Below are 115,343 nucleotides of genomic sequence, written 5' to 3'. Positions count from 1 at the left end.
CTTCTTGCCCCCGGTGGTGGCGGCGCTGTACTCGCCGACCCTCGCGGGCGTGGTGTTCCCCGAGAGCGAGTCGCTCGCCATCTGGCTGCTCGACAACGTGCTCGTCGTCGGGGACCTCAACGCCGTTCTGCGGGCGCGGTTCGATCTCGTCGGCTTCGCGTACGTCGGGATGTGGAGCGCGCTGGCCGTCCCGGTGGGGTGGGTCCTGGGAATCCTCGTCACGCTGGCGAACCTGGTGCGACCAACGGACGACGAAGACGGCGAGGAGTGACCGGAGCGTCGGTCGTCGCTCGCCCCGCTCGTCAGTCGCCGCCCGCCACCCGAACGAACGGCGCGACCGAGGGAACGCCCTCGCGCAGGACGAACAGGAGGTAGTACCCCGGCGGGAGGAGGCTCGGGTTCGCCGGGAGGCGGACGGTGAGCGTTCCTTCGCTCTTCGCCTCGACGACGAGTTCGACCAGCCGCTGGTCCGTGTTGAGACAGTGGGTCGTCGACGACTGGCGGACGAGCACGACCTCGTCGACCTCGGGCGCGTCCGGCGTCTCCACGTCGAACGCCTCACCGTAGACGACGCGCTCGGGCGCGGCGTCGACGGTCGGGCGGGGACCGGCGAACAGATACGGCGGCCGGTACAGTTCGATTCGAAGCTCGTCGACCCGTCGTCGGGGATTGCTCCCGCACGTCAACACCCGACCGTCGGGGAGCAACAGGGCGTTCGAGTGGTACAGGCGGTCGACCGTCATCGGGGCGAGCGCAGTCCACGTCTCCGTTGCGGGGTCGAACCGCTCGGCCTCGTGGACGGCGTTCGGTGCCGACGCGACTTCGCCCGTTTCGGGGTCGTACCCGACCCCGTGGACGTGCCCCTTCTTGCCGCTGCGTCCGCCCATCACGAACACGGTACCGTCGGGGAGCAAGACGGCGTAGGCGTAGTAGCGTGCGTGCGCCATCGAGTCGACGGACCGCCACCGCGGGTCGGGCGCGGAGAGGTCGATGAGTTCCGTGTCGGCGACGGCCTCCGTCCCGGTCGGCGTCCCGCCGCCGGCGAGGAGCACGCGAGCCCGGTAGTCGTCCCCGGGACGAAGCGGGAGCAACGCCGAGGCGCCCTCCTCGCGCTCTTGCTCGCTGGGCAGGCCGTACTCGGTCCACGTTCTTCTCCCTACATCGAACCGCGCCGTCGGGAACGCCCGGAGCGAAAAGGGGAACGTGTAGTGGGTGTTGTACGACCCGGCGTAGAAGACCGTCCCGTCGGGAAGGAGGTGGAGCCGCGGGTAGAGGGGGAGCCACCGACCGGCACCGCGGAGGACACGCCACCCCTCACCGGGGGTGTACAGCTCCAGCTTCCGCAGGGCGACCCACGGCGGGTGTTTGGTGAGACCGGCCGCGGCCAGCACGCTCCCGTCGCCCATCGTCACCAGCGTGGGGTACCACCGCCCGGCGTGGACGTCCTGTCCCCGCGTCCACCGCTCCGCGTCGGGGTCGAACAGGTAGGTGTGGTCGAGCCCCGCGAAGGGCGGAAGGTTCGGCAGGTCGGGCACCCCCGGCAGCGCGGGCGGGTCGATGCCGCCGTCGTACCGGTAGGTGCCGCCCGCGGCGAGCAACCGGCCGTCGGGGAGGAACGCGTGGCCGACGCAGAAGACATCGCCCCCGAGTTCCTGGTCGACGACGGTGAGGCTCCCGGTCTCGGGGTCGAACAGTTCCGCGGGATACGGGTGATGCAGGCGCGTCTCGTCGTTGCCCGACCCGCCGAACGCGAGTACCTTCCCCGTGTGCAACAGCGCGACGTGGACCGGCAGGTGGTCGAACCGGTGTTCGACTGGCTCCCACGCGCCTCCTTCCTCCGGTGTCTCAGCCTCCCCAGTCATCGTGGGAGGATACGACCCGCGGAGATGTCAAGTTGTGTATGAAACGTCGTCGCCCGGTGGTCTCGGAGCGGGCACGGAACGTTCACGTCGACCCGACACGCCGGCGGCGCTGTGGTCGAGGCCGGGACGGTTCGGGCCGGGACGACCCCTTTTGTCGCTTCGGTCCTCACCTCCACACGATGACCCACCCTCCGGAGAAGCGGGCCGGCGTCGAGGAAACGGACCTCACGGGAACGACCGCACTGGTGACGGGGTCGACGAGCGGCATCGGACGCGGGGCCGCCCTCGCGCTGGGTCGACTCGGCGCGGATGTCGTCGTTCACGGCCGCGACGACGCGGCGGGCGCGGAACTGGTCGACGAACTCACGGCGAGCGGGTCGGACGCCCGGTTCGTCCGCGCGGACTTCTCCGACGTCGGCGCCGTTCGCGGCCTGGCCGACGAGGTGCGAGCCGAGACGGACGAACTCGACCTGCTCGTGAACAACGCAGGCGGCTTCTTCCGTGAGGCCCGCCTCACCGGCCTCGGCGTCGAGTACACCTTCCACGTGAACCACCTCTCGCCGTACCTCCTCACGGCCGAGTTGCTCGACCACCTCGCACCCGAGGCGCGGGTGGTGACGACGGCCTCGGACGCCCACCGCGGCGTGACGCTCGACCTCGACTCGGTGGCCTCGATCGAGGACTATTCGGGATGGACCGCCTACCAGCGCTCGAAGCTCGCGAACGTCCAGTTCGCGTTCGAACTCGCGAAGCGGCTGTCGGATCGGGACTCGAAAGTGACCTCGAACGCCCTGCATCCGGGCGCTATCCCCGGGTCGGGCTTCACGCGCTTCCTCCCGACGCCGCTCTCGCAGGGCGCGAAGCTTCTCAACGCCGTTCCGGGCGTGACCTCCGTGACGGACGGCGCGGCGGCGCTGGTCTACCTCGCCATCTCCGACCGCGTCGACGGGGTGTCAGGGCGATACTTCTCGAAGCAACGCCCCGCGACGCCGTCGCAGGCCGCCCGGTACCCCGAGGCGCAGCGACGGCTGTGGCAGCGGAGCGCGGAGTTGCTCGGGATCGACGAACCGCTGACGGTCGACTGAGTCACGTCTCCGAGGACGCCACCGCCTACGCCGGTCGAAATGCGCCGCACAACATCAACATCAACATCAACGGCGTGTGGCGGTCCGACGAGGACTTCGTCGAGCCAGACACGGAGTGGGCCCGTGAGTTCTTTGAGGCCCTCGAACCCCATCGAGAGGGCGTCTACGTGAACTTCCTCGATGCCGACGACGGTACTCAACGGGTCTGCGAGGCCTACGGCGACGCACCTACCGGCGGCTCGCCGATATCAAGGCCGCGTACGACCCCGACAACGTGTTCCACCTCAACCAGAACATCGAACCACTGGCCAGAGGAGCGACCGTTGTCGGTCGAAGCAACGGTTTGTCGTCCGGGAGCGGCGAGAGTTCGGAGCCACTCCCCGGTACGACCGGTCCGGAAGGCCGCGGAGTGTTATTTCTTAGATTCGGCAGCTGAATACGCGCCCTCTGTTCAGCATAACCAATGAACCGTCGACATCTGGAGCCGAAGTTCGCCCGGAGTTCCCGTATTCGTCCCCACAGAGAGACCCTCAGCCGGCTCGGTTGATCGCGGTGAACGTCTCTCGCATCTCGGTGAAGTTCTCCTCCGAAACCGCGAGTTCCTCACGGAGTTTTTCGCTTCGTCGTTGCATCCGGAGGTACTCGGTGGACTCCGCAAGCTGTTCAGCTGTATGCTCGGCCTCGAGGACGGCCAGTTTCGCAGTGAGGCTGAAAAAGGCCGTGAGTGGATCATCGTACGAAGCAGCCTCTAGTTGCTGGTCGATCGCTGCAAAGAGGTCCTCTTTGTCGATTGGTTTGCAGAGGTAATCGTCGAAGGGCATGTCGACGATTCCGAATCCAGGGTCGACTGCCGTCACCATGATGATACGACAGTCGTACCCGTAGTCTCGGAGGTCCCGCAACACGTTATCACCCGAATACGGCATCCGACGGTCCAGTAACACCACATCTACCGTGTCGTCCATCTCCACGAGCGCTTCTTCACCACCATACGCTGTTCTGACGTCTCCGTAACGCGACCGTAACCGGAGCGCGTACGCATCAGCGACTTCGCGTTCGTCGTCGACGAATAGAATCGTTCCCTCCCTCTCCTGTGCCATAGTATCACGCGCCAATGAGGTTGGTCACTAGAGCTGTTATACTTTCGTGCAACGGTCCGGGAGAACAGAGGGAGCCTCCAGTCGATCTCTCGCAGTGCTCAGTCTTGAGCGTCCGCCTCGGGTCCGTGTGACTTCTGCGTTCGTCTGAGCGTGTATTCTTATCGTGTTCCTTGACAACAGTCGTGTATGCGGCTCCGGAGTAAGTTCGCGATCGTCATCATCCTGGTGACACTCACGCTGAGTGTCTCGGTTTTCACCGCTGTGGATCTGTATCGACGCGATGCCGTCGAGGAGTCTCGCGTGGCCGTCAACGAGACGGCGACCCGTACAGCAAACCAGATCGACGCATCGGTTCGCGAGAGACAGGACTACTTGGGGCTCGTCGCATCCCGGTCAGAAGCACACCAGTTCGACCAGAGTGGTCAGTTTCTCGATGCGCTCGTTTTGAACTCACGTTTCTACGCCGCCCAGATCGTCGCCACGAACGGGACCGTCATCGCCTTTCGCGGAGACATCACAGCCCAACAGCGGCGAGCCGTCCTCGGCTCGAACCGAAGCACCGAACCCTACGTCAAAGCCGCGCTCGACGGTCGCTCGTTCGTGGGAGAGGGCGAGGCTGTCGACGAGACGGACAGGCACGTCCTCGTGTTCAGTACGCCGATCTTCGAGGACGGGGAGATAGCGGGTGTCCTCGCAGGGGCGGTCTATCTCGACACACAGACCGCCTTTGACGCACTGCCACCCTTAGAAACGAGCAGACAGACCGTTCGAGTCGTCGGGAACGGGACGGAACTCTACGAGGGCGACCAGCAGTTCACCGCGTCGATCGAAGCCTCCGCGACTGTTGACGCGACGGGGTGGACGGTCACCGTCGTCCGCGACCGGTCGAGACTCGATGCCCGCCTCCATCGTCTGGAGCTGTTTCAAGCTGGACAGCTGGGTGTCGTACTCGTAGTGATGGCCGGGCTCGGCTACTGGCAGTACGTCGCGAGTCTTCGCCAGACGGAGCGTCTCCTCGGGGGCTTCGATGACATCGGATCCGGTAACTACGACCGGACTGTCTCGCTCGAAGGTGGCACCGAGTGGGAGCAGATCAGCGACGGGTTCAATGACTTGGCGTCGACGCTCCAAGCGCGCGAGACGGCGCTTCGTCGCCGAACACAGCGACTGGAAGTCATGTACCGCGTCGTGCGGCACAACCTCCGGAACCAGCTAACGGTTCTCTTGACCTACGCAGATGTCATCGCTGAGGTCACCAACGACGAAGAAATCCGCAGGGCAGCTCAGTCTATCGGCGACGCAGGACAGACGCTCACGCATCTCAGCGAACGGGCCCGTCAGATCGAGACAGCCCTCGCGGATGATCAGACACCCTCGCGGATAGAGGTGAACGAGATCGTCTCCGACGTTGTCGCCGACCTCCGTGAGACGTACCCGACGGTGGAGATCGAAACCTCTCTCGCCGAGGACCGCTGGGCACACGCCCTCCCGTCGCTCCGGATGGCGATCGAGAGCGTCTGTGAGAACGCTTGCCAGCACAACGATGCCGAGGAACCTCACGTCGAGGTAACGGTCGCCACGGTCGACGGGACGAGTGCGCGTGGAACACGTCCGACGGAACTGACTCGAACCGGTACTGTGGATGACAGTGTCCAGCGCGCCGACCAAGACAGGAAAGCGGACGGCGAGACTGTGTGGAAGGATGGCGTCGTCGACAGCGACACCGACCGCTGGGTACGCATCGTGATTGCCGACAATGGCCCCGGTCTCCCCGAACAGGACCGGACTGCCATCACCGAGGGACGCGAGACGGAGCTCGAACACGCGAGCGGCCTCGGTCTCTGGTTGGCCCATTGGCTCGCCGACCGTTCAGGTGGTCACCTCCGGTTCCACGACGCATCCCCTCGGGGGACGGTCGTCGAACTGCTCCTCCCACGGGCCGCGGCGACGACACCGACACACGGGCCGGACGGGGAGTCGGGAGGAGAGCGTTAGCCGGACGAGCCTCGTCGGCTCCGCGATTTCCCTCACTGTGGCCAAGAGTCCACTGAGACAGGACATCGACTGGGCCGGACTGGATTACCGGTGACGACGACCGAACGCTACGGACAGGGCCACGACGAGCAGTGCGACAGCCGTCGTGCCGAACCCGAGTCCAGGAACGGATTCACCGCTCGTTGCCTGACTAGCCTCTGGAGGGCCCGTCGACGCGTTGTTCGTCCTCTCGGCTGTAAGAGTACCCCTGCGACCGATCGTTGAGCCACCCGTCGGTACGGTGTCTCCGGATTCGACCGTGACGTTTCCGACGAACCGTTCGTTGACGTACACCTGATAGATTCCCGGTTCGTCGAAGGAGCGTTCGAAGGTGGCCTGTCGAGTTCCGTTCGGGGCGATCGACAGCTCCGTGCGGTCCACCAGCGTCTCTTCGAGGAGCAGTTTCACAGTGTACGTGCCATCTGCACCCCCATCGTTCCGCACGCGGACCAGGACCTCAGTTCCCTGATGTGTGCTGATACGCGTGACGGTCACGAGCGCGTCGGTGATACGGAACTTCGCCTGTTTTACACCCGTCGTGAAGTCAGAGAACCCCGGTGTCCTCGCCTCGAAAAAGTAGTGGGTCTCACCCTCTTCGACGAACCGTGTCGGGAGTTCGACCCACCCGCTTTCCTCGTGACGGTACAGCACGACGTCCTCTGGGCCGGTCTCGTTCCCGGCCAATCGGTCTTTCCGAACACGGATTCTGAACGTGACGTCACTGATCTGCTCGTTCGGAATGCTGTGATCGACGTGGACGTATCCCGCGGGCTCTGTTCCGTCGCCGAGAGCGAACGCAGGGACGTCGCCGAACCGACTGACGTTCGTCGCTATGCTGAGATCGACCGATCCGGCGCGTTCAGGCGTGAACGTGACCGCGTCAACCGCGACGACGTCGTCACGCGTCAGCGGCCACGAGATATTGAGCGACTGCGTCGTGTTCGCCTCGGCGTCCGTGATCGTGGCGTTCACCAGTGTCTTTCGCTCCAGCACCCGTGACGGCGAGACGTCAGCGACCGTCTGCGTATTCGTAAGCCAGACGTTCCGTTGCGGTTCGTCCGGATCGTTGCTCAGGACGTGGAGCGTCGCGAACTGCGGGCGTGCCGTCGTCGCGTCGAACGTTACAGTCACGTTCTGTCGGTCACCCGGTCCGAGCGTCAGCGGCCCGTCGAACGCCCGCTCGAAGGCTGCTCGGTCGGGTCCGACGATGGCGACTGCATCGATCGTCAGTGGGGCGTCTCCCACGTTTCGTATCGAGAGCGTCTGCGCCTCCGACTCGCCAGTCGCGTTCGAGAAACGGAGCGCCTCGGGCTGGACCACGATATCCGGTTCCGCGTCGACCTGTCGCGAGACAGGACCCGTGGGCTGGACTGCTACCCCGACGGCAGCGGTGGAGAGAAGGACTGCCATCACGAGGAGCACCCGCACTGTCCGCCCAGAGGCACCTGGTCTCATAATCGTCTCCGTTCCGCAGTGTATGCTAACACACACCAAATAGCTTATCGAGAACCGCGACGGTGTCTCCGGATTGGTCTCTAGTACGGATCCATGTCCTGCGGGAGTCCGTCCGAACGCCGCGGCAACGCATACGGGTCCATATCCTGCATTCGGAACTGCGAAGTTGCGCCGGTGGCGTCCGTAACACCACGCAGGTGGTGGATTCGAACGTCCCAGTCCCCCACGTCACGTGACATGTCATCGACCGGGAACTCGACGGAGATGTTGTCGATTGGGAACGCAGTCTGGGTGGCGTCGTTGCCTTTCCCATCGATCGAGGCGAGGGGGGTCTCTGCGGTCGCAGTCACGTTGTCGATCGGGAACGCGAGCGCAGCTGTGTGGTCTCCGCTCGATCCGTCCTCGTGAACCGTCGCGGGTGCAAGTCCCATGATGCCGACCGCACCACTCGTGAGGACGATGCAGGCCAGCAGCAGTTTGACAGCGATTCCATCGGCGATGTGGGTGTCTTCCATCATCACACTTACCGCTCGGACGGAGGCATCGATGAGGATAGACGCTCAGTACTGAGAACGTCTCTCTCCTCAGAGCGCTTACTATCTAGAGGAGAGCCGCCACTGCAGAGCTTCAATACCTCGCGGGCATGGTACGACGCAAGGATCGACAACCGAATACCGGTGTCCCACTGAGACACGTGCCTTCCAATAGGGACAGGGCCGGTGATCATGGCCGATTCCAACCCACCACACACAGCCCCCAGCCGACCGGGGCCAGACCGACCATCGAACTGGCTCCTCCCCGCAGGTGACGGCGGCGTCATCTTCGACATAGAGAACCCGTCTGAATGACAGACCACACGAGTACACTCTGTCAGGCCAGTCCGAATCTTGACTACTGGTACCGTCTAACACGATACTATGGACGATACCCTGGATTACGTGACAGACGGAGTGTTCGTCGTCGATGAGGACTGGCTCGTCACTCGTTCGAACGCCGTCGCGGCGGCCAGCCTCCATCGTGAGGTCTCGGAGTTGACCGGCCTCGATGTCCGGGATGTCTTTCCCCGGTCGGTCGACTCGCGGTTCCACGAGTCCGTCGCTGATGAGGACTCAGAGCCGGCTGCGATCGACTTCGAGGACTATTTCCCCGACATCGGGAAATGGTTCGAGGTTCGGACGGTCCCTGTGGATAGTGGGATGGTGGTCGTCTTCCACGACGTCACTGCTCGCAAAGACCTGGAGGACTCGATTACCGACCGCGAGGCGGAATTAGACCGTCTCACGCGCATCAACGCGGCCATTCAGGAGATAATCCGCGAACTGGTCGGCGCGACGAATCGTGAGGAAATCGAACGGACCGTCTGTGAACGGCTTGCGGCGAGCGATCTCTACGAGTTCACGTGGGTCGGGGAGCGCGACCTGCTGACCGACCGTCTCATCTACCGGAGTGCTGCTGGCGAATACGAAGGTGTCGTCGAGTTGCTCGTCGACGAGAGTGGAACGTCCGATGGGCCGGAGTACCTGGAACAAGCCGTCACACGAACCGGTGAGACGCGACTCGTTCGACAACTCGTCGAGGACGAGTCAGTGCCCGAGCAGATACGGCGCGTCGCGTTCGCTCGCGGGCTGCAGTCTGCCATCGCGGTCCCCGTTCGATACGGTACGACCACCTACGGCGTCCTTGGCGTGTACGCCGCTCGCGCGAACGCCTTCACCGAGCGCGAGCGCAAGAGCCTGGAGACGTTGGGCGTCGCGATGGGATTCGTCATCAACGCTGCTCGACAGCGCAATCTCCTCCTGTCGGACACGGTGGTCGAACTCAGGTTCCGCCTGACCGATTCTGCGGACGCTCTGCTGGCGGCGTCATCTCGACTGGCATGCTCGCTCGCGGTTGAAGGCGTCGTCCCGCTCTCTGAAGGCGCGTTGCGCTGTTTCGTCAGCGTCGAGGGAGTGCCACCCGGAAAACTCCTCGAGACGGTGGTAGACTCGACTGGGATTGTCGACGCACGCGTCGTCCACGAAACGACAGCAGACGAGGCGACCGACGGTGGACTGCTCGAACTCACCATCACCGAGGAATCACCACTCTTGACCCTGGTGGAATACGGCGCAACCGTCCGTACGGTGACGTACACTGAGGGCGTCGGCTGGGTCGTCGCGGAACTCGCCCCCGACGAGGACATCCGCGCAGTGGTCGAGGCCGTCGGTGATCGATTTCCCGACTCGAATCTCCTCGCGAAGCGGGAACGAGAGCGGGACGTCGAGACGGCTCAGGAGTTCCGAAGCTCGCTCCACGAGCGACTCACCGACCGCCAGCAAACGACACTGAGGGTGGCGTATCACGGCGGCTACTTCAAATCACCACGTGACAGCACGGCCGAGGAACTCGCCGAGGGACTTGGGATCTCCTCCCCCACGCTCCACTACCACCTCCGGGCCGCCCAGTGGAAGCTGGTCGACGCATTCATCTCCGATGACCCGGGGCGACCACTTCGCGACGAGCGTGACGAGTGGCAAGGTGAGCAGGGGGGAGACCAATGACAGCGGCCCCAGATACCGGGCCGGACCAGGGATCGACGGAGAGTGGTCTCTTCGACGTGTTTCCCGATCCCGTTCTGTCATACCGGCCCGCCCGGTCAGATGAGCCGAATTCGCGTCCAGATGCGCTCGTGCTCCACATGGTGAACCCCGCCTTCGAATCGACGTTCAACGTCGACCGCGACTGCATCGGCACCCCTCTCGAGCAGGTCACCGTTGCTGGCCGAATCGTCTCAACCACAGATGACGACGCTGACGCCCACGACATCAGCCCGCATGACACGACAACCGTGAGGAACATCCTCGATGCCGTCGGCGGGACAGCCGACTCGACGGTTCGACTCGCACAGGTCCTCTCGGGCGACAGACGTCACTTCCACGTCCGAGCGATCGACACAGGGCCAGACCACACTGGTAGCTATCTCCACTTCACTACCGTTCCAGAACTCGAGCAAGGACGACTCGAACTGGTGGCGAGGATAGACCGCCTCGAACGAACCTTGGACGTCGTGACCCACGACATTCGGAACCCCCTCGAAGTGGCTAGAATCCGCCTCGAAGCAGCACAGGAGGCCGGCAAGGATGTCCACTTCGAGAAAGTCGCGGGCGCACTCGATCGGATCGAACAACTAGTCAGCGATGTCAACTCGGCCAGCGCAGGAGGTATCGACCCGACCGACGCGGTTGCGCTGGGGGACGCAACCGAGTCCGCGTGGGAGACAGTCGACACGGCCGACGCCACGCTCGTCAGTTCACCAGATGTACCGACGATCCGAGCCGACGCCGACCGTCTTCGCCAGATCTTCGAGAACCTCTTTCGCAACGCCGTGGAGCATGCGGGGCCTGATGTGACCGTGGCTGTCGAACCGATTCCAGATGGGTTCGCGGTCGTCGACGACGGCCCGGGAATCCCGTCGGAAGTCGGCGACAGTGTGTTCAGGGTCGGCGTGACGACTACACCGGGGAGTCGGGGGCTCGGACTCGCCATCGTCGATCGGATCGCACAGGAGCATGGCTGGTGGGTATCGGTCGTATCACCCGATGCTACATCGACCGACTCGGACACGGGAGCCAGATTCGAGTTCACGGACGTCTCGATTCTCACGTGACCGACCGGTAACGACCCGGTGAACGACTCACGGTGGCTGAAGCGAGTTGAAACGGTCCTCCGGCTGCACTCACCGTAGGTGCTGGCGAGGCGAGACTACAGGTGTGAGTGACAGCTATCCAGAAACCAACTCCCGCGTTCTGCCTGCTCACGGGTCGGATTGGTTCATCACCGACGAATCAGCCGCTGGGTGAGCGTGCGAAGCGAGACCCCGGTTCTGGCCGAACAGCTCGATTCGTGCTAATTATCTAGAGGTGAGCGCCGGAGACGCGCTGCAATACTGAGCGTCTGACTTCATCGAATACCACGTCTTGCCTCCAACTGTGATGAAAGCACTGACCCACATCACGGCTGGACGCACTGCCACCAGAGTACTTCTCGTCGCGGTCATGTTGACCTCCGCGGTAGCTGGAACCAGCGGAATGGCCGCAGCCGAACCAATGGACGGGAAGGGCAACGATGTGCCCACCCTTCCGCCGAGCCTGTACTCGCTTGACGGGAAGGGCAACGACCCGCTCCCTCCGACGCTGTCCTCACTCGACGGGAAGGGCAACGATGTGCCCACCCTTCCGCCGAGCCTGTACTCGCTTGCTGGAATAGGGAACGATGCCACAATCAACGCGTTCCCGATCAACAACGTCACCGCCTTCACTGCGGCTTACGTGGGGCGAGGCGGTGGCTCAGGCAAACCCAGCTTCTAACCGACACGACCTGGGGTATGGGAGTTCGAGGCTAGAACCCCGCTCTGAAGGGTGGGATACAGCCGACAAACCCTACCAATCCACCGTCGATAGCAAGGCCGCATATTCCACGCCAACCACAGCGGTCAACAAAACAGCACGCATAACCAGGTACGAAGCCAGAAGATGAGTCGAACCATCCGAACAGTCGAGGCCACGAACCCCACAGGAGGCCACCCACAACGGCGACTCGTCTGTCGACGATCCCGTCACATCCCGGTGGCATCCGAAGGCCGTATCCTCAGTTCGGCTCATTCCGTTCGACCTCTCGCTTCGACTGGAGCTATGTGTCGAGCGTTTCGCCACCCGGCACGAGGCGTTGCCCTCGCTCCCGTTCGACGATCAACAGACGAGTACAGGCTACCGCGAGCGAGGCCGATCTACCGGAGCACCTCTATCCACACTGTCTGCGAGCGACTGCCGCCGGCTACCACGCCTACAAAGGCGTCGCTCCGGTGCCGCTACAAGCCCTGATGGGCTGGTTCGACTGGCGACTGCACGGAAATACATCCGTATCTCGTGGACAGCGACGGCTGATGCGCTCCGTCGAGTCCATCACCGGTAGGAACTAAGAACTAACCAGCCATCCCTCGACAACTGCGTGCTGGATACAGAGGGTAACTGCGCCGATTGATCCGACGAGCTATCGTTGTCCCGACGGACCAGCCTTCACCACCGTCCGTGCAGCGGTGACGGAAAGATTACCTCCAATCGTGTTGTACGGTAACGTACACCATGGATTTTGCGTGGAAATCCTTCGTTGAACCTGACCCGCAATCAGAGCTCCAGGGGGTCGTCGGGTATCTGCACCCGTTGCGGTACCGGACAGTGCCAAGAGTTCTCTGGCGGACCCGGGAGATAGAAGCACAGCTGGCGGAATCGAGTGGGCTGATCGGCTATGCCCTGCGCGCCAAATTACCCCAGAAGCAGTTCTGGGCAGTTGCTGCCTGGGAGAGTGACGAGTCGCTCCAAACCTTCGTGGAGAGCAATCCTCACGCCGAGGTCAGAACGGCGCTCAAACGAGAAATGGAAGAGAGTTGGTTCCAAAGGTTCGAAGTGAGTGGCGAGGAAGTCCCGCTGGATATCGACGAGGCTCTCGAGCGAGTCTGATTCACAGAAGACATTGCCCTCGAACCACGGGGATCAGAAAAACACCTGACAGTGGTCAGTTCCTGGATCGTTCTCGGCGGACGGACAGACCGAGCGCACAGAAAATGTGTTTATATTGACTCGAATCGTATCGTCTGTTCGACATGCCGACGCCGACCGGCACGACACAGGAGGTAGGGGTGGAACGGGTCGTCGACGGGGACACCATCAAGGTCCGGTTCCCCGAGGCCGGCGACGCGGAGTCGGACGTCGTCGACCTCCGGATACTCGCGCTCGACACCGAGGAGTCCCGGGGAGGAAGCGGCAAGCCGAAGACGCCGTGGGGGGTCGCGGCGAAGGAGCACGCCACGGAGTTCGTCCCGAGTGGGTCGACTGTCACGCTCGAATTCCCCGGGACCGAGTCCCTGGCGGAGTGTCTTCGCCGGTACCGCGACAACTACGGCCGACTCCTCGTGTACGTGTACGTCGACGGAGAGGACTTCCAGGAGCACATGATCCGCGAGGGGTACAGCCCCTACTTCACGAAGTACGGCTACGCGGCGGTCCAGGTCAATCACGAACGGTACCGCGAGGCCGAACGGGAGGCTCAGGCCAACGACCGGGGGGTCTGGAACCAGTTCGCGGTCAACGGGGCCGAGATGCGCGACTATCACGGCCTCTCGGCGTGGTGGGCACTCAGGGCAGAAGCCGTCGAGCGGTACCGCGCGGCAGCGACCGAGGGTGACGTGTTCGACAGCCGACTGGACTACGACGCTCTCCGCGAACGGGCGGGGAGCGAGGCGACGGTGTTCACCGAAATCGCCGAGGTAGAGCGCGTCGGCGCGGCCCACGCCGTCGCCAGCAACGGCTCGCGCGAACAGCGGTTCAAACTGTTCCTCCCCGACGCGCTGGAGACCGAGTCGGGACAGCGCGTGCTCTCGCTCCTCCGACAGCGGTACGTCGCCGAGTCCGACGGCACGACCGTTCAGCGACCGACTCGAAGCTACGCGTTCGTGACGGGGCCGGTGAAGCGGTATCCGCCGCGGGACGGTGAACCCGAAATCGACGTCACCTCGATAGAGCAAGTCACCGACGTGGCGCCGCACGTCGCAGAATAGACGGGGGAGCCGACTGTGACAGCAGAGCGCGGAGTCGCCGAGGGGTCGACGAACAGCCGACGGTTTGGGCGGACCGGCCGACGGAGGAAACGGGGCGCTCGAACGGCTGACGCGCACACCGGCGGGTGAGCCGTCGGAAATCGTATCACTGGAGAATGCAAGCTCAAGACGTTTCATCCGAGCGTCCAAGGACCGGTCGATGTCAGCCGAGACTGTCAGCGGTCTGTTCGAGCACGAGCTAGAGAACATCTACTTCGCTGAGCACGAGCTCACCGAGGCCTACACGCGGATGGCCGAGCACGCCGACGACGAGGAGCTCGCGTCGTTCTTCGACGACCACGCCACCGAGACGGGCGTCCACGTCGAGCGGCTCGTCGAGGTGTTCGAGGAGACGGGCGAACCGCCGCAGATGGAAGAGTGCGAGGGCATCGAAGGACTGCTCGCCGAGTGGGAGGAGTTCCTCGAGGAGAACGAGACGGGGTCGCTCATGGACTACTACCACCTCGTCACCGCGGTAAAGACCGAGCGGTACGAGCAGACGGCGTACGAGAGCCTGATCGACCTCGCCGAGGACCTCGGTCGGGAGGCCGCCGCGGACCTCCTCCGCCAGAACCTCGACGAGGACGCGGAGACCATCGACGAGCTTCACTCACGGATCGAGTCGTTCGACCGGGGCGAGTAGGGTCCGAGACGGCGACCGTCCTCTTCTGACGGAGCCCCTCCGAGCGTGAGCGGCCGACGGACTCACTCGTCGCGCGTTCCACCGCCGAGGTAGTACTGGATGCGGTCGTGGGTCGCCTCGGACACCTTGAGGAACTCGACGACGCGCTCGCCGTTCTCGCGTCGGTCGGATTCGACGTCGAGCGTGAGCGACTGCTCGCGCAGGTGGTCGAAGAGCGCGTCGACCTCGTCGGACGGCCCCCGGACCGTCTGGCGCTCGCCGACCGCCTCCCCCGCCGAGACGTCGTCGATGGTCTCGACCATCGGCAGGAGAATCGATTCGCCGAGGGAGTGGGCGCGTTCGCGGAGGCGCTCGGACGAGTCATCGAACTCGGCCGCCTGGAACGCTTCGCGGACGACCCGCGAGAAGACGAAGTCGCGGCCGTAGTCGAACGGGAGCGAGAAGGCGTAGGCGAGTTCGGCGTGGTGCTGCGACTCGGTGGTGTACTTGACCATCGCAGTGCCGTCGGTCGACTTCAGCACCACGCCCTCCCGCTCTGCGTCGTCGAGGCGGTCGATGCGCTTACGGACGGCTTCGACGGCGTCAGACGGCTCGTAGCGCCCGAACAGCCGTGGTTGCTCGAAGCCGTACCTCGCACAGAGGTCGCGTCGACGCTCGACCGAGAGCGGGTCACCGGACGCGCGGTCGCGGACGTCGAACACGCGGAACTCGTGGGAGTCGACGTCGTCGTAGTCGTGGGACGTGTACGGCGTCTCGGGGCCGACGAGTTCCGCACAGAGGGCCTTCTCGGGGTGGTCGGCGAAAAACGCCGACAGATCGAGTCGGTCACGGGCCCGCCCTGTCGTGTACGGGCAGACGTACCCCCCACGGGTGAACGCGAGCGACTCGCTCGCTTCCCCGGGGAGGTCGGCGATTCGAACGTTGAAGCCGTCGAGTTTCTCCTCGACGGCGACCGCCTCCTCGCCGAAGACGGACTCGATTCCCGGGTCGAGAACCAGGACTCGCGGGACGCTCGGATACCCGCGGACGACGACGTCGGCGTCGGGGATAATGACGGTTCCACGCTCGATGTCGTGGTGAGCGGAGGGGAGGGCGTGGTACGTCCATCCCGCGTGTGTGCGCGTCTCGAAGTGCTCGAAGAGGTCGGACGGGGTCTCGGCGGTCGACTCCAGCCGCTGGAAGTACTCCCGTTCGTCCATACTGCTCCCGACGGCGGCCGCGGGGGAAAAATCTCGGTCGACGCACAGGTCCCGAAGCGTTCGCGCGTGGTCGAACGACGAGGACGTGCGCGGGTCGGGGACGGTGGAGCACGACCGACCACCCTCTGCGTGCCCTCCGCCACGTCTCCTCGCCCGTCGCGCCGTTCGGTGTCGCCCCCGGGGAGGGCCGACAGGTCGAGTCGTCTCGCGCCCGGGAACAAACAGCTTAATTATAGGCTAACGTAACAGGTCGAGCAGGTCAGACCGGGGTGACCCGAGATGCTCCGCATCGAATTCCAAACCACCGCGTCCGGCGTCGTGAGCGAACTCGAGACGCATCTCCCGGACGTGCGACGGATCGAGTTCGAGAACGCCTTCTACGCCGACGAGGGCGACTGGATCGAGTCGCTTTTGGTCACCTCGGGGACGACGTTCGATCCGGAGTCCGCGGTCGCCCCCCTCTCGCGCGTCGAACTGTTCCACCACGAGCGAGTGTCGGCGAGTCGGGCCGGCCAGTCGACCTATCGGCTGACGGTCGTCGCGCACGAACCGTATCCGTTCTTACTGGGCGTCATCCTGCGAGGGAAAGCCATCCCCAACCGACTGGAACTCCACGACGACCACTTCGACGGCGTCGTCACGGTCAAAGCGTGGGAGGCGTTTCGGACCCTCGCAGACCAGATCCAAGAGCGGTTCGGACGGTTCGAACTCCTGAGCGTGAATCAGGTCGAGACGACCGGTGAACCGCTGGGAAGCGGGCATCTCGGCCGCGTGTTGCGGAACGAACTCTCCGAAGAGCAGCTAACCGTCCTCCAGACGGCCCACGCGAGGGGCTACTTCGACGTGCCGCGCGGGGCGTCCGCGGACGACATCGCGACCGAACTCGACATCGCGCAGTCGACGCTCAGTGAACGCCTTCGGACGGCGGAAAAACAGCTGTTCGACCTCGTCTTCTCGACCGACGGCGCCTCGTTCGACACGCCGGACGACCGCGAGTAACCGACGGTGGGGTGCATCCCGACCCTTGCGACGAGGAGTACCTGTATGGATTTTTACTAAATCTAAAATATGAAACTGTTCCGTACCGAGTTACGCTCGAAACCGGCGTCGTGAGCCCGCGGGGAGGTGTTGTACATAAAGGATGATTATGATTGGTCGGCATCGGGAGTAGGTTCAGGCCGATATAGCAGAGACGGGGACGTGTAATGTCACGCGACAGATCCGTCGAGATGGAGAAAGGTACGACATCGCGGCGTCGGTTCATTCGAATCGCAGGCGCAGTGGGGGCCGCGGGACTGGCCGGTTGTGGAGGCAATCAAGGTGGCGGTGGCGGAAGTGGAAGCGGCGGCAGTGGTGGCGGTGGGAGCGGAGACGGCAGCGGAAGCGGCGGTGGCGGTAGTGGCGGCAGCGGTGGCGGCAACTCGATCCAGACGCGGTTCTGGGAGGAGTGGCCGGTCGACACGAAAGGCGTCGACGTCAACGATCAGGCGGTCCAGTTCGAGTACACCGTGGTCGAGGGCGAGGCCATCCCGGAGGTCACGGTCCAGTTCGCGCAGTCGGAGACCCCGTGGATGCGCGAACACGCGCTGATGATCCAGCAGTCGTTCAACGACATCGGGGTGCCGGTCAACCTCAAAAACGTCCAGCCCAGCACGCGATACGGGGAGTTCTGGCGGGCGGACATCGGCCATCCGGTGCCGGCGACGATGAACCTCCACGGTCCGGACCCCCAGCGCGGACTCGACCCGAACCCGTTCCTCATGCGGGCACACCCCGAAACCGGCGGGAACTACTACAACTACAAGAACGACGAGGTCACCGAACTCCTCGACGAGCAGGCGACCACGATCGGCGACCGCGAGGCGCGCGCCGAGATCTGTCAGGAGATTCAACGGAAACTCAGCGAAGACGCCTACATCATCGCGTCGAACTTCCCCGAGGTCATCACGGTCGCCAACACCGCGAACTGGGAGGGGTACGTCCCGACGCCCGGCAACGGGACGACCCGCGACTCGTTCATCTGGACGCAGGTGAACCTCCAGCCGACGGGCGACTCGGCGACCTGGGTGAAAGGCGTCACGTCGGGGATGCAGGGCACGAACCTCCCGTGGTCCAGCGGTGGACAGGAGGAAAAGCGCCTGTTGAACGTCTACGACGGGCTGTTCGACGCCTCGCCCCAGCTAGAGATCGTTCCCGGACTGGCGACGAACGCCGACGTGGTCGACGACACGACCGTCGAGATGGACCTCCGGGAGGGGGTGACCTGGCACGACGGCGAGTCGTTCACGCCGGAGGACGTCAAGTTCAGCGTCGAGATGTACAAGCAGCACACGGCCCCCCAGCAGGGCCCGTTCTACCGACCGATCGAGAGCGTCGAAGTGTTGTCGAGCAACGGCGGCGGGCGGGTGCGGTTCAACCTCACACAGCCCGACGCGGCGTTCCTCACCCAGCGGGCCGTCCGGAGCGCGATCATCCCACAACACCGCTGGAGCGACGTCGACAGCCCCAGCGAGTACAACCCGGACAACCCGGTCGGCACCGGCCCGTTCAGCTTCGTCAACTGGGAGCAGGGGTCGGAACTCCGCCTGGAGAAGCACGCGGACCACTGGCTGTGGGACGACGAGACCCGTCGGGAGATCATGGGCGAGCAGTACTTCGTCCCCGGGGACGGGATCGACGGGCTGGTCGAGGTCAACGTCGGCAACGTCTCGACGCTCATCGGCGCGATGCAGGCCGGCGACATCGACGCTATCGGGACGACCGTCTCGAACCAGCAGGCCGAGCGTGCGGCGAACGCGAGCGGCGTCGAGAAACAGACCGCACGGAACTACGTCCCCACCGACGTCCACATCAACCACATCGTCCCGCTGTTCCGAGACAAGACGTTCCGCGTGGCCCTGAGCCACGCCGTGGACAAGCAGGGCTTCGTCGAGAGCACGCTCGGCGGTCGGGGGGAGGCCATCCAGGGCCAGAACCTGCTCACGCCGCTACTGACGCCGTTCTACGGCGAAACCGAGCCCTACGCGTACGACGTCGAGCAGGCCCGGACGATGCTCCAGCAGGCGGGCTACACCTTCAACGGCGACGACATGCTCGTCTCTCCGCAGGGTGACGCCTGGGGCGCCTTCGAGGAACGGGTCGAAGACGGCCACGCCACCAGATCCGAACTCGACCAGGCGGACTTCTCCTAACGGGACCAGAATCGACCAATGACCTTCCGACGCTTCCTGGCAAAACGGACGCTGATCGCGGTGGTGCTGACGCTGATCTCCGTCAGCGTCATCTTCGCGACGCTTCGGTTGCTCCCGGCAGGCCCGTTCAGCGGACTCGTGGCCTCCGGGTCGCTCACGCCCGAGCAGGTGGAGCAGGTACGCGCGATGTACGGGCTCGACGAGCCGATGTACGTCCAGTACATCAAGTACATCCAGAACCTGTTCACGCTCCAGTTCGGGATCTCGATCACGCAGCAGCGGCCGGTGGGTGAGATCATCATCCCGGCGCTGGTGAACACGCTCGTACTCCTGCTGCCGGCGCTCGTCGCGACGGCGATCGTCAGTTCGCTGGCCGGCATGTACGCCGGGTGGAACCGCGGGTCGTGGTTCGAGCAGTCGAGCATCGTCGTGACCACGGTCTTCCGCGCGACGCCCATCTTCGTGACCGGGATCCTCCTGCTCATCGTCTTCTCGTACGGGTTGGACTGGCTGCCCGCCTTCGGGATGCGAAGTCCGTTGGCCAACCCGCAGGGGTACGCGGAGACGTACCTCTCGGTCGACTTCCTGAAACACTACCTCCTCCCGTTCACGGCGACGGTGCTGTTCTACAGCGGTGACTTCCTGATGCTCGCGCGCAACTCCGTCGTCGAGCGCAAGGGCTCGGAGTTCCTCATGCTTCACCGCGCGAAGGGCCTGTCGGAGATGGAACAACTCGGTCGGGCCGGCCGCAACTCACTGCTCCCGCTGGTGACGTACTTCGCGCTCCGGACGGGCATGCTCTTTCAGGGAGTGATCACGCTGGAAGTCGTCTTCGCGTGGCCGGGAATCGGCCGCGCGCTCGTCCAGGCGATTCTCCAGCAGGACTACCCGACCGTACAGGCTGCCGTGTTCATCATGGCGCTGGCGGTCATCGTGATGAACCTCACGGCCGACGTGGCGTACGCGAAACTCGACCCGACGGTCGGGGCAGGTGACGTCTGATGTCGGGATACAACCTCGACGCCGACACCGCGAGAGACCGACTCCGCTCGGAGTTCGGCCGGGCGAGACGCACGCTGAGCGTCGTGCTTGAGGACAACGCGGCGAAGGTGGGCTTCGCGATCATCGTCGCGTTCGGCTTCCTCGGTCTCTTCGGTCCGTACATCGCTCCCTACGCACCCATCGAGGACACGCTCCGACAGGGTGGGTCGATCATGCGGCTGACCAGTCCGAGCGTGAAAGCCCCCTTCGGGACGACTTCGTTCGGCAAGGACGTCCTGAGCCAGTTCCTCGCCGGCGCGCGGCCGACGCTCATCGTCGGTCTCTTCGGCGGCGTCGGGACCGGCGTCGTGGGGTTCCTCGTGGGACTCACGAGCGGGTACTTCGGCGGTCGCGTCGACGAGTTCCTGATGCGGCTGACCGACCTGACCTTCGCGCTTCCGTTGCTGCCGATGGCGCTGGTGATCCTCTCGTTCGTCACCCCGAGCATCTGGGTGATCACGGCCGTCCTCGTCGTCTTCCTCTGGAAGATGCCCGCGCGGGTCATCCGTTCGGAGGTCATCACGGTCAAGGAGCGGACGTTCGTCAAGTCGGCCCGGGCGAGAGGGGCCGGTCACACGCGGACGATGTTCCTCCACGTCGCGCCGAACGTGCTCGGGATCGGCTTCCTGTACACCGCCTACGCCGTCGGCTGGTCTATCGTCGCCGGCGCGTCGCTCGCGTTCCTCGGCTTCGGCGACCCGACGACGACCTCGTGGGGCCGGATGCTCCAGCAGGTGTTCCGCTCGGGCGCCATCCGCACGGCGTGGTGGTGGGTGCTCCCGCCCGCACTCGGTATCGGTGCCGTCACGACGGCCGTCTTCCTGGTCGGACGGGCGTTCGAGGAGATAGTCAACCCCGACCTGCAAACGGAGCAAGAATGAGCCTGCTCGAAGTCGACGACGTGAAGATCACGTACCGAATGCCAGACGACGACGTGCACGCGGTCAACAACGTCTCCTTTTCGATCGACGAGGGGGACAACTACGGGCTCGTCGGCGAGTCCGGCTGCGGGAAGTCGACCCTCGCCAAGTCCGTGCTCGGGCTGCTCGACGACAACGGCGAGGTCCGCGAGGGAAGCATCCGATTCGACGGACGGGAGCTACGTGAACTCTCCGAGCGTGACTGGCAGTCCGTCCGCTGGGAGGACATCGCCTACATCCCACAGAGCGCGATGGACTCGCTGGACCCCGTGATGACCGTCGGCGCACAGATCCGCCAGGCGATCAGAAAACACCGGGACGTCTCGAAGGCGACCGCGAACGAGCGCGTCGCCGACGTGTTCGAGATGGTCGGGCTGGACCCCGACCGGGTCGACGACTACCCTCACCAGTTTTCGGGGGGGATGCGCCAGCGGGTCACCATCGCGATGGCGCTGGCGTTAGACCCCGAACTCATCATCGCGGACGAGCCGACGACCGGACTGGACGTGATCGTCCAGGACAAGATCATCGACAAGCTGATGCAGATCCAAGAGGAGACCGGCAGTTCGCTCCTCCTCATCACCCACGACGTCGGAGTCGTCGCCGAGACGTGCGACGAGGTGTCGGTCCTCTACGGCGGGAAGGTGATGGAGCAGGGCGAGACGGACCGCGTCTTCAGGACGCCGACGAACCCCTACACGATGGGCCTGAAGAACGCCTTCCCCGAGGTCGACGAGTTCGACCAGCAGGCAATCTCCATCCCGGGGTCGCTCCCGGACCTCGTCGGCGAGCCGACGGGCTGTGTGTTCCGCAATCGGTGCCCGTTCGCCACCGAAGAATGCGAGCAGGGCCACCCGCCGCTGGTCGAGGCCAACGAACAGCTGTCGGCCTGCTACTACACCGACCAGGCGGACGAGATGCGGGAGGAGGCGGCCGACCCGGAGACCTGGGGAATCGAGGCTCGTGACGAGCGGGGACGGACGGACGACGGCGGCGACGTCATCCTCGAAACCCAGGGGCTCGAGAAGTGGTTCAAACAGCCACAGGGGATGCTCGACGACCTGCGCGGCAGAGAGCCGAACTACGTCAAGGCCGTCAACGGCGTCGACCTCACCGTCCGCGAGGGCGAAATCGTCGGCGTCGCCGGCGAGTCCGGCTGCGGGAAGTCCACGCTGGCGGAGGTGATCGCCGCGCTCCAAGAGCGGACCGGCGGGGAGATTTTCATCGACGAAACGCCCGTCGACGCGCTGCTCGAAGAGAGCACCCGGAAGTTCCGTTCGCAGGTGCAGTTCATCTTCCAGGACCCGTTCGACTCGCTCAACCCCCGCCAGCGAGTTCGTGCGGCCGTCGCCGAACCCCTGAAGATACAGGGCCACGACCGCGAGACGATCGACCGCCGCGTCCGACAGACGCTGGCGGACGTGGGGCTCGAACCGGTCGACAAGTACCTCGACCAGTTGCCGGCGCAACTGTCGGGCGGGGAGCGCCAGCGCGTCGCTATCGCGCAGGCACTCGTCCTCGAACCGACGCTGCTCATCTGTGACGAACCGGCGTCGATGCTCGACGTCTCGTTGAAGGCGAACATCCTCAACATCCTGCGGGAGATGGCCGACGAGCGCGACATCGGCATCGTCTACATCTCCCACGACCTGGCGAGCCTCACCCAGATCGCCGACCGCCTGGCCGTGATGTACCTGGGTCGGATCGCCGAACTCGGAACGACCGAAGACGTCGTCCGCACGCCGAAACACCCGTACACGGCGTCGCTCCTCGCGGCGTCGCCCAGAACCGACCCCGACGTCGACCGCCAGCGGGTGCTCTTGCCCGGCGAACCGCCGAATCCGGTCGACCTTCCCGACGGCTGTAACTTCGCGCCGCGCTGTCCGAAAGCCGACGAGACGTGTCGCAGCGAGGACCCGGCACGCTCGGCGTTCGCGGACGACGGACACGAGGCGGCCTGCTACTTCCCGGTCGAGGACGTCGAGGACGAACTGCTGGAACGGTACGCCGAGGAACACGAGGACGAACTCTCGAAGGCCGTCGAGGACGAACTGACGCTTTGAGGTCCTCTCCGCCCCGAACTCGAAGGGCGGGACTCTCTCTTCGATGCACCGTATCGACGGTGACGTTCGGACGACCCCGTACCGACGTCTGTGACGGCGGCTCAGTCGGTCGTCCGGACGAGCGCGTCGACGGCAACCGGGCCGTCCGCGGTGACGACGACCGGGTTGAGGTCGAGTTCTGCGACGGCGTCGACCGAGGCGGCCAGGTCCCCGACGTTCACGAGCAGGTCGACGACGGCGTCGACGGGCAGCGGGTCGCCGCCGCGGCGGTCGACTAGCAGGTCTGCGAGGGCGGTCTCCTCGACGGCACGTCGGGCGTCGACCCGCGAGAACGGCGGGACGAGGGTCGCGCTCTCGTCGAGCGCCTCGACCAGAACGCCGCCGGGTCCGACAGTGACCAGCGAGCCGAACACGTCGCCCGGCGCGACCCCGAGGAGTGCCTCGACGCCGTCGTCGACCATCGGCTGGACGAGCACCCCCGCGACGTCCGACTCGTCGGCGTGTGCCAGCGCGGCGTCCGTCACGTCGCCGTACGCCTCCCGGACCGCGTCGGCCGAGTCGAGGCCGAGTGCGACGGCGCCGATATCAGTTCGATGGGGGAGCGCCGGCGAGTCGACTTTCAGCACGACCGGGTATCCGAGACGCTCGGCGGCCGCGACGGCGTCCTCGGCGTCGGTCGCGACTCGGGTCTCGACCACCGGAACGTCGTACGCGTCGAGAAGCGGTTCGGCCTCCTGCCACGTGAGGACGCGCCCGCTCGGGAGGTCGAAATCGGGTGCGTCGAGCGCCCCGGCGAGGGCGGAGCGAGAGGGCTGGGTGGATATCCGGTCGCGGTCGGCCACGTAGTCGGCGGTCGAGGCGACCGCGTCCAGACACCGGCCCGGGTCCTCGTAGACCGGGACGGACTCGCGCAGGCGGGCGTACGGCGGTGTCTCGGTCGGGTCGTCGGGCCGCTTGCGGCCCGTCCAGAGCACGTAGACCGGGTCGTCGGCCCCGGTGACGACCGATTCGAGGTCGGCGGCGATCGTTTCGGCGCGCTCGTCGACGCCCGGGAGTCCGATCGCGAAGACGTACGCGTCGAAGGCGTCGTCGGCGAGCAGCACGTCGGCGATTTCCGGGAGGACCTCGGCGCCGTACCCGCGGATGTCTGCGGGGTTGTGGAACTCGCCGTAGGTCAGGAGTTCGTCCATCTCCAGGAGCGTCCGTTCGGTCTCGCCGTCGATGTCGGGCAGCGAGAGGTCGCGCTCGGCGGCCATGTCGGCGAGCAGGCTCGCGAGTCCGCCGCTGGTCGAGGCGATACACACCCTGTCGCCGTCGGGCGCGTCGTAGGCGGTGTGTGCCGTCGCCCGCGAGAGCAGGTCGGGGACGTCCGGCACCCGCTGGACGCCGGTCTGGTCGAACGCCGCCGCCCAGCCCTCGTCGCTCCCGGTCAGCGAGCCCGTGTGTGAGAGCGTCGCCTCCTCGGCCAGGGCGGACTGACCGATCTTCACCGTCAGGACCGGCGTCCCGTTCCGGGTCGCCCGCTCGGCGACGCGCATGAACCGCTCGGGCGCGTCGATCCCTTCGACGTAGGTACAGACGACGTCGACGGTGTCCTGCTCGGCGAGGTAGGCGACGTAGTCCGTCAGCGTCAGATCCGCCTCGTTGCCCGTCGAGACGATGTGACTGAAGTGCAGGTCTCTGTCGGCCGCCCGCTCGAAGAAGGTCGTGAACGCGAGCGCGCCCGACTGGCTGACGAGCCCGATTCGACCCGGTTCGGGCTCGCGAGAACACGTCGAGGTGAGCGTCGCGCCCCGGGCGGCCATCACGCCGATGCAGTTCGGCCCGACGACGCGAATACCGGTCTCGGCGGCGGTTTCGGCGAGTCGTGCCTCGAGTTCGGCCCCCTCGTCGTCAGCTTCGGAGAAGCCGGCGGTGAGGACGAGCGCTGTCGGGACGCCCCGGTCACCCGCCGCGGCGACGACGTCGACGACGTACTCGCGGGGCACGCTCACGACCGCGAGGTCGACGGTCTCCGGGACGTCGTCGACGTCGTCGTAGCACTGGCGTCCCCAGACTTCCGCCCGGTTCGGGTTGACGGGGTAGAGCCTCCCGTCGAACCCGTAGTCGAGGAGGTTGTCCACGAGGTTCCCCGAGTAAAACGAGTCGGGACTGGCCCCGACCACCGCGACCGATGCGGGGTCGAACAGCGGACCGAGCTCGGGAACGTCCGGAGCCGTGTGGGAATCCGTCGTGACGGCCGACGAGGGGTCTCTTGCCATACCCGGTCGTTCCACGGAAACGGGCCTGAACCTACCCCCGAAACGCGTCAATGATAATCGTCCTTTATCAGGAGGTGAGTCACGCCGCCCGGTGAAGCGGCTCACGTCGGCGCGTCGAGCGACTTCGTCGGGACGACGGCCCCGTCCGGTTCCGTCCGGTGACGGTTCTTCGACAGGCCATCGCGTCTCTGTACGCTACCGAGCCGAACCGTCCTGCAGGTTTTAGTGGCCCACCGAGCTAGCTGGTATCGCATGTCACGCGAGATAGCGCCCGGCGTCCACTGGATCTACGAGGCCGGCCCGGACCGAACGGAGTCGTGGGACCTCGCCGACCGCAACCCGGCGTGGTACGAAGAGGGACGGGAGGCGTACGTCCCGCAGTGTGCGTACCTCGTCGACGGCGGCGAGGAGACGCTGCTGTTCGACACCCTCTCCCCGGCGAACACCGAACACGTCCTGGCGGCCATCGACGACCTCGTCGGCGACCGCGGACTCGACTACCTCGTCGTCTCCCACCCCGACGTCCCTCACGCCGGGAACGCGCTCGCGATCCTCGACGAACACCCGGAGACGACGCTCGTCGCCCCCGGTTACGGCAACGACCACGAACTCTACCACCTCGACGAGGGGCTGCACGTCACCGAGGGCGACGTGATCGACCTCGGCGACAGGGCCGTCGAGTTCCACGAGGCGACGTTCCTCGACGCGCCCGTGTCGGTGTGGATGACCGAACGGGAGACCGAGACGCTGTTCCCGGTCGACTGGATGGGCTTCATCCACCTCGACGAGGAGCGCCTCTCCTTCGTCGACGAACTCGACGGCGAGTTCGACCCGAGCCGACTCGTCGAGTTCCACGGTCGGGTGCTGTTCTGGTACCAGTACGTCGACGTCGAGAAGACCACCGCCGAGATCGACCGACTCGTCGAGAAGTTCGACCCGGAGATGGTCGCCCCCGCCCACGGGCTGGTCATCCGGGAGAACGCCACAGAGTACATGGAACTGATGAAGGACGTGACCCGCACTATCGACGACCGTGGCCGGATCGGGACGCTCGGGTGAGCCGATGTGGGACCAAACCAACACCGACGACACCGAGGTGAACGCATGACGGTGCCGGTCACCCCGACCGTCGAGTGGGTGAACAAGTGTTACGACCACGAGGGGACACACGAACACGTCTCGCTGTATCTCCTGCGCGCGCCGGAGGGGACCGTGCTGGTCGACTCGGGGTCGTTCTACCACCGCGAGGCGATCACGGCGGCCGTCGACGACGCGACCGACGGGACCGGGCCGGACGCCATCGTCCTCTCTCACTCGGACTACCCTCACGCGGCGAACGTCTCGCCTCTGGGCGGCGACACCGAGGACGTGGAACTCGTCGCCTCGTCGGCCTCCCCCGCACAGCAGGGGCTCCCGGACGCCCGCAAGTGTGACATCGGCGGCTCGTTGACGGTGCAGGGCCGAGAGCTCCACTTCATCGACCCCCCGCTGGCCGACCGCTCGCATACGACCTGGATCTACGACCGCGGCGACGGCGTGCTGTTCACCGCCGACGGGTTCGGGAACTACCACGACCCGGGCCAGTGTGACTCGCTCTCGGGCGACTTCCCCGACGTGACACCCACCCGGAGAATCTACGAGTACCACCGTGACAACCTGGTCTGGTTGCGCTACGTCGACCCGTCGAAGGTCGAAAAACGGCTGGACGACATCTTCGCACGGTACGACGTGGAGGCCGTCGCGCCCATCCACGGCAACCCCATCGAGGGCGACGACATCGACACCTACCGCGACCGCCTCGGCGACGCGATAGAGCGAATCGCGTCGGAGTACGCCGTCGCGTGACGCGCCGAGCGGTCCTCGTCCGGAGTTCGACAGCTCTCTCGGTACGCCAGCCGAGCCACCGGTCCGAGAGACACCGGGGAGGCGGCCGCTGCGCTCAGCGGACCCCGGCGGCCTCGGCACGCTCGACGATGCGCCGTGCGCGCTCGACCAGCGGCGGATCGATCATCTGCCCGTCGACAGTGAACACACCGTCCCCGTCCTCGCTGGCGCGCTCCTGTCCGGCGAGGACGTCCTCGGCCCACTCGATTGCCTCGTCGGCCGGGGTGAACGCCTCGTTGATCACCGGGACCTGGTCCGGGTGGATGGCGAGCTTTCCGTCGAAACCGAGGTCGACGACGAACTCGGTCTGCTCCCGTAACCCGTCGGCGTCCCCGATGTCGGTGAAGACGGTGTCGAGCGCGTCGACCCCCGCCGCGGCCGCCGCGACGACGACCTTCTGGCGGGCGTAGAGCGACTCGGTCTTGTCGTCGGTCACGGTCGCACCGATGTCGGCGGTGAAGTCCTGGTCACCGTACGCGACCGCGTCGACGCCGGGCGCCGCGGCGATTTCCTCGGCGGCCACGACGCCCGCCGCCGTCTCGACGAGCGGGATGATGTCGACGTCCGTTGCGCCGAGGTCGGCGAGGTGGTCGGACAGGGTCTCGACGGGAGTGCCCTCGTCCACTTTGGGAAGGACGATGCTGTCGGGCGGCGCGTTCACGTCGCCCACGACCGCGTCGACGTCCTCGGGTCCCGACAGGTCGTAGGGGTTGATTCGAACGCTGATGCTCGGTGTCGGGTCGTCGAGCGCGTCGAGCGTCGACGCCACCCGTTCACGAGCCGCCGCTTTCGACCCGGGAGCGACGGCGTCTTCGAGGTCGAAGATGACCGTGTCGGCCGCTGTCTCGACCGCCTTGTCCATCATGCTCCGGTCGTCGCCCGGACAGTACAACAGTGATCGACGGACCATGCGTCGCGTACGTCCCCTCCGGCGGAAAAAGTCGGGGTGAATCGCGGACCCATCGACTCCCGGACCGGGTCGACCCACCGCATCGGTCGCAGCGGTCGTCTTCCCGACACCCGAGGGGTTCGGTCCCTCGGGTTCGTGTGCTCGATAACGCGCGATGCCCGCGAGGTCAGGATGGTGGTCTCGGGGTGACGGTCGGAACACCTTTGTTCGAGCGAACGAGCGGAGGTGTATGACCGAGGGGAGCGACCAGAAGCGGTCGACTGCGTCGCACTTCGGGGACCACGCCGCCGAGTACCTCGACAGCGGGGTTCACAGCGCCGGCGACGACCTCGACCAACTCGCCGCGTGGTGTGCGTCGGCCGAGCGCGGACTGGACGTCGCGACGGGTGCCGGCCACACCGCGGGTGCGCTCGTCGATGCCGGGGTCGACCGCGTCGTCGCGACGGACGCGGCACCGGACATGGTCTCGACGGCGACCGACGCCTTTCCAGCCGTCGAGGGCGTCGTCGGCGACGCCGAACGGCTGCCGTTCGACTCCGACCGGTTCGACGCCGTCACCTGTCGGATCGCCGCTCACCACTTCCCGGACCCGTCCGCGTTCGTCGCGGAGGTCGCTCGCGTCCTCGAACCCGGCGGCACCTTCGCGTTCGAGGACAACGTCGCCCCGACGGACGACGCGCTCGACGACTTTCTCAACACCGTCGAGCGCATCCGTGACCCGACGCACGTCCGTTCGCACGCCGTTTCCGACTGGACCGGGTGGCTCGAAGCCGCGGGCTTCGCTGTCGAGACGTCGCGGGTCGTGACGAAGACGCTCGACTTCGAGGAGTGGGTCGCGAACGTCGACGCGCCCGCCGAGCGCCGGACGCGGCTCGAAACCGCCTTCGAAGACCCGCCGCCTGGGGCCGTCGAGACGTTCGAACTGACGTACGACGACGGGGAAATCGACTCGTTCGCCAACCTCAAGCTACTGGTCCGGGCGCGTCGGTGAGCCGAGGGGGGCGACCTCTCGCGGTCGTATTCGGCTGTGCGGACGGTTCCGTCGCCGGCGCCCTTCGACGACGGATGGAAACACGCTGCGGCGTGCTCGTCGTCGACCCACGCGTCGAGTTCGGGCTCCTCGCTGCGACAGCGGTCGGTCGCCTTCTCACAGCGGGGAGCGAACCGACAGCCGTCGGGCACTTCCGACGCGTCGGCCGGCGCTCCGTCGAGTGCAACCCGGTCGCGACTCCCACGCGGGTTCGTCTCCGGGACGGCCGCGAGCAGGGCCTCGGTGTAGGGGTGTCGCGGGTCGCCCACGATGCGGTCGGTCGGCCCTCGCTCGACGAACCGCCCCAGATACATGATCGACAGCCGGTCGGCGATTCGAGTGAGGCTCGCCAGGTCGTGTGAGATGTACAGCACGCCGATGTCCTCGGTGTTCGCCAGCCCACGGAGGAGGTTCATGATCTCCGCCTGCAGTGAGACGTCGAGCATCGAGGCGGGCTCGTCGCAGATGAGGAAGTCGGGGTCGATGATGAGCGCCCGGGCGATGGCGACGCGCTGACGCTGCCCGCCCGAGAGTTCGCTGGGGTACTTCGTCAGGAACCGTTCCGCGGGCGCCATCCCGACCCGTTCGAGCGTCTCTCGAACGGCCGATTCGCGTTCGTCGAGCCGGTAGCCGTGAATCGTCAGCGGCTCCTTGACCAGCTGTTCGACCGTCAGACGGGGGTTCAGCGACTCGTACGGGTTCTGGAAGATTATCTGGAGCTTCTGACGGAGCGACTTCAGGTCCCCGTCCTGGTAGTGTTCGTGCGGGCGGCCGTCGAACGAGAACCCGCCGCCAGTCGGGTCCTCTAGGAGGGCGAGCGTCTGTCCGAGCGTCGTCTTGCCGGAGCCCGACTCGCCGACGACGCCGAGAATCTCACCACGCGAGACGGAAAGCGAGACGCCGTCGACGGCGCGAACGTCGGTTTCACCGTCACCGAGTACCTCGCTGAGAATCTCGCCGCGCTGTTCGTACCACTGGCGCAGTCCGCTCGTGAGCCCCGTGACCGTCGGTGAGATGCCGCCGACCGGAAGCCGGCCCAGCAGCGACTTCTGTCGCGTGTACCACTTCCGGAGGTCGTCGACCTCGAGCAGCACCTCGCCGGGGGCGCCCCGGGTCCCTTCGGCGGCCCCACCCCAGGTGTCGACGTCCGCCGCCTCCGTCCGCATCTGAGCCGCTCGTTCCGACCGGTGACACGCCACGCGCTGGTTCCGGTACGGGAGGTCGTCGAGCGGGGGCTCCGTCGTCGCACACTCCTCGTTCGCGAACGGACACCGCGGCTCGAAGACGCACCCGGTCGGTTTCGACTCCAGGTTCGGCGGTTTCCCCGGGACCGACACGAGGTCGTCGCCCAGTGCCGGCGAGGCGTGTTCCAGCCCCATGGTGTAGGGGTTTGTCGGGTTCAACAGGAGGTTCTCGATGCTCCCCTGCTCCATCACCTTGCCACCGTACAACACCGACATCTCGTCGCAGGTCTCCGCGATGACGCTCAGGTCGTGGGTGATGAGAAGCAATGAACTGTCGGTCTCCTCTTGAATCTGGAGGATGTTGTCGATGATCTTGTCCTGGACGATCACGTCCAGCCCGGTCGTCGGCTCGTCCGCGATAACGAGCTTCGGGTCGAGCGCCAGCGCCATCGCGATGACGACCCGCTGGCGCATCCCCCCGAGAACTGGTGGGGGTAGTCGTCGACCCGGTCGGGGTCCAGCCCGACGAGTTCGAACAGTTCGCACGCGCGTCGACGCGCGTTCGGGTGGGACATCTCGCGGTGTGTCTGGATCGCCTGCTCGATCTGTGCGCCGACCGTCATCACCGGGTCGAGCGCGTCGATCGCCGTCTGGGGGATGAAGGCGATGTCCTCCCAGAGGAGGTCCTGACGCTCCGACGGCGTCAGCGACCGGAGGTCGCGCCCTTCGAACTCGACCGTCCCCGACTCGACCGTCGCGTGGTCGGGCAACAGGCCGAGAATCGCCTTCGCCGTCGTCGACTTCCCCGAGGCCGACTCGCCCGAGAGCGCGTAGTTGACGCCGTCGTCGATACTGAAGGAGACGCCGTTGACACTGTGGAGCGGTCCGTCCGGCGTGTCGTACCGCACCACCAGGTCGTCGACGTCGAGAAGCGTCATGCTTCGACACCGATGGGTCGTGTCGGGGTGCCAGCCACGGCACGCGGGCCGTAACCGGTATCCAACACGGACAGGGCGCGCTGATCGTGTCGAGCCATCCGCCCGTGAGGTTAATGGATTACCATTATGAATCCTTGGATTGTACCGCCCGTCCACATGACCGGTGAGCGACTGTCGCTTGCCGCCGGAGCCGACGAGTCGACGACGGATGCCGTCTCCACCGACGGATGCCGCTGTCGCCTCGCATCCGGTCCAGAATTCGTCGAGGGGTTCGGCGGTGGTGGATGCGGGTGAGGCAGTCGGTACCCGACTACGTCTCGCGCTTCGACACGCTCGTTCTCACCGCCTCCCTGTGGTTCCTGGGGAAGTTCGTCCGGTTCGCGTTCCCGCCGCTCTTCGAGCGACTCGCCGGCGTGTACGGCGTTTCGACGGCGGTGTTGGGTACCGCGTTCAGTGGCCTCCTGCTCGTCTACGCTGTGTTGCAGTTCCCGTCGGGGCTGCTCGCGGACCGGTTCGGTTCCGTCGTCGTACTCGGCGGCGGTGCATCGGTCGCAGCAGCGGGTGCGCTCGCCCTCGCCGTCGACACCCCGTTGGCCGTCCTCGTCGGTGCGATGCTGACGGTGGGTGCCGGAACCGGGACGCTCAAAACGGTCGGAGTGCGGTTGCTCTCGCGAACGTATCCGGCACAGACCGGGCGCGCGCTGGGCGTGTTCGACACGTTCGGGAGCTTCGGCGGTGTCGTGGCGCCCGCAGCGGTGGTTCTCTTCTCGGGCGCACCCGGCCTGTTCGGGGCCGGCTGGCGAACGCCGTTCCTCCTTGCGGGCGTCGTCGGCATCGGCGTGAGTGCGGCGTTCGTCGTCCGGGCACCCAGGCGATCCGACGGCGCGAAGGGGAACGCGGCGAGCGACGGCACGAGCGTGCCGCTCCGCGAGTACGCGGCGCTGTTCCGTGAGCCGCGATTCACCGTGTTCGTCGCGGTGACGGTGCTGTATTCGTTCGCGTACAACGCCGCAATCGCCTTCCTCCCGCTGTATCTTACGAGGGAGGCCGGACTCGAATCCACCACCGCGAGCCTGCTCTTCAGTGCGCTGTTCGCCGTGAGTCTCGTCCAACTCGTGAGCGGCGAGGTAAGCGACCGAACCCGGGCGCTCCCGGTGCTCGCGGTCGCGCTCGGGTTCGCGTCGGCCGGGCTGGGCGCGGTCGTGCTGTTGACGGGCGTCGGTGGTCCACTGATGCTGGGCGCGGCGGTCGTCTGTCTCGGCCTCGGCGCGCACGGCTATCGGCCGGTCCGCAGCGCCTACCTGATGTCGGTCATTCCCGCCTCCGTCGCCGGCGGGAGCCTCGGTGCGGTCCGGACACTCCTGATGATCGCCGGCGCGTCGTCCCCGGCTCTCGTCGGCTTCCTCTCCGAGACTGTCGGGTTCCGACCGGCCTTCTGGCTCCTCACCGCCGCCTTGGTCGTCGCGACCGCTCTCTCGGTCGTCCTCTGGCTGTCCGACCGCGGGGGACGGACGACGAACTATCGGCCCGCGACTGAGGTCGTGGGCTCTCGGTTCGCGGACGCGTGGACCGGCACAGCGACGACTGGAGAGGGATCGGAGGGGAGACAGAACGCCCCAGACGGGGTTGCCAGCGACTCAGTCGTCTCGCAGGCTGGGGTGAGTGACCTGGTCGTCGGGGTGAGGCTCGGCGAACCGCTCGCGCATCGTCTCGAGCGAGCGTGCCTCCCGCCTCCGACGCTCGTCCTCGTCGATCTCCTCACAGCCCGGCGGGAGGTCCCGCCCGCGAGCGGTGAAGTAACCGTCCGGGGCGACCCAGTCGTGATAGAACGGCCGCTCGTCGTCTTCCAGAACGGTTACGGCGACCTCTGCACCGTGGCCGGCACAGACGACCGCCTGGTGGGGCTTTTCAGCGAGCCGACCGGCCGCGTACAGCCCGTCGACGCCGGTTCGCCCCCGCTCGTCGGTGTCGACGAACGTCTTCCCGCGGTCGATGATTCCGACGCCGTCGAGGTCGACGAGGTACTCGGTCGTGTTCTTCGTCGCAGCGATCACGTACTGACTGAGGTAGCGCTCGCCGGCGTCGGTTTCGACGGCGAAGCCGTCCTCGCCCTCGCTCTGTTTGACCCGCTGCACGGCTGCCTCGTGGCGGTGTGCGCCTGCGTTCTCGACCTGCTCCGCCAGCAGGTCGAGCAACCGGCGGGCGTTGAGGCCCGAGGGAAAGCCGGGGAAGTTCTCGAGGTGGGCGTTCCGCCGGAGGATCGACTCGCCGGAATCGATGACGAGCGTGTCTAACCCGTGACGGGCGGTGAAGACGGCCGCCGAGAGACCGGCGACGCCACCTCCGACGACGATCACGTCCCGCGGGACTGTAGTACTCATGACTCGACCCCTCCGTCGATGATGTCCGCGACCCGCTGGCGGTCGAACAGCTGTTCGTCTTCGGGGACGTCGAGCGGTGCACTCAGATCGAGTTCGCCGAACTTCTCGGGGAAGAAGAGTCGCGCGGTCAGCTCGGTCTGGAAGGCGTTGACGAGGGGTCCTTGCTCCGCGGTTGGGCCCGGGAGGACGCGCTCGTTCTGGACCGCGGTGAGTTGGCTCCCGACGTCGTCGTTCTCCATCGGCGCGACGAACTTTTCGTGGAACTGCTCGGCGTCGTAGGCACCGTCACCGTCGAAGGTTACCGACCCCGTGGTGATACCCCAGTGGACCAGTACGAGGTCCGGGTCCACTTCGAGCATCGTCTCGTAGTCGGTTTCGCCCCATTTTCCGGTCTCGACGCCGGCGAAGGCGTCAGCCTCCACTAACCCGAGGTCGCGGTACGGCTTCATCTCGTACCCCTTCCCTCCCAGATTCATCGCGTAGAACGTTCCTTTCTCGGGTTCAGAGCCGCTGTTTATCAACGCGACCGACGGCAGATCGCTGCCGGACGGGAGCCTCGACTGCACCGTGGACTGGAGCTCTTCGTGGAGGGCGAGCCACGCCTCGGTTCGTTCCCGTTCGTCGAGCACCGTTCCGACCTTGTCGAACGCTTCGAGCATCGACGGGGCCTTCTCGGCGTAGCTCATCTCCGTCTGCCACTGGCTGTTCATCCGACGGTTGTGACAGCCGAAGAAGGGTGCGACGTGCGTCTCGACTTCCACGATATCTGATTCGTCCCAGTTGTCGTCCCACCCCATGAGCATGTTCGGGTCGATGAGAAACGCATCCGGATCGTGTTCGTAGAAGGCTTCCTTCGGCATCCCACCGTCCTGCCACAGCGGCGGCCAGTCGATGTCGTACTCGATATCGAACCGGTCGTAGAACAACGTCGGTGCCGGGAGCCTGTTCGTTTGCAGTTTGTCCACCTGTCCGAGGGAGACGACCATGTCCGCCCAGCCCATGTTGTAGGTCGTCACCGACTGGGGGACGGACGCGAACTCGACCTCACCGACGGGGAACATCTCGACCGTGTAGCTCCCATCGCTGGTCGACGTCTCGGTCTCGGTGGCCGCCGCGGTCTCGGTGCTCGTCGGCTCCGGCGTCGCCCCGGGGTCAGCCTGCCCTGAACAGCCCGCCAGCAGTCCCCCGCCGATGACCGCGCCGCCGTACTTCACGTACTCGCGTCGCGTCGGTACCTCGGTCGTGTTGGATTCGTCGTCGCTCATAACTCAGATGTCTCCGTCGATGATGTCTGCAACCCGTTGGTGGTCGAATAGCTGCTCGGTGGCACTGAAATCCGGATAGACGTCGCCGTTCTCGTACTCGGGCCACGCGCCGAACTGCTCGGGATAGAGCTGTTTGGCGGTCATCTCGAGTTGGAAGAGATTCATCAGCGGCCCTTGCCAGCGCGTCCCCTGCGGGTACACCCGGTCGTTCTCGACGGCCGATAACTCGCGGCCCACGGGGTCGTCTTCGAGATTCTGTTTCAGTGCGCCGAAGTCGAAGGTCTCCGTGACCGTCCACAGTGCGAGTATTGCGTCTGGGTCGGCTTCCAGCAGCGCCTCCATATCGACTTCCTTGAACGGTCCGGAAAACTGTTCGTCGCCAAAGGCATCGACGGCACCGAGCGGTCGGGTGTGTGAGTTCCAGTAGCCGGGCGCGTTCAGCCGGAGCAGGTAGATACTGGACAGGTCTGTCGAAATCGAGAGGTACGCGACGGTCGGTCGGTCGGATTCCGGTGGCAGCCCTTCTTCGATGGTCGCGAGTTGCTCGTCGTGGACGGACGCGAGCGCGTCGTACCGTTCGCGCTCCCCGTACAGCGCTGCGACTCCGTCGAACAGCTCCCACAGGCTGTAATACTCGTACCCATCGGCCCACTCCTCTGGAGGCGTGGCGTGAAAGTTACTGTAGTAGTTGCCGAGCCACGGTCCGACGTTGCTCGCGACCTCGTCGATGTCAGCTGGGGCCCATCCGTCCTGCGATGTCACCCACGCGGGGTCCACGAGGTGTAGGTCGCTGTCGAGTTCGTACAACTGCTCTTTCGTGAAGCCGTACTCCCCTGCGTTATCTGCCCATTCGATCTCGAACTCGTCGAAGCCGGCGGTGAAGTATTCGAGACCTGCGACGGTTCCGTCCCACCACAGATTGTTGATGGTGTCTCCTCGACCGAGTGCGCTGGCCATATCTGGGAACCACGGGAAGTGGGTGAACACGTTGGTCGGTGGCGCGTCCAGTGTGACTTCACCGACCGGTGAGAGCTCAACGGAGTAGCTCGCTTCTGGCGTCGAGTTCGACGTGTCAGCCTCCGTTGGCTGGGTTGTGTCCGCTGACGGCGTTGCCTCACTCGGGCTCACTGGCGAGGGTGATCCATCTCCTGACCGACCGGAACAGCCGGCAAGGAGCCCACCACCGACGAGTGCGCCGCCGTACTTCAGGTACTCGCGTCGGGTCCGCTCGCTTCGCTCACTTCCCTGACGACTTCCCGCTCGCTCGTGCTCGCGGGGATCACCCCGCACCGATGTCTCGTGGCCTCCGGAATCGTCTGTCACATTCTTTAGGCCCACCTAAAAATTCAAAAGCGTTCCGAAGTTTAGGCCAGCCAAATCCCTCAGCGAGGGGCTCCGCAGCGTGGACACATCGGTGGGGCGCTGTCGGTGAGCGCCAGCCCGCAGTGGGGACACTCCCGGTCGGCGGGTGATGTCATCTCCTCGACGACGTCGGCCGTCCCGTCGCGGACCGACTCGACCGTACCGACTCCCGCTGGAGTCGATCCGGACTGCCCGTCGGCCAGCCGTCGTCGACAGAACCGTACGCGGTCGGTCAGGAACGACGGTGGCTCGTCGGCCTCGGTGTCGGTGTCGGTGTCGGTGTCGTCGAGGGGGGAATCCGACTCGACCTCGACGCCCGACCCCGCGAGCACTCCGAGTGCCTCCGCCGCACGTCCCCGGACGTACGGGCTCCCGTCGGTCAGTCGCTCACGGAGCGCGGCCTCGGCGCCGGCCAGCTTCCCAGGATGCGTGCAACCGACGACCACCAGCGCCGTACAGAGGTGATACCGGACGAGTTCGTTCTCGTCGTCGAGGTGCTCGGCCAGCGAATCGACCTGATGGCGGAGTCGACTCGGATCGCCGAGTGCGACGTACGTCAGCGCCTTCGCCAGTTTCTCCTTGACTTCGGGTTCGTCGAACTCGAGTCCGATGCGGAGGTCGGCCAGCGTGTCCGGACCGGTGACTGCGTCGGGCGCTTCGACCGCGACGTACCCCAGCGCTTCGGCACACCGCGCTCGAACGTAGTAGAACTCCTCGCCGTCGGCCAGGCGCTCGGCGAGCGCGTCGACGGCGGGGAGGACGGCCGCCGGTTCCGACTCGGCCAGCGTGACGAACAGTTTCGCGGTCGTCAGCCTGACCGCGCGGTCCTCGTCGGTCAGGAACGTCGAAAGCGGGCCAGCGAGTCGCTCGAAGGAACGTGGCCGCTGTTCAGCGACGTTCCGGACCGCCCGTACCGCTTGCTTGCGAGTATCGACCCCAGCCGCGCCGAGTCGGTCCAGACACGCCGCCGTCTCCTCGTGGTCTCCCTCCTCGAGAAGATCAGTCAGGCGGTCGGGTGTTGGCGGCTGGTCTGGTTCACTCATTTGTGCAGGAGGTGTGTGAGCGTCTTTCACGACCAGTCGTTTCAATCCGGCGGTTCACGACCTCGGGGGATGGAAACGGCGTGTGGGATCGATCATCGAACTCACAGAGAGACAAGCAGCCGGTAATCAAAGCGGTGTGAGACGGCCTCGGACGCAGACCACGGGTGGAACACCACGCAGGACCCCCTCCGTGTGACAGACCCGCCGTCGTGCAATCCGCCCTCGACGGTGGACGAAGGGGGCCGAAACCGCTCACGGGGGAAAGCCCACCACTTCAGTCGTGGGTAACTTACATCGCGACCGAACTCCCGAAGCCACGTCGGATCGTCATCGCCCGGGCGAAGTCGGCCTGCGAGAGGACGCCCACGAGCGTGCCGTTCTTGTAGACGAGCGCCTCCGAGCGACCGGCCTGGTTCAACAGCGCCAGCGTGTCGAAGGCGTCGTCGTTCGTCTCGACCCGCGGGACCTCCTCCATGATGTCCGTGACCCGCATCGTCGCGCGGTCGGCACGTCGGGCCTTCCGCAGGTCTTCGAGGGTGACGACACCCACGACCTCACCACCAAGGCCCGTCACGAGGTGGACCGTCTGTCGGTCGCGGAGCATCTGCTCGCCCAGTTCGTCGATGGTGCTGTCCGCCGGGACGGATCTGGGGTCGCGCGTCATGACGTCCCCGACCGTGATGCCCTCCAGCAGTTCGTCGAGCAGTACCGTGCGGGATTCGGTGGTCGCCGCGCCGTAGATGAACAACGCGAGCAAGAGCAGGAGCAACTGGAACGTGAGCACACCGACGACTGCGAACAGGAAGGCGAAGACGACGCCGACGCGGGCTGCGAGGCGGGTCGCCGTCCCGTACGGCCGCGACCGGGCCAGCAGGGCTCTGAGGACCCGCCCACCGTCCATCGGGAACGCGGGGAGCAGGTTGAACACCGTGAGCGAGACGTTCGTGATCGCCAGCCAGCCGACGACGAATCGGACCACCTGCAACGACGGCGGGACGACGAGGACCCCGACGTAACAGACCGCGGCGACGAGGACGCTCACCGCCGGGCCAGCGATGGCGATCCAGAACTCGCGGTTCCACTCCTTCGGGAGCGTCTTCAGCGAGGCGATCCCGCCGAGAATCCACAGCGTGATCGACTCGATCTCGATCCCGTACCGGAGAGCCGCCCACGAGTGTCCGAGTTCGTGCAGCGTGACGCTGACGAACAGGCCGACCGCCGCGAGGACGCCGATGAGCCACGGGGTGACGCCAGCACGCAAGCGCGGCAGGTCGAACCCGACGCCGGTCAGACCCTCGATGAACCCGGCGTACAGCGGAATCTGCTGTCCGCTCCCGATCAGCCACGCGAGGATCGGGAGGAAGACAATCAGCGACGTGTTGATCCGTATCGGAATGTCCCAGATTTCGGTGACTGTGTAGCTCCGCATGCTCGCATCTGTTCGTTCGCAGGCATATATGGTCGGCTATCCTTGTGGAACGCGGTTCAGCACTCCAGGGTGCCGAAACGCGCCACGGACAGACCGCAGCGACAACTCGTCACAGAGCAGCGTGTGCGAGCCGAAGACGGCACAGCCCACCCGGGAACCGCCGTGTGGGGTAAAGTCGACGAACGGGCGGACGTCTTTATATCTCAGCGGGCAACGCTTCGATATGGCCAGTGGACTCCCACGGCAGCGGTTCGTCCTCGACACCTCGCTGTTCATCACCGAGGAGATCCGCCGGGACGACGAATCGCTGGATGACGCCGTACTTCGCCTGCTCGACCTCGTCGCGACGGCGCGGCTCGAACTCAACATCTCCTGTTACATGCCGCCCTCGATTCACGACGAACTCGCGACGATGCTCAGAGACCGCGACATCAGCGACGAGGTGTTCTCGCGGCTCGACACCTGGATCGTCCGGAAGAGCCCCGACCGGTACGGCGTCACCATCCCCGCCAACATCGTCTACAACTTCATCGACGAGATGTCCGACCGGGTCAATCGAGGGCTCCGCGTGTCGGAGGAGGCGCTCCGGGAGGTCCAGCAACTCGACCCCCAGAAACTCGCCGGCGACGACGAGGCCGGCGAGTACATCACCGAGGCCGACCGGGTGCTGTCGAACATGCGCGACAAGTACCGCCGGGCGCTCCGACAGGGCGTCCTCGACTCCCGCGAGGACTTCGACCTGCTCGTCCTCGCGCGCGAACTCGACGCCGGCGTCGTCACCGAGGACAGGGGCGTCATCTCCTGGGCCGACGAGTTCGGCCTCCGGTACGTCCACGGCGGACAGTTCCCGACGCTCTTAGAGGAGTACCTGCGGGCGACGGGGACTGACAAGTAGACGGAGGGCCGAGTCGACACGGATACCGACATCGACGCGTCCGATCCAGGCGTGCATACCGCTTGATTCTCAGTCGAGATACTCTCGGTGGAACGTTTATACGAATCTCCGAGACAGTTCGTCGCATGCAACGGCGGTGGGACGGATGACCCGGGACGAAGCGGTCGACGGCGAGTGGACGACACACGCCGTCCCACCGCCCGTCGGTCCCGGTGACGTCGACGCGTGGTACGCACCCGAAGTGCGCGCGCAGTACGAGGTCCACCCCGGTGTGGTCGTGACCGTCGAGGAGCGCGAGTTCGGATTCGAATATCTCGTCAGAGAACCGGAACTCGGACCTTCGGAAACCGAAGCGCTCGCGTCCGTCCGCGACCACTTCAGCGCCGTCCAGCGCCGTCGACCGCTCACCCGAGAAGGCACCGTCGCTCGGGCCCGACGGGGGCTCGAACCGAAGTACCGCCGCGTGCTCGACCGCCTGCTCGACACCACCCGCGCGGGTCGTCGTCGGGTCGAGTACTACACTCTGCGGGACCTGCGACTCCTCGACGAACTCACCCCGCTCGCGTTGGACGAGCGCGTCGAGGTGGTCGACGTCGGCGACCACGCGACGGACCGACTCGTCATCCACACCGCGGACTACGCACCGGCAACGACGGCGTACGCGGCCGACGCCGAGTACACGTCCAGAGTCGCCGGGGAACAGCTGTCGGCGTACACCGTCTCCTTCGCGGGATTCGAGGTCGAAGTCGTCGTCTACCGCGAACACCTCCTCGGCGACGACCGCTTCACCACCAAGTACGCCGTCCTCGAACCCGATCTCCTTCCGGGCGACGACGAACTCGTCGAGGAGTGCAAGGAGCGCATCTGGGAGGCGAACGTCGACGAGGTCGTCGTCGACAGGGAACGGTTCGTTCGCACGCGTGCTCGGCAGTTCCTCTCGCGACGACTCACCGCCAGAAACACCAGGGCGTGGCTCGACGCGCTCGACTATCGCGTCCGGGGAGCGCTGGCCGCGTACGACCTCGCGGTCCCCCGGTGGACTCGCGCTACGCCGAGGACCGCCTCGACGACCTGGTCTACTACGTCCTCCGCGACTACGTCGGTGAGGGCATCCTGACGGTCCCCATCCGCGACCCCTACCTCGAAGACATCGAGGCCAACCGGGTCGGCGAACGGGTGAAGGTCATCCCGCGCGGCGTCGGCGGACGCGTCCCGACGAATCTCACCTTCGCCGACGAGACGGAGTTCGTCAACGTCGTCACGCAACTCGCGGCCTCCGACGGGACCGAGTTGTCGGCGTCGGTGCCGAGCGCGAAGGTGAACCTCTCGCCCCCGGGCGTCGACGAGACGATCCGGTGTGCGGTCGCGCTCCCGGTCATCTCCGAGGACGGCCCGCACGTCTCCATCCGAAAGCAGGCCGCAGAGCCGATGACCCCGGTCTCGCTCGTCACCGGCGGGTCGCTATCGACCGAACTCGTGACCCTGCTGTGGCTGGCGTACGAACACCATCGGGTCGTGCTGTTCTCGGGACCCACGGGAGTTGGCAAGACGACGCTGATGAACGCGCACATGCCGTTTATCCCGTACGACCACCGGCCCATCAGCATCGACGAGGGCTCCCGGGAGGTGCATCTGCCCCACGAGACGGGCGTCTCGCTGACGACGCGAGACCACGAGTCCGAGCACAAACGCGTCACGATGGCGGACCTCATGACCGAGGCGAACTACCTCAACCCCGACGTCGAGATCATCGCCGAGATCAACACGCCGGCGTCGTTCCGGACGTTCGCGGAGACGCTCAACACGGGTCACGGCGTCATCGGAACGACCCACGCCGAGGACGTCGAGACGCTCGTGAACCGCGTCATCGAACAGGGTCTCCCGGCGTATCTCCTCCGCGAGATAGACCTCGTCGTCTTCCCACACCACGTCGACGGCGAGCGGTACGTCTCCTCGGTCGTGGAGTTCGTCACCGAGTCGGAGTACCGGACGCTCGAAGCACGCGGCAGCGCCGATGGCTCGGCCGAACGAGAGTGCGGCGTCATCGAGAAGGGCGGGAGCGAGATGTACTGGAACATGGTCGCGCGGCGCACGGCCGAGGGGGAACTCGCGTTCGACTACCACCACCCGGGATACGACGAGGAGACGCGCGACGCCGGCCACTACCTCTTCCACCGCGTGGCGCGGGCGACGGACCGGTCCGTCGACGAAGTCGAGGCGGAGTTCCACCGGAAACACCGGTACGTACAGTACCTCGTCGAGGAGGGCGTCGAGGCGTTCACCGACCTGTTCGACTTCATCTCCGATCTGCGCATCGACGAGGCGGCGACCGTCGAACGGGTCAGGCGAGGCCGGTTGGTGGAGCGAGAGGGTTCGAACGGAGACGACGGATGCGACGAACGCGGCGGCCGAGATAAGCGATCGACAACGTCGAACGGAGGCGAGAGGCCGACGAACGGCGAAGCGGGTGAGGGCCGACGGGAGAACGGGGCGACGAGCGAGTCTGACGCTACGGGGGGAAGAGAGTGAGCCACGAGACGGCAGCACCCGGCGAGGGGCCGGATCGCGCGACGGGTGACGCGAGCGGACTCTCGGTCCTCGATCGTGGCCTGTACGCGCTGTTCGCACGACACGCCGACGCGCCGCGGCACGACCGCGACCGACACCGCTACCGGTCGACCGACCTCCGGACGAGTTTCGACCTCTACCTCGCTCGCGTCTACGGGCTGTCGTGGCTGGCGGTGGGGGTCGCCGCGTTGGGTGTCTTCCTCGTCGGGGCGGCCGTCTCCCGACCGCCGCTCGTCCTCGGCGGCGTCCGGATACCGGACACGCTCCTTCCCGTCGTCGGAGGTATCCTGGCAGGGTTGGTCACGAGGCAGGCCGTACTGGCGCTCGGGGCACGCTACCTGTGGTGGCACGCGGCGGCCCGGCGCGAGAACATCGAACGGACGCTCCCCGGCGCGGTCAGATATCTACACGTCCTCTCCTCGGGGAGTGACGACCTGACGACGATGTTCCGCCGCGTCGCCGACACTGACGCGTACGGCGAGACGGCCGTCGCCTTCCGCAAGGCGCTCAACACGGCCGCGCTCACCGGAAGCGTCGGCGAGGGGACCAGACGAGTGGCACGCGACACCCCCTCTCGGGACGTCCTCGCCCCGTTCCTCATGAAGTTCCGCGAACACGCGAACCAGGGTCCCGACGCGCTTCGGACGTACCTCCGGATGGAGAGCCGGATGCTCGGCTTCCAGCAGGACCGCGCCCGCCAGCGCGCCGAAGGGTTCCTCCAACTGCTCTCGGAGTTGTTCATCGTCCTCCTCGTCCTGCCGGCGCTCCTCGTCATCGTCCTCACGGTGATGAGCGTCATCTCGCCCGGTCTCTCCGCGTCGGTGACGACGCCGGTCGGAGAGACGACCGTGAGAGGCGTCGTGGTCTACGCCAGCGCGGTGTTCATCCTCGTCGTCGGCGCCGCGGCGAGCGGCGTCGTGACAGACCTCCGCCCGCCGGACCAGCGGATCACCTACACCCGCCCACCCGGACTCGGGGCGGTTCTCCGAAGCGCCACCCTGAATCCGGCGAGCGCGGCCGCCGTCGCGCTCGTTCCCGGTGTCGGCGGTGCCGTCAGTGCCTGGTTGCTCGGCGTCGACCCCGTCGACGTCGTCCTGGTGGGGTACGTGGCGTACGCGCTCCCCGTGGGCGTCGTCTCCATCAGACGGGCGCGGCTCGACGACGCGAAGGATCGAGAGTTGAAGGACTTCGTCCACGCCGTGTCGGGACACGTCACGCTCGGCCGGCCGTTCCCACAGGCGGTCGAACTGGTGGCGACACAGGTCGATCTCGGCCCGCTGAACCCTGACGTCGCGGACCTGGCTCTCAATCTGAACCTGACGAGCCCCGCCGCGGGCGTCGACGAGAACGTCCGCACGGCCGCGCTCGACCGGTTCGTCGCACGGGTCGGCACGCCGCTCGCAGAGCAGACCGTCGGCCTCGTCACCGGAGCACTCGACGCCGGCAGCGACACCGAGACCGTCTTCGAGACGCTCCAGACCGAAGTCGGTCGGCTCTACCACGAGAAACGCGCCCTCCGGTCGGCACTCATGGCCTACGTCGCCGTCGGGTGGACGACCGCCGTTCTGGTCGTCGGCATCACCGTCGCCGTCAGCCTCTACGTCTTCGACGGGTTCGCCCAGTTGTCGGCGCTGTCGGACACCTCGGGGTTCGTCCTCGTCTCCGACGCGGTCGACCTCGAACGCGACCGTTTTCGGGTGTACGTCGTGACGCAGGCGACGGTGCTCGCCTCCGGCTGGTTCGCCGGGATGGCGAGCCGGGACCGGTACGAGGCGTTGTTGCACTCCGGCGCGCTCGTCGCCGCCTGCTACCTCGTCTACCACGGGGTGGGAATCGTATGAGTTCCACGAACCGTGCTCAGTCCAGCGTCATCGGCGTCGCCGTCCTCGTGGCGGTGACGGCGCTCAGCATCGGAGCCCTCACCGTCGCCGCGGGGACGTTCGTCGCCGACGGCGTCGCCGCGGCGGACGCCCAGCGCGTCGCCGACGACCTGGAGCACGTCGGCGAGTGGGGGACGCACACGACGCGCGTCGAGTTCAGTGACGGTACCCTCCGCGTCGAGCCACGGACCGTCAGAGTCCTCCGTGGAGACAGGGCGGTCGTGCGCGTCGACGCCGGCGTGCTCGTCTACGAGAACCGGGCACGGCGAGTCGCGTCGCTCGGTGGCGTGCTCGTCGACGGGCGGCGGAACCGGTCGTCCCTCCAGGAACCCCTCCCGGTGGTCGTCGAAGGCGAGCGCGTCCTCGTCGACGTGGTCGTGCTGAACGCCTCCGGATCGACCGCCGTGGGTGGATCGACGGGCACGGCCGTGACGATACGGACGAACGCGACCCACGAGTACCGAACCCTCCGAGCGGGTCGGTATACGGTCGCCATCGAGACCGCAACGCCGAGCGCGTGGGAGCGGGCGTTCGAGGAGACGGGTGTCGACGTCGAGCGGCGGGATTTCGACGACGACGGCGTGCCGAGCGTGGTCGTGCCGATTCCCGGCGAGACGACGGTCGACCTCGCGCTCCACGACCTTCGGGCGGTGGTCGGCAGTGGATGAGCGTGCCGCCGCGCCGGTCGCCGGCAAGGCGCTCGAAATCGCCATCCTCGTCGTGTTCGTCGGGGTCGTCTCGGCGGCGCTGTTCGGGAGCGTCGTCCCCACGTACCGGACGGCGGCCGGCGCCGAAGTGGGCGACCGGACGCTCGTCGCCGTCGTGGGACAGGTCGACACCGCCGCGGTCGTCACCGACAGCGTGGTCGAACGGCGCGTCGCCGTCTCGATGCCGCGGACGATCCGGGGTTCGGCGTACGTCGTGCGGGCCGTGAACGGGAATCAGACACCGACGCTCGTCCTCGACCACCCACACGCCGGAGTCGGCGGGGCGGTCCCGCTGTCGGTCCCGGCGGAGACGAGGGTCAACGGGAGCCTCCAGAGTACGAGTGAGCCGACAGTCGTCGTCACCCAGGAGAGCGGAAGGATCGAGGTGGTCCTTCGATGATCGGAGGCGAGGGGCGAGGACAGGCGAACCTGGTCGCCGTCGCCGTCGCGCTCGTCCTTCTCACGAGCGTACTCGGTGCGAGTCTCGCGGTGGCCGAGAGCGTTCTCGTCGGCGCGACGACGGAGCGTGATCCCGCCGATAGACACGCGGCGTCGACGCTGGCCGCTCGGTTCGTCGACGACGCGCCGGCGTCGTACCCACAGAACGTCGTCCCGAACCGGAGCCTGACCGCCGGATCGGTCGTGTCGCTCGCGCCGGTCGTCGAGAACGCGACCGTGAGAGTCGAACTCGGGGAACGAACGCTCTTCGAGCGGGGCGACCCCTCGGGCGGTGCGACCGTCCACCGGGGCGTCCTCGTCGCGACCCCACAGAGCCGGACGGCCACGGTCGACCTCGCGACGAACGACACGCTCACCCTGTCGCACCGAACGGACCGGGTCGAACTCGTCGTCGACCCCGAAGCGAACACGACCGTTCGAACGGTCCGGGTGAACGACCGGATCGTCCTCCACAACGAGACGGGAGTGTCGGGCGAGGCGTCCGTCGCGACGTCGCGGTTCCGGGAGACGGAACTCACGTTCGAGGCGGAGAACCAGACGACGGCGAACGGGACCGTCGAGGTGTCGTACACGTCGCTTGCTGTCGAACCCACGACACTGGTGGTGACCGTCGATGTGTGACCGCGGGGCGAGCAGTCGGAACGGACGTCGCGGACAGCTCTCCTTGTCCGTCGTCGAGGCCGCCGTCGGCCTCCTCGTCGTCCTCGCAGCGGCGACGACGTTCGTCGTCGGGCTTCCCGAGGCCGAATCGGAGGAGGCGACGTTGACCGTACTCGCGGAGGACGGACTCGACGTGCTCGACGCGACACCGCCCGACGGCGACGGCACGTCGCGGTTGACGGCGCTCGCTCGTGACCGGTCGGGGTTCGTCCGTGAGCGGAGCCACACTGACGACCAGCTACGGGCGCTCTACCCCGACCGCGTCCGCTATCGGCTGGCGACGCCGCATGGCGTCGTCGGCGACCCGCTCCCCCCACGCGGACCGGTTGGACGGGCGATGCGAGAGAGTGTCGGGGGACGCGTGACGCTCTGGGTGTGGTTCCGATGAGCGGGGGAGCGAACCGCGGGCAAGTCGTCGTCCTCGCGGCGGTCGTCGTGGCGGTCGCGCTGGTCGCGATGGCGACGGCGTATCACGGTCTCGCGTACCACGGCGACGTCCGAACGACGACGGAGATCGGAACTGGCGACCCGATGAGCGTCGCCGAACGTCACCTCCAGCGGAGCGTCAACGAGGCGGCCGTGGGACCGGTCCGACCGTGGGCGGAACGCGGGCAGACCGTCAACGACACCCGGGCCGCACTCGGAAGGGCGCGGGAAAACCTCCGACAGGTCGCCGCGGCGGACCGCTCGGTGTTCGTCGTGCGTGAGAACAGTGACGTCGCGGCCGAGTGGGCCGACAGCGACTGCCCGGGTGATGCTCAGCGCGCGTTCGGTCCCTGTGTCGCCGACGGCGGTATCGTCGTCCAGGAACGGGCGAACGAGACCGCACTGGTCGGCGTCGCGCTCGACGTGGTTCACCGGTCGCCGACGGGTGAGACCACCGCGACAGTACGGGTTCGTGCGCGCTGACGCGAACACATGTCGATCACAGGGGCGAGAGAACACAATCTGGCAATATATCACCCAATAATATCGTAATGTGATTTTTGAGATGAATTTACACACAATGTTGAATCTCAACGCGGGATCGAAGTGATGTAGATAGATACTGAGCGTCGTCCAACAACTCCTCTGTCGGTACCAGTACGAACCCGTGTCAATCCATGGAGAGGAAACGCTCGTCAGAAAGTGCCGAAAGTGCGGCAGGCGAATCGAAGAGCGGCTCCCGGCGGAGACGACCACCGCCTAATCACCACACCAGTCTCGTCGTCAGACCCGCACGGGCCTCGCTCCCTCCGGCCGCTCCACTCCCTTCGTCTATCGAAACACAGCGTACAGCGGTGACGTCACCGTCACACGCCTTCGCTCTCACTCCAGGAGAACCGTGAACCCCCAGGTGACCGACTCCTGCTGTTCGCCCGACTCCGAGAGCACGGAGATGGTCGTCTCGAAGCGGTGCTCGCCGACCGGGAGGCAGGCGTCGGCGTCCTCACCCTCGCCCGGCGTCGCATAGAGGTCGACGAGGCGCGTGCTCGGTTCTCCCGGAGAGATATCGAGCATCCGGTACTCCTCGGTCACGGCGATACCCTCGGTGAGCCGCCAGCAGTCGGGCTCTGCGGGCCACTCCTCGCCGCCGGGGAGGAGGACGAGCTGGTCGTCCCCGCTGTAGACGTACTCGAAGTGGACGGCGCGGCCCTCACCGACGCGCACGGGCGAATCGGTGGTGTTGGTGAGCGTCGTCCGCAACTGGGGCGGGTGGTCGGCCGTCGCCGTGTCGCGGACGAGTTCGACGCTCGGCCGGACCGGGAGGTCGGGGTCGTCGTCGACGGAGACGAGGGTGACACCGGGTCCGCCCGTTCCTTCGGGACGCGTGCCGCCCGCGCCGGAACTGTCCGTACCGGTGCCGGAGTCGGAGCCGGGGAGGCCGCCGTCACCGTTGTCGCCGCCATCGCCGCCGCTGCTCCCACCGCTGCCACTGTCGTCGCCGCCGTCCGCGCGCGGCGCGCTTCCGGTACAGCCGGCGAGCGCGCCGGCGAGTGCGAGGGAACCGAGGCCGAGAACCGTTCGTCGTGTCAGGGACATGTTCAGTGTGTCGTCGGCTGAGGGCATATCCTTGGTGGAGACACAAGGCCCGGTTTGTGTCACGGCCGGAAGCTATAGACATTATTCTTTAAACAGGTTGTACTACCTACATAACGAGAGATGACTATCGACGAACTTTATCGCACGTGGTCTACCGATTCGTCCGATATTCATCTCAAGTTCGCTCGAGGTACAGCGTGGAACAGCTGAGACGAGTGTCTCGTGATTCGTGTTATACAATAATATATATCTCGAAAACGGTCCGAGTGTTGACGGGCGGTGCACTGCTCGTGGAATCTCGCGGCGTGTGGGCAGTGGTCCCATTCGTCGTCGACGGGTCGGAGGCGGTAGCTCAGAGGCTCCGGCGGTGAGGACGTTGCGGACTCCGACGCTCACGCGCTGGTCGTAGACGCGCGTGCGATACTCGAACGCCGAGAGCCCGAACGCGCTAGCACGAATTACAACTGTATTAGTGTAATGTCCGTCGTCGATCACCCATCGGCATCGGCGCGCGCCAATCGTTTAGTACTGCTAAACGCTCACTACTTGTAGGAGAGGTTGATACTGATGACGTTCGCGGCCCGTTCGACCAGGTCGGAAACCGTCGTCTCCAGATACTCACCACGCATCCGACTCGCGGGACCGGCGACGCTCACGGCCCCGCGGACGACCCCGTCGTTGGTGATGACTGGAGCCGCCACGCAGCGAATCCCTTCGGCCCGCTCTTCCATATCGATCGCGTAGCCACGGTCACGGATATCCGATAGCTCTTCGAGGAGGGCCTCGCGAGTCGTGATCGTCTGCTCGGTACTCGGTTCGAGGCCGTGTTCCTGGATGATCTCCTCGACACGTTCGTCCGGCAGGTGGGCGAGAATCGCCTTCCCGAGGCCGGTCTGATGGAGGTAGACTCGCGACCCGATATCCGTATCGAGCGACAGGGCGTTTTCCCCTTCTGAACGGTACAGATACGTCCCCAGACCGTGTTCCTCGACGAGGATGTTACCCAGCTCACCGGTCTCCTCGGCGAGCTTGTCGACCTCCGAGACACCGACCTCGTAGATCTTGTGTTGGCTCTTGACGTGTTCGCCGTACTCGAAGAAGCGAAGGCCCAGTCGGAACTCGCCATCCTCTCTGACGACCAGTTTGTTCTCTTCGAGCGTCGTGAGGTGGTTGTGGACCGTTCCCTTCGTGACGTCGAGATGCTTCGACAGCTCAGTCACCCCTGCCCCATCCAGCTCGACCAACTTCTTGAGGATGGTCGCGGTCGTTTCCACGGCCATCACCGGGTTCCGGGCGTGTCCCATGCTCACGCATCGACGTTCCAGATACAAAAATCTGTTTAGCGGTACTAAACAATTATCAGTTCTCCAAGAGAGCCCTCCGAGGAATCCGTCTGTCGCGGTGGGACTGGTGCGAGCAATCACACACCGAATAGTCGGTGAGCGTGAGTAGATCCCGCGCTTCGATCTCGGTTTAGCGGTACTAAACGCCTGGAACCCCGGCGTTCGGCGAAAGGTTTTACATGAGATTGCACTGTATCCTCTGGCGAACATGGATTATGGAATAGCTGGTGATACAGCGCTCGTTGCCGCGTCGAGCAGTGGTCTCGGCAAAGCATCGGCGAAAGCACTCGCACGCGAAGGGTGCGACGTCGTCATCAACGGCCGAGACGAGGACCAGCTCGAATCAGCAGTGGCAGACGTCCAGCGTGTCTCAGAGGGTGACGTGCTCGGAGTACAGGCAGACCTGACCGATGCTGGGGAGATCGAACGACTCGTCAACCGGACAGTAGAGCGGTACAGTGGGATCGATCACCTCGTGACGAACGCGGGGGGCCCACCGAGCGGCGCGTTCGTGGAGATGGACGACTCGGACTGGTACGACGCGTTCGATCTCCTCGTGATGAGCGCGGTCAGACTCGCGCACGAAGCGACCCCCCATCTCCGCGACGGCGGCGGGACCATCGTCACCATCACGTCTCGGAGCGTCAAAGAGGCGATTCCCTCGCTTGTGCTGTCGAACTCGGTCCGAATGAGCGTCATCGGACTGGAGAAGACGCTCTCGAAGGAACTCGCACCGGAAGTCAGGGCGAACGCCGTCCTTCCCGCGCCTCACGAGACAGACCGACAGCGAGAACTCATCCAGGCGGCCGTCGACCGCGGCGAGTACGACAGCTACGAGGAGGGACTCGATGCGAAAGGTGAGATCAATCCCCTCGGACGCATCGGCGACCCCGAAGAGTTGGGCGACGTCGTCGCCTACCTCTCCTCGGAACGGTCGAGCTTCATCAACGGCGTCGCCATCCCGGTCGACGGGGGACAGGGCGCATCGAACCTGTAACCAGACAACCTAAGACAATGCCACGACTCGCACGCACTATCGACGGTCGAGCGATGCTCGGTGACGAGAGCGGGTTCGTCCCGCTCTCAGCAGCCGTTCCCTCCCTCACGACAGTCATGGACGCGCTCCCATTGGCTGCTGAGGGGAACCTCCCCACACTCGGAGAGGTCCCCGCCAAACCCATTCCGTCGGAGCAGCTCTCGTTCGCCGCCCCACTCGATACCCCGGGGAAACTCTGGGGGATCGGGCTGAACTACGCCGACCACGCGTCGGACCTGCGAGAGGAGCGGCCGACGGAACCGGCCAGTTTCATGAAGCCGGCGACGACCGTCACCGGACCCGGTGGACCCATCCGACTCCCGCCCGAAGAGGTCTCCGACCGTGTGACTGCGGAGGCGGAGCTCGCGGTCGTCGTCGGTCAGACGTGCTCCGACCTCGACGACGTCGACGAGGTCGACGACGTCGTCGCCGGGTACGTTCCAGTCATCGATATGACTGCGGAGGACATCCTCGAACGGAACCCGCGGTTTCTCACCCGGGCGAAGAGTTTCGATTCGTTCCTCGTGTTCGGTCCGTGGATGACGACGACCGACGACGTTGGCCCACTCGAAGAGCTCTCGGTGAGTACGGTCGTCAACCACGAGGCGGCCGCAGAGAACCGCATTCGAAACATGATGACGTCCCCTCGGGAACTGGTCAGGTTCCACTCGACGGTCATGACGCTGGAACCCGGCGACGTGATCTCGACCGGAACGCCCGGTGCAAAGCAGATTCGTCCCGGCGACGACGTCAGGGCAGAGGTCGAAGGGGTCGGCACCGCCCAGGCGGACGTGGTGAGATGACGGGGACGACACGGACCATGAGCGACCTGTTCCCCGGTCGGAAACGTTTTACAAACGGACTCGGATAGAGACACGCATACCAATGAGAATTACAGAAGTAGAGAGCTTCGCAGTATCGATTCCGCTGAAAGAACCCGTCGCCTTCGCGACCCGCGTCGTCGAGGAGCGTGACCACGCCATCGTGTACGTCCGGACCGAGGACGGCACCGAGGGACTGGGCTACACGCTCGGCTACGGGGGCGCGGATGTCGTCGCACAGGCCGTCGAGAGCGTCCTCGCACCGATGGTCGAAGGGGAGGACCCCCGAGATACGTCTCGCCTCTGGCGGGAGATGTTCGACGGGACCGTCCAGATCGGTCGGAAGGGCGTGATGGTCCGCGCGATCTCGTGTATCGACACCGCCCTGTGGGACATCAAGGCGAAGGCGGCTGGGATGCCGCTGTACAAACTCCTGGGTGGACACGCCGACGAGGTTCCGGCGTACGCCAGCGGCGGCTACTATCGCGAAGGGAAGGGTCTCGAGGGACTCCGAGAGGAGATGGAGCGGTACGTCGAGCGCGGCCACGACGTCGTGAAGATGAAGGTCGGGCGGAAACCCGTCGAGGAGGAGGTCGAACGGGTTCGCGTCGCCCGTGAAGCCATCGGCCCGAACCGGACGCTCCTGATGGACGCCAACGGCAAGTGGAAGAACAAGCAGGAAGCCGTCCGTGCCTGCCGAAAGTTCGCGGAGTACGACCCGTACTTCATCGAGGAACCGGTGATGCCCGACAGCCTCGACCTCTACCGTGAGGTGAACGAGGCGCTCGACTACGCGGTCGCGGGGGGCGAACTGGAGTTCAACCGCTACGGCTTCAGAGACCTCATCCGCGAGGACGCCGTCGAGGTCATCCAGCCGGACGTGACTGTGGTCGGCGGGGTGACCGAGTGGATGCGCGTCGCCAACACGGCAGCGAGCCACGACATCCCGGTCGCACCCCACTACAACTGGGACCTCCACATCCAGTTGCTCGCGGCGATCGAGAACGGTCTCTGGATCGAGTACTTCTACCGTGACTCGGACGTGAAAGCGTTCGACGACGTCCTCGAACACCCGATCGAGCCCGAGGACGGGATGATTCAACTCCCTCAGCGCCCCGGTCACGGTGTCGAACTGGATAGGGACGCTCTCGAAGCGTTCCGAATCTGAAGCGCAGCGGTCACGTCTCACCTCGACGCATGGGAAGAACGGTTCGGCTCTCCATCCGCTCGGGTTCGAGGGCGGCGACGACTACAGTTCGTAGCGCTCGTCGGCCGACAACGCGACGACCTCCGGACTGTCACCTGTCCTCCGACGGTCGAGTTCGCGTCTGAACTGGTCGACTTCCTCGCTTCCCGGGACGTAATGGACCGGAATCACGGTGTCGACTGAGAGCCAGGAAGCCGCGATCGCGGCATCGCGTGGCGGAAGTGGTGCACGGTCACCAGGCGCACTCCCGACCGGGAGGAGGACGACATCCGGCGTGTTCACCTCGACGAACAGTTCGAGGTCACTGAACAGCGAGGTGTCGCCGACGTAGTACAGACTCGCGTCGGCGAACTCGAAGTGGAATCCGAGCGGCATTCCGGACACCCGTTGGCCGTCCGACTCGAAGTACGAGAGGTGGCGGGTTTCGATGACTCGGACCTGAATCCCTGCGACAGTGACCGTGTTGCCCCAGATGACTCGGTCGACCTGCGATTCGGGAAGCCCCTCGACCACGAGATGGTCCGCGACGGCCGGTTCGGTGTACACCGTCGCACCGGAGGCGTCGGCGATTCGTGCGGTGTCTCCTAAGTGGTCGTACGCACCGTGGGTGACGAAGATTGCGTCCACGTCTTCGAGGTCCGAAACCGTCGCGTCGGTCCAGTCGGGGTCGCTCACCCACGGGTCGACGAGGAGTCGCGTCTCATCCGCTGTCAAGGCGAACGACGAGAGGCCGAAGTACTCCAGAGACGGTGGAACTGATGGCGACATGGGTTCACATCGAGTATCCGGTTACAATACTGTTACGCTGGATGGAACGGGCCGTTCAGACGAGAGCGAACCGAGCAGAGTCACCGTCGAGATGCGCTCGAAAGTCCCCGTTCAGTCTCGCCTGGGGGCGTTTCCGGATTCGCCGTCACGTCTCTGAACGTCGCCGGAGGGCCGACCTGAACACTTTTACGAGCGCGGCGAAACGTAGCGGATACAGGATATGACCCAGAACGTCCTACTGACGGGAGCATTCGGCCGGGTCGGAACGGCGATAATCGACCACCTCGCCGACCGCGACGAGTACGAGTTCACCTACCTGAACCGGTCCGACCGCGAGGAGTACGACACGTTCGTCGCCGACGTATCGAACTACGAGGAGATGCGGCCGGCCTTCGACGACACGGACGCGGTGATCCACCTCGCGGGCTACCCGGAGACCGACGGCACGTTCGAACAGGTGCTGGAGAACAACGTCATCGGGACGTACAACACGCTCAAAGCGGTGGCTGACGCGGGTGTCGAGACGTTCGTCTTCGGGTCGACCAACCACGTCGTCGGGATGTACGAGGTGGAGTTCGCCCCGGAGATTTACGAACCGGACTTCGAGTTACTGGTCGACGAGGAGTCGCCACGGCGTCCCGACTCCCACTACGGGGCGTCGAAATCGTACGGAGAGGACCTCGGGAGGTACTACACAGAGAACTACGAGTACCCCACCCAGTTCTACGCGCTTCGCATCTGCAGCGTCCGACACGCCGAGTACGACCACCCGTACGGCGACGCCGAACACGGTGTCGACGACGGCGAGTGGGAGCGAGGTAGCCCCGAGTACGAGCGACAGGTCGCGCGGATGAAAGCAATGTGGCAATCGCGGCGCGACCTAGCACAGGAGGTCCACTGCTGTCTCCAAGACGACGACGTGGAGTTCGACGTATTCAACGGCGTCAGCGACAACGACCGTCGGTGGTTCAGCATCGAGCACGCACGTGACGTTCTCGGATACGACCCGCAGGACAACGGCGAGGAGTGGGATGCCCCACCGGAGGGGAACTGATGGTCGAGAAGTTGCTGCTCGACGTCGACCCCGGGATCGACGACGCGCTCGCGATTCTGATGGCACTCGGGAACGACGACGTCGAGGTCGTGGGACTCACGACGGTGATGGGCAACACCACCGTCGAGAACACCACCACGAACGCGCTTGCACTGCTCGAGTTCGTCGACCGAGCGGACGTGCCCGTCGCGCAGGGTGCCGGCCGGCCATTCGCCGACGAACTCGTGATGGCCGAGTACGTCCACGGCCCGGGTGGAATGCCGGAGACCGTCCGCGAGGCGCTTCCGGACCCGACGACCGAACCGATCGAAGCACACGCCGTCGAGTTCATCCTCGAGCAGGCCCGCGAGCACGGCGACGACCTGACCATCGCGGCCGTCGGTCCCCAGACGAACATCGCACTGGCAGTCGCCCGTGACCCGACGCTCCCCGACAGGGTCGCCGACATCTACCAGATGGGTGGCGCGCTGAAGACGACGGGGAACGTGACGCCGCAGGCGTCGTTCAACTTCTACGTCGATGCGGCGGCGGCCGCCCGGGTCGTTCAGGACGCGTGGCCGACCGTCGTCGGTCTCGACGTGACCGAACCGGCGTACCTCCCGCCGGCAGCGCAAGAACGATTCCGCGGACGGGGTGCCTACGGCGACGTCATCGCCGATATCCTGGCGTACAAGGCACAGGGCCCGGATGGCGTGGTCGCCGAAGACGGGTCGATCACGAGCGATGCGGTCGTGCTCGCTGGCGTCCTCGGGGATCCGTTGACGTACGAGGACGCGTACGTCGAAATCGACACGACCGGCGGCCCATCGAACGGGGCGACCATCTACGACGAACACGGCGTCTACGAGGAAGCGCCGAACTGTACGGTCGCGCTCGACGTCGATATCGAACGGTGTCGCGAGGTCATCCTCTCGAATCTGGAAGGGCTGGCGGGGCCTCCCTGACCATGGACGGAATACTCGCTGTCGTTGCCCCGACGGAAGCCGACGTGCACCTCCTCGAGGAAGTAGGAACCGTCGCTGCGGCCACCGGCGTCGACGTGGTCGTCCTCGCGCTCGCTCAGGAGGACACCGAGTACGCCTCGGTCGAAGCGATGCGACAGTGGGAGGGGTTCGAGCGCGCCGATATCGGCGACTCCACCGAGACCCCTCGCCACTTCGCCGAGCACCTCGGAGACGTGGTCCTCGCTCCCCGGGGCGTGACGTACACCGCCGTCGGTGAGCGAGTCGAGAACATGCGACCGTCCGAGAAGACCATCGACGTCGCGAAGAACCACGGCTGTGACCACGTCTACGTCCTGAACCGGAGCCGATCACCGGCTGGGAAGGCCCTGTTCGGAGACACCACCCAGTCGATCATTCTGAACTTCGATGGGTTCGTCACGGTCCGGACCGTGTGAACCCCGGTGTCACCGAACTCGCCGGAAGCAAACCATGCCCCGGCTTCCGGGGACCGTGTGGTAAATATTCCGCCGAATCCAAAAGTTTAATACTGGATGTGAGGGACTATGCAATGACATACAATGTCAAGCACAGGTACTGCTAGCGGTGAGAGTCGCATCGACCAGCTGCGAGAGAGTATCGAGACGGACTTCACGACCACGACGTGGGTGTTGATACCCCTGGGGATCGGGATCAACGCGATCGGGGGGTTCATCGCGAGCACGCTGAAGCTTCCCCTATTCCTCGACAACATCGGCACCATGCTGCTGGGTATCCTCGCGGGGCCGTGGGCGGCAGCACTGACCGGCGGGCTGGCCAACATCGTCCAGGCGATGCTGGGGAACCCTGTTCAGCTCGCGTTCATGCCCGTTCCGGTGGCGATCGGTCTCGTGACCGGATTCCTCGCCCGAAGCGGGTGGTTCGATAACGTGAAGAAGGTGGTCGTTCCGGCGATCGTCCTCACGCTCGTCGCGACGATCATCGCGACGCCCATCGTGGTGCTCGTCTTCGGGGGGGTGACGAGTTCCGGAACCAGCCTGGTGACGGCAACGCTCGTCGCATCGGGCCGGAGTCTCGTCGAGAGCGCGGCCACTGCACAGATCCTCGTCGAACTCGTCGACAAGGGTGGATCGGCCTTCGTAGCGTTCTTCATCGCGAAGTCCGTTCCGAGCCGGTATCTCCCGCCGCAGGGACAGGACATATTCTCGTAAGGACCGACCAGAGGAGATGAACAGGAGTCGAACGAACCACTGTCGTCAGTATCCAAGCGTGATATCAAATGGCTGATCAGGACATGACCATCTACCAGCCCGGTGAGAGCATCCTCCACAAGATGAACCCGGTCACGGAGGTCGTCCTCGCGACCGCTCTTTCGCTGGTCGTATTCATCCTCAACGACTACCGAGTCCCCCTGGCGCTGGCACTCGTCATGCTCGCTCTGCTCTTCGTGGCGCGGGTGCACCGACTCGTCCTCAAACTGTACGTAGCGGTCGCGGTCCCGTTCGCGTTCTTCCTGTTACTCATTCAGGGAATCCTGCTCACACCGACCGATCCGACGCCACTGCTCACGGTTGGGCCGGTGACGGTGTGGCAGTCGGGGTTCGAACAGGCACGGCTGATATTTCTGCGTATCAGCGTCCTCATCCTGGCGTTCCTGCTGTTCGCCACGACGGCGCAACCGCAGCGACTGCGTGTCGCCCTCATGGAGAAGGGCGTCCCGAGCAAACTCGCGTACGTGTTCATCGCGTCCCTCCAGATAATCCCCGAGATTCGGAATCGAGCGACAGCCATCACCGAGGCACAACAGGCGCGCGGACTGGACACGGAGGCAGACGTCCGAACGCGGCTCTCGTCCATCGTTGCGCTCCTCGCGCCGCTTCTCATCAGTACCCTCATCGTCGCGAACACGCGAGCGCTGGCGTTGAACGCCAGGGGGTTCCAGGCGACCGGTGAACGGACGTACCTGTACGACGTCCCGGACCCGACCGGCGAACGCGTGCTCCGCTATCTCAGCGGCGTCGCCGTCCTCGGGGCGATCGCGTGGAGAGTGATCGCATGAGTCTCATCGAACTCACCGACGTGACGTTCCAGTACGGGACACAGCCGGAGGACGAGTACGCGGTGACAGACGTCGACCTCTCCATCGAGGAGGGGCAGTTCGTCGGCGTCACGGGACAGAGCGAGGCGGGAAAGGCGACCCTCAGCCGCCTCGTCTCGGGACAGATACCGCACTTCTACCACGGAGAGCTCTCCGGAGACGTCACCGTCGAAGGGACGTCGACCGCCGAATCGACTGTCGGTGAGCTCTCGAAGAAGATCGGATACGTCTTCGAGAACCCGTACGACCAGCTCACGGGGGCGTCCTCGACAGTCCTTGAGGAGGTGGCGTTCGGGCTAGAGACGCACGGGCTCACCCGCGAGGAGATGCGCGAGCGGGCGAAAGAGAGCCTCGCCGCGATCGGCGTCGAGGACCTCGTAGACCGTGACCCGATGCAGCTCTCCGGGGGGCAGTGCCAGCGCGTCGCTATCGCGTCGGTACTCGCGATGGAGCCGGACGTCCTGGTGCTCCAGCAGCCGACGGCCCAGCTCGACCCGGAGGGGACAGAGGAGGTGTTCGAGGTGGTCGCGGAGATGAACGACCGGGGATACACCGTCGTGATGGTCAGCCACGAACTGGATCGGCTGGTTCCCCACCTCGACCGGCTCGTGGTCATGGACGATGGTCGAATACGGTTCGACGGACCGCCGGCCGACGTGCTGGTCGACGCCACGAACGAGGACTTGCCGCTGTTCGTCCCCACACCGGTCACGGTCGGACGACGGCTGCGGGAGGCGGGGCTCGTCTCGAGCGACGAACCGGTACCAGTGACCGAATCCGGTTGTCTCGCGGAGCTCCGACGTGTCACCGAGACGCCACGGGCCGATGGCGACGCAGCGGGCGAGTTCGAGACATCGTCCAGCGAGACCGACAGAGCCGACGGGACCGTCGATTCATCGGAGACGGATCGAGAGGTCGTTCTCGACGGCGTCCATCATCGGTATCCGAGCGGCGTCGAGGCACTCCGTGGCGTCTCGTTCTCACTTGAGGCGGGATGTGTCTGTCTCATCGGTCAGAACGGCGCGGGGAAATCCACGCTCGTGAAGCACCTGAACGGACTCCTCGACCCGACGGAGGGCACCGTCTACGTCCGTGGAGCGGACACGAGAGAACACACGACTGCGGAACTCGCACACGACGTCGGGCTGAGCTTTCAGAACCCCGACGACCAGCTCTTCCACAGCACAGTCGAGGAGGAGGTGCAGTACGGGCCGAAAAACCTCGACTACGACAGCGAAGAGGTGGCGGACAGAACCGAGACGGCGCTAGATCTGCTCGGACTCACCGAGCGTCGAGACGAGAACCCGTACGACTTCGGCGAACCGTGGCGGAAGCGTGTCGCGGTGGCGTCCGTCGTCGCGATGGATACTGACACGGTCATCGTGGACGAACCGACGAGCGGACAGGACGCTCCTGGCTACGAGCAGCTCGGCGAGGCCGTCGAGACGCTCGTCGACCGAGGAAAGCTCGTCATCGTCGTCACACACGACATGGACTTCGTCCGCGAACACGCCGACCGGACGGTCCTCCTCGCGGAGGGGCAGGTCATCGCGGACGGCGACCCACGCCATGTGCTGGGTGACCCCGACACACTCGCCGAATCGAACGTCCATCCGCCGACCATCACGCGACTCGGTCTGGAACTCGGCGTCGGGCCGACCCTCTCGCTGGCGGAACTGTTCGAGGCGGTCAGCGGAGGAGCGATCGATGCCTCGACGTAGCACAGACGCTGGACCACGCGGGAGGCACGGGACGACCCGACCTCGCGTCGCGAGCGCAACCGAACCCATCACGAACCTATCAGCATGAGCACGAAACTCCTACTGGACGTAGACCCCGGAAACGACGACGCAATCGCACTGTTCATCGCCCTGGCCGCGGACGACATCGACGTCGTCGGCGTCACCACCGTGGCCGGAAACACAACGGTGGCGAACGCGACACGGAACACCCTCTCTCTCCTCGAACTGGTCGACAGGACCGACGTGCCCGTCGCCGAGGGTGCTCACCGCCCGTTCTCGGACGAACTGGAGACGGCCGAACACGTCCACGGACCGAACGGGCTTCCCGAAGTGGTGCGCGAGGACCTCTCCGATCCGACGACCGAACCGACCGAAGCACACGCCGTCGAGTTCATCCTCGAGCAGGCCCGCGAGCACGGCGACGACCTGACCATCGCGGCGCTCGGTCCCCAGACGAACATCGCACTCGCACTCGCCGTAGAACCCGCCCTCCCAGACATGGTTGCCGACATCTACCAGATGGGCGGCGCGCTAAAGACGACGGGGAACGTGACACCACAGGCGTCGTTCAACTTCTACGTCGACGCGGCGGCAGCGGCCCGCGTCGTCCAGGACGCCCGACCGAAGGTCGTCGGCCTCGACGTGACCGAGCACGTCTACGTCACGACCGAGGAGATACGGGCGCTGGCCGAGGAACCAGCGCCGCTCCCGACGATGGCCGCGATTTTGGAGTTCAGTATCGAGGAGGTGCGCTCGAAGTTCGGCCACGACGGTGGACTGGCGAGCGACGCCGTCGTGCTCGCCGACATCGTCAACGGTGCCCTGGATTTCGAGGAGGCGTACGTCGAAATCGACACCACTGGCGGCCCGTCCAACGGGGCGACCATCTACGACGAACACGGTGTCTACGAGAAGGCGCCCAACTGCGAAGTCGCACTGGGCGTCGACGGGGACGTGTACCAGCGGACAGTCCTCGAGAGCCTTCGGGCCTTCGCAGAAGAGTAGTGTCAGGGCGGTCGGCGGCGCCACTCCGACCAGAAATACGACCTCGGATGTTTCTCTGATCGGGACTGCCGACCCAAACTCACCTTCTCCGTATGGTGTGACTCACACCGCGGACGAGGCGCGTCACGACGGCTCGTTCAGGCGACGACACGGACGTACACGCCGCAGAGGTCGGTGGCTGTGAGTCTCCGGTGGCTGATATGGTCTTCGAATGAATAAATAGAAATGATTGTAATAGATGCAGAGCCGGTACTGATATATGTTTAGGTTTATCGTCTCTAAATTCTATTTCCATGGCTATATTTTAATTATTTTTACATTGTCGTTGATATATTGTATATAAGATGCATCTACACTAATCTACGGTGCTTCGTTAGTATTTTGAGTATAATTACTTCTATCTTCTATTCGTTATCCACGAAGAACTCTCGCCCGATTCACAGGTCATCGGAGTTCGTGTGGGACATAGTGTAGGACACGCACGTTCGGTTCAGGCGTTCACCACCTGTGAAACGAGGTCCGATTCGGGAACAACTGAACAAACGATTGATCTAGCACTATCTCGGAGTGAATCACGAAGCGTTCCACGCGTTCAGTTCTGGAGCGTTCGAACCGTGAGTGGCGACTAGACCACACTCGAGGATGGTTGGGGAGCGGCTCGATCAGTGGTCCTGACCGTAGTTGGCGAACCGTTCGAGGAGGTTGTCGATCTCCGCGTCCGGGAGGAGTTTCGGGTCGCCGACGCTCGCCGCCTGATAGTGGATGCGCGCGCAGTACTCGACCATCAGCGCGACCTCGTACGCGGCCTCGACACTCTCGCCGACCGCGATGACGCCGTGGTTCTTCAGGAGACAGGCGTTGTACTCGTCACCGAGCGCGTCGACCGCCTCCCGGCCGAGCGCCTCGGACCCCGGCGGCTCGTAGCCCGCGACGGGAACTTGATCGCCGATGAACGCGATGAGGTAGTGCGAGGCGGGGATCGGCTCGTCGAGACTGGCGAACGTGCTCGCGTACGGCGAGTGGGTGTGGACGACGCCACCGACGTCGTCGCGCTCCCGGTAGATAGCCGTGTGCATCGGCGTCTCGCTCGACGCGTTCTGCGGTCCGGCCACCTGCTCGCCGTCGACGGTCACGATCGGGACGGTTTCGGCGGTGACGTCCCGGTACGGGACCCCCGAGGGGTTGACGGCGACGTGATCGCCGCTCCGGGCGCTGACGTTCCCGCCCGTCCCCTTCGTCAGGCCGTCGGCGAGCATCTGCCGACCGAGGTCGGCGACGGCCTGCCGCTCGTTTGGCAGGTGGTCCGGGTCGGGGTCCGGAGCGACCCGTTCGCTATCGTCGTCAGCGGCCTGCCCGTAGTCCTCGAAGAGCGTGCGGAGCCGGTCGACCTCGTCGTCAGGGAGAATCGCCGGGTCGCCGAGGCTGATCGCCTGGTAGTGGATGCGTGCGCAGTACTCGACCATCAGCGCAACCTCGAACGCGGCTTCGACCGTCGGACCCACGGCGAGAACACCGTGGTTGTCCAGCAAGCAGGCGTTGTACTCGTCGCCGAGCGCGTCGAGCGCGAGGTCCGCGAGGTCGGCCGTGCCGTACGTCGCATAGCCGGCGACGGGAACTTGATCGCCGGCGAACGCGATGAGGTAGTGCGAGGCGGGGATCGGTTCGCCCAGGCTGGCGAACGTGCTCGCGTACGGCGAGTGGGTGTGGACGACGCCACCGACGTCGTCGCGCTCGCGGTGGATGGCCGTGTGCATGCGGAACTCGCTGGAGGGGTCGGTGTCTCCATCGAGTTTGTTCCCCTTCTCGTCGAGGACCGGAACGTCGTCGGCCTCGATTTCGTCGTAGGGGACGCCCGTGGGGCTGATCGCGACGCGACCGTCGTGGCTCGCGCTGATGTTGCCGCCGGTCCCCTTGGTGAGGCCCTGTTCGAGCATCTGTCGGCCGTATTCGGCTACGGTTCGTCGCTGTCCGTCGTCTGAGAGTTCTTGACTCATGGTCGTGGGTTCGTGGTTCGTCGTATGTCCGTCAGTCGGTTCGTGTCGGTCGGATCGGTATCGTTTCGTCTCGCATGCGCTCGCGTCGGGCCCTCGGCTTCGTGCCGAAGGCGATGCCGTCGGTCATCAGTGTCGGGACGACTCGTCGGTCGCACTCGGTACGTCTGCGGTCAGCTCGTTCACGGGGCAGGGTCTCGACGCTTTTGCCCGTGGCCGGGTCGCAGGACGACGGCCGTGGTTCCGAAGGCGAGCCGTCGGCCCGGATCGCCCCACCGAGTCCGTGATGCGGCGCGGTCACGGCGCAATCACGTACTCCTCCGCGTGGTACGCGTCGTTGCCGGTTCCCTGTGACTTCAGCGTGGTCCCGTCGCGGGCGAACAGGTGGAGGACGCCCGGATCGAACGTCATCACCACCTCGCCGCCTTCCTCGGGAGCGTACGACGAGTCGACGCGAGCGACCCACGACTCCCCCTGCTGCGGGAGGAGTGTCAGGAAGTTGTCGCTCCCCATGGGCTCGACCACGTCGACCGTCGCGGTGAGCAGTCGGTCCGCGTCGTACTGACTCGGGTCACGCGCGACGTCGAGATCCTCCGGACGGACGCCGAGCGTCAGGTGATCACCGACTTCGATTCCAGTGCGTTCGACGACCGTGTCGTCGAGACCGTACGAGACGGACTCGTTCTCGCGGCCGACGAGGGCGTGCCGGCCCCCGTGCTGGTCGAGGCGCATCTCCAGGAAGTTCATCGACGGCGACCCGATGAAGCCGGCGACGAACTGGTTCGCTGGGTGGTTGTACACCTCGTTCGGCGGCGCGGCCTGCTGGAGGATGCCGTCGTTCATCACCGCGACGACGTCGGCCATCGTCATCGCCTCCGCCTGGTCGTGGGTGACGTAGATGGAGGTGACGTCGAGTTCCCGCTGGAGGCGCGTGATCTCCGTTCGCATGTGTGTCCGGAGTTTGGCGTCGAGGTTCGACAGCGGTTCGTCGAACAGGAACACCTGTGGCTCGCGGACGATGGCGCGGCCGAGCGCGACACGCTGGCGCTGCCCACCCGAGAGCTGTGACGGCTTGTCGGCGAGGAGGTCAGGGATATCCATCATCTCGGCGACGTTCTCGACCCGGTCGTCGATCTCTTCTTTCGAGAGGTCGCTAGAGTACTTCAGCCCGAACCCGATGTTCTCTCTGACCGTCATGTGGGGGTAGAGCGCGTAGTTCTGGAACACCATCGCGATGTCGCGCTCGCGCGGTTCGGTGCCGTTCACCACGTGGTCACCGATGGAGATGCGCCCGTCGGTGATGTCTTCGAGCCCGGCGACCATCCGGAGCGTCGTGGATTTGCCACAACCGGACGGGCCGACGAGGACGAGGAACTCGCCGTCACTGACGTCGAGCGAGAGGTCCTCCACGGCAACGATGTCCCCTTCGGACGACCCGTACACCTTCTTCACGTCGTCGAACGAGACGCGCCCCATCAGTCGCCACCCACCTGTTGGGCCGTCTGGAGGACGGACTCGTTCGCGACGTGCGTCGGCTCGCGGTCGTCGAGGAAGGCGGCGATGTCGTCGGTCACCATCTTCGAGTGGCGGGAGACGACACCCGTCGCCGCACCGGCGAGGTGTGGCGTCGTCACGACGTTGTCGAGGTCGAGGAGCGCGTGGTCCTCGGGGAGCGGCTCTTCGTCGTAGACGTCGAGCGCCGCCCCGGCCAGTTCGCCCGCCTGCAGCGCCGCGAGGAGCGCGTCCTGGTCGATGATGGCTCCACGGGCCGTATTGACGAAGTACGTCGACTCCGACATCAGGCTGAACTCGTCCTCGCCGATGAGCCCCCGCGTCGCGTCGGTCACCGGGCAGTGGACCGTCACGAACCGCGAGCGCTCACAGAGCGTCTCGAGGTCGACCTTCTCGACGCCGTACTCTGCCATCTGCTCCGCGTCGACGAACGGGTCGAACCCGACGAGGTCGACGCCGAATCCGGCCGCGCGTTCGGCGACGAGCTGGCCGATGGCACCGAGTCCGACGACGCCGACCGTTTCGCCCTCGAGTTCGGGACCCTTCAGCTCGACGTAGGGCGAACCTTTCGCGATACCCCAGGTGACGTCCTCGCGCTCGCCGCCGCCCGCCGAGTCTGCTTTCGGCCTGCCGGTGTACTCACCGACGTGGAGCTTGTGATGACCAGCAGGGATGTGTCGCGCGACCCCGAGGATGAGGCCGAGCGTGAAGTCGGCGACGCTGACCGCGTTTCGACCCGGAGCGTACAGGACGGGGATGTCGCGCTCCGTCGCCGCGGCGATGTCGACGTTGGCGTCGGGCCCGCCGCGCGGACACGCGATGAGCCGGAGGTCAGAGGCGGCGTCCATCACCTCGGCGGACACCCCCTCGAACCCGACGACGAGTATCTCGACCCCGTCGAGGAGTTCTTTCATCCGCTCAGTGGAGTACCGTCCGTCGCGTTCGGCGATCGGGTGATAGTCGATGTCGAGTCCGAGGTCGTTCGTGAGTCGATGCAACTGTCCGTCGTCGATGTTTGCCGTGATGAGCGTCTTCATACTGTGTGTTCGTTCGATTGTGGTCTCCGTCTGCGTGTCTGGTGTCGGTCGGTGTCAATGTTGTGGTAGGGAGCAGTTGCCTCCCACACGCACGGCTGATCTACTCCTTGACCGCCCCCATGGTCATGCCTTCGACGAGGTGGTCCTTGATGAGCAGACTGAGGACGACCGGCGGGAGGATGGTTAGCGTCCCCGCGGCCCCGAGCATCCCCCAGTCGATGGAGAGGTACCCCATCGACGACTGGATGACCAGCGGCGCGGTCCGGGTGCCACCGCCGGTCAGCACCAGCGCGAGCAGGAAGTTGTTCCACGAGAAGATGAACCCGATGAACGCCGCGGCCGCGATGCCCGGCATCACGAGCGGCACCACCACCTCGCGGAACGCCTGGATGCGGTTACAGCCGTCGACCATCGCCGACTCCTCGAGCGACTGGGGGAGTTCGTCGATGAACCCCTTCACGATCCAGATGATCATCGGGAGCGTGATCAGAAAGTGCGTGATCATGAGTCCGAGGAGACTGTCGGTCAGCCCCACCGTCGTGAAGAAGATGAACAGCGGGACTAACACCGCGAGCGGCGGGATCATCCGCGTCGAGAGGATCCAGAAGCTGATGTCCTGTTCCCGCGGGACGTCCATCCGCGAGAGGCTGTACGCCGCCGGGACGCCGATGACGACGCTGATGAGCACTGCCCCCGTCGCGACGAGGAAGCTGTTGAACAGGAACTGGTGGAAGCCGAACTCCGTGAACAGGTCCCGGTAGTGAACCAGCGTGACGTCGAACAACAGCCAGTCCGGCGGGAGGTTCATGATCGACTCGTTCCGCTTGAACCCGGTCGTCGCCATCCAGAAGATGGGAAAGAGCATCCAGATGCTCACGACGATACCGAAGCCGTACTTGACGGCTTTCTTGCCGAGCAGGGCTGGGTTCGGGGTCTGTGTCTGCGTACTCATGATTATGCTTCACCGATCGATTTCAGGATGCCCATCGTGGTCGCGATGGTGATGACCAGGAGGACGAGGCCGAGCGCGGCGGCTTTCCCCCCTGGAGGTTGACGAACGCGACGCGGTAGAGGTAGATGTTGAGGACCTCCGTCGAGGTTCCCGGACCACCTTGCGTGACGAGCCAGATGATGTCGAAACTCCGGAAGCTCCGCATCAGCCGGAAGACGGCCGCGATGGCGATCATGTACTTGATGCCCGGCAGCGTGATGTGCCGAAAGATGGCCCACCGCGGGGCACCGTCGACGCGGGCCGCCTCGTACAGCGTGTCCGGAATCGACAGCAAGCCAGCGAAGGCGATCATGATCACGAGCGGCGTCCACTGCCAGACGTCGATCATGATGATGGTGAACATCGCCATGAACGGGCTCGATGTCCACTCGGGGATGGGGAGGCCGGCGAGGTACAGCAGGTAGTTCATGACGCCGATCTGTCCGTTGAGCATCAGCCGCCACATCAGGCCGGTCGCGATGGGCGTCACGATCATCGGGACGATGAAGATCGTCCGGAAGACGGGCCGCCATCGCCGTGAGAGCGACCGGAGGTAGATGGCGAGACCGACGCCGAGGATCAGTTCGACCGTCACCGAGACGCCGGTGAAGACGGCGGTGTTCACGAGCGCGCCGTGGAACCGGCTCTCGCCGAGGAGCGTGGCGTAGTTCGTCAGGCCGACGAACTGCGTCCCCTGGCCGGCGAGCGACCACTGGTGGAGACTCATCCAGATGCCCTGGAGGAACGGATAGATGGACAGGAACGCGAGTATCGCCACCGAGGGCAGGAGGAACAGCCATCGGAGCGTCGAGTCGTCGATGTCGAGGCTGTTCAGGAGCGGCCCCTGTCTGGTCTTGTTCACCACCGCGCTGAACCCAATCATAGCATCTCACTGTTATTTATCGTCACAGATACGCGTCCGGGATCTGTTTCGCGAACTCGGTGATTTTCGGGGCGGCGTCGTTCAACGCCTTCTCCGCGGACTTCGTCCCGGTGACGGCGGCGTTCATCGCGATGGCCGCCTCGCTCATCATGTCCATGTTCTGTGGCGTGTCCAGCGGCACCGGTGGCGGACTGGATGGGACGGCCTCCATCCCCGTGTTGTGCGCGTTGATCCACGACTCGCTCTGGCCGGTCTGCTGGTAAGCGTCCTGATCGAAGATCCACCCGCTCCGCGCGTGGCCGTACGGGGCGTGGCCCTGCCACTGGCGGCTCGACTGCATGAGGTTCGCGGGACGCGACAGCGCCCATTGGAGGAACAACCACGTCGCTTTGGGGTTCTCCGAGAACTGGCTGATGCCGAGCGCCCACTCCCACGTCGAGGCCACGACGTCACCGTCGGGACCTTCGAGCGGCGGGAGGAACTTCGTGCGGTCGTACTGTTCGGTGGTGAACACACCGGCCGCAGCGGGCGTGTGGTACGCGATACCGACCTGTCCGTTTCCGAACGCCTGATTGGATTTGTACCAGTCGTACGTGCCGATGTCTCCTGGGCCGTAGTTGCCCATCATATCGGCGAACATCTCGAGCGAGGCGATGCCGGCGTCGGAGTTGAGCGTGGCCTCCTTCGCCTCGCGGTCGATCCAGTCGGCACCGTAGGACTTGAACGTGGTCGCCCAGTTCGCCGTCGACAGCGGGGTCGAACTCGCCCGCGAGCAGATACCCGCGCGGTCGACCTCGTCGGACTCGTGGATCGCCTTCGCCGCGTCGCGAAGTTCGGGAAACGTCGTCGGCTCCGAGAGGCCGAGCGTCTCGAACGTCGGCTGGTCGATGGCGACACAGCCGTAGGCCTCGATGCCGAACGGAAGCGCCACGAGGGCACCGTCGCCGTAGGTCAGTGCGTCGATGGCGCTCTGTGGGAAGTCCTCCATGTGGAGCCACTCCTGGTCGGTCAACGAGGAGTCCTCGATGTACTGGTTGAGGTCTTTCACCCAGTTCGCGTTGTGGTACCGGGCGCTCGGCCACAGTCCGAGGAACATCCCGTCGTACTTGCCGTTCTGTGAGTTGAAATCGAGGGTGAGTTTCTGCCAGAGTTGGTCCTCGGGGAACGTGTTGAACGTCACCGAGATACCGGTCAGTTCCTCGAAGTACGGGAGCAAGGGCTTCATCGTCTGGGTGAACGGATGCTCGTTCATCCCCATGAGGAGTTCGGTGCCCTCGAACTGTCGCCAGTCGATGCCGGCCTCCTGTGCGTAGCTGTTGAGACGCTGTCCCCATTGTTCGACGCCCTGCTCCATCGTCGGGAGGTCGCTGGTGGTGGTGCTGGCGGAAGTCGTTTCGGACGAACCGCCGCTACTCCCGCCACTGGAACCGGAACCGGAACCCTCGTCGACGTTGAGGTTGCCGCTGTCTCCACCGCCGCCAGTACAGCCTGCCAGTCCGATCGCCGACGCCGCTCCCACTGCTTGGAGGAACCGGCGGCGCGTTCGGGTAGGTTTCTTTCCTGCCATATGTATCCGCCACGGGGGAGGTCCCACGGGCCGTCAGTGACCACCGGCGAGCGTCGCCACTCGCCCAGGGAGCACCCCTGGCGGGTGGTGTGACCCATGGTACTCCACCACGAGACATCGAAACGTCTGTAATGATAGTATATATAATTACTGGAAAAGGGGACGGACGTCTCCGAGCGTCCAATACTGTGTATGCATGCGAAGAGATGTCATGACAACGTTTATAGTGCATTATCGAACATTGAGGACGCATGGGAGAGATCCTCATCGGCATAGACGCCGGCACGAGCAACATCAAGACGGTCGCGCTCTCGATTGACGGGACCGAAGCCGTCCGGAGCGCGCGGAAGAACGACCTGATGAACCCCGAACCGGGCTGGGTCGAGCAGGACATGAACGACACCTGGCGCCGGACCGCCGCGACGATTCGAGACGTCGTCGACGACCTCCGGGCCGACGACGAGATCATCGGCGTCGGCGTGACCGCACAGGGGGACGGCTGCTGGATGCTCGACGCGGACAACGAACCGGTTCGGAACGCGATTCTGTGGTCCGACGGACGGGCGTCGTCGATCGTTCAAGAGTGGGAGAACTCGGGCGTGAGCTCCGACGTGTACGACATCTGTGGCAACGGGCTGTTCCCCGGAGCGAATCTCGCCATCTTCCGGTGGTTACAGAAACACGAACCGGAGACCGTCGAGGAGACCGAGACGCTCCTCCACTGCAAGGACTGGATCAAGTACCAGCTGACCGATGAACTGACGATCGATCCGACGGACGCGGCGCTCCCGATGCTCGACGTCGAGTCGGTCGAGTACTCGTCGGAGGTCGGGGAACTCGTCGGCTTCCCGGGCATCGAAGAGCGGTTCCCCCGCCTGGTCCCCGGGACGGAGATAATCGGCCGCGTAACGGAGCAGGCGGCCGAGGAGACGGGGCTTCCGACGGGGACGCCCGTCACGTCGGGGATGCTCGACGTCGTGGCCTCCGCGTTCGGAAGCGGAGCCGCTCACGTGGGGGATAGCTCGTCCGTCGTCGGCACCACCTCGCTCAATCAGACACTCCTCGACGGACCACAGACCGCACCCCACGGCGTCGGGTTCACGTTCCCGACCGGGGTCGAGGGCTTTTACACCCGCTCGATGGCCTCGATGGCGGGCACGCCGAACCTCGACTGGATCCTCGAAGAGGTGGCGGGCACCGACGACTACGGCGCCATCGAACAGCAGATCGAAGACATCGGAATCGGCTCGGACGGCGTGATGTACCACCCCTACCTGAGTTCGTCGGGCGAGCGCGCGCCGTTCCTCAAGACGACCGCCCGGGCACAGTTCACGGGGCTGAATCCCGAACACACCCAGGCACACCTCGTCCGTGCCGTCTACGAAGGGGTCGCACTCGCGATGCGCGACTGCTTCGAGCACATTCCGGTCGAGTCCGAACGGATCTACATGAGCGGCGGGGGCGCGCGATCCGAACTCTGGTGTCAGATGTTCAGCGACTGCCTCCAGACGCCGATTGCCGTCCCGCGGGGGAGCGAATTCGGGGCGAAAGGCGTCGCGCTCCTCACGGGGATCGCCCTCGACCGATACGACGACATCGCCGACGCCGCCGATCGAACGACGTCGATTCAGCGGAGCTACCGGCCGAACGAGGCCAACGCGGCGCAGTACGACAAGTGGTACGACGTGTATCATCAGATGTCGCAGACCATGTTCGAGTTGTGGGACCGCAGGGAGCAGGCCCTCTCGAACATGCACGCGACGGCGTGAACGAACCCAGAGCGCACCTACTCTACCAGTCTCAAGTTCTCCGCTCGTACGTCGGTGACGTCGAGCGTCGTCACACAGCCCATACTTACATCAGCCGCCGGGTCACAGAGGTATCCATGCAAATCACGGATTACGACCTGTTCGTCGTCCCGCCCCGCTGGGTGTTCCTGAAACTCGTGACCGATACGGGACTCGTAGGGTGGGGTGAGCCGGCCGTGGAGAATCACGCGAAGGCGACCATCGGAGCGGCGAAGGCGATGCTGGACAACTACCTCATCGGGAGGGACCCACGGGACATCGAGCGACATTGGCAGGCGCTGTACCGAGGGAGGTACTTTCGCGGGGGCCGGTACTGATGAGCGCGATGAGCGGAATCGACCAGGCGCTGTGGGACATCAAGGGGAAACACTACGACGCACCGGTGTACGAACTGCTCGGGGGGCGTGCCCGTGACCGGGTCCTCGCGTATCAGTGGATCGAGGGGGAAACGCCCGCCGAACTCGCGGCGGCCGCAGAGCGCGCGGTCGACCACGGGTACCGGGCGCTCAAGCTCTCGGCGGTCTCGTCGGTTCGCCGAATCGACCACCCGTCCGTCGTCCGTGAGGCCCGCGAACAGGTCGCCGCGTTTCGCGAGACAGTCGGCGAAGACGTCGATCTCGTCGTCGATTTCCGGGGTCGCGTGACCAAGGCGATGGCACCGCGGCTGGCAGCTGAACTCGACGAGTTCGGCCCGATGTTCATCGAAGAACCAGTGCTCGCGGAGCAGTGGGACGCGTTCAGGGACATCAAACAGCACTCACAGACGCCGCTCGCGTCCGGCGAGCGGCTCTACTCGCGGTGGGACTTCGAGGACGTGTTCGAGGACGGGCTCGTCGACGTCATCCAGCCGAATCCGTCCCATGCGGGGGGCATTTCGGAGACTCGACGGATCGCCAGCGCCGCTGAGACGAAGGACATCTCGGCGGCGTTTCACTGTCCACTCGGACCAATCGCGCTCGCGGCCTGTGTGCAGCTCGACATCACGACGCCGAACGCGATCGTTCAGGGCCAGGACCTCGACGTCCACAGCCCCGAGAACAACATCATGCTGACGTACCTGAGAGACCCCGACGCGTTCGGATTCGAGGATGGGTACATCAACGCCCCGGACGGCCCCGGACTCGGCGTCGACATCGACGAATCGGTCGTCCGCCAGCGTGAAGCGCCGGAACTCGACTGGGAGAACCCCCTCTGGTACCAAGACGACGGCAGTATCGCGGAGTGGTGACGCAGGGACGGCGGTCGCGTTCGCCATCGGAGAACTGTACGGGACACCCCATCAAGACGCTACCAACACACGAGAGAGCCGGTGGCACGTCGGAGCCAGTCGCCCTGTGCTGCTGAGAGCGGGACTCGGGTGCTGCCAGCGCTCACACGGGACGAGTTCGTTCTCTATTTCCGAACAGGTATATGACTGGGGACGAATGTGTGCGTATGACACCCGATGCAGCCCCCCCGGTGAAGGCGACTGCAACGACGTTCCGGGTCGTCGACGCGCTCATCAGGTTGGAGACGGCGGGAGTCTCAGAACTCGCGGACCGTCTCAACCTCTCGAAGAGCGCCGTTCACAGTCACCTCACCACGCTTGAACAGCTCGGTTACGTGGTTCGAGACGAGGACGGGTCCCGGTTGAGCCTCCAGTTCTTTCAGGTCGGAGCACGGGTCCGCAACCGATCCCCGCTCTACGTCGTTGCGCGCACGGAGATCGACCAGATGGCGACGATGTCCGGACTGGATGCGGGGATCATCGTTCACGAGCGGAACGAGGGGATGTGCGTCTACAGTCGTGTCGGGCGTGACGATACCGAGCCGCGGCTCACCGAGGGAGATCGGGTCCCGCTCCACGCAACCGGGCCGGGGAAGGCCATTCTCGCCGCACTCTCACAGACTGCACTCGACCGATTCTTCGAGACGGGCGACCGCGAGCAGTTCACGAGCAGCACGATCACCGACGAAGAGACGTTGCGCGAGGAGCTACAGGACGTCAGAAGTCACGGGCTCGCCTACGAGAATCGGGAGTACGACGACGACGTACGCGGCATCGGAGCTGCGATCAACGGGGGAGAAGGCGAGGTACTCGGGGCGATCTTCATCACCGGGACGACGGACACGCTCTCGGGGAAACAGCTCCGACAGAACAACCCCGGACTGGTCATCAGCGCGAAAAACCGAATCGAGAACCAGCTGCAAGCGTCCGTGACGGACTGAGGGGGTGACTCCCACCGTTCGCTCACTCCGAACAGAACCCGTTCTCGGCCCCATATTTGTCGAACAATCATGAAATACCTGCACGATCCGCGACGTCACGAAGCCCGGAGACGGGATGTGTTCGCAAATAGAGAACGAACTAACACGGACGTTCCTGAAGTATCTGCCCGGCTGTGACGAAGCACCTCGTCCCAAAATATTACATCGATATTTTTGTAACGTGTTATCCTCGAATCCCGGCAGTTCCATTACGAACTTACGGCTGTAACGTCTCTCGGAGAGGACGCGCAAAATGCACGACTGCAACCGGAAAAGGTGGAATCCGGACGAACAGCAGAACGGAGGCGATACGCCTCGTGCGGTTCTCGATTAGCGAACGTGCGAGTCGAAGTAGCGGTGAGAGGCACGTCGGTATCAGCCGTCACCGTACGCCCCTGGGAAGCGTTGGTCCATTGGAGAGGCAAGCCGAGTCGCCCGTTCTGCCCCATCCTCGACCGCTCAGTTCGTCTCGTCGGAGGCAGTCGCTCGCAGCCGGTGCCCCTAGTTATAAGTCATCGATCGGTCCACTCGTAACCGATGGCTTGGCCACTGAACCGTCTCTACGCCACCGTCGACACTGACTGCCTCCGACGACGGCAGACTGCCGTCGATTGCATCGCGATGGGACTCTCCGATCCGGCGTTGCAGCCCGACACCGACCTCGAAGCACGACTCGCCGAACAGCGCGAACGAGTCGAGGACGAGTTCGGTCCGCGGCTCGCGGAAGTCGCGGCGTACGCGTCACATGAACAGGCGCGACACGCTACAGAACTCGCCGAGACGCACGGACGAGCGGTGAACGCGCTCGTTCTCGACCTGGACGAGACGCTCCGTTCGGTCGGCACGACCGACGATAGGGTGCCAGTAGCGGTGATAGCACTGCTCGGACAGTTCGTCGACGCGGACGTTCCGGTGGTCATCTGCACCGGACAGACGATGGAGAACGTCAAGGGGTTGCTCGTCCAGGGCCTCGGGAGCGACCGCTTTCACTCGGGCGCGGTGAGTGTCGTATACGAGGCGGGAATCGGCGTCTTCACGCCGAAACACGGGGTGGAGACGAAACAAGAGCTGTACCGAAACCTCGACGAGGAGACCAGAACGGTCTTCGAGACGGTTCGGACAGCGATGAGTACCGACGCGCCGCGCGCCGTCCGGGAGGGGGCGTACCTCCAGGGAAACGAGTTCAACGTCACGCTGAAGCCGAACGCCGAAACGGGGAGCGAAGAGGCGGTATCGGTGATCGACCACGCAACCGTCGCCGTGCTCGACCGGGTCGGCGAAGCGGTCGCTGGTCCCGACGGAGCGCAGTACGCCAGAGCGTACTATGCGGACCGCGACCCGGAGATACGGGACGTCGTCGACCGAGTCGACGCGCTACCCGAACTCGATGCCGAGTCGCTCGACGACGACGTTCATCGGCAGTTCGAGCGGATAGACGTCCTCTACTACCACGGAAGCGCAGCGGAGGTGGGCAGTCCGGAACTGAGCAAGGCGGTCGGGGCGCAACGGGCGCTGTCGACGCTCGGCGTCGACGATCCGTTCGTGTTGGCGATGGGAGACAGTCTGAGCGACAGACGGCTGATGGAGTGGGTCACCGAGACCGACTCGGGTCTCGTCGCGGGTCCCACCCACGCGTCCGAGGTCGTGTGTGAGTTCCTCAAGTCCGAAGGTGGGCTGTTCTTCGAACCCGGACGGGCAGTCGACGTCCTGCGGACGACCTATGCGATGAACGTGTTCGCGACCGACCAGCGGAGCGATCCGTAGGAAACGCCCGAGCACGCGGTTCAGGGGCCACGGGCCACGGCAAGAACGACATCACGACCATCCCGCTCTGACGTGAGTGATACGGTTCGACGCTCGGTCGGAAACCCTCGCGGCGGTTGATTCGTTCGCCGTCGACGCCCGTGACCTGGCGACGAAGAAGCGGCTCGAATCCGTCTCTTAACTCGGAGCGTTCTCCGTCGCTGAAATCAGTATGAAGATGGAATTAGTTAGATAAGTACACCACGTGCGACCGTTCGGGTTCGGGTCCCGAACGTTCATAAGAACACTGTCGGTGACGATCAAGAATAACACGACACGTTTTGTCCTCTTACTCTTTGAAGAGGACAATTTGTGGCCGTTTCTGTCGTTGAAACTGATCTATCTACTATGTTCACCGTATGCGGTGAGCGTGAACGGAGACACCCCTCGGGCCACCACCGTTCCGTATTCTCTCTAAATATATCTAAGTACTCTTGTTTGGAGCCCAGATCGAGAGTTCATCTCCCGAGCGAGACGTTCGGTCCTCCGACGAGATACGACCTACGAGACGGGGTGGCAGAATCGGGGAGTCGAAGGAGAGTCGGGGAGTGAGGCACGTACTGTCGCGAGACGACCGAGGCGCGTGGCGGGGGGGAGAGCACGCACCCGGTCAACCGAGCTGTGCGGTCACAATCTATCCGCGGCGAGAGCGTGCCTCGAAAACGGGAGGGCGCTTTCTGCCCGCCCGGAGGGCATCGGGGTCGACGGCTCGGCTGCGGACACCCCTCCGAGAACCCACAGCGTTCGTCCGTGACACCGAGGCGGAAGACCCCTTGATGGGACCAGGCGCCTTCGATAGTGGAGTACCGTACTTATCCACCCCGCACGGATACGGAGCGTATGGCCGAGACGAAAGTCGCGATCGTGACGGCGGCGGGAAGCGGAATCGGCGAAGCGTGCGCACGACGACTGAACGAGGAGGGGTACAGGCCGGTACTCCTCTCGCGGTCGGGGAGCGCGGTCGAGGTCGCACAGGAACTCGGCGGCGACGGGTTCGAGGGCTCCGTGACGAACCCCGACGACCTGGCGGCGCTCGTCGAGACGACGGCCGAACGCTACGGGCGGATCGACGCGGTGGTGAACAACACGGGCCATCCGGCCTCCGGCGACCTCCTCGAAATCTCCGACGAGGAGTGGTACGAGGGGATGGACCTCGTGCTGTTGAACACGGTTCGGATGGCCCGACTCGTCACCCCCGTGATGGACGCACAGGGCGGTGGGGCGTTCGTGAACATCTCGACGTTCTCCGCGTTCGAGCCGTCGAGCGACTTCCCGGTGTCGTCGGTGTTGCGCGCGGGCCTGGGGAGTTTCACGAAGCTCTACGCCGATCGGTACGCGGCAGACGGTATCCGGATGAACACGGTTCAACCGGGGTTCGTCGACAGCTACGAGGTGGACGAGGAGACGAGGGAACGGATCCCGATGAAGCGACCGGCGCGGACCGACGAGATCGCGGATGCGGTCGCGTACCTGCTCTCGCCCCAGTCGAGCTACATCAGCGGGCAGAACATCCGCGTCGACGGCGGGCTCACAGCCTCGGTGTAACGACCGGCACACGCTCCCCGTCGAACTGAGTCCTCACCGGGAGCGCCGACGGAGTCGGGGTGGTCGTCGACATATCTATCGAGCGGAAACTCGGCGGCGAGGCCGGCGTCACCCAGTAGGCAGTTCCCGGGTGATCGTCGGCTCCGGAACGCTCGACTTCGGAGCGACCACGACCGGCCGGAACGGTTATGACTGGACACTCCAACGGGACATGAAATGCGAACGACACTCACGGTACTCGTTGTCGCAGTAGTCCTCCTGAGCGGCTGCTCCGGGATGGGCGGACAGACGACCGACGCGCCGTCGACGACAGCCCCGACGGACACGCCGGCGTCGACGGCCACCGCGACACCGATGGCCGCGACGGAGGCGGACGCGTCGGTCACGGGGACGCCGCACATGGGCTGTCAGCCGGGCGAGATAAACAAGAACGGCACCTGTACGGTCGCCGTGTCGGGACAGAACGCCGCTATCTTCAGCGCCGAGAACCTCTCGGCCATCACGGCCGAGGAGACGACCATCGGCGGCACGCCGGGCTACCTCGCGCGGCCGGCCGACAACGGCACCTACCCCGCCGTGGTGATGATCCACGAGTGGTGGGGGCTCAACGAGAACATCAAGCACATGGCCGACATCCTCGCGGGCCACGGCTACGTCGTGTTCGCGGTCGACCTCTACGGCGGCGAGGTGGCGACGAACTCCTCGCGGGCGGGTCAGTTGTCGGGACAGGTCAGAGAGAACCCCGACGAGGCCGTGGCGAAGATGAGCGCGGCCGTCTCCGGGCTCAGAGAACTCCCCTCGACGACGAACCAGGTCGCCAGCCTCGGGTGGTGCTTCGGCGGCGGGCAGAGTCTCCAGCTGAGCCTCAGCGAGGCCGACCTGAACGCGACCGTCATCTACTACGGGACGCTCGCCACCGACGAGGAGACGCTCCAGCGCATCGACGGGCCCGTGCTGGGCATCTTCGGCTCCGAGGACCAGGTCGTCCCCGTCGAGGACGTGCGCGCGTTCAACGAGACGCTCGACGAACTCGGCGTCGAACACGAGGTGTACGTCTACGAGGGCGCGAACCACGCCTTCGCGAACCCGAGCGGCCAAAGCTTCGAACCCGAGGCGACGAGAGACGCGTGGTCGAAGACGCTGGACTTCCTCGACGAGACGCTTCGAGCAGAGGGTAGCTGAAACTCGGGTCGGTCTATCGTCTGAGTACGGAGTCCTCGCGGTGCGTCGGTCAACAACCGGCTCGCAGTGTCGAGGGAGACGGCAGCATGACACCGAGCCACCACGAACCCCTTGCGACGAATCGGCCGAGAGTGCGCTGTCGGCCTCGAACCGGACAGGCGGCCGTCAGAACACGACAGTAACTGGACTGACAGAGCCTGACCGGAGTCACGTCGACGAGACCGACTCCCAGTTCGTCTCGATGCCCGAGAGACCTGCTCGGTCAAGCACGTCGGTCGCCGAGGCGACCGCAGTCTCGTGCAGCGTCGGGTAGAGCTCTTGGACGCCGTGGACGTTCCGCGACTCCATGACGACCGCACCGTCGCAGATGACCGTCTCGACCTCGAATCCCTGTGCCTGGTAGACGACGGCAGCAGCGACGTCAGCGTGTGGGACGAGATGGGGATAGTCGAGATCGAGAACGAGCAGGTCGGCTCGTTTGCCCGGTTCGAGCGAACCGAGATCGGCTTCACGACCAATCGCTCGGGCAGCGTCAATGGTCGCCATCTCGAGCACTTTCTTCGCCGTGATGGCACCGGGGTCACGACGAGCCCCCTTGTGAATCAGTGCCGCAAACCGCAGATCGTTGAGCATATTGACCGTGTCGCTCCCGCTCGTGTTGTCCGTGCCGAGGCCGACAGTCACGCCCGCACCGAGCAGATCCGGAACCGGAGCGATCCCCGAGCCGAGCGCGAGGTTCGTGACCGGGTTGTGGGCGACACGCGTATCGGTAGTCGAAAGCAACCGGATGTCACGGTCGTCGACGTGGACACAGTGGCCCAGCAGCGTGCGTTCACCGAGGTAGTCGGCACTGTTGAGGTACTCGATCGTCGAGAGGTGACCCATCTCCTCGTGGACCGTCTCAGACGCGTGGGTCGTCGTCATCACGTCGTGGCGCTCGGCGAGTTCGTACGCACCGCGGAGGCCAGCGGGCGTGACACCCCAGGCGACACCGGGACAGGGCCAGACCGACTGGCGGCCGTCTGCGCTCCCGTGATACCGCTCGATGTAGGACTCGGTCTCGTCGAGTGCGGCGTCGGTGTCTTCGGTCTCGGGGAAGTAGTGGTCGACAGTGGGCTCTTTGTCGACGAGTCGTTCGATGAACGCCTCGACCGCCGGGCTCGACTCACGGTCGCTGAACCCGTGGCAGTAGACGTTTCGGATCCCTGCACAGTCGTACACGTGCAGTTTCGCCTCGATCGCTGCCAGAGAGTAACCGTTCCCAGCACCAGTGCCGTTCTCCACGAACGTCGTGATGCCGGACTGGATCGCTTCCAGACAGTACAGGGCCGCGGCGACGGCGTTCTCGTCTGGAGTCATGGCGTGGACACCTGGCTTCTTGACGTTGTACAGCCAGTCCAGGAGGGACCGGTCTTTCTCGAGCCCACGCAAGAGGATGTCAGAGACGTGGACGTGCGAGGAGATGAAACCAGGGAGTACCGCACACCCACTGGCGTCGAGGACCCGTGCGGCATCGTGGCGGTCGGCCAAGTCCGACGTCGAACCTACGTCTACGATCTCGCCCTCGTCGATCGCGACGGCACCGGCGTCGATGACATCGCGGTCGTCGTTCATCGTGAGTACGGTCGCGTTCTCGACGAGTATGTCTACCATCGGCGTCTACCGTGTTACCCGCTGTCGTAGGTGTATTTACAGTTTTCTTTGTCGCGCATTTTCGCCACAGACGAGGAGAAATTCCACAGATGTAGTCGATGATTCCAACTGAAAGCGTCGAAAGCACGGTCATAGTTAACTCGGAGAGTTCAGTACAGGTGGTATGGAGTACGACCTACTTGTTCGGACCGCTCGGCTCCCGGGCGTCGAAGAGCCAGTCGACATCGGAATCGTCGGGGAACGCATCGAACGGATCGATGCAGGGTTGGCCGACGGCGACCGAGTCGTCGACGCGGAGGGTGGACTCGTCGCTGGCGGGTTCGTCGACTGCCACGTCCATCTCGATAAGGCGCTGATCGCCGACTCCCTCCCGGTCAACGAGTCCGGGACGTTAGAAGAGGCGATCGAGAACATCCACGGTCGCAAGCGTGCGTACACGGTACAGGGCGTTCGCGAGCGAGCGACTCGGGCGATCGAGATGCACGTCAGAAACGGCTGCACCCGTATTCGGACACACGTCGACGTGGACACGATCGGCGGCTTGACACCGCTGAAAGGCGTCCTCGAAGCTCGTGAGGCGTGTGCGGCGATCGCGGATGTACAGGTCGTCGCGTTCCCCCAAGAGGGAATCGTCCGAGACCCCGGCGCTGCGGACCTCCTCGACGAGGCGCTCGACCACGGTGCGGACGCCGTCGGCGGGATGCCGGACAACGAGCGGACCGACGGCGATACGCGGTCGCACATCGACCACTGTCTCGACCTCGCACGACGCTACGACGTGCCGGTCGATATGCACGTCGACGAGACGGACGACCCGACCGCACGGTCGCTCGAGGTGCTCGCGTCACGAGTCATCGAGACGGAACTCGAAACGAGCGTGACCGCCGGACACACCTGTGCGTTGGCTGCGTACGACGAGACGCACGCACAGCGGGTCATCGACCTGCTCGTCGAGGCTGACCTCCGGATGGTCACCAATCCTCCGACGAATCTCCTCCTACAGGGGCGTCACGACCAACATCCGAGGCGGCGCGGACTGACGCGCGTCGATCAACTACTGGAAGCGGGGCTGACGGTCGCCGCCGGACAGGACTGCATCCGAGACGGCTTCTACCCCTACGGTCGCGCGAGTATGATCGAGACGGCACTCGTCACCGCACACGCGGCTCACCTCCAGACCCCGGCCGAGAGAGCGGTCGCGTGGAGTGCGGTGACCGACAGTGCCGCAGCGGTGATGGACCTCGACTACGGCCTCTCGGAGGGGTCGCTCGCCACGTTCAACGTCTTCGAGTCGTCGACCACGACGCCGACGGACGTCCTCCGAACCGGGTCACCACCACAGCAGGTGGTTCACGAGGGGCGGCTCGTCGCGGAGAACACGTCGTCCTCGACGCTCTACACGGGCGCGTCGACGACGGACGACTGACCTCGTGGGCTTCTCGGTTCCCGTGGTCGTGCACACGACGGGAGGAACACCAAACGAGTGGCGGTCGAAACAAGGCGATCCCCTCAGAACTCCTCGTCCTGCATCAGGATCTCGGTCAGCATGTCCTCGTACTCGTGGAACGCGTCGGTGGTCCGCGTTGTGGCGTCGCGGGGACGTCCGATGTCGATATCCACGACGTGGTCTACCTCTCCCGGCCTCGCCGAAAGGACGAGAATCTTGTCCGAGAGCCAGACCGCCTCGCCGATGTGGTGCGTGACGAACAGCGTCGTCTTCTGGACGTCCTCGTGGATGTCCAGGAGGAACTTGTTCATCTTCCGGCGAGTCAGTTCGTCGAGCGCGGCGAACGGCTCGTCCATCAGGTAGATTTCGGGATCGAAGACAAATCCGCGCGCCAGCGCGACACGCTGGCGCATCCCTCCGCTGAGTTCGTTCGGAAGCGCCCGCTCGAAGCCTTCGAGACCGACGTGTGCGATCGTCTTTTCGGCCTCTCGGCGGATGTCCGGGTCGCTCGTGTCTTTTCCTTTGATTTCTAACGGGAGCAGAACGTTCTGCATGACCGTTCGCCACGGGAGCAACACGTCCTCCTGAAAGAAGAAGGCGAGCCGTCGGGCTTTCCGAGCCTCGGTCGACGGAACGCCGTCGATGAGAATCTGGCCGCTCGTCTGCGAGACGAGATCGCCGACACACTTCAGCAGCGTCGTCTTGCCACAACCGCTCGGCCCGATGATCGAGACGAACTCGCCGCGTTCGATCGAGAAGTCGATGTCTTTGAGCGCCTGAACCGGTTCGTCCGAGTTCGGGTTGTACACTTTGTTGACGCCGCTAATCTCGATGTGAACGTCTCTCTCGACCGGTGGAGTCTGAGAGCGAGTGTTCATGCTCGGCATTTCAGAGACCACCCTGGTGTCCATGGTCCTGCCAGTAGATGACATAGCGTTCCGCAATCGCGAGGATAGCGAACCAGATCGACCCCATCAGGCTGATGACGATGATTCCACGGAACATCAAGAGGGTGTTGACCTGGTTGTTCGCGATGACGATGAGGAAACCGATGCCCTCGTCGGCGACGAGCCACTCGCCGACGATGGCTCCGATGAGGCTCAGTGCAACACCGATCTTCATCGCCGAGAAGATGTACGGTGCGGCGTTATACAGCTTGACCTTTCGGAATACTTGCCAGCGCGACGCGTCCAGCGACCGCATCAGTTCTTCCGACAGGTGGTCGGTAGAGTTGAAGCCGGCGATGGCGTTGACCAGCATGGGGAAGAAGACGGTGATCGTCGCCGTCGCGAGGATCGGCGTGATGTTCAGGCCCAACCAGAGGATGAGCAAGGGCGCGAGGACGATCACCGGCACCGAGCGGAAGCCGATGAGGTACGGATACAGCGCCGTCCGGAGCACCCGCGACTCGGACATCAAGAGCCCGAGCGTGATGCCGATGAGGTTGCCGACGACCCATCCGAAGAACGCCTCGAAGAACGTAATTCGGATGTGCGGCCACATCGGACCCAGCTGCCCCTGGAAACTCACGACGATCTCGTACGGGGTCGGTAACAGGTAGGTCGGCAATTGGAGCAGGCGCACGACGCCGGTCCACGCCACGATCACGCCGACGAAGAACAGAGCCGGGTAGACGATCTGCTTCCGTCCGACCGAGCCCGGAATCGTCTTCCGCAACTTCGACTGCGTGTCCTGTGGTTCTGCGACAGTCACCGCCGTTACTCCTCCCAGATGAGCTGTCCTTGGTCGTCAGTGACTTCTTCGATGAACCTGTTGTTGACGATCGTCTCCGGGTCGGAGGTGTCGTCGAGTTGGCCCGCATCGGCGAACAGCTGCTGGGCCAGCGCGACGCGGTCAGTGGGGTTCCAGCCGACACCGTTCGTGTCCCACTCGTCGATGTGGCGGTACTCGCGGAACATCTCGACCGCGCGGGACTGGATATCGACCGCATCCACGTCCGTGCCGAATATCTGCTCGCTGATGCCAGCGTCCTCGGTACTCTGGACACAGTCCGCGGCGACGGAGTCTCGCATGTCAGGGTCGATCGAGTCGGCCAGCCCCTTCGCGTGAGCCCGGACGAACTCTCGAACGACCTCGGGCTTGTTCTCGATCATGCTGGTGGTCGTAATCGCGGCGTTGCCGGGAACTTCGAGGTAGTCCTTCATGGGGATGTACCCGAAGTTCGCCTCCTCTTTGAGCTCGAGGATGATCCCGTCCGCGTTGGTCGGGAACTTCGTCATCGCGTCGACCTTCCCGGTGAGCAGATTGCGCACGTCGTATCCGACGAACGTCTCGTTTATCTGGTCGCGTTCGGCGTCGGACAGTTCGCTCGAGAGGATCTCGTTGTTGAACGTCGTGATGTCCGGGTCGTTCTGCAGTCCGAGCGTGCTCCCCACGAAATCTGCGGGGCTCTCGAAGCTGTGTTCGTCCGCGTCGTAGGTGTACGCTTGGACGGTGCTGCCCTGAGTCGTCACGATCGACTGAACCGGAACGCCCTGTGCTCTGCCAGCGATCGAATCGAGGTGCGACGCGATGACAAAGTCGTAGTCGTCACTCGTCACGACCTGAAGCGGGTTCAGTTCGAGCGAGTAGTCGAGGGTGACGTCGGAGAAGCCGACGGCTTCGAAGTAGTTCTGGTACTTCGCCCTGACGACGCCGGAGTACGACGCGTCCGGGTAGTACGTCGTCAGGATGGAGATGGACTCCCCGGAAACTCCACTGTCGCTACTCGTCGTCGGTTCGGTCGTCCCGCCACTACTGTCGGTGCTGCTGTCGGTGCTACTGCTTCCACCACTGCTCCCACCGCTGCCTTCACTACTGTCGTTACTCCCGCTAGTACCAGCGCATCCAGCGAGCCCGGCGATGCCGATAGACGTCAAACTAGCGGATTTCAAGAACTTCCGCCTGTGTATCGATGACATACAACGAGTTGATGTATTACGTCCACACATAACCGTTTCTGTTCGTATAATTGTTTTATTGTTCATTTTTTACTCAGTTGTTTGATGCGTCAAAAAGTTAAATTCGATAAACTAATACTCGTATATGAGTTCGATTGAGTATCTACATGGTGTCTTAGATAACGCTCGTTCATTTACTCTGTCGGCCAATCGTCCGGACGGATAGCCGCCGAGCTGTTCCTACGGGGAGTACCTGTGACGGGGAGAGACGACCCGTCTCGGACCGAGGAGAGAACAAGTGAGACAAACACTGAGACGCCCTTATTCCACAATGATTTCGAACAGTAGGCCGTATTTTATCCGGGTTTGGTTTCTGTCACGGCAGAAATTTACACTAGCCGGACAGATTGAGAGCCGTTCAGATGGCGAGTACACGCATCGACAACCTCGGAAGCATCGTGACGGGAGACCTCGAATCACCGGTTTCGAGCGCCGAATCGGTATACATCGAAGACGGCCGCATCGTGGAGATAGAGTCGACGACGACGACCGCCGAGACGGTCATCGACGCGAACGGACTGACGTTGACACCGGGGTTCGTCGACGCACACACGCATCCGCTGCTCGGTGGGTTCACGCCAAGACAGAACGCCCTCGGGTGGTGTGAGAACTACCTCCACGGTGGGGTGACGTCGATGGTCTCGGCGGGCGAGTGTCACGTGCCGGGTCGACCGACTGACGCTGCGGGCCTCAAGGCGCTTGCCGTCCTCGCGAAAGGGTCGTACGACAGACACCGCCCCGGCGGAGTGAAGGTCAACGCCGGAACGCTGCTGCTGAGCGACGACATGACGGAAGCGGATATCGAAGACGCACATCTGGCGAGCATCGAGCGGATGAAGATCCTGTTTGCCCTCGAGGACGTCGACCGCGCCAGGAGGCTCGTCCAGTGGGGGCGCGACCGCGGCCTCGTCTCGATGATGCACTGTGGGGGCAGCAGCCTCCCGGGGACGAAGAACATCACCGCAGCGATGTTCGAGCAGATCGAACCGGACATCGCCGCCCACTTCAACGGCGGCCCCACGCCGCTCCCCGACGACGGCATCGACCAACTCGTCGAGGAGACCGAGATGGTACTGGAGTTGATCATCGGTGGGAATCAAGCGGTCGCCGTCGATGTCCTGCGGCGGACTCGCGACCGCGGCGAACTGTCCCGACTCCAGATCGGGACTGACACGCCGACGGGGACGGGGGTGATCCCGTGCGGGATGCTGCTCGAGATGTCGATTCTCGCGGGGTTGACCACCGTTTCGGCGCCGGAAATCGTGGCGCTCGCCACGGGGAACGTCGCACGGCATCACCGCCTCGACACCGGACTCGTCGAAACGGGGCGACCCGCGGACCTCTGTCTCCTCGGCGCGCCGATGGGGAGTCAGGCGTCGGACGCGATGGGAGCGCTCGAGCACGGCGAGTACGCCGCCGTCGACAAGGTGCTCGTCGACGGGGAGGTGCTCGTCGACCGGAGTCGAAACACCCCACCGGCGAAACGGTCTGCCGTCGTTCACTGAGGCCGGTGGCAGTCGGGGTCGTCGGCTCGTTCAGGTGCCGACGACGAGCGGGGCGGTGCGGCGCCGGAGCGATGCGATCGTAGAGAGGGCCGCGATGTAGCTCGTCCTCGGGTTGGCAGGGTGTGGGTGCGTGTGAAACGCGAACGCCATCGACCCTGCTCCGCCGCGCGCTTCGATACGGTGGACGTTGTCCGTTTCGTCGGGGTCTGCGAAGATCTTCACGACGGTGTCGTCCGCACCGAGCCCCGCGAGGCTCAGCGCCATCGCCACGTTGATGTTCGCCGGAAACGCGGGAGCGGCCTCTCGAGCGGACCCCTCGAAGACGAGTCGCTTCTCCTCGATAGCCGCCAGGTCGACGTCGTGTTCCTCGATGTAGGGTGCGCCGGCGAGACCGGCGGGAGGTTTGATAGTGACGAAGACGACCTCGTCGAGTTGGCCGTGAACGGCGGCGCCCTTGATGGCGTCGACCCCGGCGAGCGCACCCGAGGGGACCTCGAATCGCGCACCCGACGCGACGGCCGTCCGAACGATGGCCTCGTGGAGGTCGGCGTCGGCCAGTGCACCGACGCTCAGGGCCAGCAGGTCCGTCCCGGTCTCGAGGAGCGGGACGGCGTACCGCTCCACTGCGCTGTGGCCCGCACACTCGACCACGACGTCACACGTGTCGGCCAGGGCCAGCGGGTCGTCGTAGCGGGCAGTCTCGTCGACGCCGTCAGTCGACCGGAGCGCGTCGTCGACTCGGTCGGGGTTGCGGTCGTACACCCCCCGAGCGTCGAATCCGGTATCGACCCGTCCGCGACCGCAGCCAGCACTTCACGCCCGATCGTCCCACACCCGAGGATTCCAACGACGAGACCCATTATCGAGTGAATGAACAGTATTCGGTGAAATCGCTTGCTATTTCATCTCCTCGACGCGACCTCGGTCAACACGAACAGTTTTCAGTTCCGCTCGAAGACAGACAGCGATGACTCGAGAACGACTCTCCTTCGCCTGTGACCTGAACCTGCTGACCTGGCCCGTGTACGAGGGACTGGTCGAACCCGACGGGATCGATCTGAACTTCATCGCACCGAACGACGTCGTTTCGATCTTCAAGCGGATGATTCGCCACCAGGAGTTCGAGTGTTCGGAGATGTCCATGTCGTCGTACCTGATGGCGTGTGACCGAGACGCCCCGCAGTTCACGGCGATTCCCGTCTTCCCATCGCGCGTCTTTCGACACGGGTTCATCTTCGTCAACGCCGACAGCGACATCACGGAACCGGCAGACCTCCACGGTGCCGCCGTCGGGGTTCCGAGTTACACGATGACGGCAGCGCTCTGGGCACGCGGGATTCTGCAGCACGAGTACGACGTTCATCCCGGTGACGTGACGTGGTATCAGGCGAGTCCGCAGGGAACCGCAGCGGACGACCCGCTCGCCTTCGACTACCCCGAGGGGGTCACCGTCGACCAGATACCGGACGGACAGACGCTCTCGAGCTTGCTCGCCGAGGGCCACCTGGACGCGCTCGTATCCCCGAAGGTCCCGGAGTCGTACGACGGTGAACACGTACGTCGCCTCTTCCCGGACTATCGAGACGTCGAGGCGGAGTACTACGACCGGACGGGTCACTTCCCGATTATGCACACCATCGTCGTCCGTGACGACGTCCTCGCCGAGAACCCCTGGATCGCCAGTGAACTGACGGCCCTCTTCGACCGCGCGAAGGACGTGGTGTTCGAGGAACTGCGGGAAACGAGCCAGCGCCGACTCTCGATTCCCTGGGTCTACCACGCGCTGGAGGACGCCGAGGCACGGATGGGTGAAGACTTCTGGCCGTACGGCGTCGCGGAGAACGAGAACACTCTCGAGACGATGGCTACCTTCGCCTACGAGCAGGGGTTCACCTCGGAGACAGTCTCGGTCGACGACCTCTTCGCGCCGAACTGTTACTGACGCCCGAATCGCCGCGTGCGGCGCTTCGAATACCCGTCCCGGGTGACACGAAATCGTAATTCTGACGTGTTCCAAAGCTATTTATCAAGTACCGCAGATTCTGTGGCATGACAGAGATTATCGACTGTTTTGGTCACATTATGCCGCAGTCAGTGTACGAAAAATTGAAAGAAATTCACCCGACGGAGGCGATCGCGGCCCACGACGAACCCTACTTCTACGACGTCGACCAGCGGCTGGCGGATATGGACGAATTCGGGATCGACAAGCAGGTACTGACGCTCGCGTCGCCGCCCTCGTGGCTCGGAGCGGACCCCGAAGCGGCGCTCCCAGTAGTCAGGCACGCGAACGAGGAGATCCGCCGAATCGCCGACGAGCACCCAGACCGATTCATTCCGGTCGGGACGCTTCCGTTCCTGTCGGGTGAATATCTGGACGAGTTCGAGCGGTGTATCGACGGCCTCGACATGGCGGGAATTCAGATCTTCTCGAACGTCGATGGCGCACCGCTCGACTCCGACGAGTTCGAACCGTTCTACGACGCGGTCGAGTCCAGGGGAGTCCCGCTCTGGATGCATCCACAACTAGCCGACTACGGCGTGACCGGCGATTCGACGTTCTACGCCAAGGTGTTCGGGTGGTTGCTGGACACGAGCGTCGCGCTCTCTCGGCTGGTGTTCAGTGGCGTGATGGACCGACACCCCGACCTCAACCTCATCGCCCATCACATGTGTGCGATGGTCCCTCACTTCTCCGCCCGGATCGAGACGTTCTACGAGGCGCGAGAGTTCTATCCACACACCGACTGGGCGGAGCTTTCAGAGCCGGTCGAATCGTACTTCAAACGCTTCTACGGCGACACGGTACTGAACGGGTCCGTGTCGGCCCTGCACTGCGGGTACGAGTTCTTCGGGGCCGAACACATTCTCTTCGGGTCGGACTATCCGTACGGTCCGGACCACGGTCGGCTTTGGCTAGGCGACACGGAGAGCATTCGTGAGATGGACCTGACCGAAGACGAGTCAGAGAAGATACTCGGTGGGAATCTCCGGTCGCTCATCGCGTAAGGGTCGTCCAGAAAGTCTCACGGACACGCTGCACCCATCGGAGAGACGATAGTCGGTTCCTCGCGTGGGGTCTGTGACGAGCGGTCAGAGGACCGACGACAGCGCCGGAGCGTGTCGACGAACATCGGGCGTCGTCGGCTCTCGTGAACTCGGAGGCTGTGACACGGCTGTCCGCGAAGACGTCTGGTCGGTTCACAGCGTTCTCTCGACGGTCGAGAGCCGACGAACGGGTGGTTGTCTACGAAGTAGATTCGACGAGCTCGGCGTCGAACACGAGGTGTACGTCTACGGGGGCGCGAACCACGCGTTCGCTGGAGCGGGCAGAGCTTCGAGCCCGAGGCGATGCGTGATCGAAGACACTCGCGCTCCTCAAGAGCACAGGTAGGCGAAAGCAGCCCTGAAAGCGCTGGGGGTGACGGTCATCACCGGGATGTCAAATCACGGTAGACGAAAACCGCGAACGGTTCGATGAGCGACGCTCCGGTCGTGCGTTCGACTCTCGTGCGCCGAGTGTCGACGTCATAGACGCTTTCGAACTGTGACTCCGAAGGCACGGAGGACAGCGCTCCGGCAAGTCAGAGATAGTTGTAATTGAATATTCGAAGGATCACAACATCACGTCGTCTCGACGAATAGGGACAAGAACTGAGAACTGAGAGGCTTATTTTGTCGAATGAGGGAAGATATCAGAGATAGTTTTGGTGGTTTATAAACCAGGTATCGGTTCGAAAAATTCCGAGTGAAGCAAGAGAGGGAGGAGCATCGATCTGATCCAAATATTTTAGTGTGATAAAATATTTGATAATTACACATATATGTTTGTAATTGCAGTCGAATTGGGCGAATGTCGGTCGATGAAACGGGGGAACCGCTCGTCGTCTGGAGTAGCCGTCCGACAGACGCTCACCGTTTACCCGATGTCGTGTCCGGTCGCCCCCTCGTACTTGTCGAGTGCGTCCTCGGGGAGGTAGCGACGTTCGAGCGCGGCGATTTCGGGCATGCCGGCGAGTTCGTGGACGCTGTCGAACTCCTCGGCGAACCGCTCTTCGTTTTCGAGCAACACGCCCACGCCCTCGTCGTGGAATCGCGCGACGGTCTCGCGAATCGCGAGGACGGTCGCCGTCATCACGAGCCGGCCGTAGAGCACGACGTCCCACCCCATCGCTTCGAGTTCCCGCGGTTCGAGCCGAGGGGCGGTCCCCGAACAGGGAAAGAGCAACCGGGCGTCGACCTCGCTGCCGACGCGCCGGGCCTCCTCGCGGGTCGCCGGTACCTTGACGAAGACCACGTCCGCGCCGACGTCGGCGAAGGCGTTCGCCCGCTCGATGGCGTCGTCGATCGTCCCGTTCGCCGTCCGCCGGACGTCGGTGCGGGCGATGACGACGAAGTCGGGGTCCCGTTCGTCCCGGACGTCGACGGCGGCTTCGACCTTGCCGACGGCCTCTTCGAGCGGAATCACCTCGACGCCTTTCACGTCGCCGTTGCGCTTCGGGAACGTCTGGTCCTCGATGTGGATTCCGGCGACGCCCGATTTGATGTACTCGCGGACCGTCCGCACGACGTTCGTCGCGTTGCCGTAGCCGTTGTCGGCGTCGGCGATGACGGGGATGTCGACCGCCTCCTGGGTGTGCTTCGCGTGGTCGACCATCTCGGTCATCGTGATGAGGCCCGCGTCGGGGACGCCGGCGCGGGAGACAGCACTCCCAGAGCCGGTGAGTTTGACGGCCTCGTACAGCCCGGTCGACGCGACGACTTTCGCGCTCAACGGGTCGTGGACGTCGGGGGTCACCAGGATGTCGTCCCGTGCCAACCGCGCTCTGAGTGCTCGCCCGTAGTGCATGGTGCCCGCGTCGCAACCGACGGTCGTATAACTGCCGGTGAGCCGTCGTCTCGGGGACGCTCCGCCGTGGAGACGACCTCGAACCCTGGAGGTCGACCCGTTCGACGAGTCGCCAGGCTCGTGTGAACGATTCACGATGTCGAGACGTCTGCGTCGAGAACACTGTTGACAAGCGGACGAAATCGCGGCTCGAATCGGTCACTCGCTCGCTCGTTCGTGGACACGACCTAGTTCTACATTATTCTTCGTGTTCCGTGTGAGTTGTTAACACAATATCTCGTATTCACGTATCGTGAATCGATAAGGGAGTGGGAAACGGAACAGACGCCTCGAATCGGTGATTCTCGACCGGACAGGTCCACGATGTCCGGGCCTGCATGGGGTTTCGATATACGGAACCAGCTGACAGCTAACAGACAGAAAAGACGGACCCGACGAACGGTCCGATGCGGAGCAGAAGTCCCATAACGGTCTCTCGTTGGCTCACAGGCGATGACAAGTCACTCCGGCCGGAGGGAGCGAGAGCGTCCACGATGCCGAAAACAACACGACCTGTACTCAATCTCCCCGCAAACCGAGTGAGAGAGTCGCCGCTCTCGGGTGCGCGACGGCGACGGTGTCAGAACGTCTCGGGCGGTTTCCGCCGAGACGAGACGTTCACCGAAGGTCGTCGAGTGCGTCGATGTACCGGTAGTAGACGGAGCCCCACATGATCGGACGGAGCGTCCGCCCGATGGAGACGCGCTCGACCGTCGGGTCGTCGCCGTCCAGCGTCACAGTCGCGCCGACGGACATCGTTCCCTTCGGGTGGCCGAGCGTCGTCCACTCTGCGTCGGGGTTGCGGACGAACTCGTTGGGAATCGTCCCGGGGAGTCGCACGGCCGCCCCGAGACAGAGTCCGCTCGTCATGGCGTACGCGTGGTGGGGGCTCTGCATGCTGATGACGCGCGCCGTGATGTCGATGTCGCTCTCGTCGACCGTCTTGTCGACCGAGCACTCGTACGACTGCGGTTCGGAGACGAACGCGATGTGCGGGAAGATGGGGTACTCGTACAGCGCGTCCTCGGGCGCGTCGACGAGGCCGAGTTCGACGCACACCTGCCCCCTGATGCGTTCCAGTCGGTCCATGATCGCCGGGTCGCTCTCCAGTTCGGCCGGGAGTTCGGTCCCGTCGAGACCGATGTCCGCCGCGCGGACGAACGCGACGACGTTCGTCACGTCGACGATGGAGACGTCGATGTCGTCGCCGTCGACGGTGATGGTGTCGACGGCGTTGCCGGTGGGCAAGAGCGCGTCGAGGACGCCGCCGGCCGGGTCGATGAAGTGCGAGTCGACCCGCGCGCCCGTCCCGGGGACGCCGTCGATGGCGTAGTCGCCGTAGACGTCCGGTTCGCCGTTCGAAACGGGGACCTCCTGCTCGACGAGCGCGTCGGCGTTCGTGTTGTACAGCCGAACGGTCGTCACCGGTTCGGTCGCCTCGACGAGGTTCTCGAGGACGGCGAAGCCGCCGACGGCCGCCGTGAGGTTCCCGCAGTTGCCGCCCCACTCGATGACAGGGTTCTCGATGCCGACGCCGCCGAACGTGTACTCGATGTCCGCGTCCTCGCGCTCTGACCGCGAGACCATCATGATCTTGCTCGTGTGCGAGTGCGACCCGCCGATACCGTCGACCTGCAGCGGGTCGGGCGAGCCGTACAGTTCGAAGAGCAGGTCGTCGAACGACTCGTCGTCGGGGCTGAGCGGCAGGTCGGACTTCCGGACGAACAGTCCCTTGCTGGTCCCGCCGCGCATCAACAGTCCGTCGACTCGGCCTTGAAGCTCGCTGTCCCGAGGGGTTTCCATGTCGACCGGCAGTTCCCGAACAACCCAGATAAATCTATGCGATTGTTTCAGATCGACTCCGCCTGGACACATGCCGACACCGGTGCCGGCGGCGATGACTTCGAACACTCCTCACGCGGCACCGGGGAGGTGACCGCCGCCGCGTTTATACGCGAGCCACGCCCAACGCTCGGACATGAAATCGACGACCCGATTCCGGCAGTTGATCGAGAGACCCGAGGTCCTCCCCGCGCTGGGTGGCTACGACGCCCTGTCGGCGACGGTGGCCGAACAGGCCGGCGGCGAAGTCGTCTACATGAGCGGCTCCTCGGTGTCGACGTCCGTCCACGGCGGCCCGGACGTCGGACTGACGACGATGACCGAGATGGTCGAGCGGGCGCGCTCGATGGTCGAAGCCGTCGACGTCCCGGTGTTCTGTGACGCCGACACGGGGTACGGCAACCCCCTCAACGTCGCCCGGACGGTCGAGTCGTACGAGCGCGCGGGCGTCGCCGGGGTCCACATCGAGGACCAGACGTTCCCCAAGCGGTGCGGCCACTTCGAGGGGACGGACGTCGTTCCGGTCGAGGAGATGGAGCAGAAACTCCGCGCTGCGACCGACGCCCGAACCGACGACGACTTCGTCGTCATCGCCCGCACCGACGCCCGAGCGACGGCCGGTCTCGACGCCGCCATCGAGCGGGGGTACGCGTACGCCGACGCGGGTGCGGACGTCCTGTTCGTCGAGGCGCTCCGCTCGGAGGCGGAACTCCGGCGCGTGGCGGAGACGGTCGGCGGCGAGGTGCCGCTCCTCGCGAACATGACCGAGGGCGGGAAGACGCCGCTGTACGCCGCCGAGGAGTTCGAGGCGTTCGGGTACGACGTCGTCCTCTACCCGGCGACCGGGTTCAAGGCCGCCGCGAAGGCGCTGCAGGACGTCTACCGTGAGATTCTGACGACGGGAACGCAGGAGGGAGTGATGGACCGACTGCTCTCGTGGAGCGAGAGAAACGAACTCACCGGACTCGACGCCGTGACCGAGCGCGAACAGCGGTACGCGACCGACGACTCGGACGCGGCCTGAGGACACGGCCGGGAAGCTTCTCGGGAGCGGGTCGGAGAGCCCGGGAACTCACTCGCGCGGCCGGTCGAACTCCGGCGCTCGGCCCTCGCCGAAGGCCCGGACCGCCTCGCGGTGTTCGGGGTCAGTCACGCACTCGTACTGTCGCGTGTGGGCCTCCTGGGCGTACTCGGCGAACGACTGGCCGACGTCGACGAGCGCCTTCGTGTTTTTGACGGCTGTCGCCGGCTTGTCGCGGATTTCGTTCGCCAGCGAGCGCGCCGCGTCCATGAGGTCCGCGTCGGAGACCACGTCGACGACGAGTCCGATGTCCGCGGCGTCGGCCGGTTCGATGTCCCGTCCCGTCAGGAGGTACTCCTTGGCCTTGGCTTCGCCGACCAGACGCGGGAGCGTCCAGCCGCCGCCGTCGGCCGGGGCGAGCCCGACGTTGACGAACTGCGTGCGGAAGAACGCGCTCTCGGCCACGACCCGCAGGTCACAGGCGAGCGCGAAGTCACAGCCCGCCCCGACCGCGGGACCGTTGACCGCGGCGATGGTCGGCTTCGACCCGAAGTAGAGGAGCCGGTTGACGTGCTGGACCTTCCAGAGGTGCGCCCCGTAGGTGAAGGCGTTCTTCCGGTCCTCGCGGCCGTCCATCCCCGAGACGTCCGCCCCGCTGCAGAACCCCTTCCCCCGCCCCGTGAGGACGATGACGTACACGTCGTCGTCCGCGAGGGCGTCGAGGAGGCACTCGTTGAGTTCGACCAGCATCTCCGGGTGGAACGCGTTGTACACGTCGGGTCGGTCGAGGACGACCTCTGCGCGCCCGGCCGTGACGGTGTACTCGATATGCTCGTACGCCATGGTCTCCCCTCTTGGCACACCGATAAATAGCTTCGTCGTCAGAAGCGGTCAGAAGTCGTCAGGAGCCTCGAAGCTGAGCGAGTTCCTCGGGGGTGTAGCCGGCAATCTCCGCGAGCACCTCCTCGGTGTGCTCGCCCAGCAGGGGTGCCTGCGTCACCTCGGGGTCGTCGACGCCCGCGAACTTGATCGGCATCCCCGGGACGGGGACCGTCTCGCGTCCCTCCCCCTGGTTCGGGAGGTCGTTCACCATGCCCCGCTCGCGGAGGTGTGCGTCCTCGATGACCTCCTCGACCGTCTGCACCGGCGCGCAGGGAACGCCCGCGTCGAGCAGGACGTCCACGGCGTCGTCCTTGGCCTGGCCGTCGAGCCACGCCTCGACGAGCGCGTCTATCTCGTCGAGTCGCGCCGCGCGAGCGGCCTTCGAGTCGTAGCCCTCGACGCCGACGAGGTCCGTGCGGTCCATGAGCGTCGCCAGCGCCTCCCAGTGGCGCTCGGAGACGCACATGATGGCGACGTAGCCGTCGTCGGCGTCGTAGACGTTGTACGGCGCGATGGAGAGCCCGGAGTGTTTGTTTCCGGTCCGCGGCGGGGTGTCCTTGCGGGCGACCCACGAGGAGACGGGCGAGGCGAGCGTCGGGTACATGCAGTCGTACATCCCGACCTCGACGTAGTCGCCCTCCCCACTTTGCTCGCGTCGGAAGAGAGCGCTCACGATGCCGAGCGCGAGGTGGACCGCGCCGATGAAGTCACAGATTGCCGGCCCGGCCTTGACGGGCGTCTGGTCCGGATAGCCGGTCGTGTGGATGACGCCGCTCATCGCCTGAATCGTCAGGTCCATCGCGGGATACTCGGCGTATGGGCCGTGGTCTCCGTAACCCGACCCGTGGGCGTAGACCAGTTCCGGGTTCACCTCCCGGAGGACGTCGTATCCCAGGCCCAGTTCGGCCATCTTGCCGGTCGCGAAGTTCTCCAAGAGGACGTCACACTCCGCGACGAGGTCTTTCAACGCTCGTTTCCCCCGTTCGGATTTGAGGTCGAGCGTGATGCCGCGCTTGTTCGCGTTGAGGTACTGCACCTGTGGCGGTTTGCCGTCCTCGCTCCGGCTCCGGACGTTCTCACCCCACGGCGGTTCGACCTTGACGACGTCGGCACCGAGATACGAGAGCAAGAGCCCGCTGTACCCGCCCTGGTAGATCTGTCCGAGGTCGAGAACGCTGATACCCGACAGCGGCTGTGACATGTCGATACGTACAGACAGGGGCGATAAGTAGCTGCCGCCGTCGCTTCTCCTCAGTCCAGCCCGTGCTTCTTCAGGTCGCGCGCGATCATGTTCCGCTGGACCTCGACCGTGCCGCCGGCGATGCGCCAGCCGCGCACCCACCGGTAGAGGTACTCCAGCGGACTCGACTTCGAGTAGCCGGTCGCGCCGTGAATCTGCAACGCCTCGTCGACGGCGAACCCTCCGGCCTCGTTGCCCATCACCTTCGCCATCGACGTCTCCAGCCGGGAGGGCGCGCTGTCGACGGCGTTGGCGGCCGCCCGGTAGATGAGCAGTCGGGCCGCGTCGAGCTTCATCGCCATGTCCGCGAACTTCCACTCGACGCCCTGGAAGTCGGCGATGGGCTGGTCGAACTGTTTTCTATTCCGGGCGTGGTCCAGCGCCTTGTCGAAGGCGTTCAGGCCGCAACCGACCGACATCATCGCGTTGTGACACCGTTCGACGTTGAACTCGACGAGCAACTGCTTGAACGACTCGCCACCGCCGTAGACGAGGACGTTCTCCTCGGGGACCTCACAGCCCTCCATGCGGAGTTCGTGCTGGGTGTGCCCGGCCATGTTCTCGTCGCCGCGTCCGAGCGAGAAGCCCGGGGCGTCCTTGTCGACGAGGACCGCGCCGACGTTCCCGTCGTCGAACCGCGCGTAGACGAGGAACGCGTCGGCGACGTCGGCCTTGGTGATCCACAGCTTCGAGCCGTCGATGACGACCGTGTCGCCGTCGACGGTCGCGTTCGTCTCCATCGCCCCGGCGTCGGACCCGGCTTCGGCCTCCGAGATGGCCACGGACATGACCAGGTCGCCGCTGCAGACCCGCGGGAGGTACCGCTCCTTCAGGTAGTCGCTCCCGAGCGCGGCGATGACCCGCGGCGGCCCCATCGACGCCCGCGAGAGGACGTGCGCGGTGTCTGGGCAGACCCGACAGACCGCCTCCTGGGCGAGGAGGACCTCTACCACGGAGTAGCCGCCGCCGCCGTACGCCTCGGGGAGCGCGATGCCGAGCAGGCCCTGTTCGGCGAGGGTGTCTCTGTTCGCCGCGGGGAACTCGTGCTCCCAGGTGAACGCGTCGTCGGCGAACTCCTCGTCGGCCAGTTGCGCGGCCAGTTGCTGTATCATCCGCTGTTCGTCCGTGAGCTGAAACTGCATACCCTGCCCACGGCGGGCAACCGATATAACTCCCCCTCCTCGTCCCGCGGGCAGTGGTGTCGTCCTCGACGGACGACTCGTCAGACGACCAGCGCGTCGAGGAGCGGGTCGACCGTATCGAGGTCGGGGAGGTCCGCGGAGAGCGCCATCACGCGCTCCATCTGTTCGTCGGCGAGGAGACCGTCACAGAGCGCCCGGAACTTGCCGTCGAGTTGCTCGTCGCTCATGGGGCGCTCCGCGTGACCGAGCGGCGCGTCGACCCGCGACCGGTACTCGGTCCCGTCGACGGTGATGGTCGTCACCGAGGGGATGTGTCGGGGGTGGTCCCGGCGGTACTCGGTCAGGTCCGGGTCTTCGGAGACGGTGATCTTCTCCATCACCGCGTGGACGTCGGGGCCGCGGAGGCGGTCCGGTTCGAACTGTCGAGGCGTCACCTCGCCGTCGACGATGCCGACGGCAACGCTGTAGGGGATGCTGTGGTCCGCCGTCTCGCGGGTCTGGTCCGTCCCCCACTTCTCCGGGGTGGCGAGCGCCTTCGCCGCCGTCTCGAAGATGTCGACGTGTATCGCGTCGATGTCGTCGGGCGCGATGTCGTGCTCGTCGACGAGTTCGAGCGCCCCCGTCAGCGGCGAGTGGATGTAGTAGCCGGTGGCGAAGTACTTGATGCCGGTTTCGAGGATGCGGTACTCGTCGCCGGTGGGCCGTTCGCTGAAGTCGAGGTCGTTGTCGGAGACGACCGCCTGAAAGCCGTAGTCGCCCTCGAACACCTCGGTCGGGCCGGTGATGCCGGCCCGGGCCATCTGACAGGCCTGGATGGCGTTGTGCGTGACGTACGGGTGGGCGAGCCCCTTCCACATCGAGACGTCGCCACGGCGGGTGATGTACAGCGGGGCGTTCGACGCGCCCGCGATACCGAACGCGTCGACGAGTTCGTCGCGCGACAGCCCCATCAGTTTCCCGACCGCGGCCGCGCTCGAATAGGGTCCCCACGCGGCGTAGTCGAACCCACGCTCGCGGACGGTCGCCTGGTCGAGCCCCGAGCACTCGACCTCGTACGCGACGACGATGGCTTCGGCGAGGTCACGCCCGGTCGCCCCCTCGCTCTGAGCGACCGACAGGAGCGGCATGATGTGGTCGCTCGGGTGACACGCCCCGCCGGTGGCCATGTAGCAGTCGTTGTAGTCGAGATACCGGGCCATCGTCCCGTTGATCAGTCCCGCGGTCTCGACGGGGACGTCGACGTCCGTGCCGACGACGGTTGCGCCTGCCGTCCCGCGGTGGTCGCCGTACTCCGCGCGGAGCGCCTTCGACGGGGGGCTGGTGAACGCGCCGATGCTACAGCCGACCGTGTCGAGCAGCAGGTCGCTGGTGATGTCGAGTACCGCCTCGTCGAAGTCGTCGAACGAGACTCGGTCGACGTGCGCCGCCAGTTCGTGGCTGAGTGAACTCATATGGTCGAATCCGTGGCGGGACGACGACGGCACACGCCTAATAGGTTCGGTCGAGTCGACGGGGACAACTCACAGTCGGGTCCGCGGCGGACTGAACACTTTTGTGGTCGCCGCGTGACTCCCTGACAATGGGCGTGAACGAGACAGCCTCATCGGAGACCGTCGTACTGGACCCCCGGGGACGGGTGAACGTCACCCGCGACCGGATCGCCGACCGACTCGACACACTGGAGGGGACGACCGTCGGCCTCCTCGACAACTCGAAAGCCAACGCGGACGTGCTGCTCGACGAGATCGGGCGACTCCTCGTCGCGGAGTACGGCGTCGCGACGACCGTCTCCCGGCGCAAGGACAAGAGCCCCATCCCGGCCGACTCGCTCGCGACCCAGTTGCACGACCGCTGTGACGCGGTGGTCAACGCCTACGGCGACTGCGGGTCGTGCACCTCGTGGTGCGTCTACGACAGCGTCGACCTCGAACGCCGGGGGACGCCGACGGCGACGGTCAACAGCGACGAGTTCGTCACCCTCGGGCAGGCCGAGGCCCGGGCGCTCGGCCTGCCGGGTCTCCCGCTCGTCACGGTCCCGCATCCGATGGGCGGCGTTCCCGAAAAAGAGGTGCGCGAGCGGGCGAGAGCGGTCGTCTCGGAGGTCGTCGCGGTGTTGACCCGCGACCACGAAACGCTCGAAGCCGAGTACGAGAACCGATACCTCGACGCCGACGAGGAGGTCGACGCGTCGGGGCTGCGGTGCCCGATCTGAGAATGGAGTTCACCGCAGAGACGCTCGACGTCGTCGAGGGCGACGTCGAGTCCGTCACGGAACACCTGTATCGCAACGGATTCACCGACGGCCTCCCCGTCGTCCCGCCGACGCCGGAACGCGTCGAACGGATGCTCGACGGGAGCCACCGAACCCCCGACGAGGCGCTGGGCGTCATCCCGCCGAGATACGGCGAGGCGACGGTCGAGACGGTCGCCATCAACGCGGTGATGGCCGGCTGTAAACCCTCGTACATGCCCGTCGTCGAGACGGCGGTCGAGGCCCTCACCGAGGAGCCGTTCAATCTCTACGGCGTCAACGCGACCACCCACCCCGTCGCGCCGCTGCTCGTCGTCAACGGGCCGGTCGTCGACGAACTCCACCTGAACTACGGCTACAACGTGTTCGGGCAGGGCTGGCGGGCGAACGCGACCATCGGCCGCGCGATTCGCCTCCTGCTGGTCAACGCGGGCGGCGGGACGCCCGGCGAGATGGACCGCGCGACGCACGGCCACCCGGGCAAGTACAGCTTCTGCATCGCGGAGAACGAGCGGAACTCGCCGTGGGAACCACTACACGTCCGCCGGGGGTTCGACGCCGAGGAGAGCGCGGTGACCGTGATGGGCGTGGAGGCTCCGCACGAGATAAACGACCACGTCCACGGCGACGCGGCGGGGATTCTCGGCGTCGCCGCGGACGTCTTCGCCACCGTCGGCAACAACAACACCCACCACTCGAAGGGCGAAATCGCGCTCGTCCTGGGGCCGGAACACGCCGCCACCGTCGCGGAGGACGGCTGGACGGTCGAGGACGTCCAGTGGTACCTGTACGACCAGGCGCGGAACGCGGTCGACGACCTCCACGCGGCGGGCATCTACGACAACTACACGCTCCACCGGCGGTTCCACCTCGAACGGGACGGGGACGCGCGAATTCCGCTCGTCGAGCGGCCCGAGGACGTCGTCGTTCTGGTCGCCGGCGGCGCGGGCAAGCACTCGATGGCGTTGCACTCGTTCGGGGAGACCCGCTCCGTCACGAAGGCCGTGGAGGGGGCAGTCGAATGAGTTCGATTCCCGAGGGAGCCATCGACGTGCACGTCCACGCCGCACCGTCGCTGTGGGAGCGCAAGCACGACATCGTGGCGTTGCTCGAACGGGTCGAGCAGTCGCCGCTCGGCGGTATCGTCCTGAAGAGCCACTTCGGCAACACCTTCGAGGTCGTCCGACTGGGGCGCGCGGCCGTCCCCGGCGTCGACGTGTACTCCTCGCTCACGCTCAACACGTTCGTCGGCGGGCTCAACCCCTCGGCGGTGGAACTGGCGGTCGAGACCGGCGCGAGCGTCGTCTGGCTCCCGACGTTCAGCGCCGCGCACTTCGAGACCGACCGCCCCTACCCCTTCTCGGGGCAGACGCTGACGGTGACCGACGAGGAGGGCGCACCCAAGCCGGAACTCCTGGAAATCCTCGACGTCCTCGACGACGCCGACCGGCGACTCGTGCTCGGCAACGGCCACGTCAGCCCGCCGGAGACCGACGCCGTCCTCGACGCTATCGAGGAGCGAGGCACCGGCGTCGACTACCTCGTCACCCACCCGGACTCGGCGTTCATGGGCCTCTCCCTCGACGACCAGGTCCGACTGGCCGAACGCGGCGCGTACGTCGAGAAGTGCTACCTCCCGGTCGTCAAGGGGGACACGACGCTCGCCGCGATGGCCGAGGGTATCGCCGACATCGGCGTCGACCGGTGCGTCCTCTCGACCGACCACGGCCAGCCGTCGAACCAGTCGCCGCCGGACGCGTACGCCTCGTTCGTCGACGGGCTGAGAGCACACGGTGTCTCCGCGTCGGCGGTCGAGACGATGGCGAAGACCGTCCCCCGCGAGTTGCTCGGCGAGCCACGCTGAGCCGAGACCGAGATTTTATTCGGCGGTGACGCGTCTGTCGACCAATGACTGGAGACCGTTCTGCGGAGACGACCCGACTCGCCGCGTTCTGCGCGACGCTCACGTACGACAGCCTCGACGAGTCGACGGTCGAAGCGACCAGGAAGGCGTTCGTCGACACGCTCGGAGCGTCGTACGCCGGGTTGTCGACCGACGCGGGGGAAGCGATGCTTCGGTACGTCGACTCGCTCGGCGGCGACGAGGCCACCGTCGTCGGAGGGGGGCGGTCGCTCGCGCACCTCGCGGCGCTCGCGAACGGAACCACGGCGCACGCGCTCGACGTCGACGACGGCCACCGCGGCGCGTCCGCCCACCCCGGGAGTGCCGTCATCCCCGCCGCGCTCGCGCTCGGTGAGAAGCACGGAGCGTCGGGCGAGGAGGTGACGACGGCCATCGTCGCCGGCTACGAGGCGATGGTCCGGACCGCGGTGGCGGTACAGACCTCCCACCGCGAGCGCGGCTTCCACGCGACGGGAACCACGGGATGTATCGGGGCCGGTGCGGCGGCGAGTCGCGTCCTCGGACTCGACGAGACGAAGAGCGCCCACGCGCTGGGACTGGCGGGAACCCAGGCGGGCGGGCTCTTCGAGTTCATGGAGAAGGGGTCGATGTCGAAGCGCTTCCACCCGGGGCGGGCGGCGATGGCCGGCGTGCTGGCCGCCGAACTCGCCGCGGAGGGGTTCGACGGACCGGACACCGTCATCGAGGGCGACGACGGCTTCGCCAGGGCGTTCGCCGACGAGTACGACCTCTCGCCGTTCGACTCCCTCGGGGAGCCGTTCGCGGTCACCGAGAGCTACCTCAAGCCGTACCCCTGCTGTCGGCACATCCACGGCCCGATCCAGGCGACGTTAGAACTCCGAGCCGACGGCCTCGAACCGGGCGACGTCGAGCGCATCGAGGTCCAGACGTACCGCACCGCGTCGTTCCACGACAACACGGCGGTCGAAAACCTCCTCGACGCGCAGATGAGCCTCCCGTACGGCGTGGCAATCGCGCTCGTGACGGGCGAGGCCACGCTCGAACGGTTCGACCCGAAACACGCCGCGCGGAGGGACGTGTCCGCGCTGCTCGCGCGGACGACGGTGAGCGCGACCGACGAGATGGACGCTCGCTACCCCGAGACGCGCCCCGCGCGGGTCGTCGTCGAGACGACCGACGGTCGACGGCTCGAATCGGAGGTGGCGTACCCGAAGGGAGCCGCCGAAGCGCCGCTCTCGGCCGACGAACTCGCGCGAAAGTTCCGCGACCTCACGCGGGAGGCGGTGCCCGAGGGCGAGCGGGACGCGCTCTTCGAGCGGGCGTACGCGCTCGACGAGTACGACACCGTCGAGACGCTCGCCGGAGGGTTGTGAGAAGCGTGGGGGGGTCCGGGGGCAGTGACTAGTCGAGCGTGAGGCCGTCGGGGTGCTGTTCGTAGTGTGCGAGCAGCCCCCCGGCGTCGAAGATGGATCGGATCTCCGCCGGCATCGGTTCGGTCGACAGGGTCTCGCCCGTCGTCAGGTTCGTGAGCGTCTGTCCCCCCAGATCGACGCTGACGGTGTCGCCCTGCGAGACGGCGTCCGTCACGCCGGGACAGGTGACGACCGGAAGCCCGATTGCGATGCCGTTGCGGTAGAAGAGCCGCGCGAACGACTCCGCGACGACGACGCTCACGCCGGCGACCGCCAGCGCCTTCGGGGCCGTCTCCCGACTCGACCCCGACCCGAAGTTCTCGCCGGCGACGACGACGTCTCCGGGCTCGAACCGCGCGGAGAAGTCCGGGTCGATCGGCTCGAAGAGGTGGGTGGCGATCTCCTCGTAGGGGAGGCCGAAGTAGTCGCTCGGCGTGATGTAGTCGGTGTTGACGTCGTCGCCGAACGTGTGGGCGGTCCCCTCGAACGCCATCGTCACACCTCCCTCGGGTCGGTGATCCGACCCGTGATTGCCGTCGCAGCGGCCGTCTCGGGGCTCGAAAGGTAGATCTCCGAGTCGTTGTGTCCCATTCGACCGCGGAAGTTGCGGTTCTGTGCGGCCAGACAGACCTCGCCCTCGCCGAGCACGCCCAGACCGAGACCGGGACAGGCACCGCACGTCGAGTTCGTGACGACCGCGCCGGCGTCGTTGAAGACGCGAATCAGTCCCGCGCGCTCGGCCCGACCGTATATCTCTCTCGACGCCGGCGTCACGATGAACCGCGTCATCGGCGCGACCTCGTGACCGTCGAGAATCGCCGCGGCGGCGGCGAGGTCGTCGAACTTCCCGTTCGTACACGACCCGAGGAACACCTGATCGACCTCGACCGGATCGACCTCGGAGACGGGATGAACGTCCCCGACGTCGTGGGGGACCGCGACCTGCGGTTCGAGGTCCGAGACGTCTACCTCGTAGCGCTCGGCGTAGTCGGCGTCGTCGTCGGCGTTGACTACCTCGAACGGTTCGTCGGTGCGCGCCTCGACGTAGTCGGTGACGACGTCGTCGACGGGGGTGAAGCCGAACTTCGCCCCGAGTTCGATCGACATGTTCGTCAGCGTGATACGGTCGTCGAGCGACAGCGACTCGACCGTCGGTCCCCGGAACTCGATCGCCCGGTACCGGGCGACGTCGGTCCCGAACTCGCCGGCGATGTGCAGGAGGAAGTCCTTCGCGGAGACGAACTCGGGGAAAGAGCCCTCGACGAAGAACTCGACCGTCTCGGGGACGCGGAACCAGCCCTGTCCGGTCGCGAGCGCGTAGGCCATGTCCGTGTCGCCGATGCCCGTGCTGGCCGCGCCGAACGCCCCGTGACTGACCGTGTGCGAGTCCGTCCCGACGATGAGTTCGCCCGGGCGGACGTGGCCCTTCTCGGGGAGGACCTCGTGGCTGATGCCGGTCCCGACGTCGTAGAAGTGCGCGTCCGGGTGGTCGCGGACGAACTGCCTGATTCCCGCCTTCTCGTCGGCGTTACCGACGGTGTGTGACGGCCCGACGTGGTCCAGTACCACGACGAGGCGCGATGCGTCGTGCAGTTCCGAGACGCCCATCTCTTCGAGGAGGTGGACGACGCCCGGCGTGTGGATGTCCTGCGTCATCGCGAGGTCGATTTCGCAGACGACGTGGTCGCCCGGCGACACCTGTTCCGTTCCGGAGGCGTTGGCCAAAAGTGCCTCTGCCATCGTCTGACCCATGACCGAGCCACATCGCGCGGACAGTTAAGCGTTCACGTCGGTGGCGACCGGACGTGGCTCCGGCGGGCGACGTCGCACCGCGTGTCGACACCGCGAGTCGGCTCACACCGCGTCGAGGCGGACGAGCGCGAGTGCGAACGCGGCACCCACCGTCACGACGAACAGGGAGAACGCCTCCGAGAGGTAACCGTACTCGCCGAGGACGCCGACGAGGACGGGGCTCGTCGCCCCGAGGAGCATCCAGCCCGCCTTCAGCACACCCAGTCCCGTCCCCTGAACGTCCGGGGGGAGCGTGTCGGCGATGTACGTCTGGGTGAGGACGGTACAGCCCGTGACCGTGCTGAGTACGAGCGTGAGCGCGACGAGCGGGAGCGTCCCCTCGACGAGGGGGAGCACGAGCAGTCCCGCCAGTCCCGGTAGGAGGACAGCGACGAGCGTCAGTCGAGTTCCGTAGCGGTCCATGCAGGCTCCCGCGACGGGCTGGACGAGGAACGACCCGACGAAGAACAGGCCGAACAGCGAGGCCGCCGTCTCCGGGGCGAGCCCCTTGACGTCCGTGAGCAGGAGGGGGTAGAACGAGACGAACCCCTGAAACGTGAAGGAGAAACAGACCTGGACGGCGACGACCGTCAGAATCGACCCGCGCGTGACGCCGGCGACGAGTCGGTCGAGCGTCGCGCGGGAGAGGCCGTTCGCGGCACCCGTCGCCTCGGAGGTCCGCGCCGGAACGCGCCAGTGGACGCCGAGGGCGACACAGAGAAACAGCGGCGCGAGCGCGCCGAACGTCACGCGCCAGGACGTCGCCGTCGCAACCAGGACGGCGACGACCGGGAGGAGGGCGTTTCCCGCGTTCCCCGCCGCCATCGTGAGACCGATGGCCGACCCCGCGCGGTCGCCGTACACGTCGGTGAGGACGGTGAAACGCGTCGGCCCGTAGAGCGCCGTCGCGAGGCCGAAGCCGGCCGTCGCGACGAACAGCGTCGCCGGAGCGGTCGCCAGCGCGATTCCGAGCATCGTGCCGCCGGCGAGGACGGTGCTGAGCGTCAGAACCCGGCCCTCGCCGAGTCGGTCGCCCATGAGACCGCCGGGAACGTGGCCGAGGGCGTACGACGTCCAGAGGGTCGTCAGGAGCAACCCGGTCGCCGAGAGGCTGAGGCCGAACCCGTCCCGGAAGAACGAGACGAGCGCGGGGTAGACGAGTCGGACGCCGAACGACATGAACCAGCCCGCGCTCACGGCGACCAGTATCCAGCCGCGGTCGCCCCGGAAGAGGGACGCGGTCGCCGCCGTGAGCGTCGTGAGTTTCCGAGCGGTCCTCGATACCACGGTCGACAGGGGGTTCTCGAACCCGAGTAATCCGTGTTCCGTCTCCGGCCAAGTCTTCCGAGAGGGGTCGATGGGCGGTGGGCCGGCGCTGTGGGTTGGGCCGACCCCCTCGGTTTTTGCGCCGCCGCGTCCATAGTGAACGCGAACCACCGACACAGCCATGACGTCCGCACTCTCTCCGCAGGCGGTCCGAACAGCACTCGACAGCGGCGACCCCCTCGCCGTCATAGACGTGCGCGACCCGCTCGACTACGTGCAGGGGCACGTCCTCGAATCCACGTTCGTCCCGAGACACGACCTCGAACGCCGACTCCCGACGCTCGTTCCGAACCCGGCCACGCCGGTCGTCCTGTGTGACCGGTGTGGCGACCGCGCCGCGCGGGACGCGCGGTGGCTCGCCGACCTCGGGTACGAGGACGTCTCGTTTCTCGACGGCGGGGTCGACGCCTGGGCTGCGGCGGGCTTCGAACTCGTCGAGTCGGTCGGGCACGTCCACGCGACGGCGCTCAACTACACGAGCAAGCGGTTCGGCGAGGAGGTCGACGCCGACCGGGACCTGCCCCGCCTCACGCCGTCAGAACTGGCCGAGATGCAGTCCGAGGAGAGCGTGCTCGTCGTCGACGTGCGGAACCCCGAGGAGTACCGCCGCTGGGGGACGGTGCCCGGGTCGGTCAACGTCGAGGGGGTCGACCTCGCGCTGTACGCGGAGGCGCTCCGGGAGACCGAAGAGACGCCGGTCGTCGTCCACTGTGCGGGTCGGACGCGGAGCATCATCGGGACGGCGACGCTGGACGCCCTCGGCGTCCCGAACGTGTACGAACTCGAGAACGGAACGATGGGCTGGCAGTTGGCGGGGCGCGACCTCGCGGACGGAAGCGGACGGCCGGCGGACGTCGCGCCCGACCCGACGCGCGTCGACCGCCTGCGCGAGCGGGTCGCGTCGCTACTGGTCGAGGCCGACGTCCCACGGCTGACGCCGACCGAAGTGGACGAGTTGCGGGCGTCGGTCGCCGCCGACCAGTCGGTGTACCTCGTCGACGTCCGGCGCGAAGCCGAGTACGAACGCGAGCACGTGCCGGGGGCGACGTGGGTCCCGGGCGGGCAACTGCTCCAGACGGCGGAGGCCCATCTGGCCGTGCGAACCGCCGAAATCGTCCTCGTCTCGGAGACGCACGTCCGGGCGGGCATCACGGCGTACTGGCTCGCGTCGATGGGGTTCCCGCACGTCTCGGTGCTCGACGGGGGCGTCACCGCGTGGACCGACGAGGGCCGACCCGTCGCCGAGGGCGTCGACGAACCCGAACCGCCTGACGCCGACAGCGTCCGAGCGACCGTCGACTTCGTCGACGCGCGGGCGCTGTCGACACGGCTCGAAGACGGGGGACCGACCGTCCTCGACGTCGACGACCCGGACGCGTTCGTCGAGGCACACGTCCCCGGCGCGCGGTGGACCTCCCGATACGACCTCGAAGCCGACCTCGCGGCGGGGACGGTCGACGCGAGCGAGCCGCTCGTGTTGACCTGCCGTGACGGGACGTGTTCGACGTACGCGGCCGCCGCGGTGGGGGTCGCGTTTCCGGACCTTGAGGTCGCGGCGCTGCGCGGCGGCGTCGAGTCGTGGCGCGAGACGGGGTTGGCGGTCGCCGAGGGCGAGGAGGGGATGGTACGGCCACCCCGAGCGGTCGAACGGAAGCCCTACGGACAGGGCAGCGCGGAGATGCGCCGCTACCTCGAATGGGAGGAGAGCCTCGTCGAGCGGTGAGTGGAGTGGTGAACGCGGCCGGATTCACCACGATACGCGGTTTTAATCTCGCCGCCCGGGACCCGATAGGACGGAGCCATGGACCTGCAACTCACCGACAAACGAGCAGTGGTACTCGCATCGAGTCAGGGAATCGGCCTCGCCTCGGCGGAGGCGCTGGTCGCCGAGGGCGCTCGCGTCGTTATCAGTTCGCGGAGCGAATCGAACCTCGCACGCGCGAAGGACGAGATTCTCGACGCGACCGGTGCCGACGACGACGCGGTCGTCACCCTCACCTGTGACCTCTCGAACCCGGAGGAGGTCGCCGCACGGATCGAGGAGGCGATCGAGCGCCTGGGCGGACTGGACATACTCGTGACGAACAGCGGCGGGCCGCCGAAGATAGGGTTCGACGAGGCGACCGTCGAGCAGTTCGACGAGGTGTACGAACTCGTTTTGCGAAGCGTCATCGTCGCGGTCGACGCGGCGTTGCCGGCGCTGAAGGCGAGCGAGGGCGTCATCACGAATCTCATCGCCACGTCCGCCCAGCAGCCGGAAGCGAACCACGTGCTCGCGAACACCGTTCGTCCGGGTATCTACGGCCTCTCGAAGTCGCTCGCACACGAGTACGCCGACGCGGGGATTCGGGTGAACTGCGTCTGTCCGAAGAAGGTCGGCCCGGTCACCGAAACCGAGAAACAGCGGACGACGCACATCGGGCGGTACGCCGAGGACCACGGCCTCGACTACGAGGAGGCGCGCGAGCGATTCATCGCCGACATCATCCCCCTCGGCCGCCACGGCGAACTCGCGGAGTTCGGCAAGGCGGTCGCGTTCGTCTCGTCCCCGGTCGCGGGCTACGTGACCGGGCACAGCCTGAACGTCGACGGCGGGTGGTCGAAGCGCCTCTTCTGAGGCCGACACCCGTCCGGGGTGCTCGGCCTCAGGCGTTCGGGATGAAAAACGACAGGAGCGTCGCGGCGCCGGCGACGACCGCGAGCACGGCGAAGGCGGTCGTGAGCTGTCCCAGGTCGCCGAGGTAGCCGACGAAGAGTGGACTCATCGCGCCGAACAGGATCCAACTCGTCCGGAGGAGACCGAGACCGGAGCCTTTGATGTCCGCAGGGAGGCTGTCGGCGATGAACGTGTTCGTGACGACGCCGACGCCGTTGCGGTGACTCAACAGGACCGTCAACAGGAGGAAGTGCGGGAGGCTGTTCCCGAACTGGACGGCGACCAGCCCGAGACAGAACACCCCAGCGAGGACGGTGAGCGTCCACTTCGCGCCGAAGCGGTCCTTGCTCATCCCCGTGAGCGGCTGGACGACGGTCCCGGCGGCGAAGTAGAGTCCGAAGACGACGGCGGCCAACTCGGGCGAGAACCCCTTCGCTTCGATCAGGTAGGTCGGGTAGAAACCGAGGAAGCCCTGGCTGGCGAACGCGAGCGCGATGTGGACGAAGACGACGAGCGGGATGCCGCCGCCCCTGACGGACGCGACGATGCGACGGAGCGACTCGCGCGTGAGCAGTTCCGTCCCCTCCTGCGCGGTGGAGGTTCGGGCGGGGACCACCAGCCAGATGCCGACGGCCATGACGGCGAACAGCGGGACGACGAAGCCGAATCCCAGTCGCCACGTCGCGTAGCCCGCGACCGCCGCCGCGACCGCGGGCAGCACCGTGTTTCCGATGCTGCCGAACGCCATCGTCACGCCGACGGCCGTCCCGGCCCGGTCGGTGTAGATGTCGGTGAAGATGGTGAACCGGTGCGGACCGTACAACGCGGTGCCGAACCCGAAGACGAGGGTCGCGAGGAAGAGCATCCACACGTTGAACGAGAGGGAGACGACCAGCATCGCGCCCGCACAGAGCGCCGTGCTGATGACGAGGATGTTCCCCTCACCGATTCGGTCGCCGAGGAGGCCACCCGGGAACTGACCGATGGCGTAGGCGAACCACAGCGCGCTCAGGAGGAGCCCGGCCGTCGTCAGGTCGAAGCCGAACGTCTCCCGGAGGAACGGCAGGACCGAGGGGTACAGATACCGACCGCCGATGGAGAGGAACCAGCCGGCACTGACGGTGAGGAGGACCCACCCCTTCCCGTCGCGCCAGAGTTCGTGGAGGAGGGCTCGTACGTCGTCGGTCGCCTGTGTACGGAGGGAAGTCACGGTAGGCCTACCGTCCGTCCGTTCGTGGAATTTTCATATGTACGTTGTGGAAGCGGCGGATGTGTGTTCGAACGGGAGGCCCGAACGCCGCGGCGCTCGCGCCCGCGCGTCCACCGCCCGCCTGTCCGTCGCCGGCTCCGGTATCTTTAGTGCGACGTGCCGCGGAACTCGGGTATGAGCTACGGTCGCAGACTCAGAGCGCTGCTCGAATCGGACGGAATCGTCGTCTCGCCCGGCGTTCACGACCCCCTCTCGGCTCGCGTCGCCGAGGAGGTGGGGTTCGACCTCGTCGCCATGACGGGCAACGGCACCTCGCTCGCGAAGGTCGGACAGCCGGACGTGGGGGTGCTCACCCTCACCGAGATGGTCGAGAACGCGAAGTACATCCAGCAGGCGGTCGACGTGCCGATCATCTCCGACGCGGACAACGGCTTCGGCAACGCGGTCAACGTCACCAGGACGGTCAGAGAGTTCGCCGCGGCGGGCGTCGGAGCCATCCACATCGAAGACCAGGTGTTCCCGAAGCGCTGTGGGTTCGTCGAGGGGAAGCGCGTCGTCTCGAAGGAGGAGGCTGTCGGGAAGTTCCGCGCCGCCGCCGACATCCGCGACGAGTGCGGGTCGGAGATGGTGCTCATCGCGCGGACCGACGCGCGCGGCGCGCCCGAGGGGACACTCGACGACGCTATCGACCGGGTGAACGCCTACTGCGAGGCGGGCGCGGACGTCGCCTTCGTGCAGGGCGCGAAGGACGTCGACGAACTCGAACGGGTCGCCAGAGAGGTCGACGCTCCCCTGCTGTACAACTGTAGCGGCGGGTCGCCGGTCGTCTCCATCGAGCGCGCCGACGAACTCGGCTACGACGTCGTCATCTTCCCGCGGCTCTCGACGCTCCCGACGATCACGGCGCTCTTCGAACGGTTCGGACAGCTCCGAGCGGAGGGGATGGACGCGTGGACCGAGACGAAGGAGGCGTTCGAGGGCGTCCCCGTCGAGAGTTACGACCACTTCTCCGGCGTCCCCCAGGTGCTCGAATGGGAGGAGGAGTACCTCCCCGAGGAGTAGCGCGGCCGCGGAACGCGCCGCGGGTCGACACGGCCCAGCGTGACGGTCAGTCCGTGTTCACGAGCGCTTCGGAAGGAGGCATCGGGACCACCTTGAGCGACAGCACGAGGAGGAGGCCGACGGCCCCGACGACGACGAGGATACCGAACGCGTACGTGAGGCCGAAGACGTCGGCGGTGTAGCCGAGAATCGTCGGCGCGGTCGCGCTCACGACGATCATGACGGTGCGGACGAGCCCGAGCACGCCCCCGCCGACCTCGGCAGGGATGATCTGCATGAGGTACGCGCCGCGGACCGGCCGGAACCCGTGGAAGCCGAGCCCGAGGACGGCCGTCGTGACGACGAACGCGAGCAGCGTCCGTGCGGTCAGCACGGCACCCAACCCGACGACGATGAGACAGAACGTCAGGAGGATGACGCTCGTCGCGTCGAACCGGTCGCTGAGGCTGCCTGCGACCGGCTGGCTGATCGCGAGGACGAACAGGAGGCTGTAGAGCGCGCCGGCGGTGCCCGGAGAGAACGACGCGGTGTTGGTTAGATAGAGCGGGTAGAAGGAGGTGAGTCCGACCCACGAGAACGTGAAGGACGAGGAGACGCCGACGAACGCGGAGAAGTGGTAGTACCGAAACAGTCGGAGGTACGCACGACCCGACCGGGTCGGAGACGCGTCCTCGTCGTCGGAGTCCGCCCCCGTCGTCTCGGCGGCGTCACGACCGACACTGCGGTTGAAGCCGTACGCCAACGCGAGACAGATCACGAAGCCGACGAGAAAGATGGCTCGCCAGTCCACCGCGACGGCGAACACGAGGATTACCGTCGCCGGCGCGAGTGCACCACCAGCCTGGCCGACCGTGTCCATCACGCCGACCGAGAGTCCCGTCTTCGACGGGTACAGCCGGGACAGCATGTTGATCGCGACGGTCTTGTGCGTCCCGGTGCCGAAGCCGATCAGCACGACGCCGACGACCAGCGACCAGAACGGCACGGAGACGAACACGACGAGCGAGCCGATGCCGAAGACCAGTGCGCCGGCGGTGATCACCAGACGCTCGCTGAACCGGTCCGAGAGGTAGCCGGACGGGAACTGCATGATCGCGTAGGCGAACAGCAGCGCCGAGTACAACACGCCGACCTCCGCGTTCGAGACACCGTAGGCGTCCTGGATGGTCTCGAACAGCGGGGGAAACACGAACCGGAGGTACTGGACCATGAACCACAGCAGCGACATGAACACCAGAGCGTCGAACCTCCTGAGCAGGTCGTACGCGCGGGTCGGGGTGAGACGGTCTCCGGGGGTAGACATCACTGTGTTCGCGCGTGGAGCGTGTCGGTCGTCCGACTCGCGGCTGGAAGGCTGCGGTGAGTCAGCGGCGGGTGGGCGGGGGTCACGGGTGGCGAGGTCACGGGTCGTTGGACGGGCCGACGAATTCAGCGTCAATAAGCGGTTCGGTCGGGTCAAACCGCTCGACATCGACGCCACGAATCGCGATAAGGCGGACTGGAGGTGGCCCCGACATCTCCGGAGACGACCCGGAGTCGACGGAGCCAGCGGGCGGTCTCGGGTCGTCGGCGGTCGCTGAGAGGGTGTCGGACAGCGGAAAGTATTTCAGGAGTCTGTGAGTGGTCAGACTGTTCATGACGACTGCCGCCGAGATGGCCGACTTCGTGGTAGCAACGACCTTCGACGACCTCTCCGAAGAGGTGGTCGACGAGACGAAGAAGCGCCTCCTCGACTCGATCGCCATCGCGACCGGGTCGATCGGAGCCGAACCAGTCGAGATCCTCCGCGAGACGGTCGCCGAACTCGACAACGACGGGACGACGAGCATCTGGGGGTCGGAGATGAAGACCTCCCCGCCGCTCGCGACGGCGCTCAACGGCGGGATGGTCCGGTACCTCGACTTCATGGACGCGTACCTCCTCTCGGGCGAGGTCCCCCACCCGAGCAACAACGTCGCGCCCGCGGTCGCCGCCGCCGAGTACACCGACGCGTCGGGGAAGGAGCTGATCAGAGCGATCGGCCTCGCCTACGAGATTCACTATCAACTCGGGAAGAACGCACCGCTCATGGACCGCGGCTGGGACCACGGGACGTACGTCACGTTCGCCTCCGCGGCGGGCGCGGGGTCGCTGTTCGGCCTCGACCGCGACGCGCTGATGAACGCCATCGGCATCGCCGGCGTCGGGCACAACGCGCTCCGCGTGACGCGGACGGGCGACCTCACGATGTGGAAGGGGCTGTCGGCGTCGAACGCCGGGCGGAACGCCGTCTACGCCGTCATGCTGGCGAACAACGGGATGGAGGGACCGATCGACGTGTTCGAGGGTCAGAAGGGCTGGAAACAGATCATCTCCGGCCCCTTCGAGGTCGAGTACACGCCCTGCGAGGCCGTCACCGAGACCATGACCAAGAAGTACATGGCGGGGACCGTCGCCCAGACGCAACTCGACGGACTGGAGGAACTCCTCGCGCGTGAGTCCATCGACCCCCACGAAATCGAGCGGATCGAGGTGGACACGTACAAGCGCGCGAAGATCATCATGGGCGGAACCGGAAAGGAGAACGAGTCGGGCAACCGTCACAACGTCCAGAACCGCGAACAGGCCGACCACAGCCTGCCGTACACGATGGCCGCGCTCGCGCTCGACGGCGAACTGGGCCACGACCAGTACGAACTCGACCGGCTCCACCGCGACGACGTTCAGGACCTCCTCCGTCGGATCCACATCTTCGAAGACCCCGACCTCACGGAGCGGTACGAGAACGGCGAGATGCCGGCCGTCATCCGGATCACGCTCACCGACGGGTCGGTTTACGAGATCGAGAAGTCGTACTTCGAGGGCCACCCGGCGACCCCGATGTCCTGGGAGCAACTCGGCGAGAAGTTCGCGATGCTCGCCGACGGCGTCTACACCCCCGACGAACAGGAGGCCATCGTCGACGCCGTGCGAAACCTCGACGAGATGGAGACACGAGACCTCGTCGCCCTGCTCACGCAGTCTTGAGGACGCGGCGGAAACACTAATGCACGAGCGGAGAACACTCTGGGCATGGTCGTAGTTGCCGCAGTTGACCAGTCGAACCGCGCGGAGACCGTCGTCAAGGAGGCCAAGACCCTCGGTGACGCGTTCGGCGACCCGGTACACGTCGTCCACGTCGTGAGTCGGTCGCGATTCATCGAGATGGAGCGGACCGAGATCGAAAAGACCGGACACGCGGTCGACGTCGACCGGATTCGGGAGTACGCGAGGTCGGTCGCGGAGGAGGCCTCGGAGACGTTCGGTGACGATATCGTGTCGGTCGGACTGGTCGGGGACACCGCCGACGAAGTGCTCGCGTACGCCGACGAGCACGACGCGCGGTACGTAGTCGTCGGCCCGCGGAAGCGGTCTCCGACGGGAAAGGTGCTGTTCGGGAGCGTGGCACAATCGATCCTGCTCGAGTCGGAGCGACCAGTCGTGTCGATTCGACCCCGAGACGACGAGTAGCCCCGCCCGTCGGCACGGCACGGAGACGCACGGTATCGCAGGAGTTCGTGTCGCTCGACACCGCCGAAACGGAGTCGTGCATCGGCCCACAGGGAGAGCGACCCGACGGACGCCAGGGGGAGTATCTTTATTACGTATCCTCGTCAAGCCCTGTCCATGTTGGAGAAAGTTCGAGAGGACCCCTACGAGTTCCTCTTCCTCGCCGTCGTCGCGATCACCGTGATCACGGCGTACATCGAGACCACGACGTTTCTGGAGATGTCGGCGGTCGTTCCACAGTTCATCCTGTACCTCGTCGGCGCGACGCTAATCGGTATCATGATCATGAAGTTCCGGGGCGACCAGATCAAAGAGAAACTCGGCCTCTCGGACGTGAGCGCCGGGTTCGACCTGGGTACCGACGACGAAGGGGAGGACGACTCGGACCTCGAAGGGCTCTACGACCTGAACACCGTCGGCGTGGCGAAAGAGTTCGTCTGGCTCATCGTGTACGTGGTCGGCGTGGTGTTCGTCGGGTTCTTCACCGTCTCGGCAGCGTTCTGTATCGTCTACGTCCTCGTCAACGAGACGTCGGAACTCAAGCGCCGAATCCCGCTCGCGCTCGGTTGGACCGCGATTATCCTGGGGGTTCTCTACCTGCTCTTCGTCGAGTTCCTGCAGGTCTCGTCGGTGTGGCGACTCGGCTTCCTCCCCTGACCGCGACTCGACGACGCTGTTCTCGTCCGTTCGTGTTCTCGTCTCCGACGTCGAACTGACGGCCGAGCGCGGTTTCGTCGCGCTTCGTTCCGCCGGTAGCGCCCTCGCGTGTCTCCCGCTCGTCTCCTGTTCTGTGCGTGCGTCGCTCACTGAGCGACGCTCTCTCGGCACTCCCACGACGCAACGCTTCGTCGACGCCGTCGACGCGTACGCCGACTCGGACTCGAATACGGCTCGACAGCCGACGTGTCTCCCCGGCCGCAGATGTCGACAGTCGGACGGCAGACAGGGCTTGGAAGGGTGAGCCGCGGGTGAGGGGTGAGCCATCCACAGACGGCAGAGAGCGTGTCGCCGCCACGCGTACGGACGGACCGAACGTCGTCGACGAGTCGTCGTGCACGACTGCTGCCGAGTGCGGTGTGACTCGGCAACGGAGGGAGCGGTGACGGGACGGTCATCGTCGAGGCGCGGTGCGGTCGGTGTCGGCACGGGGGCGACGCGTCAGCGCCAGCGATGACGCACTGTGGCCCGTGGGACGCGACGGCGAGAGAAAACAGCGGGAATCGAACACGGGACGAGAACGGAGCGAAACGGAGAACGTGACCGCGAGACCGCTACCCGACGAACCGCTGGAGCAGTTTCTGTCGTGGGATGATGAGGAGCACCAGCGAGACGACGAAGATGCCGATGAGCAGTTTGTCGAGCGGAGCGCCGAAGAAGGCGCCCATGCTGTCCCCACCCGCGAACTGGACCGCCAGGTGGTACTGTCGCTCCAGGATGCCCGCCAGCACGAACGCGATGAGGAACGGGATGCGGTTGATCTCGAGGTAGACAAGGATGATGCCGAGGACCGCGAAGACGACGGTGACGAGCATGTCGACGGCGGCGTTCCGGACGATCAGGACGGAGGTCAACGAGAGGACGGTGATCCCGGTGAGGAGCAGCGGAACCGGGACCTGAAGCACGTACGTCGCCTTGTTGGCGACGGCGAGTCCGATGACCGACGTCAGGATGTTCGAGCAGAGGATCGACAGGGCGATGATGAGGACGAGTTCGGTGTTGTCGGTCAGGACCGTCGGTCCGGGGAAGACGCCGTGCATGAGCATCGCGCCGAGGAAGACGGCCATGGTCCCGCTCCCGGGGATGCCGAGGCCGAGCGTCGGGAACAGCTGTCCGCCGTCCTTCGCGTCGTTAGCCGACTCGGGTGCGAGGATGCCGAGCGGGTTCCCCTTCCCGAACGTCTCCTTGTCGGGCGAACTCTGGATGGCGTGTGCGTACGCGACGAACCCGGCCGCCGACCCGCCGGCACCGGGAATCGCGCCGATGAGGAGGCCGATGAGGCTGCAGCGCAGCCAGAGCCACTTGTTCCGGAGGACGATGCGAAGCCCCTCCATCTTGCTCCCGGCCAGTTCGACCGTGTCGAAGTCGACGATAGTGTTCCGCCCGAGCGACGCGATCCGAACGATCTCCGCGATGGCGAAGAAGCCGATGAGCATCGCGATGAGTTCGATGCCGTCGTTGAGCGTGAGGATACCGAAGGTAAAGCGTGGCTCGCCCGTCTGTGGACTGACACCGACGAACGCGACCAGCGCGCCGAGACCCCCCGTGAGAATGCCGAAGAGCGGTCGGTCCGCGACCACGAACGGGATGATGACGATGGCGAACATGACGATCCAGAAGATTTCGGAGGGACCGAAGAGGAGCACGACCTCGATCATGAGCGGGATGGCGAGGATGAACACGCTCGCAGCGAGCACGGCTCCGGTGGCGGACGAGATGGCGGAGACGGTGATCGCCGTCTCCGACTGTCCCTTCTGTGTCATCGGGTAGCCGTCGATGAGCGTCGCGGCGTTACTGCTCGACCCGGGGGTGTTGATGAGGATGGCTGTCAGCGACCCGGAGAACGTCGTCGCACCGACAGCCCCGCTCAACAGCACGAACGCCTCGTACTGCTGGAGGGCGAGGGTGAACGGAAGCAGGATAGTCAGGACGACCGTCCCACCCATCCCCGGAATCGTCCCGATGATCATCCCCGCGACGACACCGATCAGGAGGAACAGGAAGTTGTCCCCAACCACGGAGGCGGCGCCGCTGAGTTTCTCGGCCAACCACGAGAGGTAATCGACGACGACCGCCTGGAGTACGATCGGGTCTACAGCGATTGGGTCCACTGGAGACACGAGTAAAGCCTCGACCATGGAGGTCCAATCTAGGTACACCCTCATATATCTAACTAACGTTCATCGGTGACGCAGCGGGCGCCGGACCCGGACAATAGTTATTTATGGAATGAACGACCCCC

At 65.4% G+C, this 115,343-nt stretch carries 94 protein-coding genes and 4 pseudogenes (1 of these 98 cut by a window edge); 58 read left to right on the top strand and 40 right to left on the bottom strand.

Annotated elements, in window-relative coordinates; all coding sequences use genetic code 11:
* A protein-coding gene (locus tag C2R22_RS03750) for a hypothetical protein (RefSeq protein WP_103424569.1) crosses the window boundary here: on the top strand, nt 1–271 show its 3' portion. 488 nt of this gene lie to the left of the window's left edge; the window shows 271 of its 759 coding nt (coding positions 489–759); its start codon lies beyond the left edge, outside the window; its stop codon occupies nt 269–271.
* Nucleotides 272–302: 31 nt separating this feature from the next.
* On the opposite strand, the gene C2R22_RS03745 is transcribed toward C2R22_RS03750, so the two are convergent.
* Nucleotides 303–1,862, bottom strand: coding sequence for a galactose oxidase-like domain-containing protein (locus C2R22_RS03745; protein WP_103424568.1), 1,560 nt, complete (start codon nt 1,860–1,862; stop codon nt 303–305).
* 179 nt (nt 1,863–2,041) lie between these two features.
* Between C2R22_RS03745 and C2R22_RS03740 the strand changes: the two genes are divergently transcribed.
* Both C2R22_RS03740 and C2R22_RS27335 read left to right on the top strand, forming a co-directional pair.
* The gene (locus tag C2R22_RS03740; RefSeq protein ID WP_103424567.1) at nt 2,042–2,947 is read left to right on the top strand and encodes an SDR family NAD(P)-dependent oxidoreductase; all 906 of its coding nucleotides are present in this window, start codon (nt 2,042–2,044) and stop codon (nt 2,945–2,947) included.
* Nucleotides 2,948–3,152: 205 nt separating this feature from the next.
* A complete protein-coding gene (locus tag C2R22_RS27335; RefSeq protein WP_216824831.1) occupies nt 3,153–3,383 on the top strand; it encodes a BBE domain-containing protein in 231 nt (76 codons plus the stop codon).
* 94 nt (nt 3,384–3,477) lie between these two features.
* Here the strand turns inward: C2R22_RS27335 and C2R22_RS03730 are convergent, their stop codons facing one another.
* A complete protein-coding gene (locus tag C2R22_RS03730) occupies nt 3,478–4,047 on the bottom strand; it encodes a response regulator (protein WP_103424566.1) in 570 nt (189 codons plus the stop codon).
* A 186-nt stretch (nt 4,048–4,233) separates the two neighbouring features.
* Here C2R22_RS03730 and C2R22_RS03725 point away from each other — a divergent pair, with 186 nt between their 5' ends.
* Nucleotides 4,234–6,042, top strand: a complete 1,809-nt coding sequence (locus tag C2R22_RS03725) for a sensor histidine kinase (protein ID WP_103424565.1) — start codon at nt 4,234–4,236, stop codon at nt 6,040–6,042.
* Between the two features lie 84 nt (nt 6,043–6,126).
* Here C2R22_RS03725 and C2R22_RS03720 read toward each other — a convergent pair whose 3' ends face one another.
* Both C2R22_RS03720 and C2R22_RS03715 read right to left on the bottom strand, forming a co-directional pair.
* Nucleotides 6,127–7,509: a PGF-pre-PGF domain-containing protein gene (locus C2R22_RS03720; protein ID WP_162562369.1), complete on the bottom strand. Its 1,383-nt coding sequence runs from the start codon at nt 7,507–7,509 to the stop codon at nt 6,127–6,129.
* Nucleotides 7,510–7,616: 107 nt separating this feature from the next.
* A complete protein-coding gene (locus C2R22_RS03715) occupies nt 7,617–8,054 on the bottom strand; it encodes a hypothetical protein (protein WP_103424563.1) in 438 nt (145 codons plus the stop codon).
* Nucleotides 8,055–8,453: 399 nt separating this feature from the next.
* Between C2R22_RS03715 and C2R22_RS03710 the strand changes: the two genes are divergently transcribed.
* From C2R22_RS03710 to C2R22_RS03685, 6 genes are all read left to right on the top strand, one after another.
* Complete coding sequence (locus tag C2R22_RS03710) at nt 8,454–10,076, top strand: bacterio-opsin activator domain-containing protein (RefSeq protein ID WP_103424562.1); 1,623 nt, start codon at nt 8,454–8,456, stop codon at nt 10,074–10,076.
* Nucleotides 10,073–11,182 carry a sensor histidine kinase gene (locus tag C2R22_RS03705; protein ID WP_103424561.1) on the top strand — a complete coding sequence of 370 codons (1,110 nt, stop codon included), beginning with the start codon at nt 10,073–10,075 and terminating at the stop codon, nt 11,180–11,182. Before C2R22_RS03710 ends, C2R22_RS03705 begins: the two co-directional genes overlap by 4 nt.
* 421 nt (nt 11,183–11,603) lie before the next feature.
* Nucleotides 11,604–11,882: a hypothetical protein gene (locus tag C2R22_RS03700; RefSeq protein WP_162562368.1), complete on the top strand. Its 279-nt coding sequence runs from the start codon at nt 11,604–11,606 to the stop codon at nt 11,880–11,882.
* Nucleotides 11,883–12,656: 774 nt separating this feature from the next.
* Nucleotides 12,657–13,031, top strand: coding sequence for a hypothetical protein (locus C2R22_RS03695; protein WP_103424559.1), 375 nt, complete (start codon nt 12,657–12,659; stop codon nt 13,029–13,031).
* A gap of 143 nt (nt 13,032–13,174) precedes the next feature.
* The gene (locus C2R22_RS03690) at nt 13,175–14,128 is read left to right on the top strand and encodes a thermonuclease family protein (protein ID WP_103424558.1); all 954 of its coding nucleotides are present in this window, start codon (nt 13,175–13,177) and stop codon (nt 14,126–14,128) included.
* A gap of 199 nt (nt 14,129–14,327) precedes the next feature.
* A complete protein-coding gene (locus C2R22_RS03685) occupies nt 14,328–14,810 on the top strand; it encodes a YciE/YciF ferroxidase family protein (protein ID WP_103424557.1) in 483 nt (160 codons plus the stop codon).
* Nucleotides 14,811–14,872: 62 nt separating this feature from the next.
* On the opposite strand, the gene C2R22_RS03680 is transcribed toward C2R22_RS03685, so the two are convergent.
* On the bottom strand, nt 14,873–16,009 hold the full coding sequence (locus tag C2R22_RS03680; protein WP_103424556.1) for an RNA ligase: 1,137 nt from the start codon (nt 16,007–16,009) through the stop codon (nt 14,873–14,875).
* Between the two features lie 279 nt (nt 16,010–16,288).
* On the opposite strand from C2R22_RS03680, the gene C2R22_RS03675 reads away from it, so the two are divergent.
* The 5 genes from C2R22_RS03675 (at nt 16,289) to C2R22_RS03655 (ending at nt 23,224) form a co-directional block, all read left to right on the top strand.
* Nucleotides 16,289–17,008 (top strand): helix-turn-helix domain-containing protein, encoded by a 720-nt coding sequence (locus C2R22_RS03675; protein ID WP_245902871.1) that lies wholly within the window; start codon nt 16,289–16,291, stop codon nt 17,006–17,008.
* A 206-nt stretch (nt 17,009–17,214) separates the two neighbouring features.
* Nucleotides 17,215–19,200 (top strand): ABC transporter substrate-binding protein, encoded by a 1,986-nt coding sequence (locus C2R22_RS03670; protein ID WP_103424555.1) that lies wholly within the window; start codon nt 17,215–17,217, stop codon nt 19,198–19,200.
* An 18-nt stretch (nt 19,201–19,218) separates the two neighbouring features.
* Complete coding sequence (locus C2R22_RS03665; protein WP_103424554.1) at nt 19,219–20,202, top strand: ABC transporter permease; 984 nt, start codon at nt 19,219–19,221, stop codon at nt 20,200–20,202.
* Nucleotides 20,202–21,122 carry an ABC transporter permease gene (locus C2R22_RS03660; protein WP_103424553.1) on the top strand — a complete coding sequence of 307 codons (921 nt, stop codon included), beginning with the start codon at nt 20,202–20,204 and terminating at the stop codon, nt 21,120–21,122. Before C2R22_RS03665 ends, C2R22_RS03660 begins: the two co-directional genes overlap by 1 nt.
* Nucleotides 21,119–23,224: a dipeptide ABC transporter ATP-binding protein gene (locus tag C2R22_RS03655; RefSeq protein ID WP_103424552.1), complete on the top strand. Its 2,106-nt coding sequence runs from the start codon at nt 21,119–21,121 to the stop codon at nt 23,222–23,224. The genes C2R22_RS03660 and C2R22_RS03655 overlap by 4 nt, the downstream gene beginning before the upstream one ends.
* A gap of 101 nt (nt 23,225–23,325) precedes the next feature.
* Here the strand turns inward: C2R22_RS03655 and C2R22_RS03650 are convergent, their stop codons facing one another.
* Nucleotides 23,326–25,485 (bottom strand): acetate--CoA ligase family protein, encoded by a 2,160-nt coding sequence (locus tag C2R22_RS03650; protein WP_103424551.1) that lies wholly within the window; start codon nt 25,483–25,485, stop codon nt 23,326–23,328.
* Between the two features lie 252 nt (nt 25,486–25,737).
* Between C2R22_RS03650 and C2R22_RS03645 the strand changes: the two genes are divergently transcribed.
* Together C2R22_RS03645 and C2R22_RS03640 are read left to right on the top strand one after the other, a co-directional pair.
* Nucleotides 25,738–26,544: an oxygen-binding di-iron domain-containing protein gene (locus tag C2R22_RS03645; RefSeq protein WP_103424550.1), complete on the top strand. Its 807-nt coding sequence runs from the start codon at nt 25,738–25,740 to the stop codon at nt 26,542–26,544.
* A gap of 45 nt (nt 26,545–26,589) precedes the next feature.
* Nucleotides 26,590–27,330, top strand: coding sequence for an MBL fold metallo-hydrolase (locus C2R22_RS03640; protein WP_103424549.1), 741 nt, complete (start codon nt 26,590–26,592; stop codon nt 27,328–27,330).
* Nucleotides 27,331–27,424: 94 nt separating this feature from the next.
* Here C2R22_RS03640 and C2R22_RS03635 read toward each other — a convergent pair whose 3' ends face one another.
* Nucleotides 27,425–28,279, bottom strand: coding sequence for an HpcH/HpaI aldolase/citrate lyase family protein (locus C2R22_RS03635; RefSeq protein ID WP_103424548.1), 855 nt, complete (start codon nt 28,277–28,279; stop codon nt 27,425–27,427).
* 229 nt (nt 28,280–28,508) lie between these two features.
* Between C2R22_RS03635 and C2R22_RS03630 the strand changes: the two genes are divergently transcribed.
* On the top strand, nt 28,509–29,270 hold the full coding sequence (locus C2R22_RS03630; protein ID WP_103424547.1) for a class I SAM-dependent methyltransferase: 762 nt from the start codon (nt 28,509–28,511) through the stop codon (nt 29,268–29,270).
* A 53-nt stretch (nt 29,271–29,323) separates the two neighbouring features.
* Here the strand turns inward: C2R22_RS03630 and C2R22_RS03625 are convergent.
* A pseudogene (locus tag C2R22_RS03625) lies at nt 29,324–31,431 on the bottom strand (dipeptide ABC transporter ATP-binding protein); the annotation flags it as partial.
* A gap of 227 nt (nt 31,432–31,658) precedes the next feature.
* Here C2R22_RS03625 and C2R22_RS03620 point away from each other — a divergent pair.
* A pseudogene (locus tag C2R22_RS03620) lies at nt 31,659–32,807 on the top strand (MFS transporter); the annotation flags it as partial.
* A gap of 261 nt (nt 32,808–33,068) precedes the next feature.
* On the opposite strand, the gene C2R22_RS03615 reads toward C2R22_RS03620, so the two are convergent.
* From C2R22_RS03615 to C2R22_RS03595, 5 genes are all read right to left on the bottom strand, one after another.
* On the bottom strand, nt 33,069–33,812 hold the full coding sequence (locus C2R22_RS03615) for an FAD-dependent oxidoreductase (protein WP_103427554.1): 744 nt from the start codon (nt 33,810–33,812) through the stop codon (nt 33,069–33,071).
* Nucleotides 33,809–35,077, bottom strand: a complete 1,269-nt coding sequence (locus tag C2R22_RS03610) for an ABC transporter substrate-binding protein (RefSeq protein WP_103424546.1) — start codon at nt 35,075–35,077, stop codon at nt 33,809–33,811. The genes C2R22_RS03615 and C2R22_RS03610 overlap by 4 nt, the downstream gene beginning before the upstream one ends.
* Before the next feature lie 3 nt (nt 35,078–35,080).
* Nucleotides 35,081–36,286: an ABC transporter substrate-binding protein gene (locus tag C2R22_RS03605; protein WP_245902978.1), complete on the bottom strand. Its 1,206-nt coding sequence runs from the start codon at nt 36,284–36,286 to the stop codon at nt 35,081–35,083.
* Between the two features lie 173 nt (nt 36,287–36,459).
* Complete coding sequence (locus C2R22_RS03600; RefSeq protein WP_103424545.1) at nt 36,460–37,482, bottom strand: HEAT repeat domain-containing protein; 1,023 nt, start codon at nt 37,480–37,482, stop codon at nt 36,460–36,462.
* Nucleotides 37,483–37,771: 289 nt separating this feature from the next.
* Entirely contained in the window at nt 37,772–38,911 is a 1,140-nt protein-coding gene (locus tag C2R22_RS03595; RefSeq protein ID WP_103424544.1) for a site-2 protease family protein, read from the bottom strand.
* 223 nt (nt 38,912–39,134) lie between these two features.
* On the opposite strand from C2R22_RS03595, the gene C2R22_RS03590 reads away from it, so the two are divergent.
* The 8 genes and pseudogenes from C2R22_RS03590 (at nt 39,135) to C2R22_RS03555 (ending at nt 46,989) form a co-directional block, all read left to right on the top strand.
* The gene (locus C2R22_RS03590) at nt 39,135–39,806 is read left to right on the top strand and encodes an RNA ligase partner protein (protein WP_103424543.1); all 672 of its coding nucleotides are present in this window, start codon (nt 39,135–39,137) and stop codon (nt 39,804–39,806) included.
* A gap of 145 nt (nt 39,807–39,951) precedes the next feature.
* A pseudogene (locus C2R22_RS03585) lies at nt 39,952–42,335 on the top strand (type II/IV secretion system ATPase subunit).
* A complete protein-coding gene (locus C2R22_RS03580) occupies nt 42,332–44,215 on the top strand; it encodes a type II secretion system F family protein (RefSeq protein ID WP_103424542.1) in 1,884 nt (627 codons plus the stop codon). Before C2R22_RS03585 ends, C2R22_RS03580 begins: the two are co-directional and overlap by 4 nt.
* A complete protein-coding gene (locus tag C2R22_RS03575; RefSeq protein WP_103424541.1) occupies nt 44,212–44,922 on the top strand; it encodes a DUF7289 family protein in 711 nt (236 codons plus the stop codon). Before C2R22_RS03580 ends, C2R22_RS03575 begins: the two co-directional genes overlap by 4 nt.
* Nucleotides 44,915–45,361, top strand: coding sequence for a DUF7266 family protein (locus C2R22_RS03570; protein WP_103424540.1), 447 nt, complete (start codon nt 44,915–44,917; stop codon nt 45,359–45,361). The genes C2R22_RS03575 and C2R22_RS03570 overlap by 8 nt, the downstream gene beginning before the upstream one ends.
* Entirely contained in the window at nt 45,358–46,041 is a 684-nt protein-coding gene (locus C2R22_RS03565; protein WP_103424539.1) for a DUF7263 family protein, read from the top strand. The genes C2R22_RS03570 and C2R22_RS03565 overlap by 4 nt, the downstream gene beginning before the upstream one ends.
* Nucleotides 46,034–46,468, top strand: a complete 435-nt coding sequence (locus C2R22_RS03560) for a DUF7262 family protein (RefSeq protein ID WP_103424538.1) — start codon at nt 46,034–46,036, stop codon at nt 46,466–46,468. Before C2R22_RS03565 ends, C2R22_RS03560 begins: the two co-directional genes overlap by 8 nt.
* Nucleotides 46,465–46,989 (top strand): DUF7261 family protein, encoded by a 525-nt coding sequence (locus C2R22_RS03555; RefSeq protein ID WP_103424537.1) that lies wholly within the window; start codon nt 46,465–46,467, stop codon nt 46,987–46,989. Before C2R22_RS03560 ends, C2R22_RS03555 begins: the two co-directional genes overlap by 4 nt.
* A 399-nt stretch (nt 46,990–47,388) precedes the next feature.
* On the opposite strand, the gene C2R22_RS03550 is transcribed toward C2R22_RS03555, so the two are convergent.
* Both C2R22_RS03550 and C2R22_RS03545 read right to left on the bottom strand, forming a co-directional pair.
* Entirely contained in the window at nt 47,389–48,102 is a 714-nt protein-coding gene (locus C2R22_RS03550; protein ID WP_103427552.1) for a hypothetical protein, read from the bottom strand.
* 542 nt (nt 48,103–48,644) lie between these two features.
* Nucleotides 48,645–49,406, bottom strand: coding sequence for an IclR family transcriptional regulator (locus C2R22_RS03545; protein WP_103424536.1), 762 nt, complete (start codon nt 49,404–49,406; stop codon nt 48,645–48,647).
* Between the two features lie 247 nt (nt 49,407–49,653).
* Here C2R22_RS03545 and C2R22_RS03540 point away from each other — a divergent pair, with 247 nt between their 5' ends.
* From C2R22_RS03540 to C2R22_RS03530, 3 genes are all read left to right on the top strand, one after another.
* Complete coding sequence (locus C2R22_RS03540) at nt 49,654–50,442, top strand: SDR family oxidoreductase (RefSeq protein WP_103424535.1); 789 nt, start codon at nt 49,654–49,656, stop codon at nt 50,440–50,442.
* A gap of 17 nt (nt 50,443–50,459) precedes the next feature.
* On the top strand, nt 50,460–51,284 hold the full coding sequence (locus tag C2R22_RS03535) for a fumarylacetoacetate hydrolase family protein (RefSeq protein WP_103424534.1): 825 nt from the start codon (nt 50,460–50,462) through the stop codon (nt 51,282–51,284).
* Nucleotides 51,285–51,366: 82 nt separating this feature from the next.
* Nucleotides 51,367–52,470: a mandelate racemase/muconate lactonizing enzyme family protein gene (locus C2R22_RS03530; protein WP_103424533.1), complete on the top strand. Its 1,104-nt coding sequence runs from the start codon at nt 51,367–51,369 to the stop codon at nt 52,468–52,470.
* 81 nt (nt 52,471–52,551) lie between these two features.
* Here the strand turns inward: C2R22_RS03530 and C2R22_RS03525 are convergent, their stop codons facing one another.
* The gene (locus C2R22_RS03525; protein ID WP_103424532.1) at nt 52,552–53,277 is read right to left on the bottom strand and encodes a metal-dependent hydrolase; all 726 of its coding nucleotides are present in this window, start codon (nt 53,275–53,277) and stop codon (nt 52,552–52,554) included.
* A gap of 220 nt (nt 53,278–53,497) precedes the next feature.
* Here C2R22_RS03525 and C2R22_RS03520 point away from each other — a divergent pair, with 220 nt between their 5' ends.
* From C2R22_RS03520 to C2R22_RS03490, 7 genes are all read left to right on the top strand, one after another.
* Nucleotides 53,498–54,331, top strand: a complete 834-nt coding sequence (locus C2R22_RS03520) for an NAD-dependent epimerase/dehydratase family protein (protein ID WP_103424531.1) — start codon at nt 53,498–53,500, stop codon at nt 54,329–54,331.
* Nucleotides 54,331–55,275 (top strand): nucleoside hydrolase, encoded by a 945-nt coding sequence (locus C2R22_RS03515; RefSeq protein WP_103424530.1) that lies wholly within the window; start codon nt 54,331–54,333, stop codon nt 55,273–55,275. Before C2R22_RS03520 ends, C2R22_RS03515 begins: the two co-directional genes overlap by 1 nt.
* 2 nt (nt 55,276–55,277) lie before the next feature.
* Nucleotides 55,278–55,730: a universal stress protein gene (locus C2R22_RS03510; RefSeq protein ID WP_103424529.1), complete on the top strand. Its 453-nt coding sequence runs from the start codon at nt 55,278–55,280 to the stop codon at nt 55,728–55,730.
* Between the two features lie 123 nt (nt 55,731–55,853).
* Nucleotides 55,854–56,483: an ECF transporter S component gene (locus C2R22_RS03505; RefSeq protein ID WP_103424528.1), complete on the top strand. Its 630-nt coding sequence runs from the start codon at nt 55,854–55,856 to the stop codon at nt 56,481–56,483.
* A gap of 68 nt (nt 56,484–56,551) precedes the next feature.
* Nucleotides 56,552–57,331 (top strand): energy-coupling factor transporter transmembrane component T family protein, encoded by a 780-nt coding sequence (locus C2R22_RS03500; protein WP_103424527.1) that lies wholly within the window; start codon nt 56,552–56,554, stop codon nt 57,329–57,331.
* A complete protein-coding gene (locus C2R22_RS03495) occupies nt 57,328–59,091 on the top strand; it encodes an ABC transporter ATP-binding protein (protein WP_103424526.1) in 1,764 nt (587 codons plus the stop codon). Before C2R22_RS03500 ends, C2R22_RS03495 begins: the two co-directional genes overlap by 4 nt.
* 84 nt (nt 59,092–59,175) lie before the next feature.
* On the top strand, nt 59,176–60,117 hold the full coding sequence (locus C2R22_RS03490) for a nucleoside hydrolase (RefSeq protein WP_103424525.1): 942 nt from the start codon (nt 59,176–59,178) through the stop codon (nt 60,115–60,117).
* A gap of 662 nt (nt 60,118–60,779) precedes the next feature.
* On the opposite strand, the gene C2R22_RS03485 is transcribed toward C2R22_RS03490, so the two are convergent.
* The 6 genes from C2R22_RS03485 to C2R22_RS03455 all read right to left on the bottom strand — a co-directional run bounded on the left by C2R22_RS03485 (nt 60,780) and on the right by C2R22_RS03455 (nt 68,098).
* Nucleotides 60,780–62,111: a class II aldolase/adducin family protein gene (locus C2R22_RS03485; protein WP_103424524.1), complete on the bottom strand. Its 1,332-nt coding sequence runs from the start codon at nt 62,109–62,111 to the stop codon at nt 60,780–60,782.
* Nucleotides 62,112–62,405: 294 nt separating this feature from the next.
* Nucleotides 62,406–63,584 (bottom strand): ABC transporter ATP-binding protein, encoded by a 1,179-nt coding sequence (locus tag C2R22_RS03475; RefSeq protein WP_103424522.1) that lies wholly within the window; start codon nt 63,582–63,584, stop codon nt 62,406–62,408.
* Nucleotides 63,584–64,657 (bottom strand): 2-hydroxyacid dehydrogenase, encoded by a 1,074-nt coding sequence (locus C2R22_RS03470; RefSeq protein ID WP_103424521.1) that lies wholly within the window; start codon nt 64,655–64,657, stop codon nt 63,584–63,586. Before C2R22_RS03470 ends, C2R22_RS03475 begins: the two co-directional genes overlap by 1 nt.
* Before the next feature lie 100 nt (nt 64,658–64,757).
* Complete coding sequence (locus tag C2R22_RS03465; protein ID WP_103424520.1) at nt 64,758–65,609, bottom strand: carbohydrate ABC transporter permease; 852 nt, start codon at nt 65,607–65,609, stop codon at nt 64,758–64,760.
* A 22-nt stretch (nt 65,610–65,631) separates the two neighbouring features.
* Nucleotides 65,632–66,531, bottom strand: a complete 900-nt coding sequence (locus tag C2R22_RS03460) for a carbohydrate ABC transporter permease (protein ID WP_103424519.1) — start codon at nt 66,529–66,531, stop codon at nt 65,632–65,634.
* A 22-nt stretch (nt 66,532–66,553) separates the two neighbouring features.
* On the bottom strand, nt 66,554–68,098 hold the full coding sequence (locus tag C2R22_RS03455; protein WP_103424518.1) for an ABC transporter substrate-binding protein: 1,545 nt from the start codon (nt 68,096–68,098) through the stop codon (nt 66,554–66,556).
* 251 nt (nt 68,099–68,349) lie between these two features.
* Between C2R22_RS03455 and C2R22_RS03450 the strand changes: the two genes are divergently transcribed.
* The 6 genes and pseudogenes from C2R22_RS03450 (at nt 68,350) to C2R22_RS03425 (ending at nt 76,683) form a co-directional block, all read left to right on the top strand.
* Nucleotides 68,350–69,867 (top strand): FGGY-family carbohydrate kinase, encoded by a 1,518-nt coding sequence (locus tag C2R22_RS03450; RefSeq protein ID WP_103424517.1) that lies wholly within the window; start codon nt 68,350–68,352, stop codon nt 69,865–69,867.
* Nucleotides 69,868–69,983: 116 nt separating this feature from the next.
* Nucleotides 69,984–71,134, top strand: a pseudogene (dgoD, locus tag C2R22_RS03445) (galactonate dehydratase).
* A 206-nt stretch (nt 71,135–71,340) separates the two neighbouring features.
* On the top strand, nt 71,341–72,114 hold the full coding sequence (locus C2R22_RS03440) for an IclR family transcriptional regulator (protein ID WP_162562366.1): 774 nt from the start codon (nt 71,341–71,343) through the stop codon (nt 72,112–72,114).
* A 576-nt stretch (nt 72,115–72,690) separates the two neighbouring features.
* Complete coding sequence (locus C2R22_RS03435; protein WP_103424515.1) at nt 72,691–73,917, top strand: HAD hydrolase family protein; 1,227 nt, start codon at nt 72,691–72,693, stop codon at nt 73,915–73,917.
* 879 nt (nt 73,918–74,796) lie between these two features.
* Nucleotides 74,797–75,501, top strand: coding sequence for an SDR family oxidoreductase (locus tag C2R22_RS03430; protein WP_103424514.1), 705 nt, complete (start codon nt 74,797–74,799; stop codon nt 75,499–75,501).
* Between the two features lie 216 nt (nt 75,502–75,717).
* A complete protein-coding gene (locus tag C2R22_RS03425) occupies nt 75,718–76,683 on the top strand; it encodes a dienelactone hydrolase family protein (protein ID WP_162562365.1) in 966 nt (321 codons plus the stop codon).
* 207 nt (nt 76,684–76,890) lie between these two features.
* Here the strand turns inward: C2R22_RS03425 and C2R22_RS03420 are convergent, their stop codons facing one another.
* A complete protein-coding gene (locus C2R22_RS03420; RefSeq protein ID WP_103424512.1) occupies nt 76,891–78,336 on the bottom strand; it encodes an amidohydrolase family protein in 1,446 nt (481 codons plus the stop codon).
* Between the two features lie 163 nt (nt 78,337–78,499).
* On the opposite strand from C2R22_RS03420, the gene C2R22_RS03415 reads away from it, so the two are divergent.
* Nucleotides 78,500–79,762 (top strand): amidohydrolase family protein, encoded by a 1,263-nt coding sequence (locus C2R22_RS03415; RefSeq protein ID WP_103424511.1) that lies wholly within the window; start codon nt 78,500–78,502, stop codon nt 79,760–79,762.
* Nucleotides 79,763–79,845: 83 nt separating this feature from the next.
* On the opposite strand, the gene C2R22_RS03410 is transcribed toward C2R22_RS03415, so the two are convergent.
* Genes C2R22_RS03410 through C2R22_RS03400 form a run of 3 tightly spaced genes read right to left on the bottom strand, consistent with a single transcriptional unit; the run spans nt 79,846 to nt 82,704 of the window.
* Nucleotides 79,846–80,661: an ABC transporter ATP-binding protein gene (locus tag C2R22_RS03410; RefSeq protein ID WP_162562364.1), complete on the bottom strand. Its 816-nt coding sequence runs from the start codon at nt 80,659–80,661 to the stop codon at nt 79,846–79,848.
* Between the two features lie 10 nt (nt 80,662–80,671).
* Nucleotides 80,672–81,496: an ABC transporter permease gene (locus tag C2R22_RS03405; RefSeq protein WP_103424509.1), complete on the bottom strand. Its 825-nt coding sequence runs from the start codon at nt 81,494–81,496 to the stop codon at nt 80,672–80,674.
* A gap of 5 nt (nt 81,497–81,501) precedes the next feature.
* A complete protein-coding gene (locus tag C2R22_RS03400) occupies nt 81,502–82,704 on the bottom strand; it encodes an ABC transporter substrate-binding protein (protein ID WP_162562363.1) in 1,203 nt (400 codons plus the stop codon).
* A gap of 401 nt (nt 82,705–83,105) precedes the next feature.
* On the opposite strand from C2R22_RS03400, the gene C2R22_RS03395 reads away from it, so the two are divergent.
* Complete coding sequence (locus tag C2R22_RS03395; protein ID WP_103424507.1) at nt 83,106–84,248, top strand: amidohydrolase family protein; 1,143 nt, start codon at nt 83,106–83,108, stop codon at nt 84,246–84,248.
* 30 nt (nt 84,249–84,278) lie between these two features.
* Here C2R22_RS03395 and C2R22_RS03390 read toward each other — a convergent pair whose 3' ends face one another.
* Nucleotides 84,279–85,010 carry an aspartate dehydrogenase gene (locus tag C2R22_RS03390; protein WP_103424506.1) on the bottom strand — a complete coding sequence of 244 codons (732 nt, stop codon included), beginning with the start codon at nt 85,008–85,010 and terminating at the stop codon, nt 84,279–84,281.
* 205 nt (nt 85,011–85,215) lie between these two features.
* Here C2R22_RS03390 and C2R22_RS03385 point away from each other — a divergent pair, with 205 nt between their 5' ends.
* Nucleotides 85,216–86,190: a substrate-binding domain-containing protein gene (locus C2R22_RS03385; RefSeq protein WP_103424505.1), complete on the top strand. Its 975-nt coding sequence runs from the start codon at nt 85,216–85,218 to the stop codon at nt 86,188–86,190.
* 107 nt (nt 86,191–86,297) lie between these two features.
* The gene (locus tag C2R22_RS03380; protein ID WP_103424504.1) at nt 86,298–87,257 is read left to right on the top strand and encodes an amidohydrolase family protein; all 960 of its coding nucleotides are present in this window, start codon (nt 86,298–86,300) and stop codon (nt 87,255–87,257) included.
* Between the two features lie 910 nt (nt 87,258–88,167).
* On the opposite strand, the gene C2R22_RS03370 is transcribed toward C2R22_RS03380, so the two are convergent.
* Both C2R22_RS03370 and C2R22_RS03365 read right to left on the bottom strand, forming a co-directional pair.
* A complete protein-coding gene (locus tag C2R22_RS03370; RefSeq protein WP_103424502.1) occupies nt 88,168–89,097 on the bottom strand; it encodes an isocitrate lyase/PEP mutase family protein in 930 nt (309 codons plus the stop codon).
* Nucleotides 89,098–89,754: 657 nt separating this feature from the next.
* On the bottom strand, nt 89,755–90,939 hold the full coding sequence (locus C2R22_RS03365; protein WP_103424501.1) for a 2-methylaconitate cis-trans isomerase PrpF family protein: 1,185 nt from the start codon (nt 90,937–90,939) through the stop codon (nt 89,755–89,757).
* 175 nt (nt 90,940–91,114) lie between these two features.
* On the opposite strand from C2R22_RS03365, the gene C2R22_RS03360 reads away from it, so the two are divergent.
* Nucleotides 91,115–92,002, top strand: a complete 888-nt coding sequence (locus C2R22_RS03360; protein ID WP_103424500.1) for an isocitrate lyase/PEP mutase family protein — start codon at nt 91,115–91,117, stop codon at nt 92,000–92,002.
* Between the two features lie 48 nt (nt 92,003–92,050).
* Here C2R22_RS03360 and C2R22_RS03355 read toward each other — a convergent pair whose 3' ends face one another.
* The 4 genes from C2R22_RS03355 to C2R22_RS03340 all read right to left on the bottom strand — a co-directional run bounded on the left by C2R22_RS03355 (nt 92,051) and on the right by C2R22_RS03340 (nt 96,714).
* Nucleotides 92,051–92,842, bottom strand: a complete 792-nt coding sequence (locus C2R22_RS03355; RefSeq protein ID WP_103424499.1) for an enoyl-CoA hydratase/isomerase family protein — start codon at nt 92,840–92,842, stop codon at nt 92,051–92,053.
* A 58-nt stretch (nt 92,843–92,900) separates the two neighbouring features.
* Nucleotides 92,901–94,082 carry a CaiB/BaiF CoA transferase family protein gene (locus C2R22_RS03350; RefSeq protein WP_173862767.1) on the bottom strand — a complete coding sequence of 394 codons (1,182 nt, stop codon included), beginning with the start codon at nt 94,080–94,082 and terminating at the stop codon, nt 92,901–92,903.
* A gap of 50 nt (nt 94,083–94,132) precedes the next feature.
* Nucleotides 94,133–95,263 carry an acyl-CoA dehydrogenase family protein gene (locus C2R22_RS03345; protein WP_103424498.1) on the bottom strand — a complete coding sequence of 377 codons (1,131 nt, stop codon included), beginning with the start codon at nt 95,261–95,263 and terminating at the stop codon, nt 94,133–94,135.
* Nucleotides 95,264–95,343: 80 nt separating this feature from the next.
* The gene (locus C2R22_RS03340) at nt 95,344–96,714 is read right to left on the bottom strand and encodes an MmgE/PrpD family protein (RefSeq protein WP_103424497.1); all 1,371 of its coding nucleotides are present in this window, start codon (nt 96,712–96,714) and stop codon (nt 95,344–95,346) included.
* 128 nt (nt 96,715–96,842) lie between these two features.
* Here C2R22_RS03340 and C2R22_RS03335 point away from each other — a divergent pair, with 128 nt between their 5' ends.
* Genes C2R22_RS03335 through C2R22_RS03320 form a run of 4 tightly spaced genes read left to right on the top strand, consistent with a single transcriptional unit; the run spans nt 96,843 to nt 100,772 of the window.
* Nucleotides 96,843–97,475, top strand: coding sequence for a UGSC family (seleno)protein (locus tag C2R22_RS03335; protein ID WP_103424496.1), 633 nt, complete (start codon nt 96,843–96,845; stop codon nt 97,473–97,475).
* Nucleotides 97,463–98,539, top strand: a complete 1,077-nt coding sequence (locus C2R22_RS03330; RefSeq protein ID WP_216824787.1) for a hypothetical protein — start codon at nt 97,463–97,465, stop codon at nt 98,537–98,539. Before C2R22_RS03335 ends, C2R22_RS03330 begins: the two co-directional genes overlap by 13 nt.
* Nucleotides 98,536–99,378 carry a DUF6282 family protein gene (locus tag C2R22_RS03325; protein WP_103424494.1) on the top strand — a complete coding sequence of 281 codons (843 nt, stop codon included), beginning with the start codon at nt 98,536–98,538 and terminating at the stop codon, nt 99,376–99,378. Before C2R22_RS03330 ends, C2R22_RS03325 begins: the two co-directional genes overlap by 4 nt.
* Nucleotides 99,379–99,422: 44 nt before the next feature.
* Nucleotides 99,423–100,772, top strand: a complete 1,350-nt coding sequence (locus C2R22_RS03320; RefSeq protein WP_103424493.1) for an MmgE/PrpD family protein — start codon at nt 99,423–99,425, stop codon at nt 100,770–100,772.
* A 28-nt stretch (nt 100,773–100,800) separates the two neighbouring features.
* Here the strand turns inward: C2R22_RS03320 and C2R22_RS03315 are convergent, their stop codons facing one another.
* The 3 genes from C2R22_RS03315 to C2R22_RS03305 all read right to left on the bottom strand — a co-directional run bounded on the left by C2R22_RS03315 (nt 100,801) and on the right by C2R22_RS03305 (nt 103,889).
* The gene (locus C2R22_RS03315) at nt 100,801–101,304 is read right to left on the bottom strand and encodes a LeuD/DmdB family oxidoreductase small subunit (protein WP_103424492.1); all 504 of its coding nucleotides are present in this window, start codon (nt 101,302–101,304) and stop codon (nt 100,801–100,803) included.
* Between the two features lie 2 nt (nt 101,305–101,306).
* Nucleotides 101,307–102,563 (bottom strand): 3-isopropylmalate dehydratase large subunit, encoded by a 1,257-nt coding sequence (locus tag C2R22_RS03310; RefSeq protein WP_103424491.1) that lies wholly within the window; start codon nt 102,561–102,563, stop codon nt 101,307–101,309.
* 102 nt (nt 102,564–102,665) lie between these two features.
* A complete protein-coding gene (locus C2R22_RS03305) occupies nt 102,666–103,889 on the bottom strand; it encodes an MFS transporter (protein WP_162562362.1) in 1,224 nt (407 codons plus the stop codon).
* 160 nt (nt 103,890–104,049) lie between these two features.
* Here C2R22_RS03305 and C2R22_RS03300 point away from each other — a divergent pair, with 160 nt between their 5' ends.
* Complete coding sequence (locus C2R22_RS03300) at nt 104,050–105,651, top strand: rhodanese-like domain-containing protein (RefSeq protein WP_103424489.1); 1,602 nt, start codon at nt 104,050–104,052, stop codon at nt 105,649–105,651.
* Nucleotides 105,652–105,729: 78 nt separating this feature from the next.
* The gene (locus C2R22_RS03295; RefSeq protein ID WP_103424488.1) at nt 105,730–106,545 is read left to right on the top strand and encodes an SDR family oxidoreductase; all 816 of its coding nucleotides are present in this window, start codon (nt 105,730–105,732) and stop codon (nt 106,543–106,545) included.
* Between the two features lie 28 nt (nt 106,546–106,573).
* On the opposite strand, the gene C2R22_RS03290 is transcribed toward C2R22_RS03295, so the two are convergent.
* On the bottom strand, nt 106,574–107,794 hold the full coding sequence (locus tag C2R22_RS03290) for an MFS transporter (RefSeq protein ID WP_103424487.1): 1,221 nt from the start codon (nt 107,792–107,794) through the stop codon (nt 106,574–106,576).
* A gap of 174 nt (nt 107,795–107,968) precedes the next feature.
* Between C2R22_RS03290 and C2R22_RS03285 the strand changes: the two genes are divergently transcribed.
* Nucleotides 107,969–108,856, top strand: coding sequence for an isocitrate lyase/PEP mutase family protein (locus tag C2R22_RS03285; protein WP_103424486.1), 888 nt, complete (start codon nt 107,969–107,971; stop codon nt 108,854–108,856).
* Nucleotides 108,857–108,902: 46 nt separating this feature from the next.
* On the opposite strand, the gene C2R22_RS03280 is transcribed toward C2R22_RS03285, so the two are convergent.
* Both C2R22_RS03280 and C2R22_RS24825 read right to left on the bottom strand, forming a co-directional pair.
* On the bottom strand, nt 108,903–110,159 hold the full coding sequence (locus tag C2R22_RS03280) for an MFS transporter (protein ID WP_162562361.1): 1,257 nt from the start codon (nt 110,157–110,159) through the stop codon (nt 108,903–108,905).
* A gap of 97 nt (nt 110,160–110,256) precedes the next feature.
* Nucleotides 110,257–110,493 carry a hypothetical protein gene (locus C2R22_RS24825; RefSeq protein ID WP_162562360.1) on the bottom strand — a complete coding sequence of 79 codons (237 nt, stop codon included), beginning with the start codon at nt 110,491–110,493 and terminating at the stop codon, nt 110,257–110,259.
* On the opposite strand from C2R22_RS24825, the gene C2R22_RS03275 reads away from it, so the two are divergent.
* From C2R22_RS03275 to C2R22_RS03265, 3 genes are all read left to right on the top strand, one after another.
* Complete coding sequence (locus C2R22_RS03275) at nt 110,492–111,862, top strand: MmgE/PrpD family protein (RefSeq protein ID WP_103424484.1); 1,371 nt, start codon at nt 110,492–110,494, stop codon at nt 111,860–111,862. The genes C2R22_RS24825 and C2R22_RS03275 overlap by 2 nt on opposite strands.
* A 45-nt stretch (nt 111,863–111,907) precedes the next feature.
* Nucleotides 111,908–112,345 (top strand): universal stress protein, encoded by a 438-nt coding sequence (locus C2R22_RS03270; RefSeq protein WP_103424483.1) that lies wholly within the window; start codon nt 111,908–111,910, stop codon nt 112,343–112,345.
* A 156-nt stretch (nt 112,346–112,501) separates the two neighbouring features.
* Nucleotides 112,502–113,041: a tripartite tricarboxylate transporter TctB family protein gene (locus C2R22_RS03265; RefSeq protein WP_103424482.1), complete on the top strand. Its 540-nt coding sequence runs from the start codon at nt 112,502–112,504 to the stop codon at nt 113,039–113,041.
* Nucleotides 113,042–113,655: 614 nt separating this feature from the next.
* On the opposite strand, the gene C2R22_RS03260 is transcribed toward C2R22_RS03265, so the two are convergent.
* A complete protein-coding gene (locus C2R22_RS03260; protein ID WP_162562359.1) occupies nt 113,656–115,239 on the bottom strand; it encodes a tripartite tricarboxylate transporter permease in 1,584 nt (527 codons plus the stop codon).
* Nucleotides 115,240–115,343 lie beyond the last annotated feature (104 nt).

The organism is Salinigranum rubrum (genome assembly GCF_002906575.1).
GTDB classification, from domain to species: domain Archaea; phylum Halobacteriota; class Halobacteria; order Halobacteriales; family Haloferacaceae; genus Salinigranum; species Salinigranum rubrum.
This window is presented reverse-complemented; position numbering and strand designations above follow the sequence as displayed.

Coding starts and splice junctions, on each gene's coding strand:
- C2R22_RS03745 (WP_103424568.1), bottom strand. CDS start 1,862: ATGACTGGGGAGGCTGAGACACCGGAGGAAGGAGGCGCGTGGGAGCCA.
- C2R22_RS03740 (WP_103424567.1), top strand. CDS start 2,042: ATGACCCACCCTCCGGAGAAGCGGGCCGGCGTCGAGGAAACGGACCTC.
- C2R22_RS03730 (WP_103424566.1), bottom strand. CDS start 4,047: ATGGCACAGGAGAGGGAGGGAACGATTCTATTCGTCGACGACGAACGC.
- C2R22_RS03725 (WP_103424565.1), top strand. CDS start 4,234: ATGCGGCTCCGGAGTAAGTTCGCGATCGTCATCATCCTGGTGACACTC.
- C2R22_RS03715 (WP_103424563.1), bottom strand. CDS start 8,054: ATGATGGAAGACACCCACATCGCCGATGGAATCGCTGTCAAACTGCTG.
- C2R22_RS03710 (WP_103424562.1), top strand. CDS start 8,454: ATGGACGATACCCTGGATTACGTGACAGACGGAGTGTTCGTCGTCGAT.
- C2R22_RS03705 (WP_103424561.1), top strand. CDS start 10,073: ATGACAGCGGCCCCAGATACCGGGCCGGACCAGGGATCGACGGAGAGT.
- C2R22_RS03700 (WP_162562368.1), top strand. CDS start 11,604: ATGGCCGCAGCCGAACCAATGGACGGGAAGGGCAACGATGTGCCCACC.
- C2R22_RS03695 (WP_103424559.1), top strand. CDS start 12,657: ATGGATTTTGCGTGGAAATCCTTCGTTGAACCTGACCCGCAATCAGAG.
- C2R22_RS03690 (WP_103424558.1), top strand. CDS start 13,175: ATGCCGACGCCGACCGGCACGACACAGGAGGTAGGGGTGGAACGGGTC.
- C2R22_RS03685 (WP_103424557.1), top strand. CDS start 14,328: ATGTCAGCCGAGACTGTCAGCGGTCTGTTCGAGCACGAGCTAGAGAAC.
- C2R22_RS03680 (WP_103424556.1), bottom strand. CDS start 16,009: ATGGACGAACGGGAGTACTTCCAGCGGCTGGAGTCGACCGCCGAGACC.
- C2R22_RS03675 (WP_245902871.1), top strand. CDS start 16,289: ATGCTCCGCATCGAATTCCAAACCACCGCGTCCGGCGTCGTGAGCGAA.
- C2R22_RS03670 (WP_103424555.1), top strand. CDS start 17,215: ATGTCACGCGACAGATCCGTCGAGATGGAGAAAGGTACGACATCGCGG.
- C2R22_RS03665 (WP_103424554.1), top strand. CDS start 19,219: ATGACCTTCCGACGCTTCCTGGCAAAACGGACGCTGATCGCGGTGGTG.
- C2R22_RS03660 (WP_103424553.1), top strand. CDS start 20,202: ATGTCGGGATACAACCTCGACGCCGACACCGCGAGAGACCGACTCCGC.
- C2R22_RS03655 (WP_103424552.1), top strand. CDS start 21,119: ATGAGCCTGCTCGAAGTCGACGACGTGAAGATCACGTACCGAATGCCA.
- C2R22_RS03650 (WP_103424551.1), bottom strand. CDS start 25,485: ATGGCAAGAGACCCCTCGTCGGCCGTCACGACGGATTCCCACACGGCT.
- C2R22_RS03645 (WP_103424550.1), top strand. CDS start 25,738: ATGTCACGCGAGATAGCGCCCGGCGTCCACTGGATCTACGAGGCCGGC.
- C2R22_RS03640 (WP_103424549.1), top strand. CDS start 26,590: ATGACGGTGCCGGTCACCCCGACCGTCGAGTGGGTGAACAAGTGTTAC.
- C2R22_RS03635 (WP_103424548.1), bottom strand. CDS start 28,279: ATGGTCCGTCGATCACTGTTGTACTGTCCGGGCGACGACCGGAGCATG.
- C2R22_RS03630 (WP_103424547.1), top strand. CDS start 28,509: ATGACCGAGGGGAGCGACCAGAAGCGGTCGACTGCGTCGCACTTCGGG.
- C2R22_RS03615 (WP_103427554.1), bottom strand. CDS start 33,812: ATGAGTACTACAGTCCCGCGGGACGTGATCGTCGTCGGAGGTGGCGTC.
- C2R22_RS03610 (WP_103424546.1), bottom strand. CDS start 35,077: ATGAGCGACGACGAATCCAACACGACCGAGGTACCGACGCGACGCGAG.
- C2R22_RS03600 (WP_103424545.1), bottom strand. CDS start 37,482: ATGAGTGAACCAGACCAGCCGCCAACACCCGACCGCCTGACTGATCTT.
- C2R22_RS03595 (WP_103424544.1), bottom strand. CDS start 38,911: ATGCGGAGCTACACAGTCACCGAAATCTGGGACATTCCGATACGGATC.
- C2R22_RS03590 (WP_103424543.1), top strand. CDS start 39,135: ATGGCCAGTGGACTCCCACGGCAGCGGTTCGTCCTCGACACCTCGCTG.
- C2R22_RS03575 (WP_103424541.1), top strand. CDS start 44,212: ATGAGTTCCACGAACCGTGCTCAGTCCAGCGTCATCGGCGTCGCCGTC.
- C2R22_RS03565 (WP_103424539.1), top strand. CDS start 45,358: ATGATCGGAGGCGAGGGGCGAGGACAGGCGAACCTGGTCGCCGTCGCC.
- C2R22_RS03560 (WP_103424538.1), top strand. CDS start 46,034: ATGTGTGACCGCGGGGCGAGCAGTCGGAACGGACGTCGCGGACAGCTC.
- C2R22_RS03555 (WP_103424537.1), top strand. CDS start 46,465: ATGAGCGGGGGAGCGAACCGCGGGCAAGTCGTCGTCCTCGCGGCGGTC.
- C2R22_RS03550 (WP_103427552.1), bottom strand. CDS start 48,102: ATGTCCCTGACACGACGAACGGTTCTCGGCCTCGGTTCCCTCGCACTC.
- C2R22_RS03545 (WP_103424536.1), bottom strand. CDS start 49,406: ATGGGACACGCCCGGAACCCGGTGATGGCCGTGGAAACGACCGCGACC.
- C2R22_RS03540 (WP_103424535.1), top strand. CDS start 49,654: ATGGATTATGGAATAGCTGGTGATACAGCGCTCGTTGCCGCGTCGAGC.
- C2R22_RS03535 (WP_103424534.1), top strand. CDS start 50,460: ATGCCACGACTCGCACGCACTATCGACGGTCGAGCGATGCTCGGTGAC.
- C2R22_RS03530 (WP_103424533.1), top strand. CDS start 51,367: ATGAGAATTACAGAAGTAGAGAGCTTCGCAGTATCGATTCCGCTGAAA.
- C2R22_RS03525 (WP_103424532.1), bottom strand. CDS start 53,277: ATGTCGCCATCAGTTCCACCGTCTCTGGAGTACTTCGGCCTCTCGTCG.
- C2R22_RS03520 (WP_103424531.1), top strand. CDS start 53,498: ATGACCCAGAACGTCCTACTGACGGGAGCATTCGGCCGGGTCGGAACG.
- C2R22_RS03515 (WP_103424530.1), top strand. CDS start 54,331: ATGGTCGAGAAGTTGCTGCTCGACGTCGACCCCGGGATCGACGACGCG.
- C2R22_RS03510 (WP_103424529.1), top strand. CDS start 55,278: ATGGACGGAATACTCGCTGTCGTTGCCCCGACGGAAGCCGACGTGCAC.
- C2R22_RS03505 (WP_103424528.1), top strand. CDS start 55,854: ATGTCAAGCACAGGTACTGCTAGCGGTGAGAGTCGCATCGACCAGCTG.
- C2R22_RS03500 (WP_103424527.1), top strand. CDS start 56,552: ATGGCTGATCAGGACATGACCATCTACCAGCCCGGTGAGAGCATCCTC.
- C2R22_RS03495 (WP_103424526.1), top strand. CDS start 57,328: ATGAGTCTCATCGAACTCACCGACGTGACGTTCCAGTACGGGACACAG.
- C2R22_RS03490 (WP_103424525.1), top strand. CDS start 59,176: ATGAGCACGAAACTCCTACTGGACGTAGACCCCGGAAACGACGACGCA.
- C2R22_RS03485 (WP_103424524.1), bottom strand. CDS start 62,111: ATGAGTCAAGAACTCTCAGACGACGGACAGCGACGAACCGTAGCCGAA.
- C2R22_RS03475 (WP_103424522.1), bottom strand. CDS start 63,584: ATGGGGCGCGTCTCGTTCGACGACGTGAAGAAGGTGTACGGGTCGTCC.
- C2R22_RS03470 (WP_103424521.1), bottom strand. CDS start 64,657: ATGAAGACGCTCATCACGGCAAACATCGACGACGGACAGTTGCATCGA.
- C2R22_RS03465 (WP_103424520.1), bottom strand. CDS start 65,609: ATGAGTACGCAGACACAGACCCCGAACCCAGCCCTGCTCGGCAAGAAA.
- C2R22_RS03460 (WP_103424519.1), bottom strand. CDS start 66,531: ATGATTGGGTTCAGCGCGGTGGTGAACAAGACCAGACAGGGGCCGCTC.
- C2R22_RS03455 (WP_103424518.1), bottom strand. CDS start 68,098: ATGGCAGGAAAGAAACCTACCCGAACGCGCCGCCGGTTCCTCCAAGCA.
- C2R22_RS03450 (WP_103424517.1), top strand. CDS start 68,350: ATGGGAGAGATCCTCATCGGCATAGACGCCGGCACGAGCAACATCAAG.
- C2R22_RS03440 (WP_162562366.1), top strand. CDS start 71,341: ATGACACCCGATGCAGCCCCCCCGGTGAAGGCGACTGCAACGACGTTC.
- C2R22_RS03435 (WP_103424515.1), top strand. CDS start 72,691: ATGGCTTGGCCACTGAACCGTCTCTACGCCACCGTCGACACTGACTGC.
- C2R22_RS03430 (WP_103424514.1), top strand. CDS start 74,797: ATGGCCGAGACGAAAGTCGCGATCGTGACGGCGGCGGGAAGCGGAATC.
- C2R22_RS03425 (WP_162562365.1), top strand. CDS start 75,718: ATGCGAACGACACTCACGGTACTCGTTGTCGCAGTAGTCCTCCTGAGC.
- C2R22_RS03420 (WP_103424512.1), bottom strand. CDS start 78,336: ATGGTAGACATACTCGTCGAGAACGCGACCGTACTCACGATGAACGAC.
- C2R22_RS03415 (WP_103424511.1), top strand. CDS start 78,500: ATGGAGTACGACCTACTTGTTCGGACCGCTCGGCTCCCGGGCGTCGAA.
- C2R22_RS03410 (WP_162562364.1), bottom strand. CDS start 80,661: ATGAACACTCGCTCTCAGACTCCACCGGTCGAGAGAGACGTTCACATC.
- C2R22_RS03400 (WP_162562363.1), bottom strand. CDS start 82,704: ATGTCATCGATACACAGGCGGAAGTTCTTGAAATCCGCTAGTTTGACG.
- C2R22_RS03395 (WP_103424507.1), top strand. CDS start 83,106: ATGGCGAGTACACGCATCGACAACCTCGGAAGCATCGTGACGGGAGAC.
- C2R22_RS03385 (WP_103424505.1), top strand. CDS start 85,216: ATGACTCGAGAACGACTCTCCTTCGCCTGTGACCTGAACCTGCTGACC.
- C2R22_RS03380 (WP_103424504.1), top strand. CDS start 86,298: ATGACAGAGATTATCGACTGTTTTGGTCACATTATGCCGCAGTCAGTG.
- C2R22_RS03370 (WP_103424502.1), bottom strand. CDS start 89,097: ATGCACTACGGGCGAGCACTCAGAGCGCGGTTGGCACGGGACGACATC.
- C2R22_RS03365 (WP_103424501.1), bottom strand. CDS start 90,939: ATGGAAACCCCTCGGGACAGCGAGCTTCAAGGCCGAGTCGACGGACTG.
- C2R22_RS03360 (WP_103424500.1), top strand. CDS start 91,115: ATGAAATCGACGACCCGATTCCGGCAGTTGATCGAGAGACCCGAGGTC.
- C2R22_RS03355 (WP_103424499.1), bottom strand. CDS start 92,842: ATGGCGTACGAGCATATCGAGTACACCGTCACGGCCGGGCGCGCAGAG.
- C2R22_RS03350 (WP_173862767.1), bottom strand. CDS start 94,082: ATGTCACAGCCGCTGTCGGGTATCAGCGTTCTCGACCTCGGACAGATC.
- C2R22_RS03345 (WP_103424498.1), bottom strand. CDS start 95,263: ATGCAGTTTCAGCTCACGGACGAACAGCGGATGATACAGCAACTGGCC.
- C2R22_RS03340 (WP_103424497.1), bottom strand. CDS start 96,714: ATGAGTTCACTCAGCCACGAACTGGCGGCGCACGTCGACCGAGTCTCG.
- C2R22_RS03335 (WP_103424496.1), top strand. CDS start 96,843: ATGGGCGTGAACGAGACAGCCTCATCGGAGACCGTCGTACTGGACCCC.
- C2R22_RS03325 (WP_103424494.1), top strand. CDS start 98,536: ATGAGTTCGATTCCCGAGGGAGCCATCGACGTGCACGTCCACGCCGCA.
- C2R22_RS03320 (WP_103424493.1), top strand. CDS start 99,423: ATGACTGGAGACCGTTCTGCGGAGACGACCCGACTCGCCGCGTTCTGC.
- C2R22_RS03315 (WP_103424492.1), bottom strand. CDS start 101,304: ATGGCGTTCGAGGGGACCGCCCACACGTTCGGCGACGACGTCAACACC.
- C2R22_RS03310 (WP_103424491.1), bottom strand. CDS start 102,563: ATGGGTCAGACGATGGCAGAGGCACTTTTGGCCAACGCCTCCGGAACG.
- C2R22_RS03300 (WP_103424489.1), top strand. CDS start 104,050: ATGACGTCCGCACTCTCTCCGCAGGCGGTCCGAACAGCACTCGACAGC.
- C2R22_RS03295 (WP_103424488.1), top strand. CDS start 105,730: ATGGACCTGCAACTCACCGACAAACGAGCAGTGGTACTCGCATCGAGT.
- C2R22_RS03285 (WP_103424486.1), top strand. CDS start 107,969: ATGAGCTACGGTCGCAGACTCAGAGCGCTGCTCGAATCGGACGGAATC.
- C2R22_RS03280 (WP_162562361.1), bottom strand. CDS start 110,159: ATGTCTACCCCCGGAGACCGTCTCACCCCGACCCGCGCGTACGACCTG.
- C2R22_RS03275 (WP_103424484.1), top strand. CDS start 110,492: ATGACGACTGCCGCCGAGATGGCCGACTTCGTGGTAGCAACGACCTTC.
- C2R22_RS24825 (WP_162562360.1), bottom strand. CDS start 110,493: ATGAACAGTCTGACCACTCACAGACTCCTGAAATACTTTCCGCTGTCC.
- C2R22_RS03270 (WP_103424483.1), top strand. CDS start 111,908: ATGGTCGTAGTTGCCGCAGTTGACCAGTCGAACCGCGCGGAGACCGTC.
- C2R22_RS03265 (WP_103424482.1), top strand. CDS start 112,502: ATGTTGGAGAAAGTTCGAGAGGACCCCTACGAGTTCCTCTTCCTCGCC.
- C2R22_RS03260 (WP_162562359.1), bottom strand. CDS start 115,239: ATGGTCGAGGCTTTACTCGTGTCTCCAGTGGACCCAATCGCTGTAGAC.